We start from the raw sequence: 115343 nt of genomic DNA, 5'->3' as shown, positions 1-115343 counted from the left end.
GGTCTGCGCGAGATTGTCTGTTTAGAACAAGCTGAGAATGTGGGGGGCGTTTTTGCTAGTACTTACGATAGTTTAGTGTTAACTTCCTCTGCTACGATGAGTATGTTTTCGGATTTCTGGATCGGTGATGGAAACCAGCACAAGTTCTGGGTTAAGTCAGAAGCAGTTGATTATTGGAAGAGGTACGCACAACATTTTGGTGTCCTCGATCGTATCCGTTTCAACTCCAAAGTAGTGAGTGTGGTTTGGCAGGGTAGTGAAGGCTGGAATGTTCAGCTTGAGTCTGGAGAGACTTTTTTCTCGAAACGCATCGCACTGGCAATTGGCAATAACACTATCCCTAATTACCCAGTTTGGAAGGATTCATTAACTGACATTGAATACTCCCATTCCAAAGAGTACCGTAACGCTGACCAATTTGCAGGCAAGAATGTGTTAGTGGTCGGAGGAGGTGAGTCTGGCTCGGATGTAGCATTAGAAGCATCCCGTGTCGCAAATAATTGCTGGATAAGTCTTCGCAACACAACAGGATGGGTAGCACCCCGCAGAAGAGGTATATACGCTGCCGATATTTCTACCCATCGGGGTGTGTGGGGACTTCCTCGCAATTATGGATCGACTTTAAGCGAAGCTATTTGTCAAGCAGAGTTGAGCTACAAAGATCCAGTTCATGATATGGCAGTCGAACTCAACAAGAAGATTAAGGCCCGCAAAGGAGTCTGGGGAATCTTTGGAACTAAAACCTTTTCACTGCCCAAAGCGATCGTACATCACGGCTGTAAAGTTGTTGATGAAATAGTCAAGGTAGAAGATGGAGGAAGGACATTACATACGGCAGAGGGGGAATCTCTGCAAAATGTCGATACTGTTGTATTTTCTACTGGCTATAAAAATTATGTGTCTTTCCTACCAGAGGATTTGAGAAAAACTGACCCCCGCAGTCTGTATAAACACATGTTTCATCCAACATATCAAGACAAAATAGTTTGGATTGGGTGGGCACGCCCTGGTTTCGGCAGTCAGTTTCCCATTATGGAGATGCAAGCAAGGTTGTTTGCACTGGTTTGCAAAGGAGAACTAACTCTTCCTGTTCCGTCAGAAATGGAACGGATGGCATGTCTCGATCGTGCTGCTAATTTGGAGCAGTTCGAGCATAATGCTCATAGAGTTCGCAGCTTGGTAGATTATCATCGCTACATGGATGACTTAGCTGATGTAATCGGATGTGAGCCTCCGTTGTGGCAATACTTTTTTACCCACCCCCGCATTTGGCTTCACATGATATATGGTGCCACTCAGTCTACTCAGTTTCGCTTGCGAGGGCCTGGACAGAAGAAATCCTTGGCTCACGACATATTAATGAAACTACCTGTGAGTAAGCTGACTCATATTGTAAAAGCAGGACTAAAAGGACGTGTGATTTATGGATTCAAGGCTTTAATGCCTAAATTCATATCTATTCCTTTTAAAGATCGCCAAAATTCCCAGTCTTCTCTGGAAATTCCTCGGGTATCATCTGTCTAATTTGACCCACATTATCTATTGGAAATACTTACTAAACTCTTGCACCTATGCAAACTTGAAAAGGTATGTATATGCAGATAAATTGAAACTTCAAACTCAATCAAGAGCGTTTGTATTTCCAAAAGTTAAGTTGGTAGAAATAAACCAAATTAGTTTTCTCATATCGATTTACTGCTCTTAAAGTTATCTAAAAAATAGCCATGATTTTACAAAATTCAGTATCAGAATCGATACAGTTGAACAATAACCCTCCAGAACCTCCTGCACTTCCCTTTATCAATATGTTGCCTTTTCTACGTAAACACTTACATCTAGAATTGCATCAACTAGGCAAAAAATACGGTGATATTTTTCAGCTTCGTGTCGGTAGCAAAACCTTAGTTGTACTGAATGGGCTTGAGATCGTCAAAGAAGCTTTAGTCAAGCAACAGGATATCTTTAACGCTAGAGCAGATTTTGACGTATTTCAGCAACCACCTCAACGTTACTTTTTGGAACTAAAGAGTGGTGAGTCTTGGAAAAAACACCATAGCATTCTAGGTAAAGCTATGCATACCTTTGTAGTTAGCAAATCAGATGCTCTGGAAAGTTGGGTTCTAGAAGAAGCAGAGGACTTGGCAAATACGTTCTTAAAATTTGGCAGTCAACCTTTTGATCCTGATTTATATTTGCCTATAGCCACCTTAAATTTTAACCAAAGGCTAATATTTGGGAAAAGAGACACTATTGAAGATAGTAAGAATAACATTGAATTTGTTACAACTGCTTATAATTTCAGACATATTCCCGGAGTTCTAGAGGGTATTAAATTAGAGTTTATACCTGGGATTTGGCAGCCAATATTTAAATTGTCTCGCTGGAAAATAGTAAAAAACTTTCTCAAAGCTTTAACTGCACTAGAAAACTATGTTTCAAAAAATGTAGAACAGCATCAAGAATCCTTCGATGCAGAAAATTTGCGGGACATTACAGATGGACTTTTGAAAGCTAGTAGCGAACTAACTGATTCAGATCGAAACGAGCTTGGGTTAAGTAAAAATGACATTGTTAATGGTTCGTTAATGCAGTTTGCTGGAGCAGGTGGAGCAATTACCAGTTTTATATTACGCTGGGGTTTGCTTTACATGATTACTCACCCAGATATTCAGGCTCAAATTCAAAAGGAACTAGACGAAATAGTTGGTAGAGAACAACAAATACGCTTAGAACATCGTGGCAAATTACCATTCATGGAAGCTTGTATTAACGAAATTTTGCGCCACTCTTCTCTGACTACGATGGCCCCGATCAACTACGCTACTAGTGGTGATACCACTTTGGGGGGTTACTTTATCGCTAAAAACACTCCTTTAGTTATCAATTACTATGCTCTAACCCGCGATGAACGCTATTGGCAAGAGCCTGAGAAATTTAACCCATATCGGTTTTTAGATGAAAACGGCAAACTTAGAACTAGCCTTGTTGATAAGTTCTATCCGTTTGGAGTTGGAGTGCGTAGGTGTATAGGAGAGTATTTAGGACGGATTCAAATTTTTCTTTTCTTCGCCAACCTCATGCATAAATGCCGATTTGAAAAGGTTCCTGGAGAAAAATTGAGTTTTGAGCCTCAACCAGGAGCTATTGTAACTCCCCAGGATTTTAAAGTTGTAGTAAAACCACGCTTTTAGGTTTTAGGATTTGAATTTTAACTAGTCTCACCTGGTTTTTTGAATAGAGCCAACTTGTCATGGTAACTCTAATCATATCTGCAACACTTGGCTCTGCATTTCGCTTGGCTCTCTACGGATTTGCTCCTCTGCCAATATTGGTTACTCTCACTATCACATTTGCGATCGTCTACAGTGGGTTTTGTGTACCTTCGGCAATTAAGATTTTTAAAAATGCAAGTCCTGAAGCCTCTTCCGATGATGTTCAGGCAGCACTCGCCCCGATTGTCCGTCTTCATCGCAATGTCGGAATTATCGTTGCATTCACCCTAATTATTCAGATCGCAAGCGTGACTTTCTAACTAAGTACAAAATATAGGTTTAGCTGTACTGCGATCGCTTTCATAATACGCTGTATAAATAGCTTTACGAAGTGAACCTGGAGTCTCTAAACTTTGCGCTCCAGTCGATCCTCTCACGCCAAAGCCCTGTGTTGTACTTTTTCAAGCGTACTCCAGAAATACTTGAACATCAGAGGTAATTAACAAATGTCTAGCGATTATACTCAAACACTTTTTCACTCAGAAGAAGCACAAAGCATCATCGGTGATTTACAATCGTATACTCATCACACACAAGTACCTAATTTAGGTGATTTTCAGAGGATTTTGCTGCAAGCTGATGGCACGGTTACAGCCATTTTAGAAGCTTATTTAAATGAGCAAATTCAAGTAGTTAAACTATCAGAAAGTATCGAAAAAATAAACCTTGAATTGCCGAATATTAAATTTAATCATCCAGAAGAAGTTATGATCAGAAAAATCCTTCTTCAAGGAAAGATTAGCCAGCGTAATTTTATTTATGCTGATTCGTTTATCCTGATTAACAACCTGGAGCAGCGATTTAGCCATGAATTGCTGGAGACAAATAAACCAATCGGTAAGCTCTGGTCTGAGCAAAAAGTTGAGACTTTCAAGGAAATCATCCATTCAGGTATAGAACCAGCAAATGAATTGGCAAATTATTTTTGTATTGAACCTGAAGAAAATCTAATTGTTAGGACTTATTCTGTGTCATCTCAAGGAAAAATTACGATGATAATTACGGAAAAATTTCCTAAGAATTACTTCCCAAAAAGTCCTATGAACGTTGTTGGATGTGACGACTCAACTATTGCTTCCAACCACTCTTGATTGATACCTAAAAAACTTTTTGGATAAATAATACCTTTCAATTTTATTCGGTTAATGAATGAAAGTAGGCTGAAGTTTTTGAAATATCATTGTCTATGATCCCTAAAATAGGCTTAACCGATCAGTGTTTTAATACCTTTTTTTATCCAATAACTACTCTACAATGCTGGCAAAATGAACCATAAATTTTCATCTGCTACTGGTGAATTTCAGGGAGAAATGGAATCAGAAAACTTAATGGTTACTACTGACTCGGATATACTGAAAGCTGTAGAAATAAAAATTGAAAAACTAGAGGGACGGCAGCGACACGTCTTTGCTAAAATCCAGATTCCTTATCAATTAGAGCAAGTTTGGCAAATTCTAACAGACTATGAAGTGTTAACTGAGTTCATGCCTAATATGACTCAGAGCCGACGGTTAAATTGTCCAACTGGAGGTATTCGCCTAGAACAATGTCGCACTAAGAGTTTTATGGGAATGAACTTTTCCGGTCGTTCAGTTTTTGATGTGGAAGAAAAGTTTCCTCACGAGATTCATTATCAATTAATTGAAGGAGACATGAAAGCTTTATCTGGCTACTGGCGCTTAGAACCTTGGAATTTATCTGAGTCAAAAGCCGGGATTACTCTCATTTATGACTTTTTTGTGTCGCCAAAGTCCATGTTTCCAATGGCTTTAGTCGAAAATATTTTGAACCATGATATCCCAGCAAGTATGTTAGCAATTCGTCAGCGAGTAGAAGAGATTTTTGGTTCATAATAACTGATTTACTTTACCTATAAATTGATGCTTAAGCCTAAGCACGATAAAACAAGATTAAGGCACTTCCAAATAACCAAATAAAAAATATCCCATTCCTGCGGGACGCTAATCTTAGCAAATTTGCATTATCAGGGTGGGTAAGACTTCGGCTTGAGCGCTCAGTCGAACGCTGCCCACCCCACAATGATATTGAAAAAATATTAGTGCAAATTAAAGGCGCAACAACTTAATATCATGATTTGGGATATCTAGTTATCATTGCTGTTGACTGTCAAAAATGCAAATATTGTTGTTAAAGCTAGTAAAAATAAGGTAGTTAAATCAGATGGTCATACAGTCTAAAATCTCATTGGGTCAAAGTAAAAAAAAACATTTGCTTTAAGAATTTTAAAGCAAAATTTTGCCCCCTTGTGCGGTATTACCAGTATTTTAATATTATGGTACTCGATCAGCCTTACTGCTAATACATCTTTACCTTCTCCTTTTGCAGTCATCAACAATACTTGGGAATTGATTAGCGATCCCTTTTTTAATAAAGGTGGATTAAATAAAGGTTTATTTTGGTTAATTCTAGCTAGCCTTAAACGAGTCATGTTTGGCTATTCGATAGCTGTAGTTGTTGGCATTACCATTGGTTTTTTAATTAGCCTCAATAAATTTTTAGAAGATGCAATAGATCCCATCATTCAGATGTTGCGTCCTGTTGCACCTCTAGCTTGGCTACCTTTAGCGCAGGCGATATTTCTAAAACCAAATCCATCGGCTATCTTTGTAATCGCTATTACTGCTATTTGGCCAATTATTATCAATACAGCTTTGGGTGTAAAAATGCTACCCAAAGATTACACTAATGTCTCAAAAATTCTAGAACTCTCATTTTTTGAGAACTTTTACAAAGTTTTACTCCCTGGAACATTACCCTATATTTTTTCTGGTTTAAGAATTGCCATTGGTTTATCTTGGTTAGCTGTTGTTGCTGCGGAAATGTTACTTTCTGATGATGGATTAGGATTTTTTATTGTGAATGCTTACAATGATTCCAATATTAGCGAAATAATCCTGGCGATTATATATCTAGGTTTAATCGGTCTAATTTTAGATAAAACTATGTCTTATATAGCCTTGAGAGTTACGCCAAAAGAATAGTTTTTGGAAAGTGCAAACATAATCGAGTTTGATTATATATTAGGAGATTCCCCAATGCAGAGATTTGTTAATATTCAAGGTATTCATAAAGAATATTCCGAGTCGAATAGTAATAAAATCGTCATCCTTAAAGATATCAATCTAGAAATTAAGCAAGGAGATTTTATTTCTGTGATCGGTCATTCTGGTTGTGGAAAATCTACTTTACTGAATATTATCGCAGGGATGGAAAAGCCTTCTAGTGGTTATGTAGAAGTAGATGGTACTAGAGTACAACGTCCAGGGACAGAACGGATGATGGTATTTCAAAACTATTCGCTGTTACCTTGGTTAAGTGCTTGGGATAATGTGGCTTTAGGCGTGGATAAAGTCTTCTCTCACAAACTCAAGGTTGAACGCGATCGCATCGTAGCTACTCACTTAGAAATGGTTGGTTTAAAAGATGCCTCCCACAAAAAACCAGGACAACTTTCTGGGGGAATGAAGCAAAGAGTTGCCCTGGCTCGTGCTTTAGCTATTAAACCCAAACTATTGTTGCTAGACGAACCATTTGGGGCTTTGGATGCCCTTACTCGCAAATCTCTACAAGCGGAGTTGATAAATATTTGTAATCTGGCTCATATTACGACCATTATGGTCACTCATGATATTGATGAAGCATTATTGCTTTCCGATCGCGTGGTGATGTTAACTAATGGCCCGGCTGCCCATATTGGTCAAATTTTAGATATAGGCTTTGGTCGTTGTCGCATTCCATCAGAGATTGTCGATCATCCTCTATATCATAAGTTGCGCCACCAATTACTAGATTTTTTACATAATCAGCAGCAAAAGCAGTATAAAGAAGTTGAAAGGATACCAGTTTTGAAATCTGCGACTTAAAGAAGATAGTAAAAAGTCAAATTGCAAAAGATTCTGGATCTTCGGTACTTGTTATGCAAATTTATTAATTAGATATCAAAATTTGACTTTAAAATCAAGATGATAACGTTTAAGTTCCTTGAAAAGCCTAAAACGTTAAAAATAATTCCTGTTTCTATTTTACAGCAAGATTTTAAGCTTTTGAGTAGATTATTTGAGCATACTAATTACTGAAGAGCCAAGATTCTTGTCTTTTTAGTTTACTTTTACCTTTTGGACTCCTCACTCCCTTTTACAGTAATTTATTATGACAAAGTTTACTAGAAGAGATTTTATCGTAAGTAGTGGTGCAGCGTTTTTATCTACCACACTCAATCATTATTCTTCAGCTATTCCATCTAATGCAGGTTTGTATGTTGGACATAGTGATGCACCGGAAGTCACAGGGGCAAAACTAGGTTTTATCCCAGTTACTAGTTGTTGTCCTTTGATTGTGGCTAAAGCCAAAGGTTTTTTTGCCAAGCATGGAATGCCTAATGTTGAGGTGTTAAAGCAGCCTTCTTGGGCGATAATACGCGACAAACTGATGTTAGGTTCAGATAATCAAGGTTTGGATGGCTCTCATTTGCTATTTCCTATGGTGTATTTGATGGCCACTGGTGAAATTAGCTATGGGCAGAAAATCCCAATGTATATTTTGACTCGATTGAATGTCAACGGGCAGGGGATTTCTGTCACTAATGCATACAAAGATTTGAATCTGGGGCTAGATAGTTCTTCACTCAAGCCGGTGTTTGCCAAAAAAAGTTTAAGTGGGGAAAATGTTCTTTGTGCTATACCCTATCGCCGGGTAACTGGTGACTTTTTTATGCGTTGGTGGTTAGCTTATGGCGGGATCGATCCAGATCGAGATGTATCGCTGATTGTAGTTCCACCGCCGCAGATGGTAGCTAATATGCGGGGTGGCTCAATGGAGGCTTTTTGTGTGGTAGATCCTTGGCACGATCGCTTAATTAAACAAAAGATCGGTTACTCTACCGTTACTAGTGGCGAATTATGGAACAATCATCCAGAAAAGGCGCTGGGAGTGCGGGCTGAATGGGTAGATAAACACCCAAAAGCAGCAAAAGCTTTATTAGCGGCGGTATTAGAAGCGCAGATGTGGTGCGATCGCCCAGAAAATAAACCAGAACTGTTTGAAATTATATCGCAACGACAGTGGATTGGAGTACCGATTGAATTTTTGCGCGATCGCCTCTTGGGTAAATTCGATTATGGTAATGGGCGCGTAGTCGAAAATAGCCCCCATCCGATCAAATTCTGGCGTGAAAATGCCTCCTATCCCTATAAAAGCCATGACTTATGGTTCTTTATTGAAGATATGCGCTGGGGTAATCGCTCCAAAGATTTTGATCCCAACCAATTATTAATTCAGTCAACCGAGAAGACTTGTGGCGAGAAGCAGCTAAACTCATCGGCCAAGAAAAAGCCATCCCCGCTAGCACATCACGCGGAGTAGAAAAATTTTTTAACGGCTTGGAGTTCGATCCAGAAAATCCTCAAGCTTATTTAAATGCTCCTAAATTGAGGCAGATTTAATTTCTTTTCTCTTGCAAGAGTGCCTATTCTCTATCATTTTGACACTCCTCGGCGTGAACGCACGAGGATTCTTGAATCTAAGACATAACTTACTTTTGCAGGTTTGCACCAACAAGAGTAGAGGTTTTATCTCCCCAAGCGTTGCTTGCGTCTGTCTTGGAAAGGGTAAAAAATTCGCAATGACGGGTTTTAGATCGTTTATTTTTTGGAATACTCTAACGATTGCATCATTTAGTTGTATGAGCAAGTACGAAACTCATTAAACTATCTATGATGCGATCGCGTGATAATGGCATCATTTCTTTCCCATATAGTATCTCCTGCACAATCACATAAGATACCATTGAACCAAAAAAGATTTGCGCTGTGGCTTCTGGGTCAGTAATGCCTAATTCTGGGTGAGAAGTAAAATAATGACTCAGTAATTGTCGTCCACGCTGAATCACGGTTTGAGTATATAGTTTTGCCAGTTCTGGAAAGCGTTGTGACTCGGTGATAATCAAGCGGAACAGTGCTAAATATTCAGGATTGTCGGCAGCTTTTGTAAAATAAGTTTCAGCAATTTCACGTAATAAAATCGCTGGCTCTCCATCTAAATCCTCTGCACAAAAAATATCCCGAAAACTAGCAATTGTAACCCTTTCTATCAACGCCCTAAATAGTCCTTCTTTATCTTGAAAGTGACTGTATATAGTCTGTTTAGATACTCCAGCTTCCGCACTTACCCGATCCATACTAGTTCCAGCATAGCCATCCCTCAAAAATACCTGCATGGCTCCTTGCAAAATTTGCTCCTGTTTTTGAGTAATGGCTCTTAAACGAGATAAAGTCCCAGATTGGGAACCAGAATTTTTGGGCATATAGTGAATAATAAATTTTTTGATATATCTATGGACTATCATACCATACAGTCTAGTATGATATTAAAGTAAGTCTTTAATGATAAAAATATAGGGTGATAGTATGTCTCAGACTACTTCGACATCTCCAGAAGGGATTATAAATGTTCCAGTGCCACGATCTAAGCAGGGAAAGAAGAAACCGATTTTTTTGTTGTTAGGTTTGCTGGTTGTAGGAAGTGGAATTACTTATTTTATTTGGCATAATCAACACCAAGTACCAGCGAATGTGTTGAAAGTAAGTGGAAGGATTGAGGGTTACGAAACTGATATTGGGGTGAAGCGTTCGGGGAGAATTGTTGCAATTGCAGTGCGTGAAGGGGCAGCAGTTAATAAGGGGGAAGAATTAATCCAGTTGGATGACACTAACAACCAAATCCTCCAAGAACAACTGCGGGGTGCTGAGGCGATGGTTGCATCTGCCCAATCTGATGAACAGCAAGCAATTTCTGATGCGACTCAAGTAGAAAGTGCAATAGATGAAATTGATAGCCAAATCAGGGAAGCAAAACTTAATTTTCACCAATCTCAAGGAGATACCGAAGGAAGAATTCAACAGGCAAAGTCTAACGTAGCGGCAGCTAAGGCACAATTATTACAAGCACAGGCACAGACAAAGCAAGCAGAGGCAGAAGTAAAATTAGCGAAAGTTAACCGCGATCGCTATGCTCAACTAGTCAAAGAAGGCGCTGTCAATCAACAACAATTTGACCAAGCACAGACCACGTTTGAGACAGCAGTAGCCACCGTAGAAGCTCGAAAAGCATCAGTAAATGCCGAACAGGAACAATTAAGTGCTGCGATCGGAGCCTCAACCCAAGCTAAAACCACAAGTTTCAATCCAGGGATTCGCAATGCCCAAACAGAAGCTTTAAAAAGAAAAAAAGACCAGAGTTTTGCTCAACTTAAATCCGCTCAAGCCAAGATAAAATCTGCTCAGGCGAAAGTAAGAGATGCCAAGTCATCAAAACAGCAAATCCTCACCCAAATAGAAGACTCGAAAAAAGATTTAAATGTTGTCAGTCCTTTAGATGGTGTCGTGACTGCCCGGAGTGCAGAACCAGGTGCAGTAGTCAGCAGTGAAACTAAGATTTTGACAATAGTTGATCCCAAGACAGTATATCTGCGAGGTTTTATTCCCGAAGGCGATATTGGAAAAGTGCGTTTAGGACAAACAACCAAAATCTTTCTTGATTCTGCGCCGGAAAAACCCCTCATGGGCAAAGTTATTTCTGTCGATCCTCAAGCCTCTTTTACCCCAGAAAATATCTACTTCCAAAAAGATCGGGTTAAACAAGTAGTAGGTGTGCGGATTGAGTTAGAAAACCCTCCTGGCTGCTTTAACCCAAAAAATCCCTACTCTGGTTCAGATTTGCCCTGTGCAAAAATTGGAATGCCAGCAGATGCAGAATTGATGTTGCAAGTTAAGGAAGTAAACAAATGAAATTATCAACTCCCAAACCACTGCAATTATCTAGTCGCTCAACCACTGCGATTAAAGTTAGTAATTTACATAAACATTACGGAAAACTAGTCGCTGTCCAAGGAATTGATTTGACTATCAATCAGGGTGAAATGTTTGGGTTAATTGGCCCTGATGGTGCGGGTAAAACCACTACCTTTCACATTTTAGGTGGGGTGATGGAAGCGACGGCGGGAGAAGTGCAAGTATTTGGTCAACCTGCAAGGGACGCACGTTTAAGGACGGGGTATCTCACACAACAGTTTTCCTTGTATTTGGATCTCAGCATTGATGAAAACTTGCGTTATGCGGCAGGATTGCGCCAAGTCAGCGATGATTTATTACAAGAACGTCGCCAAAAATACTTAACATTGATGAGTTTAGAACGGTTTGGCGATCGCTTGGCGGGTCAACTTTCCGGGGGGATGAAACAAAAGCTGGCGCTGTGTTGTGCCTTGGTTTCCCAACCAGACGTACTGTTACTAGATGAACCGACCACAGGGGTCGATCCAGTTTCCCGCCGGGAATTTTGGGATGTATTAGCCGAACTTTCCGCCGACGGGATGACAATTGTTGTCGCCACACCCTATCTAGATGAAGCTGAACGGTGCGATCGCGTCGCACTGATGTATAGCGGTCAAATTCACGAAATTGGTACACCGGCAGCATTACGCGACAATTTAGGTTTATATCGCTTAGAAGTCAGAACCCCAAATCTAGAGATAGCCGAGAAACTTCTCTTACAGAATGTGCAGACAAATATAGTCGATGTGCAGACATTTGGCGATCGCTTGGATGTTCTCGTTAAAGATGTGAATCTCGGCGAAACCCAGGTAAATCAACTACTGCAACAGCATCACCCCAAAATTGAACGTGGCGAACCCACCTTAGAAAACGTCTTTGTCACCCGTCTGCGACAACAAGGTTCAGCACCGGCATTTTTGGACTTTCCTCGTTCGCGTGGAGGAAATAGGGAACAATTCAAACCTCAAAATTCTTCCGATCAAATCGCTATTTCCGCCCACAATCTTAACCGTGTATTTGGTAACTTCCAAGCAGTCAAAAACGTTAATGTCGAAGTCCGCTATGGTGAAATATTCGGGCTTTTAGGTGCGAATGGAGCCGGAAAAACCACTACCATCAAAATGCTGTGTGGATTACTACCAGCTAGTGGCGGTGACATTTCCCTTGGTGGTGAAACAGGAAATCTGCGTAGCCGTGACTTACGGCGACGCATTGGTTATATGAGTCAGAAATTCACTCTTTACGACGATTTAACAATTCTGCAAAACCTAGAGTTTTATAGCGGTATTTACAGCGTACCCCGCAAACTTAGGCGGGAGAAGATTGATTGGGTAATTGCTACCTGTGGTTTAGAGGGACAAGAACAGATGATTACCGGACAATTACCGGGTGGTTGGAAGCAGCGAGTAGCTTTTGGCGCTTCTGTGATGCACGAACCAGATATTTTATTTCTCGATGAACCAACATCTGGGGTAGATCCTTTAGCCCGTCGTCAGTTTTGGAAGCTAATTAATGACTTTGCCCGCAATGGTACAGCTATTTTGGTGACAACGCACTATTTAGAAGAAGCGGAACAGTGTAACCGCATGAGTTTTATGGTAGCCGGAGAAGTCGCCGCCGAAGGTTCGCCTAGTTCTATCAAAGCTTCTCAGCCAGGACAACTTATAGAGATTATTGTCAACCAAAATCAAGCCGCCTCCAACATACTTAAACAACGTCTTGATTCGTGGCGTGTCTCTATTTTTGCCAATAGTTTACACGTTGTTCTTGATGAACCGGAAAAAGAAATTCCCGAAATAACTCAGCTTTTAAAATCAGCACACCTGACTATTCAATCTCTGCGTCCCATTCCTTTCTCTTTGGAAGATGCTTTTATTGGTATCGTTGAACGTGCAGGAACAAACTAAAATTAGAATTACACTTTGTATAAATTAGCTATTATGTGCATAACGCAATGAAAAGAATTTTTTCTCAATGTATTAAGGAAATAGCGCAATTTCGGCGCGATCGCTTAACTTTAGGTTTAGCATTTTTATTGCCGTTTTTGACTCTAATAATTTTTGGGTTTGCGATTCGTTTAGAGAGTAAAGATATTCCCCTAATTGTCCAGGATTTTGACCGGACAAACCTGAGCAGAAGCTATATTGAGAGGTTGTATTCCACTAATCAATTTGTACCTAAACAATGGTCAGGTAATAATCCAGTACGCGATGCAATTGATAAGAGTATTGCTAAAGCCGCAGTAATTATTCCTCCCCAATTCAGTCGAGATATTCAAGCTGGTAGAAATGCAAAGGTGCAAGTATTAATCGATGCCACAGATGTTAATAATGCACGTGTAATTAGAGGGAGCATTCAAAGAGTAACTAATTTCTTTATGCAAGACCAAGGACTAATATCAGATACAAGTATTATTACACCACATGTCCGTTTGTGGTTTAACCCTGGTAGATTGGAGTCGCTGTATATTGTGCCAGGAACCTTTGGTGTAGTCTTGTGGATTTTTCCCTCATTGCTAACTGCGATCGCAATGGTGCGTGAAAAAGAAAAAGGTACAATTTTACAAGTTTATGCTTCTAGCATTAGTGCCACTGAACTGTTACTTGGAAAAGGACTAGCTTACCTGCTAATTGCTATTAGTGAAGCTTTAATAGTTATGGGATTAGGGTCAATAATTTTTCATATCGGCGTAATTAGTAACCCCATTACTTTATTACTAGGAACTCTACTCTTCTTGATGGATAGTGTTTCCTTTGGTTTACTTATAGGTGTACGCACCGATAACCAAAATTCCGCAGTCCAAATTGTTTCTCTTGTTGGTTTTATTACATCTTTATTGCTATCTGGTTTTATTTATCCCCTCAGTAATATTCCTTTTCCCCTTTCACTAACACCTAACCTATTTCCTGCCCGTTATTACATTGATGTCACCCGTGATGCTTTTGTACGTGGTACAGGATGGACAGGAGTTTGGTTTGACTTACTTATGCTTGCAGTTTTGGGATTGGTATTTTTCAATGTAGCACGTCGGCTTTTAAGTCGGATGCAAATTAGTCAATAGTCAATATAGCAATCCTAAAGAAGATGTTCACATCTCTTTTTCTCTGCGCCCTCTGCGTCTCTGCGGTTCGTTTAAAAAATACTAAATAGGATTGCAATAGTCATTACCCATTAAACATATATGAAAATTTGGCAATTATTTGATAGTCCATTTTGGTCATTAGTTCGTAAAGAAATTAATCAAATTCTGCGAAACAGGCAATTGATTGTTTTATTAATTGTCCCACCAACAGTACAATTATTGCTTTACGGATTTGCACTTAACCCGGATGTCCATAATTTACGACTGGGTGTAATTGACTATGCCAATATCTCCGCCAGTCGGGAATTAGTTTCAGCAATGACATCCAATCACACTTTTAACTTAGAATCTGTACCAAGCAGTGAAAAAGATTTAAGCCGCCAAGTAGAAGAAGGTAAGCTAGATGTAGGGGTAATAATTCCACCAGATTTTCCCCGTCAACTAGCTAATAAATCAGCAGAAATTCAAATATTTATCGATGGAGTAAATGCAAATACGGCGGGCATTGCTGCTAACTATATCAATCAGATTATTCAACAATATAATCTCAGTTTGGTACAGAATAAAGTCAGCACACCAGTTTCGACAGAAGTCGTTTTTCTTTACAATCCCGGACTCACAAGTAGTTGGTTTTTCGTACCAGGGGTTATGGGTTTAGTCCTGACACTAATCGGCACATTAGTATCAGCAGTAACTGTTGTGCGCGAGAAAGATACAGGAACTTTAGAGCAATTATTAATGACTCCCTCTAGTAATTGGGAAATTTTATTAGCTAAAATTGTCCCGTTAGCATTCTTGCTTATGGGAGATGTGCTACTAGCTTTAACTTTGGGAACAGTCGTCTTTAGCGTACCATTTCGTGGTAGCTTCCTGCTATTTTTTGCCTTATCAAGTATGTATGTTTTTGTGGGGATTAGTTTGGGCATTATGTTGGCAACTATTTGTGGTTCTCAACAACAAGTGTTACTCACATCGTTCTTTATAAATTTACCAATGATCCAAACTTCTGGAGCAATATCTCCGATTGAAGCTATGCCTCCTTTATTTCAATTTCTCTCTCTCTTTAATCCACTTCGTCATTACATCACCATTGTTAGAGGTATTTTACTCAAAGGAGTTGGTTTAGATGTGCTGTGGTTAAATGTGTTAGCATTGATTTGTTTTGCTGTTCTTCTATTAACTATTAGTATTAACAAGTTTCGGAGTCAGCTAAGTTAAACAATAGCTGATGAAAAGTTTTCCAGATTTTGTCTCGTATTTAGTACGTCTGTTGAAGACCAAACTGATCCATAACCCTTCTAGAGACGTATTACAAAGTATGAGTTTAAGCAAACTCAAGATTTTAGTACCGATTGTTACTCCTGCTCAACCTCTCAAACCTCGTGTAAATTTTCTAGGCTGGACTCCAGGAAAAACTCGTCTACGTAAAAACCGCTTTCCTATTTAAAAAAATCTGTCAGGTTTTCCGAAATCTTCAAATTGCGATCGGTAGATATGCATATGACCACCACATATTAACTTCATAAAAGGAATTTATTATGAATAAAGAGCGTCCTTCTCGCCAAGAATGCCAAGAACTTGGCCCTAAAAACAACAAACAACGTCGGAAATCATCTCGATCAATTCGTCGTCAAGCAGCACAAATTGCCTTTAATCGAGGTGCGGCGGATCATGTTTGCAATGGCGAACAACAAGACTATCGCGGCGCAGATGGAAATCCCAACTACATTGCAAATTTCTCTAAGGGTTTACCACATAATGAACTTGGAGAAGTCAAGCCAGAAGCTTACAAATCTCTACTCAAAGCCCTTGGAAGTGGCAAACCACAAGACTTTGCAGCTATTGAGCTAAGTCTTGGTCACAAATTGACCAATCCCCAAGCAGGCTTGGGTTTCGATCTAGAAGGCCCCGACGGCCATGCATTGGCTATTCCTCCAGCACCCCGCATTGACTCAGCCGAAAACTCTGGGGAAATGGTAGAACTCTACTGGATGGCACTGTTGCGAGATATCAACTTCACTGATTATGCAAACGATCCCCTAGTTGCCGAAGCCGCAGCAGATTTGTCCAAATTGTCTGATTTTCACGGCCCGAAAGTTGCTGGATGCGTCACACCAGCTACTTTGTTCCGAGGTATTCATGCTGGTGACTTAGTAGGCCCCTATATCTCCCAGTTCTTGCTCAAGGATATTCCCTACGGTTCCCTAACGATTTCTCAAAAGCAAAAAACCGTACAGCGAGATATCAATTACTTGACTGATTATGAAACTTGGTTGAATATCCAAAACGGCGGCAAAGCGAAAGAAGATGCTTTCGATAATACCAAATGCCGCCATATCCGTAATGTGCGAGATATCGGTCAATACGTCCATGTTGATGCTCTCTATGAAGCTTACCTCAACGCTTGCTTGATTTTGTTGGGACTGAAAGCTCCTGTAGATGAGGGAAATCCTTACAAAAATTCTAAAACTCAAATCGGGTTTGGGACTTTTGGCGATCCTCATGTTCTCAGTTTGGTGACTGAGGTAGCAACCAGAGCTTTGAAAGCTGTATGGTTCCAAAAGTGGTATGTACATCGCCGCTTTCGTCCAGAAGCATTTGGTGGACTAATTCATAATCAACTGACTGGCCGTGCAAAATATCCAATTAATGATGAAGTTTTCCGCACCAGCGCCCTTGAAAAAGTCCACAGCCGCTATGGTACTTACTTGTTACCAATAGCATTCCCGGAAGGTTCTCCCACCCACCCCGCCTACGGCGCTGGACATGCTACCGTCGCAGGTGCTTGCGTCACTATTCTGAAAGCTTGGTTTGATGAGGCTTGGGTGATTCCTAAACCAGTATTTCCTAATGCTGAAGGTACGGAACTATGTGATTACAATGGCGCTGATGCAGGACAGATGACGGTTGGTGGAGAGTTGAATAAGATTGCTGCCAATATTTCCATCGCTCGTAATGGTGCTGGTGTTCACTGGCGCAGTGATTATACAGAGTCCGTGAAACTGGGTGAACAGCTAGCAATTGGCGTGTTGCAAGAACAATCACTTACTTTTAACGAAGATAATTTCTTCAATCTGACTAAGTTTGATGGTCAGAAAATCAAAATTTCTCGTGATGAAGTGAAACACCTGATGGAAGAAAAGGAAGACTAGCTCAATTCACCAAGAACCGAGCTTATAAACTGAAGGTGGAGCGATTAACCACAATGCTGGTGGCGCTCCACCTTCACAGTCATAGCGACGTTCATTGTCACGGTGAGAGTAAAAATGATACCTTTAACAATACCGTTGCCAAAAAAAGAGTATGAAGAGAGAGGGCGCTCTGTAGTAGAGTTGTTGTCTTCCCAAACGACAACTCAAAATCCACAATTCGCCCATGTTCGACATCCTATCACTGTTACAATGCCTTCTACCGCAGATCAACGCTACAACGATGCGCCGAATGAACCAGATGATCATGGCCATGTTAGCAATGAGCGGCCAAGTCACGATGTTGGGAATCTCCCGTTGGGCTGGCATTGGTGGTAGTTACCCTTCGATGTTGCGGTTTTTTCATACAGTAATTCCTTGGGCGACGTTGTTTTGGCTATTTTTCCGCAAGCATTTATTTCGAGCAAATGAGGTATATTTGCTTGCAGGAGACGAAGTTGTAGTCAGCAAATCAGGGAAACATACTTATGGGTTGGATAGATTCTTTTCCAGCCTAGTAAGTAAACCAATATCAGGACTATCTTTCTTTACATTATCGTTAGTAAGTGTCGACCAAAGACACTCATTTCCGATTAATCCCGACTCCGGCATTATTGACCTTAAGACTCATTATCGTGGCTTTCGATATGTTCGTGAAATTTTAAAAATGCTTCCGGAAATGCCTGAGCCTATTTTATTAACCCAGATTTTTGCCAAGCTTACTTCTTTGGGACGTATTCATAACGTTTCCACAGGCGTTGAACCCTCGTAAATTGGCAAAGGTATTGTTTAACAAACGTATTTAAAAGTATTTGTCTGAAGACTTTAGAAATATTAGAGAATAGCGATCGCACAGAATAGTTGGTGATGGTAGAGTAGGAGCGCTGACATGGCAAGCATTACAGAGTAATATAGCGCCCCGTCGTCGTTCTTTCTAAGAGATAAGGGATTTCCAACAAATAAATTATCTAATCTTGTGGGGCTGGCACTTGTGTCGCCCACCCCATAAGAAGTAATTGAGTATAGCGGTTCTCAGTTGAGTGGGGTTATTCGGGTTTAATAAGCAATCAAACGGACATAATATCAAAGGTTAATAGGACTTACGCATCAAGTACAAAATGTAGGGGCAATTTATGAATTGCCCCTACGGTAAATCAAGGCTTTCACTGCCTTTTTGCGTAAGTCCTGGTTAATTAGCTTTGATTTGTTGCCCTGAGAATTTGAATGTTCCTACGGCTGGGACATTATTTAACAACGGATTAGCATTGAGTCCGAAAAAGCGCAGTGTGATAGTCCCTTCTACTGTCTGGGTTTGGGGATTAAAGCTGGCTTGATAGTCAGAGCGAGCAATGCTACCAGTGGCTCCGGTGCTTCCAGGAAAAGCAAAGGTGATAGACCTAGCACTTACCCCAGTTTTTCCATCACACTTCCAAGCGCCTTGTCCACTACTAAAGGGATTAAAGACGTTGGTGACACCACCTTGACTGGAGTCAACGACAAAAAAGTTACCATCTGCGGTCAGTGTAATCACTCCACGCGAGCTAGTGCTGCCATCTTGGTTGAAGATTGTTGTCAAATAAGAACCAGTGACGTTGAGGCGACAACGTGCTGTATTCGCTACAGTTTCCGGTACGGAGAAGTTTTCACCTCTAACAACGTTAGGAGTCGCAAGTAAGGTACTTGCCAAAACTGAACTAAATAATAAAGTATTGCGAGACCAGATTTTATTCATTTTGTTTTTGAATTGATTACACAGATGTAGCGACTAATTTTGTCTGAAATCATGGACGCAATGGATTATATAGCGATCGCCCCAATCACCGCATCGGACAAAGCTCCAAGTTTTGACTAGGATCTTTGTCCTATATAATTAATACTTATGCAGTTCTTGGGCAAGAGATAAGCGATCGTTTAACCCTGTCTGTTGGAGGGTAAACTCTTTTGTATGGGTCGATGCAACAAAGTTGCAAGCCAATGCAACAAACTTGCAGTCGGGGTGGGCAAACATTTGCCCACCCAACACAATTAAACGGAGATAAAATTGCTCTGAGTCAGAGTAGTAGTATCAAAGGCAGTCAGTATTGCTAAAGTTTGATTGCCTAAGCTAATCTGATTACCACAGAAAGACAACTGATTGAAGCTCAAGCCAGACAAGCCAATTTTATCGCCCTGACCTAAACTAAAATCGGTAAACGTATCTCTACCTGCGGATTTTTCCAATACAAAGATATCGCTACCAGTACCGCCAGTTAGGTTATCATCACCCAAGTCGCCTCTGAGAAAATCGTTACCCGCACCGCCGACAAGTAAATCTTGACCGTTACCTCCTAGAAGGTTGTCATTACCGTCACCGCCATAAAGTTTGTCGTCACCGTTGTCGCCATAGAGTTTGTCATTACCTGCATCACCATAGAGTGTATCTTGACCATTGCCGCCATAGAGGGTATCGTTGCCGTCACCGCCATAGAGCTTATCATCACCATTCCCGCCGTCGAGGAAGTCATTACCTCCATTGCCATAGAGCGTATCTTGACTATTCCCGCCATTAATGATGTCATTGCCTGGAGTGCCGTTGAGGAAATCGTTATTGTTAGTACCATTCAGATTTGCCCCGACTGCCACAGTTACCATTCCGACATCTGTGCCACCATTGCCATCGCTGACGGTATAGTTAAAGCTGCCGTTGCCAGTGAAATTAGTTGTGGGAGTAAAGACGACATTGCCACTGCCATTTAAGGTGACACTACCGTTAACACCGTTACTCACAGCAGTGATGCTCAAAGCGCCGCCATCAACATCGGTATCGTTTGCTAACAAGTCAGCAAACAGCAAGGTAGTCGGCGTATTTTTATTAGCACTGGCAGAATCATCACCTGCAACGGGTGCATCGTTAACGCCGTTGATGGTTAGGTTAACTGTGGCTGTGCTGGTGAGGCTACCATCGCTGATGGTATAGGTAAAACTGTCGCTGGCAGTGGCACTAGCAGCTAAAGATTCAAATTGACCGTTGGGGTTGTAGGCGAAGGTGCCATTGCTGTTGAGGGTGAGTAAAGCACCTGAAGTTAAGGTAATTTGACTGCCCACAACCGCAGCATTGCCGTTGACTGCGCTGACGGTGAGGGTATCTCCCGCATCGGGGTCAGTATCGTTAGCCAAGACTGAAATCACAACAGCTTGGTCTTCCGTAGTGCTAGCCGTATCATTATTTGCGGTTGGCGGATTGTTTGCGGAAGTAACGTTAATCGTGCCGTAAATATCATTATTATTGGTGGTTGTCCCTGCATCGTTAGCCGCACTGTTGCCGCTAAAGGTGGGATTACCGACAGAAGCGACGGTGCCAAGGACAGTGGGCATTCCCTGGTTGTTGCCGTTGGTGTTGGTGGTGGACTGCATGATGAAGATTGCCCCACCTAAGCCTTGACCTGAGTTATTCCCAGTGCCGCCTATAGCTGTGTTATTGGTAAAATTGGTGTTGTTGAGGGTTAAAGAACCACTGCGGATGAAGATGCCGCCACCGAGTCCAGCACCGCCGCCGCCGCCACCGTTGCTGCCGTTGCCGCCGCCGTTGCCGCCGCCGAAGCCGCCGAAGCCGCCGAAGCCGCCGAAGCCGCCGAAGCCGCCACCGTAGCCGCCATTGCCGCCATTGCCGGTATAGCCGCCATTGCCGGTATAGCCGCCACCGTTGCCGCCACCGCCGCCGAAGCCGCCAGCACCGCCAAAGCCGCCGAAGCTGAAGCCGCCGCCGCCGCCGAAGCCGCCAGCACCGCCGCTGCCGCCGCTAAAGAAGCCGCTGCTGCCGCCGCCGCCGCCGCCGCCGCCGAAGCCGCCGTTGCCGGCGCTGCCGAAGCCGCCGTTGCCGGCGCTGCCGCCGTAGTTGCCGTTACCATCGTAGCCGCCGTTGTAAGAGCCGCCATTGCCAAACAGTCCGCCGCCGCCGCCGCTGTAGCCGTCGAGGCCGCGGCCGCCATTGCCAAACAGTCCGCCGCCGCCGAAGCTGAAGCCGCCGTCGCCGCTGCCACCTTGTGCTGCATTATTACTAAAAGCCACATTGCTCAAAGATACATTGCCATCATAGATGAACAAGCCGCCCCCCAGTCCGGCACCGCCGCCGGCACTATCTCCGCCTTTAGCTCGTCCGTTGGTGATGGTTAAATTGGAGATACCGACGGTTCCCGACAAGATAAACAAGGGGCGCACGTCGCCGTTATCGTTGATGCCGTTGTCATTGGCATCGCCGCTGATGCTGTGGTTGTTGCCCACAATGGTGATGTTGCTGTTCACCAGCGTCTTTACTACCCCAGTGACACGGACATCGCTATTGATGGTAATGGTGTCATCCCCTCCCAGTTGGTTAGCTTGGAGGATTGCATAACTGAGAGTGCCTGTAGTACTTCCGCTGCCGTCATCAGTGGTTTGGTTAACGATGAAATTTGCCATTTGATTTATTTCCTTTGGTGTTAAGTAAATAAGAAGCCGATCTAACGCTCTTCTATTACTCTCGTTAAATAAAAATTTATAACCCTTGATTGTTAAGGCTTTGATAAATTTACGAGTAGGTTGGGTTGAGGAACGAAACCCAACACGAAAAATCCTTGGTTTTGTTGGGTTTCACTAAAGTTCAACCCAACCTACATTTTTTTCTTTCATCAGAGTCATAAAAGAGCGCTAATTAAGGTGCAAGCCGATGCAACTAAGTTGTATGTCGATCTAATTAAGGTGCAAGTCGATGCAATTGAGTTGTATGTCAATGCAACTAAGTTGCAGGTTAATGCAATCAAGGTGCAAGCCGATGCAATCAAGTTGCAGCCTGAGAGGAAAGGGGAACATTCAACGCTTTATTAACTCGCCGCTTCTATTGGCTGGGCGACAATCATATTTGCTCGACTATTGCTAGGATTGTGCCAAAAAGACAACCCATTATATTGAGCAAATAAATCCGGCGGTAAAATTGTGACTCGCGGTTGAAACTCGACTTTGGGACGCACCTGATGTAATCCCTTAGTATTCAGCCGATTATCAAATTCGGAAGCTTCGTATTCCACATGGGCAAAATCATGCTCAAAGGGTTCTTCTTCTAAAAATTGATAAATCAGCGATAGGGTTTTATCAGGTGCTTGGGTTAATAAGTCATAGTCCACCAACAGTAAAGACGCACTATATTCGCTATAGAACGCTTCTTTGAGGGCGTTATAAGCAAACCCAACTAATCGTCCTCCTTGACTCAAGGTTTCGGTGCGGGTATAAACTGTCGAGCGTTCACCAGGATTGTTAAACATCCGCGACACATCAAAAGCGTTTTTCCTAATTAACCGTTCGATGCTATCCATAATCCAAGCCATATTCCGCACGCAGCAAATTACCTTGGAACCAGGAAATAGTTCGCGGATTAAGGAGAGTTTGCTACACCACAAGCGGTTAGTGTCAAAGATGACTTCTTTCTCAGCTTGAGGTTCGTAAAATGTGGAAAATATCGTTAAGGTTAACGCCCGTTTTTGCTCTGGGGTGATGAAAACAGAATATTCATTCTCTTCGCTCATCGCTTCTAGCATTCGGTTCACCAAACTACCAACGGGGCTTGTCATACTGGCGTGAAATCGGGGATTTTGCCGCAGTAAGGCTCCGAGTAAGGTAGAACCGGAACGGGGTAAGCCAGAGATAAAGTGGATTTTGGCAGTCATTACGGTTAATTAGTTTTGCTACTGAATGGCATATCAGCTTCTGCATTTGTGCGTTTTGATTGCACAGGCGAGGCGATGCCAAAAATCTTGCTATGAGTTGCGATAAATTGTTGGTGTCATAAATTATATAGCGATCGCCCCAACGACCGCATCGGACAAAGATCCAAGTTTTGACTAGGATCTTTGTCCTATATAATTAATACTTATCTTGATTCAAAGATAGGCGATCGCTGTTTCAGCACTTAAAATCCTGTCTGCCATTCGGGTAAACTCTTTTTTGCAAGTCGATACAACAAAGGTGCAGGTTGATACAACAAAGGTGCATGTCGATGCAACAAAGGTGCATGTCGATGCAATAAAGGTGCAGGTCAATGCAACAAAGGTGCATGTCGATGCAATAAAGGTGCAGGTCAATGCAATAAAGGTGCATGTCGATGCAATAAAGGTGCAGGTCAATGCAATAAAGGTGCATGTCAATGCAATAAAGGTGCATGTCAATGCAATAAAGGTGCATGTCAATGCAATAAATTTCATAGAATTAGGCAATGACTATTATTCCAATTGTTCTAAGCATATTTGCTGGCATTTGCCTATATGTTGGTCTTTTACACTTGCTAATTGCTTCTGGGCGATTAAAACCCTTGCTGCACTTCTGTTTTGGGTTAAGCTGCTTGCTAACTTTTGTTTATACCTTAGCCCTGATAGCCCAATATCAAGCCGCAGATGTGGAAAATTATATAAATGCCAAAAAATTGGTAACTTCTTCAGGATATATTTACGGCATTATTACTGTCTGGTTTGTGGCTGTGTATACTAAAGTTAAGCCAGTGCGTTTAATTTTGGTACTGAATAGCCTGTACTTCATCTCCCTATTAATTAACGAAATTTCTCCTACAGGGATTCTCTACTCTCATGTCACCACACTATCAAGCATTTCTTTGCCTTGGGGCGAATCGATTACTCACCCAGAAGGTACAATCAATCCCCTATTCAATTTTCAATTATTAGCTTTAACCAGCAATGTCATTTTCTGTTTTTCGGCCTGTTACCTTCAATATCGGCGTGGTGAGAAGCAAGCAGCAGTGATTCTGTGTCTGAGTTTTGCGATTTTGGTAGGAACCATTCAACACGATCGCCTAATAGACTTGGAGAAGATAAAATCTGTATACCTAGCTGAATGTGGATTTCTGTCCTTTGTCGTAATTATGAGTCTGCGCTTGTCCAAGGACTTGATCCAAGCGGTGAAACTGCGCGAACAATTGATTGAAAGCGAACGGCTACGAAAGATTGCTGTGGAATTGGAACGAAATCGTCTCGCCCGCGACTTACACGATTCAGTATCGCAGACATTGTTTACTGTGGCAACAATTGCCGAAGCTTTACCTAGAGTGTGGAAACGCAACCCAGAGATAGCCCAACAGGGATTAGAAGAACTTACCCAACTCACACAAGGGGCGTTAGCAGAAATGCGGAATCTACTAATGGAGTTGCGTCCTAATGGTTTAGCAGAGAAATCATTAGGTGAATTACTACAGCAGTTAACTAAGGCAATTCAAGGAAGGGCAAGTTTACAGGTAATAACAACGGTAGAAGACGATCGGCCTTTGTCTAATGAGGTAAAGCTTGTCTTTTTCCGGATTACGCAACAAGCACTAAATAATATTATTAATCATGCCCAAGCAACGCAAGTATCAGTCAGACTCTACGGCAATTCACAAAAGATAGTTTTGCATATTAGCGACAATGGCCGTGGTTTTGACTCCAGTAAAATACCATCTGGTCATCTGGGAATCGCAATTATGAAAGAACGGGCTGAGTCGATTGACGCTACTTTCCATTTGTCAAGCTATGCAGGGAACGGGACTGAGATTGTTCTCAGTTGCTCAACTGCTGTTTTGAATAAGAAGTAAGGAGTAATATCATGTCCGCTAAATTACCCATAAGAAAAGAACCCCACCCCTTAATCCCCTCCCCGCTTGCGGGGAGGGGAGACAAAGCACAGCTTTGGCGGGGTGGGGTTCTTCGGGTCTAATAAGCAATCAAGCGGACATGATCTAAGTAATTGGGTATAAATAAAGTTAACTACTAAGCTCGTCATTTTTCTTTTGGATTGCTCATTAGTAAGAGTTTTAGATATATTTACTTTTTGCAGTAGAGTTATGTTTATTTTTACTGACTTGTTTGTAAAAGACGGATTTCGATCCTATGTTGTGGAATTTTCCCGTGATTGACTCATGGGAAATAAAAAATTAAAGATTAAGAATCTCACGTATAAATACTGAAAATGGAAGACTAAAAGGATAATATAAATGCATTAAAAATGGTGTTAATGCCCCACTATTTAAATATGGAAAAAGATAAATCAGTCAAACCGATTCGGGTCATTACTGTTGACGATCATGAAATCTTACGGGGAGGTATAAAATTTCTTTTGCTGGCTTTTGATGATATTGAATTAGTGGGTGAAGCCCGTAATGGAGATGAGGCAGTATATTTGTGCGAACGGTTGCAGCCAGATGTGGTACTGATGGATTTGATGATGGTGGGGATGAATGGGGTAGAAGCAACGAGAGCTATCCGCAAAAAATACGCAGAAATTCAAGTTTTAATTTTGACGAGTTTTCTAGAGAATGACTCAGTACAGGAAGCAATGCAAGCTGGAGCCATTGGCTACCTACTCAAGGGTATCTCGATTGATGAGTTGGCAAATACCCTGCGAGCCGCTGCGCTCGGTCGTTCTATGTTGACACAAGAGGTTATTCAGGCGTTGCTGCAACCGAGTAAACCATCATCCCAATCCGTCTATGAATTGAGCAAGCGACAAAAAGAGGTGTTAACACTTTTGGCTTTAGGATTGAGTAATGAAGCGATCGCTCAACGGATGAAACTTAGTCCTTCTACCATCAGACATCATGTCAGCCAGGTACTAAATAAGTTAGGAGTAACTAACCGCACTGAGGCTGCAACTACATCTGTGCGAGTCGGATGTGTTTAATAGTGGTGAGACAACCAAATTAGTTTTAAGTGAGTTGGATTTCTCCGCCTTGAGGTTTTGATTAAATCCCTCAGCGTAAAGAGCTAGCTGATTACTTGCAACGCTAGCAGCGATCGCAAGTGCGGGAATATTAGCTTCCAAGAATACAGTCTAATTTGGACTTATGCTGGAGGCACTTCTGTTTCCGACTCCTTACGGGTGAATTCATCGATGAATGTAACAACGATCGCGGCCGCTGGAACTGCAAGCAGCACCCCAATAAGTCCAAATAGTTTGCCCATAACAAGAAACGTCAAAATCACCATTACAGGATGTATATTAACTTGCTGTCCCATCACTAATGGTTGAACAATATGAGCATCTATCTGATTCAGAACTAAAAATAGTATGAGAACAAATACTAACTTTATCGGTGAAATGCTCAGTGCGACTAATGCTGGTAAAAAAGTACCAACAATGGAACCAAAGTAAGGAATAATCTCGAATAAACCCGCAATAATGCCGAAAGCAAGCGCTGACGGAATCCCCAAAATCCACAGTCCCAAGGCGGCTCCTGCACCAAGAAATATCATGGCAATTCCTGTACCAAAAATCCAACCGCGTAGTCTGAATTGGCAAGCATCGAGGACTCGTTTAAACCGTTGGTGATGTCTGCGGGGTACTAACCGTAAAACACCATTTACCAAAGAATCAGGGTCGTAAGCCATATATAGCGCTAGAATAAGTGTTGCTAGCAACTCCAGTGTAAAGTTGAAGGCTTGACCTAAAAAAACAGGTACTCCACCTAATAACTGGTTGATAAAGTTACGTAATTGTATTAATGATAGGGAAATATCAGGAATAAAGGTAAATTTTTGCCGCAGTTGCTCAACATCTCCCGTCAATCTATTGAGATAAGCTGGCAATGTGATTAGTAAATTTTGAACCTCAAACGTGGCACTAGGTATGACTACTGTAGCAAGTAATACGCCAAAGCCTAAGATCAATCCAATTAATAACACAACAGCAGCATCCTGTGATTTAACCAGCTTTTGCAAAAACCGCAGTAGTGTTCGCAAACCTAAAGCAATTAATGCAGCAATAGCTACCAGTTGTAATACTGGCAAAAGTTGGTATAGGATGTAGAGCGCAGCCGCAAGCATTACTGCCAAAGGTGCGCCACGAGTTAACTGAGACCATCCATTGTCTGTATCCCTAGAATTTGCCATTTTTGATAATTGCTTATATTAAGATAAGTTTATTTCAAAAGATGTAAGCAATTTCTAATAATTGAAAATTTTAATTTAACCAAAGAGAACAAGTTTGATAAGTTTTAGATTCAATGTTACATTTCTCAGATATAGTTCGTCCCGCAGTTTTTGATTTTCTTCTCGTAGCTCTTTGATTTCTACTTGTTGCTGCTCTATCAGGTTCAGTAATATTTCTACTGTCCGACGCATTGAGTTATCTGCAATCTCTTCGGTGTCGATGGTTTGCAGCAGTTCAGATCCTAAGTTCTCAGCAGATGCTTTTTGCGTCATGTGTCATATTTTATAACGCAGTATGTATCAATCTACATTTCAATTTGTTCTTTCTACCCCGATTTACCCAGCGGACACAAGATTCCTTCCATCCAATAATGAAATCGCTATGAAATTTTAATAGCTCTTTAGGTAGAGATATTTATTATTCCAATGGCTAGAAGTATTCATTCTTAAAAACGTCTAGAGTGATGCCAGAATCACAAAAATCGTTCTCAAAAGTCAAACACATAAGCACAACTTGTAAGTTTTAGAAAAAGTTAAACTTCTAACAGATTAGTTCAATTTGGATTCAATCATAAGTTTTCAATATCAGCGATCCTCAAACTTTGTCAATAAAAATTCTGAGAAAGTATTATTATGATCTATTCCCCTTACCTGCTCAAAGGTCAAAAAGCACTGATAACGGGTGCTAGTTCTGGCATTGGTGAAGCGATCGCTCGTTATTTGGCTTTATCAGGTGCAGCAGTAGCAATTAACTACCATTCTGAAGCTGAAGAAGCCCAAAAGATTGTCGATGATATTAAGGCTAATAATGGTGAAGCCTTTGCTATTCAAGGCGATGTCAGTAAGGAAGACGAAGTAAAAGAGATGTTTAAGCAGACACTCCAGAAATTTGGAACTATTGACATATTGGTAAACAATGCAGGTCTGCAAAAAGACTCAGCTTTTGTAGATATGAGCCTCGACCATTGGAATACAGTAATTGGGGTGAATCTCACAGGGCAATTTTTGTGTGCTAGGGAAGCCGCAAAGGAATTCTTGCGTCGTGGTGTGAAGCCTGATATATCTTGTGCCGCAGGCAAAATTATTTGTATCAGTTCAGTGCATCAAGTAATTCCTTGGGCAGGTCATGTTAATTATGCTGCCAGTAAAGGCGGTATTAATATGATGATGCAAAGTATTGCTCAAGAACTTGCCCCCCATAAAATCCGTGTTAATAGTATTGCCCCTGGTGCTATCAAAACTCCCATCAACAAATCAGCTTGGGACACCCCACAAGCCGAGGCAAAGTTACTAAAATTGATTCCCGCAAAACGGGTTGGGGAAGTGGAAGATATTGCCAAAGCAGCAGTGTGGCTGGCTTCTGATGATTCTGATTATATCAACGGTACAACCATGTTTGTAGATGGTGGCATGACTTTATATCCAGGTTTTACGGAGAATGGCTAGACAAGGGACTGGAGACTAGTAGTCTATGTCATAAGTTCTGAAAGGTTGGTTTATAATCAAAACCTGCGAAAGTGTCATTGCATTTTTGGCGCGAGGGAGAACAAACCCACTGGGAAGTTACTTTTTTAGAAGGTGAATTACGAGTTTATGGATAGTTATAACAATTTGTCAAAAACAAGCAATATTAATTACGAATTACGAACTACAAACTACGCTCATGGCAACTAATTCATCTAGAAAAACTATATTTGCAGCGATGGGGTCGAATTTAGCGATCGCTATTACTAAATTTATCGCTGCTTCCATTACTGGCAGTTCCGCCATGATCTCTGAGGGGATTCATTCAGTTGTAGATACTGCCGATCAACTATTACTTTTACTAGGAATTACCAGAAGCCAAAAACCAGCAGATGATAGCCATCCCTTTGGTTACGGTCAAGAACTTTATTTCTGGACTTTCATCGTTGCTATCCTCATCTTTGCCATTGGTGGCGGGATGTCAATTTATGAGGGAATTACTCATTTAATTAACCCCAGTCCTTTAGAAGACCCAATGTGGAATTATATTGTGTTATTTGTAGCAATAATATTAGAGGGTTTTTCTTGGACTGTAGCTTTAAAAGAGTTTTTGCCGACCAAGGGAAAACAAAATTTTTGGCAAGCAATCAAAAGCAGTAAAGACCCCACAGTATTGACAATATTATTTGAAGATTCTGCTGCTATTTTAGGTTTAATTGTTGCCTTAATAGGAATATTTTTAGGACATCTCTTTGATAATGTTTATTTTGACGGTATTGCCTCAATTATTATTGGCATTATCTTAGCTATAGTAGCAGTGGTACTAGCAAGAGAAAGTAAAGGATTATTAGTTGGTGAGAGCGCCGATCCTCAAACTATAGCTAATATCCGTTCTTTGTCAAAAACCGAACCAGGAGTGAAAGAAGTTATCCGGGTGTTAACAATGCAACTTGCTCCAAAAGAAGTATTGCTCAACTTAGAAATTCAATTTTCTAACAATCTTACAGGTGAAGAAATAGCTTTAACTGTAGAAAGTTTGGAAGCAAACATTCGCCAAAAGCATCCTGAGATCAAACAAATTTTTATTGAAGCTAAATCCTTAACTGCTGCTCGCAAATCTTATCAAGAAAATCCTAGTTCGTAGTGAGCGATTCATCGCTGAAAACAAATATTATCAGCACTAAAGTCCCGACTACAAACTTTAATTTATTTGCGCCTAAGTACATACAGTTTTTTCAAAAAGCACTCAAAAGCATAAAGTATGATCAAGATAATTGGACAAGGACAAGCTTTTGGTTCACCGGGTATCGATCCTCGATGGACTCATGCTAATAAAGATGGTGTCGGCACAGCTTACTCTACCTCAAGTAAGATTTGGTTTACCATCTGGAACGGTGTTGTCACTGAAATTTATCATCCCACAGTAGATAAACCTCAAGTTCGGGATTTGCAATATTTAATTTCTGATGGAAAAAGCTTTTTTCACGAAGAGAAACGCCATCTGGAATCAAAAGTTGAACCAATGTGGACTCATGGTTTAGGATACCGCATTACTAATTGCGATCGCCAAGGGCGTTATTCTATCATCAAAGAAGTAATTGCCGATCCGCATTTATCCTGTATTTTACAACACACGAAATTAACAGGAGATCGCGACTTTATTTCTCAACTCCAGCTATACGCTTTATGTGCGCCGCATCTAGAAGTTAGTGGTAGAGGTAATAATGGTTACGCGGTACAAGTAGCTGGACATCAGCTTCTCGTAGCCGAAAAAGGAGGAACTTGGCTGGCGCTGGGTGCAACAATTCCTTTTACCCGTGTTTCCTGTGGCTACGTCGGTGAAAGTGATGGTTGGACAGATTTAGCTGATAATTTTCAGATGGATTGGGAGTTTGACAGTGCTGTGGATGGCAACCTGGCTCTAACTGGACAACTAAATTTAGATAGTAATAAAGAGTTTACTTTAGGACTGGCATTTGGCACTAGTCTGCACAACGCAATTTCCACATTGTTTCAGTCGCTGAATATTCCCTTTGAACAGCAGAAGCAGCTATATAACGAACAGTGGAAGCGATCGCGCAACGATATCCACTCATTAGAAAATACTTCTTATGATAATGGCAAATTGTATCACAACAGCATTAGTTTGTTGTTGGCACATGAAGACAAAGTTTACCCAGGTGCTTTAATCGCTTCCCTGGCGATTCCTTGGGGTGAAGCCAAAGACGACCAAGATCAAGGCGGATATCACCTTGTCTGGACGCGGGATATGGTTAGCAGTGTAGCAGGTTTAGTGGCTGCCGGCGAAACAGATACAGCAGTGCGATCGCTAATTTATCTCGCCACCAGTCAGCAGGAAGACGGCGGTTTTCCCCAAAATTTCTGGGTTGATGGTAAACCTTATTGGACAGGTATCCAGCTTGATGAGGTGGCATTTCCCATTCTATTAGCATGGCTATTGCACCAACAGAAGAATTGCTTAAACTTTGATATTTATCCGATGATTTTACGCGCGGCGGGTTATTTAATTCGTCACGGCCCAGCCACTCAACAAGAACGCTGGGAAGAAAATAGTGGTTATTCACCATCAACATTAGCATCCAATATTGCCGCCTTAATCTGCGCGGCTCAATTTGTTCGTGAACGTGGGGATGAAGCAACAGCACAATTCATTGAAGAATACGCCGATTTTTTAGAATCTCACATCGAAGCTTGGACAGTTACAACTGAAGGAACTTTAGTTTCTGACATCAAACGCCATTACATTCGGATTACTCCTACAGATATTAATAATCCTCAACCCAACGAAAATCCTAACCAAGGAACTCTTTTCATCAGCAGTCAACCTCCTAGTGAACCGGCAGAATTTCCCGCCAAGGAAATTGTTGATGGCGGGTTTTTGCAATTAGTACGCTATGGAATTCGTTCACCAAATGACCCAATTATTGTTGATTCCGTCAAAGTAATTGATGCAGTATTAAAAGTAGATACACCTGCTGGTTCTTGTTGGCATCGTTACAACCACGACGGCTACGGACAGCAAGAAGACGGCAGTCCTTATACCGGTTATGGTCAGGGACGCGCTTGGCCTCTCTTAACAGGAGAACGAGGACATTATGAATTAGCTGTTGGCGGCGATGTCAAAACATATATCAAGGCGATGGAAGAATTTGCTTCAGATACTTGTTTGCTACCCGAACAGGTTTGGGATGAGACAGATAAACCTGAAGACCATCTGTATTTAGGAAAACCAACAGGTTCGGCGATGCCTTTAATGTGGGCGCACTCAGAGTACATTAAACTGCTACGGTCAAATCATGACGGTCAGGTATTTGATTTTATCCCAGAGGTGGCGAATCGCTATTTAGGCGAAAGACAAGAGTGTAAATCATTGGAAATTTGGAAGTTTAACCGTCAAATAGACAAAGTTAAAAAAGGTTATACATTGCGAATTCATGCTTTAGCATCTTTCCAGTTGCACTGGTCAGATGATAATTGGCAAACCATAAAAGATACGCCTTCTAATTCTACAAAATTAGGAGTAAATTTTGTAGATATTCCTGTTTCTGATAACCAGCAAAAGCCAATTAATTTTACCTTTTTCTGGATTGAAAGTAGTAGATGGGAAGACCGCAATTATACGGTTGCAGTTGATTAGTTGTCAGGATTAGACCAGTGCAACCAAGCATTATCGAATAATAGCGATCGCCTGACAATATATTTCGGATCAAAAAGAGCCATTTTTATGCAAAATAACCAATCACCGACAATTGACTACTGGCACGTCTGGATTGATAAAGACGGTATAAGTCACCAATCCCGTTGTCAAATTGAAGACTTCATGGAAAAAGGCATAGCCCCGGATACCTCACCGCAGTGGCTTTCTAATTTGAAGCAGTCCGGTGCTACAATCACTTTTACTGTGCTACCTGTGGGATGGGTTGGCAACTGGCATGAAAACCCCAAGCCCCAGTGGATCATTCCACTATCGGGATGCTGGTTTGTGGAAACTATGGACGGCCAGCGAGTCGAGATGGGTGTTGGCGAAATTTCCTTTGGAGAAGACCAGGGTACGAAAACTGACGCGCAAGGTCATAAGGGTCACTTATCTGGAACAGTAGGCGATGCGCCGGCTGTTCTAATCATGGTGCAATTTGAAGAGACTCCGACTATAGAGCAATCCTGTCGCTTTAGCTAAGGCTTACTCAAAACCACTACGATTGATTCTAATGTCCCAATGACAGACAGGATATCTATTGCCATTTAGGGTAAAGCGATGTCTACGAAGGGCTACGCCTACGCTACTAAGCATAATCCTGTTAAAAAGTTAAGTATTGCTTGCCGTTTCTTCACCTGACGTTGCTATTCACAATTTATATCTTTCTAAAGGATGATAAGAACCCGTAGTAATATCGATACCATACTTTCTAAGTGCCAGATATCAGATTATAGGAGGTTGTACAGCAGTACGAACTAAACTCTTTTATGGAAGAATCCTTGCCTATTACGATTTTGATAAGTGTAACTGTTGTAGCTGGTATTGCTGCTCAAGTTTTAGCTGGTTATTTTCATATACCTAGCATCGTCTTGCTACTTCTATTCGGGATTCTTCTGGGGCGAGATGGTTTGACTTTTTTAGATCCATCTTTATTAGGTGTTGGTTTAGAAGTTGTGGTTTCCCTATCAGTGGCATTGATTTTATTTGAAGGTGGTTTAAATCTACAGCTAGGAGAGTTAAAAAAGGTTTCTACCAGTCTTCGCAATCTTGTCACTTTAGGAGTACTAATTACCTTTGTAGGTGCTGGAATAGCTGCACACTGGTTAAGTGAATTTCCTTGGCCAATTGCTTTTCTTTATGCCTCTTTGGTAGTTGTGACAGGCCCAACAGTTATTAATCCGCTCCTCAAACAAATTGGTGTAGAAAAACAAGTTTCAACGCTTTTAGAAGGTGAAGGTGTTTTTATCGATCCAATTGGTGCAATTTTAGCTGTGATCGTGCTTCACTTTGTTTTGAGTGGAAATGTACAGCCACTCATTTTAGTTAAGGGCTTGGTTTTGCGTTTGGGTATAGGCGCAGCTATTGGTTTAGGCGGAGGTTGGTTGCTTTCTAAACTTCTCAAACAGGATAAATTTCTGTCCCAAGAGTTAAAAAATCTTGTTGTTTTAGCTAGTGTCTGGGGTTTATTTAGTTTGGCACAGGTTCTGCGTAGTGAATCTGGTCTAGTAGTTGCTGTAGTTATGGGGATAGTTTTAAAAGCTAGTAACCTCCCTTCAGAGTCTTTACTGCGTCAATTTAATGAACAGTTGAGCATTTTAGCTAATTCTGTTTTGTTTATCTTGTTAGCAGCAGACTTATCAATTGCAAGTGTTTTCGCATTAGGTTGGGGTAGTGTTCTAACAGTTTTAGTATTAATGGTGGTAGTGCGTCCCATTGACATTTTAATATCTACCTGGAATCAAGGTTTAAAATGGCAACAGCAGTTATTTTTATCTTGGGTTGCTCCCCGTGGAATTGTAGCTGCTTCTTTAGCTTCTTTGTTTGCAGTTTCACTTACAAAGCAGGGTATTAATGGTGGTGATTCAATTAAAGCCTTAGTATTTTTGACAATTATAATGACAGTTTTTTTCCAAGGTTTAACAGCTCCTTGGATCGCCAACCTGCTCAACTTACGTTTAATAAGTCAAACTGAAGAGGAGTATTCGCAACCAGCTAGTAATGATGTCTTGACGCAATCAGATGGAAAAATAGTCAGTCCTGCTTCCTAGTTATTTAAGAGACTTCCAAATAAAAAAATATTCCAAAACTGACGCAAAAATCCTCTTAATCTCTCCTCTCTCTGTGTTCTCTGCGCGGCAGTCGCTCATGGGGGAAACCCCCAAGACCGCGATCAGCCAACTTTCTCGTTGCGTAATGAATTAGTATCTCAAGTGGTGTGTAATGACTAATCTTATAGGTAAACAAACTATTTGGCTGAAATGGACTTTGAGAATTTTGAGTATAGGGTTGCTACCTGTGTTAACTGCTTATCCGGCTTTCGGTGCAGAGCGGATTAAATTTAATTACGGTCTCTTAGAAGAATCTGTCCCAATTAGTTCGCTCGAAACCTATGCTAAAACAGGCAAAATAGACAATGAGTTATCTGGATATAGTCAGTATATAGACAAAAAGCAACTAACTCAACTACGCAAAGTTTTACTAACTCGCATTCCCTTAAATCAAGTAGAAGTTTCGCAGTTTCTTTATACACCTATTGGTGAACGATTATTACAAAAATTGGGGAAAGTTATTCAGACTGAATCTAGATTGTCAGGCTTTTATGCAATCCGAGCGGCACTGATTTTATCAGCCGCAGATCAAAAAGATTTTACGCTTTTAAATGTATTACGCAAGTTTCCGGCAAGGGCAATTTCAATTAATTTAAATCAGAGCTTACAAATTGTAAATGCTTTACAGGATTTAGTTAATCAAACTCAAAGTGCAGTAGCACTTATTAACCAACAATCCCAACAGAAGGCAAGCAATACTTCTGCATTGAATATGGTTCCAGTATTAGACTTAGAAAAACCTGGAAGTTTTCATTTCTTAAAGGAAACTATCATTCTTAATGATATATCGCGTCTCAGAAAATTTCCGGCTGATATTTACCTACCAGTTACTCAAACTCCTCGTCCGATAATTGTCATTTCGCATGGACTTGGTTCTGACAGAACAAGTTTTGCATATCTAGCTGAACATCTAGCATCTTATGGTTTTGTGGTTGCTGTTCCAGAACATCCTGGTAGTGATTCAAAACAACTACAAGCATTATTAGCAGGTACAGCAGATAGAGTCACTAAGCCTAGAGAACTTATTGACAGACCTTTAGATATTAAATATTTACTAGATGAACTCACTCGTTTATCAAAGTCTAATCTAACATTTCAGGGACGCTTGAATTTAGACCAAATTGGTGTATTAGGTCAATCATTTGGTGGATATACGGCGTTAGCGTTAGCAGGTGCAAAGATTAATTTTAAGCAATTAAAAGCCGACTGTCCAGTTTTTGAAGATACGTTAAATGTTTCACTTGTACTTCAATGTTTGGCTCTCAATTTACCAAATACTGAATACAACTTATCGGATACAAGGATAAAAGCAGCAATTGCAATTAATCCAGTTGATAGTAGTATTTTTGGTCAAGCTAGCCTCAGCCAAATTAAAATTCCAGTGATGATTATATCTGGTAGTTCTGATACTGTTGCTCCTGCTTTACTAGAACAAATTCAACCTTTTACTTGGTTAACAACTCCAAACAAGTATTTAATAATTATCAATGGTGGGACACACTTTTCTACTATAGCGGAATCACCTAATGGAACCATACCTGTTCCTACAGAAGCAATTGGCCCTAGTCCAGCCTTAGCACGTCGTTATGTTAAAGATTTAAGTATTCCTTTCTTTGAAAGCTATGTTGCCCAACAGCCAAGTTACCTTCCATATTTGAGTCAAGATTATGTTAATAAAATTAGTCAGCAACCACTACCGTTAAGTTTAATTAAATCTCTGACATCTGAAGAACTACAACAAGTGAATAGATCTTTCGGTTCATATCTCTCTCTTAAGAAAAAGCGATTCACGCTATCATCTGAAACATCTTCCAATATCTCTGCTAACCTACTGCACCCTGCAAACTTTGGCTCTGACAGCAAAAACAAAGTGTAGATGTCTAGATTACATTGTGCTGTCGAGGGTTTAGTAATTTCTCTGATTATCCGATACCTGGAAAATAGACGACCTATATTTATCAATTCACTATTTTGTTATTCTATCAATGCGTAAGCCCTATATTTCTATCTAAAGTAGAATTAAAATTTCATAGTTATTTCACTTTTGCGTGAAAGCGTAATTAAAGAAGTTTTTAGCAGTGAGTTGACTATGCGGCTGATATTAGTTGAAGATGAAGAAGATTTAGGTGCAGCAATTAAACAAGTCCTGAGTCATGAAGCGTATGTGGTTGACTGGTTTCTAGATGGGACTCAGGCATGGCAGTATCTTGAAACTGGCTGGACTGAGTACACCTTAGCGATTTTTGATTGGATGCTACCAGGAGTTTCGGGGGTAGAGTTGTGTAAATGGTTGCGATCGCGCCAATTAACTCTACCCGTGTTAATGCTCACTGCTAAAGACCGGATGGAAGAAAAGATTATCGGTCTAGATAGCGGTGCAGATGACTATTTAGTTAAACCCTTTGATATGGCAGAACTGCTGGCAAGATTGCGGGCATTGCAACGACGCTCCTCTTACGTAGGAGCAACCCTTACACCCCAAATCCAACCCCGACGTTTACAAGTAGGTTGCTTGTTACTCAATTACAGCACTCATCAACTTACTCGTCAGTATGCTCACGGGGAAAACCAAGTATTCTCTTTAACTGTCAAAGAGTTTCAATTGTTGGAATATTTCATGAGGCATCCTCAGCAAATTATTAGCCGTGACCAAATTATTAATCAACTTTGGGAAATTGGTGCAGAACCAGTCAGCAATGTAGTAGCAGCACAAATTCGCTTATTAAGACGTAAATTAGGAGAAGAAGACAGCAATTCTTTGATTGAAACTATCTATGGTGTGGGCTATCGCCTAAACATTGATGCTGCTAATTTTTGCTAACTTGAAGCAACACCTTGAGCAAAGTTCTAGAACTATGGAAGGCAATCCTATTTTTCGCCAGACTCGCTTACGGCTAGCAGTTTGGTATACGCTAGTGATGGGTGGTATTGTCGGGCTATCTGGTCTGGGTGTTTATAGTGTGGTTGCCCATGCTTATTATGAAACCATAGATCGGGGATTACAATCAGTAGCAAACGCACTCCACAACAGTATTGAACCTGTTTGGCAGCAACCCGGACAATTACAACGCCTCACTAAAGATTTTTCTTTAGAATTATGTGTATCTCAAACAAATTGTTTGCCGAAAACAGCAGGTATTAAACAATCAATAAAAGAAACAACTAACCAGGTTAATTACTATATACGGTTATTGGATAGTTCGGGAAAACTGTTTGCAAGTGCAGGTATGCAATTTGATAAATTGCCAATTACCTCACTATCAGAACATTGGCAAATTATCACAGATTATTCTGGCACTCGATATCGCCAAATTACTTTACCACTGTCCACTCAAAAACAGCTTTCGGGTTATCTACAAGTGGCACGAAGCCTTACTGATTTAGACCAAAATCTTGCTTATTTAAGATTAACTTTGGTGTTAGGGTTGCCAATTTCTATGATTTTTGTTGCTTTGTCTAGTTGGTGGTTGGCAGGAAGGGCAATGCGACCTGTATATCTTTCCTACCAGCAAATGCAACAATTTACTGCTGATGCGGCCCATGAGTTTCGCACACCTTTAGCGGCAATGCACTCTACCATTGAAGCTGCTATCAAATTACAGCAAGAGCCAAAATCAAATGGTGGAATTTTGGATGTTCTCAAACGTCAAAATCGTCGGCTATCTCAATTGGTCGGAGATTTGTTGCTGTTGACAAGGATAGACCAAAAACAACTAACAGCAGAATATCAACCTTGCTGTTTGAACGATCTAATTAACGACTTAATTGAAGAATTAGCATTTTTGGCGATTGAAGCGGAAGTAAACCTTTCAAAGCAAATGCTGTTTTCTCAAAAACTGTCTGTGATGGGAAATGAAGAACAGCTTTATCGTTTAGTTTCAAATTTAATTGTGAATGCAATTCAATCCACACCAAGCGGCGGAAAAGTCACTGTTTTTTTGGAAGATAGCGATCGCTATGCCATCATCAAAGTTCAAGATACGGGAATTGGCGTTGCTGTTGAACATCAACACCGAATTTTCGATCGCTTTTATCGAGTCGATCGCAATCGCTCCCGCACCTCTGGCGGTTCGGGATTGGGATTAGCGATCGCAATCGCGATCGCCATAGCGCATAAAGGTAATATTCACGTTCAAAGTCAACCTGGGCTAGGTAGTACATTTACAGTTCGACTTCCTCTTTCACCGTGATTTCTGGAAATAAATGTTGCTATCTAGTGCATTATTTATCTTGACAACGATATTCTATGCTAAAGCTTTTATTTTAAATCTAGAATCTAAAATCATTTGATTTGGAGGAGTTTTGATAAATAATATCCGCAATCGCTTTAGGGATTTTAAGCCCAAAAGGGTTGAACCATCACAGCTAAAACACTTGGTACATGAGTTGTTGCAAGAGTCTAGTCTCGACGCAACATATTTGGTTTTGATTATTGGTTCATGTGCGATCGCTACATTTGGTCTACTTGCCAATAGTACTGCTGTAATTATCGGCGCAATGATTATCGCACCTCTAATGTTGCCAATTCGAGGTTTAGCCTTTGGTGCATTAATTGGAAATATCATCCTATTTCGTAAAGGCGTAATAGCAGTATTCTTAGGCACATTACTAGCACTTTTAATTTCTTGCAGTATAGGTTGGATCGTTAATCTACCTAGTTTCGGCAGTGAAGTGCTATCTCGCTCCAAACCTAACCTGCTTGATTTGGGTATTGCAGTTGCAGCAGGTTTTATCAGTGGCTACGCTAAGGTTAATTCAAAAATCTCTGCTAGTGTGGCAGGGACAGCAATAGCTGTTGCCCTTATGCCCCCAATTTGCGTCATCGGTTTAGGTCTAGCAAAATTCAACTTGTCACTCAGCTTAGGAGCGACTTTGCTCTACCTAACAAACCTTTTGGGTATTAGCCTTGCTTGTATGCTGACATTTTTATTCACCGGCTATTCTCCTGTCGATCGCGCACGAAGAGCGCTGCTATGGGCATTGGGGTTAACAGGTGCTTTACTGATACCTTTAACTGTGAGCTTTACCCGATTAGTTAGACAATCAGAACTCGAAACCCATTTGAGAAAAGCACTGCTGAACCGAACCGTAACTTTTCAGCGTTTGGAACTACTGAAAACTGATACTAATTGGCTGAGTAATCCGCCCCAAGTTCGCTTGAGTGTTAGCGCACAGTCACCTGTAACATCAAAGCAAGTAAGTCTTTTAGAAGCCTTTCTCGAAAAAGAAATCGGGCAACGTTTTTCCCTGATTTTTGAAGTTAGTCAGGTGAAAGAAGTTAAAGCAGAAACACCAGATTCTCCTCACAAAATACCAACAGACAAGGATAAAAACGATGAATGAAGCAACAACCTACAGAATTAAAATCTATCAAGTCATGAAACAGTCCCTCTCCAAGGCAGATTAACTTTAAAAGGTGAATTTGCTTTAGACTCAATGCCGACGTTGGCGATCCACTTTTGATTATGATTAGTAATGCTGATAACTAAGTAAATATTATGAATATAGATATATCCGCACTGTGGGACAAAATCGAGGGAATGATTAGGGGACTTATTTTCCAGCTGCCGAATATCGTGCTGGCATTGATTGTCTTTGCAATCTTCTTCGTGGTGGCTAGAGCCATTAAGAGACTAGTTAAACGATTAACTCGCGATCGCCAACAAGCTCGGAATCTCGGACTGGTACTAGGACGTTTGGCGCAAGGTATAATATTGTTAGTAGGGCTATTTGTTGCTTTGTCGATTATAATACCGACATTCCGAGCCGGAGACTTGATACAACTACTGGGGATTAGCGGCGTAGCGATCGGCTTTGCCTTTCGTGACATTCTGCAAAACTTCTTGGCTGGCATTCTGATCCTATTAACAGAACCGTTCCGAATTAACGATCAAATAGTTTTTAAGGACTTTGAGGGGACTGTAGAAAATATTGAGACACGGGCAACAATGATTAAAACTTACGATGGTCGCCGCATTGTGATTCCTAACTCAGAATTATTCACTAATTCGGTAATAGTGAACACCGCCTTTGACAGTCGCCGACTACAATATGATGTTGGGATTGGCTACGGCGATGACATCGACCGAGCCAAGGAGTTAATGCTCCAAGCAATGCAAAGCGTACCGGAAGTAGTTGAAGACCCTGCGCCCGATGTACTGGTGATGGAACTTGCCGAAAGTAGCGTTAACATCCGTATTCGTTGGTGGATCAAACCGCCACGGCGAGCAGATGACCTCACCTCACGCGACAAGGTGCTGTCTGCAATTAAGAAAACATTAGTTGAAAACGGTATCGATTTACCCTTTCCAACACAGCATATTTTGTTTCACGACCAGACCGAAGAGACGGATGGAAACAGATCGCGTCAGCGTGAAGGTTGGCCATCGGGTAAAGGCGAAGTACCAAAACCCCACCGCATCAGCGATTCGCTCCGACTAGTTGCCCAAATGCAGACTCAAATAGATGACAACGGCAAGGTAGATTCTCCAAAAGCTGATGGCGAAAACTAAACTATTTGCTGCTTAAGCTGTTGGATTCGGTTATTGCCCCGTATTTAGCTTGTCAAACTCCCCGATATATTAGCGCATATTCAAATCACATTTATTTAGCCTTTTGGTTTCTGATAGGAGTACGAACAATATACTGATAAGCAGATGAATTAATAGCAAGTGGTTCGATTTTTCCTTGGGAAACTAAAGTTTGATAAATTAAAGCTGTAATCTCTCCGCGCGTGGCAGGTTTTCTTGGATTAAGAACTTTGGTATTTGGATAATTCACTACTATATTTTTTTCGGTTGCTACTGCTACATCTCCAACTGCATATTGCGGAATCTTCTTGGCATCTGCGTAAGTGTTAGTAACAATAAACGATACTGGACGGTTAAGATTCACAGCATTAGCTGTTACAGCCTGGGCTTTTGGTATTAATAACGGTTGCATCAAAGTAGTAAATGCAAGGGGCATGAAAATACGTCTTTTTACAGCTTTTCGTGTGGTTTGTTTAGGAACTACTCTCTGCGCGACTGTAGGGACGGTAACTTATGAGATACATTTTTCAAAGAATCTTTCTTTGGGTAGTAGAGTTATCGCTCTAAAAAGCAAGATGGTTAGCAGAGGAGGATAAAATTCGTCAACTCATTATCCAAGCGGGGAAATGGAAAAGCTGTTATTGATATTGCCAAATCTCATAACGGGACAAATCTGGCACGATTTGAAGGAAATGCAGAAGAACCCATTGATGTGGTAATTGTTCACGTTTCTATGGAAGATTGGCTAGAAATTCCAATGCTGGTGCTGGGTTTTGTATGGCTAGCACTATTCATCATCGAGATCGTCTGGGGGTTAAACCATTTCCTGGAAGCCGTTAGCATCACTATTTGGATTATTTTTATCTTAGATTTTCTCCTGAAACTAGCGATCGCTCCTCATAAAATTTCCTATATCAAAAACAACTGGTTAACAGCTATTTCTCTGATGTTGCCAGCACTGCGTAGTTTTCGGATTATCCGAGTTATACGAATACTACGAACAACCAGGGCTGTGCGAGGGCTACAACTGTTGCGAGTCATGACTCGTGCTAACCGAGGAATGCGGGTTTTGGGAGCAAGTATTAGCCGTAGAGGATTTGGTTATGTTGTGGCATTAACTGCGATCGTTACTGTAATAGGAGCAGCAGGGATGTATGCATTTGAAAATGAAGTTCCTATGGAATCAGGGCTGCACAACTACAGCACTGCTTTCTGGTGGACAGCAATGCTCATGACAACGATGGGTTCTGATTATTCGCCCAAAACACCCGAAGGACGGGTGCTTTGCTTTTTCTTAGCCTTATATGCGTTTGCCGTGTTCGGCTATGTCACTGCAACTTTAGCGACCTTTTTTATTGGCCGTGATGCCGATGATGATGACGCAGAGTTAGCGGGAGCGAAATCGATTCAAATGCTTCAGACGGAAATCGCAGCATTGCGGGGGGAAATTCAAGAATTATTGCATCAAAATTCACAGCGTTGACGTTAGCAAAGATTAATTAGTGAGGAAACTTCATGAAAGCAGAAATCTCCGCAGCCTGGGATAAAGTTCAAAGCATGATTAACGGGTTTATAGTTTTGCTACCGAACATTGTCTTAGGGTTAATTGTCTTTATATTCTTTTTCTTTATTGCTGGCAGAATTAAGGCACTTGTTAAGCGGGTAACTCGCAACCGTCGCTACGCCGGCAATCTGGGATTAGTACTGGGAAGGTTAGCGAAGGGGGTAACAATTTTGATTGGGTTGTTTATCGCCCTTTCCATTGTGATTCCATCATTTAAAGTTAGTGATTTGGTGCAACTTTTGGGAATTAGCGGTGTTGCTATTGGTTTTGCTTTCCGCGATATTTTGCAAAACTTCTTAGCTGGGATTTTAATTTTACTAACTGAACCTTTTCAAATTGATGACCAAATTGTTTTTAAAAGCTTTGAGGGAACTGTTGAAAATATCGAGACACGCGCCACAACAATTAGAACTTATGACGGTCGGCGGATTGTGATTCCTAACTCGGAATTATTTATCAATTCTGTCACCGTGAATACTGCCTTTGACAACCGCCGATTAGAGTATGATGTCGGCATTGGCTACGGCGACGACATTGACTTAGCCAAGCAGTTAATGCTAGACGCAATGCTTAGTGTCGATGAGGTTTTAAAAGATCCGGCTCCTGATGTACTAGCAATGGAACTAGCCGGAAGCAGTGTTAACATCCGGGTGCGCTGGTGGGTTAATCCACCACGACGGGCAGATAATTTGATTTCGCGGGATAAAGTGATTACTGCTATTAAGAAAAAACTCGTTGCAAACGGTATTGATTTACCCTTTCCAACTCAACAAATTCTATTTCATGACCAGACAGAAGAGACAGATGGAAACAGATCGCGTCAGCGTGAAGGTTGGCCATCTGGTAAAGGTGAAGTACCAAAACCCCGCAGCATTAGCAGTTCACTCAGGTTACTCGCTCAAAAGCAAGATGATGGCAATAGTAAAGTAGATTCTGCAAAGGTCGATAATGAAACATGAAAAATGTAAAACTGAGCAAACTTTGGGATACGCTCCACTCAAGTTACTGGTTCATTCCCTCAATTATGGCTATACTTACCACTGCGTTGGCATTCATAATGTTAATGCTCGATCGCACAGGTAAGGCGGGTATTAATTATTGGTGGAGCTACACTGGTGGAGCAGATGGAGCGCGATCGGTTTTAGGAGCAGTTGCAGGTTCAATGATTAGCGTTGCTGCTACTGCCTTTTCAATTACAATCGTGGCGCTTCAGTTAGCTGCTTCCAATTTTGGCCCCCGTCTACTGCGTAATTTCATGCAGGACACTGGCAATCAAGTTGTCCTTGGCACGTTTATAAGTACGTTTATCTACTGCTTGCTCATACTTCGGACTATTCATGGTGAGGGAGATGGATATAGTCAGTTTGTACCGCAACTTTCGGTTACATGCGGTATTTTTCTCGCAATTATTAGCATCGGAGTTTTGATTTATTTTATCGATCATGCTTCTACAATAATTCAGGCTTCACATATCATCGAAAACGTTAGTGATGACTTAGATAGAGCTATCGATCGCTTGTTTCCCAAAAAAATCGGGCGTAGTATTCCATTCGGAGAAGAAATTGCAGAAATACCTGAAGATTTTGGCTTCGTTGCAAGTCCTGTAAAAGTTAATAATAATGGTTATATACAAGCAATTGACGACGAAGAATTGCTCACAATTGCCAGAAAACACAATCTTTTATTGCGCGTCGAGTCTCGACCGGGAAAGTTTGTTGTTAAGAACAGTAATTTAGTTATGGTTTTTCCTGGTGAATTTGTGAACCAAAAATTAACCAAACAAATCAATGATTGCTTTATTTTGGGTAGAGAACGTAGCGAACAGCAAGATATCGAGTTTCCCATCGATCAGTTAGTAGAAATTGCCCTACGTGCGCTTTCTCCAGGGATTAATGACCCATTTACCGCAATTCGCTGTGTTGATAGACTAGGAGCAGGATTATCCCGTTTAGCCCAAAAAGATTTTCCTTCACCCTACCGCTACGATGAAGATAATAAATTACGTGCGATCGCTTTTGGGTTAACATTTGAGGGATTAGTTGATAGTGCCTTCAATGGAATTCGCCAATATGCACGATCTGATACATCAGTAACCATTCGTTTATTGGAAGCGATCGAGAATATTGCAACTTACACCAACAATCCCAAGCACCAAGTAGTTTTACAGCGTCATGCAGAGATGATTTTGCGCGGTAGCCAAGACGGTTTACCAGAAGAACTAGACCGCCAGGATGTGCAAAAGCAATATGACAATGCGATTCAAGCTTTAAAAAATCAGACCTTAGCTGAAAGAAAAAAATGAAAATTCTGCCGGTAAAGTTCTCAATACTCAAGTGATTAAAAGCTTGGATGATATCATGTCCGCCTAATCACTTATCATTAAAATCTCTCCGCGTCCCCGTGTCTCCGTGTCAGTCTAAACAATAAGTCTTTAACCGAACATGATATGACACCATTACCCAAGCGTATTGAGTTATATTTCAATACGCTGTTTTTGTTAGATAAATTATTTCCCATAAAAACCTGATATTTCAAAAATTAAATGCGTTAATTAGTTAATTAGTGGGTTTTATATATAAAGATGGATGAAATCATACTCCAATTTACTATATATTCTTAAAATATCTACTTAAATGGTATGAATCTTATCTATGATAGATAATTTAGAATCACTTTCACATCCACCAAGCAAACAAAAATTTGCTGCTACATTTCTTTTAGTAAGTCGAATTAGTTTTTGGGTACAGTTAGTACTTGGTGGTATTTCTGGCATTGCTGTATTGTTGGCGTGCTTTAGCCGTAACATTACTACTCAGACAAGCAATGCAGGTATAGGTTTTGGGATATTCTTGGCTATTGTTAGTATTTTATTGTTGTGCTTTCGAGTGTATTGGGCTTTACGTTATCGAAAAATGGCTAAACTTTTACAAACGCCAAATTCTCAAAATCATCCTAAGAAAGAAGAAGTTATTCAAAATTTACGAATTGGATTGCTTGTGAGTTTGGTAGGGTTATTAATAGCTTTTATTGCTTCGGAAACGACCGTTTCAATTATATTGGGGAAAGCAGTAGCACAACCTCAAGGTGTCGCAATTTATCAGCCAGAAAATGTAATTCGTTCGCTAGATATTTTTGTGATGCTAGCAAATGTCAACATGATTGGCGCTCACTTTTTTGGGGGAGTTACTTCTCTAGGTCTACTCTATTGGTTAGAAGAGTAATAAACTTAATTAATGATTAATTTTAGTAATTTGATTTTGCCAGCTATTGCTATGTAAATATTAACCTAAAGTATTTTCTAGTTCTTCACTAGATATATATTACTATTGTCAAATAACAAACAAAGATAAAATTATCAGTATCAGGAGGTAGTTATGTACAAATTCAATAATTCTTCTTTAAAAGAAGTTGGACTAGTTGGAACACTTTTTGGAACGTTGCTAATGGGTTTTTCTGCAATTACTCAATCAGCAGTAGCACAGCCGCGAATTTCCCAAGTTAATCTCTGTCCTAGTATTTTCTATGAATAACCACACCGAGATCGGGTCATGGTTCCAGCAGGATGTCCGCCTAATGCTGCAACTTTAAGGTTTAAAGGACAACAGAGAACTACTGGCTCTCAATGTGTTGTTGTTCCTGTCTATCCTATGAATGGAATAAGCTCTGTTATACAAACACCTTTTTCAGAAAGTCGGCAAAGTGCGATGTCTGACGACAAGCCACTTCGTGTCTACGCAACTATCATACCAACAGCAGGTACGGTTGATGTGAAATTGAAAAATAATACTAATGTTGGTATTTCTTCCAAAAGTGGATGCTCCCGGAAAACTTTTCATAAATAGCCTCAAAACAGATAATAAATAATGGCAATAAATGACAATCCTCAAAGGCGAGATTTCTTGCAAGCGCTGAGTAAAGTAGGGGTATTAGTTTTCCTGGTAGCGATCGCTATGGTAGCGAAAAGTTGTAGTCTTTTTAATGCAAAAGCAACTATCACTAATACATCGGAAATTACTGATAACACTAAGGAATTTATCGGTAACTCTGCGACTATTAAAAGTAGAGTAATTCAGAAAGTTGGTTTGACTTCGTTTACGGTTAGTGATGCACGGTTCTTTCGCGGCGAACCTCTTGTAGTTGTCAATGCTTCAGGTGCGCCTTTCGATCTACCATCTGACCAAAATCTTAAAGTCCAAGTTACTGGTCAGGTTCGTAATTTAGTAATTCCCAAAATTGAGCAAGAATTTAATCTCAAGATAGATGACAAATATTACAAAGATTATATCAATAAACCTGCAATTATTGCTCGATACATTGTATTAGCACCTCAACCTGGCCAAATAACACAACATCCCGAACAATACTATCGCCGTAGAGTTGCAGTTACGGGGAAAGTAGAAAATATCCGCAGTCCGGTTTTACTAACGCTACATGAAAATCAATTATTTGGTGGAGAAGATTTGCTAGTCTTATTAAAAGCACCACCTAAAGTAGCAATAAATCAGAACCAGACAGTATCTATAACAGGTGAAGTTCGTCCTTTTATTATTGCTGAAATTGAGCGAGACTATGGCTTCACTTGGGATCAAAATGTAAAAAGAGAGTTAGAAGGTAAGTACGGCAACAGACCTGTTTTAGTTGCTGAAATTGCATACCCTGAATAAGTTTATATCATGGCACTAGAACCACTAGAGCAGTAGTAGCATTTCAGCGATCGCACAGAATAGTTGGTGATGGTAGAGTAGGAGCGCTGACGTGGCAAGCTTTACGCAGTAATATAGCACCCGTGCGTCGTCGTCGTTTCTAACAGCGTCTACACAAACTCTCGTCCTCCTGCGCGGACTAAGAGAAAATTAATGTTTTTAACCCGCGTAGGCGGGTTTCGTCTGTGTAGACGCGGTTTCTAACCGCCCTTTTAACGTTAAGTTGACACCTATGGGCACTGCCGTGGCCCTACACCCCACGATATAATGTTGTACCGCATCTAAATGGGAACCGCTACAAGTACAGTATTTATCAGGGTAAAATGTTGGAGGTTTGATAATCTCTCTATATTTACTTGATGCTAAATATCCTATTTAACTGCAATCCCCTTATGGCATTAGAGTCTACCACGGGTGAAGTCGTAATTGCAGAACAACTCAAGCAATTTCTACTAGTACTCTCTGTCTCATTGGGTGTTGCTACACTACCACAAATTTTTAGTTGGTTGCGCCGCATTCCTTATACCCTCTTACTGGTCATAGTCGGATTAGGATTAGCATTCGTGAATGTGCGATTGATTAATCTCTCTCCTGAATTGATTCTGATGATTTTCTTACCGCCACTGCTGTTTGAAGCTGCTTGGAATTTGAAATGGTCAGACTTAAAGCGGGATTTGTTACCGATTTGTCTGTATGCAGTAGTAGGGGTGATAATTTCTATTGCTGGAGTAGCATTCGGTCTTCATCAATTCGCTGGACTTGAACTTAGCATTGCTCTATTAGTTGGAGCTAGTCTATCAGCAACCGATCCGGTTTCGGTAACGGCTCTATTTCGGGAACTAGGAGCAAGCAAACGTCTAAGAACGCTGATGGAAGGAGAAAGTTTATTTAATGATGGTATGGCGGTTGTGGCTTTTGGCTTATTAGTTGCTCTGCCGTTAGGTAATGCCAAACTTGATTTACAGTCTGCTTTATTAGAATTTGTTCAGGTAGTAGGCATTGGTATCAGCGTTGGAGGATTAATTGGGTTTGGTATTTCCTATCTAACCCAACGTTTCGACTTACCATTAGTAGAACAATCTCTTACTCTGGTTTCTGCCTACAGCACTTACCTAATTACAGAATATTTGGGTGGTTCTGGAGTGATTGGAGTTGTCACCACAGCTTTAATTTTAGGCAACTTTGGTTCGCGTATTGGCATGAACCCACGCACGCGGATTATTGTCACTGAATTTTGGGAATTTCTCGCTTTTTTTGTGAATTCGATTGTTTTTCTCTTAATTGGCGATCAAATTCGCTTTGCTGTCTTAGGAGATAACCTAAAAAGTATTGCAGTCACAATTGTGGCGATGATTGTGGGACGGGCAGTATCTATTTATGCTTTAAGTAGTCTCAGCAACTGGTTAGCTAAATCCCAAATTCCTTTATCTGAACAAACTGTATTGACGTGGGGTGGGCTACGCGGCTCTGTCTCCATTGCCCTGGCTTTGAGTGTACCAGCCACACTCCCGCAAAGGGAAGAAATTATTGCCACTGTATTTGGAGTAGTTTTATTTACCCTGTTAGTACAAGGTTTAACCATCCAACCATTATTAGAGAAACTCCAACTTTTAGGTTCGCAACCGCTACGTCAAAAATACACCGAAGCAATTGCCCGTCAAGTTGCTCTCCAACGGGCGCTGGAATATTTAGAAACAGCACAAAACCGTCCCGGAATTGAGCCAGAGTTTTATCGCTACCAGAAGACGCTGCTTTCAGGAGAAATTACCTTTTTACAGGAAGAAATTGACAAGTTACTTGATGAATACCCAAATTTGCAAGAATTTACAACCGAAGAACTGCGAGGGGAACTGCTGGCAATTGAAGCTGATACCTACGCTGAGTTTGTCCGCGCAGGTAAGTTAAATAAAGAACTCTCACCTTTTTTGCAAACAACCCATGAGAGAGCTAATGAAGAGGAATAAATCTATAACTATTTTGCTGGGGGAGAGTGAATCGACCTACTTAAATCAATCGGTATTGCATACATAATATAGAAATGAATTGAGGTGATATGCTGTGCATTATCCATACTTTGAGTCTGCTGAGATGAGAAAAAATGGTAAGCAAAGTGGTAAACTAAATCACACTTTTATCAGTATGATAGTAGTGGTAATTCTGCTAGTGATTGGTTTGTGGTTGAGTCCGGGAATAGCACAAACTGGGGCAAAAGCTGCTGTAGTTGTGGATGGATACCAGATTTTTCAAGTCAGTGAGTCTGGTGAATTTAGCGCTAAAGAACGAGCTAACTTAATCAATTTACAACTAAAGGAGGCTGTAAAATCCGATCGATCTATTCAGGTAAAAACTGAAGAACGCAACCAATTACCAACGATTTTATTGGGCGATCGCTATCTACTAACTGTTACTAAAAATGATGCTTTACCAGGGAGCAAACCTGATGAACAAGCTTCTATTTGGGCTAAAGAAATTCAGGAAGCATTACAACAATCTCAAGCAGAGCGAAGTTCGCAATATATTCGTAACACCTCCATATTGAGTGCAAGTATCTTGCTAGGCGTATTTGCTATCTCCTGGTTCCTGGGATTGCTCAGAAAACGGATTTCAGGAATTGTACAAAGAAAATTAAATGATGCAAATGCACAAGTTATAAATGCTGATTTACCCAAGGGATTAGCATTACTATTTAATTTTATACTTTTCTTTGTCCGTGCTGGTATCTGGGCAAGCACTATTATTTATATAACTAATTTATTTCCCTACACTCGTCAATGGAGCTATCAAATCACCTATATTTTAACTTCTAGTTTCACATCTGAATTTATTACTCTGGGCAACAATTCTTACTCTTTAATCAACCTGCTAATTCTGGTAAGTTTATTATTCGCCTTAATAATCTTTGCTGGAACCATGACTAATATCCTGCGATCGCGTGTTTTAAGTGTTGCAGGTATTAATCGAGGCGCTCAAGAGGCGATCGCCATTTTGACGAAATACAGCTTGATTGTTGTTGGTAGCATAGTCTTGCTGCAAATTTGGGGACTCGATCTCAGTTCTGTGACAATTTTAGCTAGCGCCTTGGGTATTGGGATTGGCTTTGGCTTCCAGGATATTGCTAAGAATTTTGGTAGTGGTTTGATTTTAGTTTTGGAACGTCCAATTCAGGTGGGTGATTTTATTGAGGTGGGAGATTTGCACGGTACAGTCGAGCGGATCAGCGCCCGCAGTACGGAAATCAGAACTCTCGACCATATTTCCATCATCGTACCCAATTCGCGCCTTTTGGAAAACGAAGTCATAAATTGGAGCCACCGTAACCCTCTTTCTCGGCTGCATTTACCTGTTGGTGTTGCTTATAACGCCGAACCTGATTTAGTTAAAGAAGCGTTGCTGGATGCAGTCAAAAACCACTCCAATGTTTTAGATACACCTCCTCCCCAAGTACTTTTTAAAGGCTTCGGCGATAGCGCTCTCAATTTTGAGTTGCTGGTGTGGATAGCAGAACCCAACAAACAGTTTTTAATTAAGAGTGATTTATACTTTTCTATCTACGAAGTTTTACGTAAGCGCGAAATAGAAATCCCTTTCCCTCAGCGCGACTTGCATTTGCGTTCTGGGGCTTTAGGACTTTCTCCGCAAATAGAGAAGGCTTTGCAGCGACTATCTGAAGAATCTGCTAATCGATACGATGATATAACTTAAATTAAATTTGATAAATACAGCACACATCTAGCTTCCTTGCTATTTGAGATATTACTAATAAATTATGTGTCTTCCTAAGCCATCTGTCCCCTTACCCACTCCCTAATTTCCTGTCGGAAAACCCGTCTTCCTGCCATCCGGTATCTTTCAATAAGTGATGGAATCTCTTGAATGTTCAGATTAGGAAACACTAAACTTGTTTCTCTTTCGAGATATTCCTCACCTTGTAACTGGTAAATTTTTATTTCTCCAGCGTCATAACACCAAATTTCTGGTACACCTAACCGTGCATAGATGGGAAAGCGATCTAAAGATTTACTAGTAACATCAATTTCTAAAGCTAAATCAGGTGGTGGATCTTGATTTAAATCAAACTTGAGTTTACCTCGAACTAAAGCTTCATTTTGGAAATAAAAACAATTATCAGATTCTATCCCAGCTTTTTTTCGTTCTCGTTTCCAGGTAGTTGAGCCGTAACATTCAAAATCTAGCTCTAAAACTTCAGCCGTATCTTTGATGATGTCACCAATTATTTCTTTGTAATATTCGTGTTCTGGTAATGGTGTCATAATCTCTAACGTGCCATCATCATAAGCTACCCTAGCTGCACGACTTTCACCTAAGTCTACTAATAAATTCTCAAATTGTTGCCAACTGATATTGTAGAGAACCACTCGATCGGCGCGACGTTCAGTTAACAGCATAACTCCTCGCTTTCATCATTGAGCAATCAACAGTAGTCAGTAATCAGTGAAGAAGTTAGTATAAATTTTCAAATTCACAACTGATAACTGACTAATATCAAAATTTATCCTAATTTATTCTATCAACGGCTGAATATTTCCCAATTCTCCCCACAAGCAGATCAATTAATCTCCTTTCTCAATAATTCTGGAATCTGAGAAGGGCGTTCAGCGACTGGAACTTCCGCTTCTTTTAAAGCAGCTAATTTACTTTGGGCTGTACCAAAGTTCGGTTCGCGGCCGATAACGGTTGCTAAAGTCCCTGTTTGTCGCCAAGTTTTTCCTGGTGGCGCAAGTCTTCCTGCAATGTAGGCAATGACTGGTTTATCAATTGCCTCGGTAATGTACCGGGCTGCTGCTTCTTCGCTACCACCACCGGGTTGACCGACTAAAACGATCGCCTCTGTAGTTTCGTCTTCATCCAGAATTTGCAACCATTGGAGAAAGGAGGAACCAACGATCGGATCGCTACCAATACTGACACTAATCGACTGTCCCAAACCTGCTTTTGTTAATTCGTAAGCAACTTCATAAGTGAGAGTGCTACTACGACTAACGATCCCCACAGATCCAGGAGTATAAAACTCGCTAGGTTGAGTACCTAAAAGAATTTTTCCCGGTACAATGATCCCCGGACTGTTGGGCCCGATTACCAAAGTTTCACAGGCTTCGGCTTTGCGGAGTAATTGCACCATATCCAAAGGTGGCACGCCAGCAGTGATAATAATGATTTGGCTAATATGAGATGCGATCGCTTCTAAGGCTGCATCTAGAACGTCGTAAGGATCTACACAAATAATTGTTGTGTCAATTACCCCAAATTGTTCTATTACCTCCTCTACTAAGTCAAATACTGGCAGTCCATGCAGTTCCTGTCCACCACATCCTGGATTGACACCAGCTACCAAATTCGTGCCATAGGCTTGCATTTGAGCAATATGAGTGTCTGATATAAATTCACAAAAGCCTTGAATTAATACTTTACTTTCTGGTGTTAGGTTCATAAAAAATTACCGTAAGTTTGACAACCCAGTGAGTTAAGCCACTAGGTAAGAAGAGGAGGGAGCAGGGGAAATAACCAATGCTCAACGATATGTTTACGTGGTAAAAATTAATAATTTTTGATTTGAAACAAAATGACAGTCACTACTTTTTATTAGCAGTTGGTTTAGCAAGACGAACTGCTGCCGCTACTGCCTCATCTAAATTTTCTACCACGAGTAGCGCATCGCTATGGGTTTTTAGTGTTGCGAAATATTTTCTCGCAACATTAAATTCAGAACCAGCAAGACGGACAACTAAGGGTTTAAAATTTCGTTCTTGCCGACTTTTACTGCCATTAGAGCGTACAACTTGTGATTCAAGTTCGCTGTTGTCTTGCTGCACAACTCTGGCTATAACTTCAACCACTTCCTCTGTTTGAGGAATGTTACCCAGAAAGTTTATGAGGATTACTTGAATACTTTTGTCAGCTTCCAGGATTTTCAGACCTGTCTCTAAGCGATCGCGGAAGGTAGTTGGTGCAGTATCTGTAAGGAAAGCATGACGTAGATTTAAACAAACACCTGGCTTGCCACCAGCATTGGCTACTAAATCCAAAGTTGCCATTACTGAACCAGTACCATTACCTAAAATACCGATTTTTCCATGTATTTTTATATTATCCCAATCACCCAAAATCCCATTGATTTCAGTACTGGTATGACGGCTGATAATTTTTGCCGCCATCTCGGCGAGGTCTGGATGACGCTTGATTGCCCGTTCGTTAATCCTAACTTTACCATTAAGTGCCATAACTTGACCATTGGCACTGACTGCCAAAGGATTTATTTCGACTAAATCCAGGTCTTTTTGCACAAATAAGTGGTACATTTTCTCCAAAACGCTGCTTACCGACTGCATCAGCGTTCCCTGTAAACCCATTTTCAAAGCCAGTCGTCGGGCATAAAATGGCGAAAATTCCTGTTCCACGACAACATGGTGCATTTTTTCCCCAGCAGATTCCCAATCAATGTCTGCTTCTTTGCAACCTAAAAGGACTGGCCGGCAAACAGCAGTATCTAAAACCACCGCGAGATAAAATTCCTGATTCGCGTCGTATTGCGATTCTGCCAGCACAACTTCTGGCAATTCGCCCCATATTGGTAAACTAAAGATATTTTGCGCTGCTGCGATCGCATCTATTGTCGTTTCGGCAAACCTGACTCCACCCGCTTTTGCCCGTTCCGCTCCATGTACTTGAGATTTCAGTACAATTGGAAAGCGAATTTTTAAACGTTTCAAATCTGTAGGATGGTCAATTCGTTGGGAGGGCAATACCGGAATGCCTATCTTTCCAAACCATTCTTTAACTTGATACTCTAATAAATCCATTGATACACCTTGTATTTACACTTTCCAAGCTTTTGGTGAGTGCTGTCTTAATATTTTGCAGCACTTTTATTTTAAAGTTAAGCTTTTGGCAGCTATAAAAATTTATTTTTCACGGATCGAATTCAGCATAAGAGACACATTAATTTTGCTCGCTAACCTGGTTGTGCCAGACCACAACACGTAATTAATCTTTTCAGTAAGTTTCCCAGCATAGAAGATAACTAGCATTTCTGTCAAAACCCTCTGACCTAGTATCGTTTCCTTAACCTTTAGATAAGTTTTTCACAACTGCTCTGCAACTATGATTTTGCAGAGTAGTAGCTATTGTGAATTTAACTATCGCAAAATAATGCAGTGAAAATACTCAAAAACTCTATTATTCCCATTTTTTATTTGTAATTTATATCTGAAGACAGATTATTTCATTTTGGATCTAGGGAGTTAAAAATGTAGCGCCACGAACAATAACTGCTTTTTTAATTTTTGGTGAAAAGTCAGAATTTGTGTTAGAAAGTTGGTCGTTCAGATTTTCAGGCTGTGGTTGGTTAAACTGTGCATTTGCATTCAACAAAACTAAAAAGTTCATTTCATTCTCTTAAAGATAATCAAAACAATATAGAAATTGAGCGGCAAAGCTCTATGAAAGTAGCAGTCCAGCAGGAAGATTTACAGCTTTTAGCCAAAACTTTGCAGGAACAATTGCTTGTAGAAGTCTCATCGGCTGAAGTCTTCGAGGTTAAATGCGCCGTCAATAAAGACGGACTAATGGTTTTAACGCAACATGAATCGGATGTAATAGTTGATGCTCAGATCATCTTTGCAGTAATTGAGGAAGTACTTCAGTCTGTAACACCCCACAGAGATCGGCAAGTGCAATGTTTCCTGAGAGTTTTTGGCGAACAACTCCCTTATGCCAAATGTTTCTTGGCTTTGAAGCAGAGGGGAGGATGGGGGAATGAGGTAGCAGAGGAAGCAGAGGAGGAATACTTTTCTCCACTTTCTTCATCGGCTCTGACTTATTCTCCATCATTGGATGAGGCTGAGGAAGAGGAACCGTTTGACCCATTTGCAGATGCACCGAATTTCCCGACTTCAAAGCCAGGATTTCAAATCAAACCCATCTTACTGGGTGTAGCCTTAGTGGGGATTGTAGTTTTAGGCGGTGGTGCTTACTTATTGACTCGCCCTTGTGTGATGTCTGAATGTAAAGAAATACAAAGCGCCGAGCAATTAAAAACAAAGTCTCCACAACTGATGCGCCGCGCCAAGTCTGAAAAAGAACTAGTCGCTATACAACAACGACTTGCAGCAGCCAGCGCCGCCCTAAATGTAATTCCTGGTTGGTCGCCCCGTTACCAAGAGTCGGAAGAACTAAAAGCAAGTTTGTCGGGACGGTCAGAAAAGATTAACCAGGTGGTTAAGGCTTTGCAGACGGGATCTTTGGCGACACAAAAAGTTCAAACACCTGCATCTAGCCTAGAGGAATTACAAGCTAGACAGCATTTATGGCGACAAGCTATAGCGCCCCTAGAAACTATAAGTTCTAGTAGTGAACTCTATGGGCTAGTGCAGGGTAAATTACTTAATTATCGTGTCCGTTTACACGCTGTAAATCAGCAGATATTTATTGAGGAAAAATGGCTCAAAAAACTCACAGCAGCAAAAGCTGTAGCTAGTGCTGCTGAGAACCGGGAAACTACTGCCAAATCTTTGAATGACTGGCAAAAAGTTCAGTCTACTTGGTTGGTGGCAATTAATGCTTTGAATAGCATTCCCTTAACTAGCTCTGGATACCAAGAAGCCGCAAAGCTGTTAATAGATTATAGACCTAAGTTAGTAGCGGCCCGCGATCGCGCCACGAAAGAACAATTAGCCGCTAAAACCTATCAACAAGCCGTTAGCGCTGCCAATCAAGGCAAAATATATCAGCAACAAAACCAATGGCAAGCAGCAGCTACATACTGGGATCAGGCTTTGCAAACGGCTAAAAAAGTTTCCCAAGATACCTTGTACTATACTCAGGCTCAGTCTCTCATCGAACCCTATTCAATAGCCCTTAAACAAGCACAAGAAAAACTACAAGTTGTTAGTAGTTTCCAACAAACCCGCACTGACTTGGATAAAACCTGTATTAATGGAATTCGGATTTGCACCTTTAGCATAGATAATGCAGGGATTATTGTCCGGCTAACCCCTGAGTATGACCAAATAAGGCAAAATAACTTGGCTAATCCTTATTCTGAAAATTCTAGTACTGCTATTGACATTACCAATCACTTGCAAATCTTACGGGAAGCCTTAGCTGTAATTGGTGAAAATGCCAACTTGCCCATTTTCCTCTACGATTCTCAAGGTCAGGTAATTTATACACGGACTTTAGGCGGGTAAGTATAAATGTTAGGGTGAAGAGTTTGGAATCTATAGGAATTCTGGCGTTGCATAATTATATCATGTCCGCTTGATTGTTATTTAAAGTATCGTAAAATACACGTTTTTACCTGATTTATCCCGCATTTATGCAACGCCAACAATCATAAATTGCTTGTGAGCAATCGATCCCCGACTTCGTAAAATTGTCGGGGATATAGTCGATTAACCCTTGTCGTGTCTATAGTCGGCATCTAACCAACAGCGTGGTAGAACTTCACCAGAAGGAAAAACGAGATTTTCTTTTTTAAAAGTATCAGGTGGCTGTTCTTCTTCGCCTTGTTGTTCTCGCCCGTGAACGATATTACTATTCGGATCGAGTAATTCTTTAATTTCCAGAATTTTCACCAATTCGCCACTATCTTTGACTTGTAAAAGCATAGAAATTGCCTCAATGAGTTTGCATGAAAGTTCAAAGCGAGTCTCAACAGAAAACCGCTCAAATCTAAACCGATTTTGAACGCGGATATTCCTTAGTTGTTAAAGGAAATTTTTATTAAAAACCTACGCATAAATTACACGAGATTAATCTATGTGTAGCTGTAGAGTTCATTTTTATAGAGTTGGCAGAAAAAGATGCCACCTAATTCATTAGCTAAAATCGAATCAGGAAATGCTGATTAATAAAACTGTCCAACTAAGATAATCTTGGTTTTAGCGATTATAAATCGCGTTGATATTTCTCCAAAATATCAACTAAATTAACCTGGCATTGCAGTGGCAGTAAATCAATTAGAGGAAGTTCACTTCTACCACCGCCAATTTTTACTGTAATTGATTGCAAGACTTTTAAAACTTGGTCTTCACTTACGCTGTTGGAAGTAATTAAAGGATACAGTCGTTCGGCAACAAGAGTATGCAGTTTGGCATTAGATAAATAAAGATGCCACTTGGCAATGTCTATGTAGACACTTTCGCCAATTTCAGCTGCTAGGGCTTCCAGTAGTTCTGTGGTGTTAGTCTTAGCCATAAAAATAACCCTACATTAAGAAAAAGTGCGAAATCTCAGGCTTTTTTACATTATGGCTCAATTAACAGGCTAATCCTACTACCAGAGGTTACAATTGCCCCAGCACGAGTAATCCATCTTCAGGTGGATTTGGGTGGAGCTTCGGTGTAGTTAGCGATCGCACTAATATAAATCAGATGGGCTAACACTATTCCTGTCCAACTTAAAGTCACCCAAGGCAGCCACTCCCAGGTAGTATCTTTCAAAATGTGGAAAAACCACAAGCCAGAATTAATCGTAGCAGCGATCGCTACATGGGTGGCAAAATTCATCCGGTCATCGATCTTCCGGTAATCAGGGTCTTTGCGATCGGGTTTGCGAGGCCAACGAGGAGGCATAAATATTTGTTACAGATTTAAATACACCCTATTTATTCTAAGGTTTTTGGGGCATTGATGTCGCGCATCTAGCCTCAATCCCTATTTCTCCCCTGTTTAGTAGTTGTAACACTAGTGACTTCCAAATCATCATACTTATTGACTTTGTAGATGATGGTCGAAAGTAACCAACTGAATATAAAAATGGCAATGATTAAGTAACCAATTGTGCCAAAGTTTTCACCTAGTTTACTAATGAAATCCCAAAACGGACTTTTCAGTTGTAACTGATCGCCAATAATATTCAGAGCTTCAATTCCCCCAATGACCACAGCAACTAGTACAGAAACAAGGGTAATGGTCATGTTGTAGTAAAGCTTGCGGATTGGTTTGACGTAAGCCCAGCCATAAGCACCAAGCATTAAAATACCGTCAGTGGTGTCAATTAAAGACATCCCTGCGGTGAACAAAGCTGGAAACAATAGGATCGACCAGATAGGCAGACCTTTAGCTGCTTGATTCGCAGAAATCCCCAGCAGTGCTACCTCTGTCGCCGTGTCGAAGCCTAAACCAAAAAGGAAACCTAAAGGAAACATTTGCCAGCTACTATCTATCAACCGAAACAAAGGACGGAAAATGCGACCGAGTAGCCCACGTTGGTTCAAAAATTCATCTAAGGATTGATCGTCGTAGATTCCTCCTCGCTTGACGGTTTGGAAAGTCTTATAAACATCCCACAGTACCACCATATTGATCGCTGCAATTGCTAGTAGGAAAAGTGCAGAAACGGTACTGCTAATTAGCCCCCCAAGCTTTTCAAAATTGGGAAAGTGGTTATGGATTGTTGTAGTGGTTAAGGCGATCGCAATGGAGGCGGCAATTACAACGGTGGAATGACCTAGAGAGAAGAAGAACCCAACAGAAACAGGTCGTTTGTTCTCCTGCATCAATTTACGGGTAACATTGTCGATCGCGGCGATGTGATCGGCATCTACAGCATGACGTAGACCAAAGCTATAAGCTAATACGGCAGTCCCAAGCAGAAGGGGGTAGCTGTGGAATGTAATCAGGGCTACTACCCAGATCAAAATATTCACGCTAATCAGAAACGCATAAATGTTGATAACTTTACGTCTAACGTTTCTGGAACTATCGTTGAAAACACGCGAAAATCTGGATAGCATTTATCACTCCTCATAAAGGCATATTTCGACAAGATGAAAAATGAATCAGACTCTGTATGAGCCGTACCAACATACTGAGCCAGCTATTTCGGTTTCATTCATGAAAATTACTTATATTGACATTGATGTAAGGTTTAGTAAAACCTATATAAATGACAGAGGTATTGCAACGCTATGTCAAGAGTGTGACTATTCAGCCCAGTCAGAAAATCCCATTCTTATTTCTTTAGGATTTACGCACAACAGCCTACCCTAACCCCACTTTTTAAGTGGGATTAGGGTAGGCTGTTGACTCTGTGCCTTTTCAGAAGTTAAAAAATCATACAAAATATATGTCATTGCTTACTCCGTTGGAGAACCCGTTCGCGTAGCGTCTCCGAAGGAGAAGGGTACGGAGCGAAGCAATCCCAGGTGATTACTTCGCCCAGATCGCAATGACACCAGAGAGATTTTGTACCCCCACAAAAATAGCATGAGCCAAAAAACCCTAAATTCCATCAACCTAGTGTTAGGGGGAATCTAATGCCTTGTTCGGTGAGATAATATTAGGCTACTGCTCTGGCAAATAATAATCTCCTGATTTACCGCCACTCTTACTGATTAAACGAATCGATTCAATTTGAATCGACTTCTCTAAAGCTTTTGCCATATCGTATAAAGTCAGGGCAGCTACAGAAACAGCAGTTAAGGCTTCCATCTCTACACCAGTTTCAGCTTTGGTTTTAACTGTGGCTTGAATTTGATAACCAGGTAATTGTGGATCGGGTATAATTTCAACTGCGATTTTTTGCAAAGGTAAAGGATGACATAGAGGAATTAAAGCGGCTGTTTGCTTGGCTGCCATAATCCCCGCCAATCTTGCAGTTGCCAACACATCCCCTTTTGGGACATTTCCGGCTTGAATTGCGGCAAAGGTTGTTGGCAGCATCCGCACATTGCCCTCGGCTACTGCTTGGCGGATTGTGGGTGCTTTACTCGTCACATCTACCATCTGTGCCTGCCCGTGTTGATCTAGATGGGTTAGGTTAGCAAAATTAGATGGGAAATTATCTTGCGTCATTTAGTTAGAACGTGTTAATATGAATTGTCAGTGAGGGTGTGTAGCTCAGTGGACTAGAGCACGTGGCTACGGACCACGGTGTCGGGGGTTCGAATCCCTCCTCGCCCGTTTTTGAAGGTTGAAAGTTAGGAGTGAGAAATTAAAGTTCCTCACTCCTAACTTTTAAGTTTTTTAAGGCATAAGCATCTGGAGCTAGACCCAATGCAAAGCGCAGAGAGTTGGATAAGTCTTTAACAAAAGTATTTGTCATTGGTCATTTGTTTAGATTAAACCGCATTTACCTTTAAAACCGTAGTTTTTTTTGTAATTAGGGTAAAGCTCAGAACTTAAGCCACCAGAGGATAATATAGTCTCCTGAAAAACTCCATATTTAAAAATGGACGGGGTTTGATAATGACCAATGACTACTATTGTTACTTTATTTAACCTTTTTTGCTACCACTTCTCGCACGCGATAGATCGGCCGCCCTTGGGATTCATGGTATGTACGCATGAGTAATTCTGCCAAAAGACCGAAGCAAAATAACTGCACTCCAGTTACTAGCAGCAGAACTGCTAAACTTAGCAACGGGCGATTGCCAATCATCTCACCTAACACTAATTTGACGAAAGTTAAGTAAATTCCGATCGCAGTCCCCGAAAGCATCGAAATTAAGCCCAACAGCCCAAAAACGTGCATCGGACGGGTGAGGAATCTTTTCATAAACAGAATGGTTAACAAATCCATCAACACCCGGAATGTCCGCCAAATTCCATACTTACTCCGGCCAAAGCGACGGGCATGATGACGCACGGGTACTTCAGTAATTCTAGCTCCTTCGATGTACGCCAGAGCGGGTAAAAATCGGTGGAGTTCGCCGTAGAGGTTCATATCTGCCAATAGTTCTGCACGATAGGCTTTCAGCGAACAGCCATAATCATGAATATTCACGCTAGTAGTGCGGCGAATTAGCCAGTTGGCAATTTTGGAAGGAAGTAACCGATTTACAGCCCCATCCTGGCGATTTTGCCGCCAACCACTCACCAAATCGTAACCTTCATCCAGCTTTGCTAATAACGTGGGGATATCAGCCGGATCGTTCTGGAGATCGGCATCTAAAGTAACGATCGCTTTCCCCACTGCATAATGAAACCCAGCAGCCATCGCCGCCGTTTGTCCGTAGTTACGCCGCAAAATCACCGCCTTTAAATCAGTGCGGATTTGTGCTTCTTTCTTGAGAAAATCCCCGGAACCATCGGTAGAACCATCATCCACACAGATGATTTCATAATTTACCTGACTAGAGGATAAAGTAGATGCGATCGCTTCTAATAAAAGCGGCAAACTTTCCACCTCATCATGTATTGGCAGCACCACCGAAACATCTGGGACAATTGCTGAAATCGCCCCACTCTCCTCACTCAATCCCTGATTAACAAACCCACTCCTCATATACCTCTGCGCCCTCAGCGTCTCTGTGGTTCGTAACTCTTGATAACTCTACCAGCCCCTCGCAGCTGCTGATAATAGGACTGACTAACAGCATCTCCCAGTTCCGAGAGAACATCAATCCCAATCCCATCTCGTCCCTGTTCCTTCCCAGAACTATGAATGTAACAACCATCTGCCAAATAAAGCCCGACATGGGTTGCTTTTTGGGGAGTTCCAAAAAAGACCAGATCCCCGACTGCTAATTCTGCAATAGTAATTGCTTGGGTGAAATCTTCCTGTTGATAGGCATCTCTAGGTAGCCAAATACCCACCGAAGCAAATGCCGCCTGCATCAACCCAGAACAGTCATAATTTGGGCCAACCGTACCACCCCAAAGGTAATAATTGGATTGTTGCATTGCTTTTTGAGTAAAAGCAATAACCTCTGCTAGCAGTTTTTGAATTTGAGATTCAGAAAATGTTGCAGCCTGATAAGGTACAGTAGCAGGTTGTAATGAATCAAAATCTGAAAGCGATACCCATCCCGGATAGTCATCTTCACACAAATACACCCCGACTGCTAAATTTTGATGATTTGATGTTACCCATAAATGTCTTCCAGATGAAGATTGAGTTGATAAACGCGTACATTCAGGAGAATCATATAAATTAAGGTCAGCTAAACACTGATACTCCCCTGATTGTGGATTTTGGACTTCGGATTTTAGATTAAAGGACATTATTCGAGAATGATTTTTTTTAATAAAGACGAACAACTCGAAAATATTGGTAATGGCATTTTAGATGCAACTTGGGCAGCATTTCCGACTTTAGCCAGGAATCAAATTGCCTTAACTTGGGTTGTTTACGATCCACCAGTGCTAGTAAATACTGGTGGGGCGCTGACTCCCAAAGCTTTTTGGGAACATCCAGTCCGTGGTTTTACTTATCGTGGTGTTGAACGCATTTATCCCGCCAGTGTAGTCAAGCTATTTTACCTAGTGGCGGTAAATGAATGGCTAGAAAAAGGCATGAGTCAAACCTCCAAGGAGTTGGAACGCGCTTTGCGGGATATGATTGTTGATTCTAGTAACGATGCTACCAGCTTGGTTGTGGATATTTTAAGTGGTACTACATCGGGGCCAGAATTACCAATCGGGCCCTTTGAAACCTGGAAATATCAGCGTAATATCATTAACCGGTATTACCAATCTTTGGGTTGGGAAGAAATGGAGACGATTAACGTCTGTCAAAAAACTTGGGGTGATGGCCCTTATGGACGGGAACGGGCCTTTGTGGGAGAGTTACTGGAAAATCGTAATATGTTGACAACAAATGCGATCGCTAGGTTACTCCATAGTATTGTAGGTGGAGTTGCGGTTTCTAGTGCGCGATCGCAAGGAATGATGGCTTTACTAAAACGGACTCTCGATGATTTGTCACCTGACAGCGAAGAAAATCAAGTAACAGGTTTCTTAGGTGGTGGACTTCCTAAAAATGCTCAAATTTGGTCAAAAGCAGGTTGGACAAGTCAAGTTCACCATGATGCTGCGTATATTGAGTTAGCAGAACAGCGTCCTTATCTTTTAGTAGTATTTACTGAAGGTAAAGCCCAAGCGAAGAGTCGGGATATTTTGCCCTTTGTTTCTGGGCGAGTTGCCGAAGCGATTAGCAGTTTATAATCTATACTACTTAGATTAAGCATTTCTTTCTTCTCTCTGCGTCGCGCCAGTTGCTACAAGTCGGGGAACCGCAAGGGCGCACTGGCTCCTCTGCGCCTCTGCGGTTCGTTAAAAAAATTGACTTTAATAAATTTAGCCTTAACTAAACCGTCTTGAACAACAAGATCCCCGACTTTTTCAATAAGTCGGGGATCTAAAGCTAACTATTTTCACAAATCAAATAGGATTGCTATATTTCAACTTAAATTCGTCAAACTTCAGTACTTCCGAATCAGGCTTGCGAGTATCAAAACGATAACTGCTTATCTTACCCGTCCCCGTATCAAAGATACTAAAAACCGTAATATCATTACTTGAAATATAAGGCATCGGCTTACCATCTTCGCCTAACAAAGGAGCAATTGTTGGCACTATCGGTTTTAAACCATTAGGATCGCCAAGCTTAACATAATCTTCTTGATATCCAATTGGCACTTCTCGCTTTCTATCACCCCAAGCAGCGCCGTAAGTATTGCCCACATTAGATGTTTCTAAAAAGTGCATTCCACTGTAACTAACAAAACGGTTCCACAAATGTGAATGCCCATAAAAGACTAATTGCACATTAGCCGCTTCTAATAAAGGCACAACATCACGGATAATATAATCTGCATCTTTTGGATATTCGTAACGCACAGCTTTAATATTATTCCCATCCCGTTCAATTATTTGAACTGGTTCTGTATAAGCAGGAACTATATTATCACCAAGAGTATGAGGTGGATGATGGAACATCACCACTTTGTATTTTGCTTGTTTAAACTCAGGGCTGTTAAGTTCTGCTCCTAGCCAATTATACTGCTTGCTGCCTTTAGCAATTGGCTCATAAATTACCTGTCCATAACCCCAATTTTCAGGATTATTTAAATCCTTTTCAGCTTCCTGATATCTACCCCTATACTTTTTATCTAAGTTGGGAGTTCGCCACATATTTGTAGCATACAGTACTACCAAACGCACATCACCAAAGGTAACAGCATAATACCTTTTTCCACCCTCTTTACTTTTGGGTAAAGAAAAAATCTCTTCGTAGGTATTAGTATTAAAAGAATTATCTATTAAAGATTTGTCCCGATAAATTTTTTGAGCAACAACGCGAGGAATTGTATCATCAAACTCACCATCTAAACTTCCCACTCTCGCAAATCGCCCCATCACCTCATGATTACCAATACAAGTAAACATGGGTGCATTTTGAATTATTTGTCCACCAGTGTAGGTTGTTTTAATAGCGTCGTGCGTCATGTTATATTTAGCACGACCTTGTAAACCAGGAAACAACGCACCACCACCATTATCATCAAACCATTCTGAGGCGCGATCGCTAACATTGACCAAATCACCGGCAAACCAGACTCCATCGACTCGTCCAACGGTTTCTACCACCTTTTGCAGATTTGCTGCTGTCATCGGCTTTAATTGATGATCTGAGGTGAGTAAAATTTTTAGTGGTATATCTGGTTTAGGGGTAGCAGCAAGGCTAAAAACATCACTGCTAATACTCTCGTCGTCTTCTTGCACACTCGTAACACGATAGTTTAGCCGCACACCAGGAGTTAACCCAGTTACCTCAGCTTCATGTCGCCAAATATGACGCTGGACGGGTTTTTGATAAACTTCGCCATCTTTGGTTTGATTGGCAACTCTTGATTGCTGGTCTTCACGAGTGCGGCTGAGTTTGGTAGTATTTGCCTTAGCAGTTAGTTTGAGATTTTCACCGTAGGTTACTGTGTGATTAACACCAGCAAACTCAGTAAACCAAACTACTCGCACTGAAGTTTCAGTTGGCAATTGCAAAAATGGATCGGTGAGTAGTTGGGGTGCTGATGTCATAATTGTTTGCCCAAATGAACGCACGCTTACCAGAGTAAAGCATATAACAAGTACAAGCATAGCCACTAAGGAAATTTTTCGGCTGCGTAAGTGTCTGAGCATGAGTAAGATACTAAATTTTATAGGGTGTATAGCAGTCAAAACTAGTTAGATAAAATTGCACTTCACGGGTTGTTTTATTCCACAGATATCGTACCCGCACAACCATAACTAAACATTTAAGCCCGACTCAATCATCTTGATTATGTAGAGGTGGTAGTTGAGAAACGGGAACATACCACACTTGTCGGTTTTGGGTATGATGATGACCTTTTTCTACCCGTTTGTCGTAACTATTGGTAATCCCTTCAAAACCAAAAGCCAAGGGTTGTTCAAAGCAATCTTTAACTTGTGCAGCAAGTGTAGGATGGTTCTCTTTAAGTGCTAAGATGCAATTAGCTTTCGCATTGAAAATTTGGCAAGCGTTCATGGGGGGTAAGAAATGTCCGATATGAAATCACACGGAATCAATACCAAAACTAAATTATATTTGATTTTTTACGGTTTATTTTGAGTAATCAAAAGTACTACATTCATCTGCAAATTTTTTTTAGAGATTTTAGGTAAGATTAGTTACGAGCAGAAATCGCCCAAAGTATGGCTCTGCAAGAGATTTAGTTTTTACGTGAATGTTCTACCCCCGTGAACGTTTACAAATATAGGGGTAGCTTCTATCTTTTTGCTGATTTATTTTTTGTGATGTTTTTTTATTGAAAAAAATGAGTGAATTAAGCACAACTCGCGGATTATCTCTTGAAGGAAGAAAATTTTATAGCGAAATTATTGCTTCTTCTCAAAAATTTTTAGTATTAAATGCCATTTTAATCGTGGCTGACTTGACTTTATTAGTTATTCCTAAACCTATCTGGCTCAATTGTATAGAATTTGTGCTAGGGGTGTTAGTGGCTATTATAACAGGCTGGCAAAGTTCTCGATTGTTTGAGAAATTCTACCAGAATTACTTGCAAAAAAACGCCCTCAGCCGGAAAATTAACAGTGAGTTACTGATAGTTATTAATCTCACAGCAGATGCTATTATTTGTCTGATTATTGTCTTGATTTTTGCTCAGGCACACAACATCAATGTTTTGGGTCTGACTGCAAGTTTAGGAATTGGGGGATTAGCAATTGCTTTCGCAGCAACGCAGACTTTGCAGCAGTTGCTGGGTGGAATTATCCTCAATATTGACCCACCTTTTGTTGTTGATGACTATATAGGTTTACCTGATGGCACATTTGGTAGAGTTGAATCAGTTGGGTTGCGTTCCACGAAGATTCGGAATACTGGTAAAGGAACTTTAACTATAGTTCCTAATAATGCTCTGACAAATATGAGTATAGAGAACTTCACAGGAGGTAAAAAAGTGGTTTCTTTGGTTTATCTAACTTTCTATAAAGAACTGTTAGAAGATGAAAGAGCTTTGATTCGTCAAGTCATATTAGAAAGCACCAGAGAAATTTTAGGTATCGACTCTCGCAATACGGATGTGATATTTAAAAATATTGCCCTAGATGGAAGAATTGATATTGTTCTTGACGTTAACAATAAGAATGTAAGACTTAAAGATACTTCCACAGAAGGAAAAGTTAATGTTAATGTTACTCAGGCTCAAATAACCTTTTTTATTCTTGTTTCTGGTGAGTTGTCAATGGAAATGCGCCGCCAGTTACTAGATATAGCAAAACAAAGCATAACCATGCGATTGAAAGAGTACGGTATTGTCTTTGATCTTGAAGAAAGAAGGGTTGATGTTGATGCACCCATTACTATGTAAGTAAGTCGGTGAAAATAAATCAAACTATGTTTTCTGCAATGTAAAGTCAGGGATATTTACTTTGTAGTAAGCTTTTATAGCAATTTTTTTAGGACTAAAGTCCTTACTACAAACCTTTAATTATTTACGCGGTTGCCGTTCAACTTAACTTAACTTGAATATTGTACTGAAATACAACCTCTACTGAGCATGAAATTTTTATTGAGCGAATCAACACAAAAACTTTTGATTGCAGTGGGAATTCAATTAGCTATTTTCTTAGCACTTATTTCCCTGTCTTTCATAGCTGGTAAATCATTTCCCCGCTTTCTGAATAAAATTGTCTTAAGATTTGCACCCGAATTCTTTAGAAGAGTTTATGCAAACTTAATAAATCAGATGGACAAGATAATCGAGATATTAGCAACATTAATTGTCCTGGGAGTTTGTCTAAATCTGATTGAACAATACACAGGAATTTATCGATTCTTGAAATTTTTCTCAGACTTATCCATCGCTGTGATGCTCGGTGCATTAATTTCTGGTTTATTTCGTAATTTCGTCCGGGCTTATGGAATTGACTTGCTCCGTAAACTGGGTTTTGAAGTTGATGAGTTAGTGCTTGTTTTTGAAACCATTGCTAATGTTATCATTGGCTTTTTTGTCGCCATAGCATTTGCTCAAAGTCAGAACATTAATTTGATTGGTTTAGTTGCTGGTTTAGGAATTGGGGGTATAGCAGTTGCTTTTGCGTCTCAAAAAGCTTTGGAGCAGATTTTCGGTACAATTATTATCTACCTAGATCGTCCTTATGTTCCAGGAGAATATATTCGCCTAAATTTAAGTTCGCAAGGAATTTTATTTGCGCGTGTAGAGTCTATTGGTTTGCGTTCAACGAAGCTGCGAACACTAGCAAAAAGTACCCTCATTATTGTGCCAAACTCTGTGATGGCTGGTACAGATATCGAAAATATAACGCGAGGGACAAAAATCATGGTCTTGCTGTATCTTGACTTTGATCGGCAGTTAGAAAAGTCTGAAGAAGCTTTGTTGGAAAAAGTTATTAAGGACAGTACCAGCAAATTGTATGGCATAGATGCAAATAGTACAAGAATTAGTTTATTTCCCTATGGAGATAACCTCAACGGAGTTCGTGCTAGGGTGAATTTCTTTATCTTAGGTTCAAGTGAAAATTCCCTTGAATTCCGCAAGCGTTTGCTAGAGTTAGCTAATGAATCTATCTCGGCAAAACTTCAGGAACATAATATAAGTTGTACTATAAAAGACCCAAGTATTTATGTGGAATCTCCTGTTTCCATTTAGCGTGCCGTCAGTTAATAGTAAATGTATCTTTTGAGGATATTCAGTTACTTTTATGGAGAATTAATAGTAAAGTGCCAGTTTAATAAACTGCGTAATCAAAAATTGCTAAAGTTACGAAAGCCATAGCCAAGCCTTTTGATTAACTTGAGTTTATTACTAATTCCTTACTCTTTAATTTTATGCTTCAGTTTCAACCTTCTGGCTTTGGACATAAACTTATCCATACATCATTAGGGACAATGGTTTACTACACTCAAACGAATGCACCTTGGGCGAACGCTGATGCTGAAGATTTACCTCCACTACTGTTTCTCCATAACTTTGGTGGTGGGGCATCTGCTTATGAATGGTCTAAAGTTTACCCGGCTTTTGCCTCTAATTACCAGATTTTAGCCCCCGATTTAATCGGCTGGGGAGAATCTGCTCATCCCGTCCGGGATTATAAAATTAGGGATTATCTTAGCACGATCGCAGAGTTTATCATTGAAACGTGTCGCCAGCCAGTGACGGTGGTAGCCTCATCTTTAACAGCCGCTTTTGCTATCCGCCTAGCTATTGTTCAACCCAATTTATTCAAAGCGCTGTTTTTGGTGTCTCCCTCTGGATTTGATGATTTTGGGCAAGGTGCTGGACGCAGACTTCCGCTTTCAGTAATCAATGCGCCTCTGTTGGACAATTTTATTTATATCCTTGGTGCTGAAAATGAAATTGCAGTAAGAAATTTTTTACAAAGTTTTCTATTTGCTAAGTCACAACGAGTATCTCAAGAAATGGTGGATGCTTACTTAACCTCTGCACAACAGCCTAATGGCAAGTTTGCCGCTTTAGCATTTTTACGGGGCGATCTTTACTTCGATCTAAGTTTATATATTCAACAATTGACAATTCCCACTGTGATGTTGTGGGGAGAAAAGGCACAATTTACCAATATCAAATTAGGACAACGCTTGGCCAACTTAAATCCAAGAGCAATTCGAGAATTTTATGCGATCGCAGATGCAGGAATATTACCTCATTTAGAAATGCCAGAAGTTGTAATTGGCCTATTGCAAAAATATCTTAGGTAACTGGAGACAAGGAGAATAAAAAATGACAAGCGACTACTTAGAGAGCAACTGCGCGTTTAATGCTTTATTAATGCGATCGCCAGAAGCTTCTAAGTGGGCTAAGGTGTAAACATCAAGGCTTTCAGTAAGTTGCTTAAGTCTGACATCAATGGCTTTTTGGAGGTGACGCAATTCATACCAAGCCAATGTCCGTCCATCTTCAGGTGTATTAGTAGTACCCAACATCATCTCTAGCAAAATATTCAAATATTCCCGTTGCAGCGAACGGCGGACGCTAGAAATTGGCTTTGGTTCTCCTGGGGTTAAAACTTCTGTCCAGATGCCTGTTTGCAGAGTGTCAAATAGTTCTGGGATAGAAAGTGCTTGCCCAGGAAAGGTTTTTAATTCTATATCTTGTAAACGATTTAGGCGATCGCTGTCTAATAGCGATCGCAGCACCGCACTTTGAAACTTCAAAATATTTTCGTGAATCGGATAATCAAGCCGATTTTTAGGTACTAAAGTACCCCAGTGTTCCCAGTGCGGTGGTGCTAGTTGATTGAGCAGTTGTGGTGAAAAACTGAAAGCATCCTCAGCAAATACATACTCTTGCAACTTCGTCAATGCCTGACGTTGTTTTAAAAGTGAAACTGGTACAAATGTCCAAGAAGCATCATCACTAGCATGGAGACGGCGAAACGATTGTCCACCAATGTATTTAGAAAGCAAGGTGGCGTTCCGAAAATAATATTTAAAAACTCTATTGAATGAGACGCGCAGATTACTATATTTTTCTCCTTTCGATAGATAACCGTTGTCTAAATGCTCCCACATCACGCGGGCATTATCCATTTGCCACTGCGAATAAAGTAGCACATCACTACTCATATCCCAGACATTTGCTAAAGGATTAATGTCCCAAATATCCTCATCAGTTGCGTAAGATAATTCTGGTTGAGGCGATGCCAGTGCAATCTGCTCTAAAAAACTTTTTTCTGATTCTGGAATGATTCCCTCAATTGCTGCTGATGGGCTTTTTTTATAACCATACTCAATTGCCCATTCGTCATAAGGCCCAACAACTCCTGGGAAATAGTCACCTTGCTGTACTCCCTGTGGTGCTATATTCACAGGTAGATAGTCCATCACAGAACCCACTAAACCTTTGGTATGAGTGATTTCAGTATTATTTAATTCTTCAGGCGTTAACATCGTGCTGCCGTGAAAATTGTGGCGCAACCCAAGAGTATGCCCAACTTCGTGAGCAATGAGAGAACGCAAATATTGATGCACATACTCTTTCATTGTTTCACTGCTGGGTGTAATATTTGGCAAAATTGATAACGCCAATGCGCCCATCTGAGCTTGATTTGAAGATTCCATACCATAGCAGAACTCAGAGTTTGACAGAAGATATTTATTAGCATCTGCATTCTGTCTTCGCCTGGAGACTTGACAAGAGTTTTTGTCCACTAAAGATGAATTGACTTCCATCAATGCATGATATTCTTGCTGAATTGAACGCACCATATTGGCATCCACAATAATATCTGCATCCAATATTTCTCCGGTGAATGGGTTAACGCGCATCGGCCCTCTAGCAAAACCTTCATCCAAAGAGTTGAACCAGCGAATAGTATTATAATGGACATCTGCGGGTTGCCAATCAGCATCATCTGGCATTTGCTGCACTTTAATGGCATTTTGAAATCCGGCTTTTTCAAATGCTTTGTTCCACATCAAAATGCCTTCACGAATTGCATCGCGGTACTCTAGTGGTACAGCATTTTCAATCCAATACACAATTGGCTTTTTGGGTGGAGATAAAGCAGCATTAGGGTTAGATGGTTCTAGATGCCAGCGATTAATGTAACGGACAAATGATTCGTGAGGATTATTATTAGATAAGTCTTGGAAAGCAGTAATAAAATATCCCACTCGATCGTCGGCAAGTCTGGGAATATAACCATTGTTTTCTCTAAGCTGAGAAAAACTATAGTGTACCTTCAGAGTTAGGGCCCTACTATCGGGTACTGTGACTAAATTTGATCCTTCTAGTGATGAAAAACCGTAAATAGATTCAATTTCTACATTTTCTGGTAAGCTGTTAATTTCACCAAAATATGACTTGCGTCCATCCAAGCGGTAATCAGCTTGCAAAGAGTATTTTAATAAGGGAGTTAATCCTGGAAAATCCTGCATTAGCAGTTCATCCAGACTTATCAGAATATTTTCATTCTGTGGATCGATATTAGCTATTTCGAGTGAATAAAGAACTGAGTCGCTAAATGAACGAGCAAGCGATCGCTGTTCTGGTTTACTTTCTGCACGGAATTTAACATTCCGCACAACAAAATGTAATCTATTATTTACTCGTTGGAAGTAGAAGAGAAAATCAGAGAGAGGTAATCCACTATAAATTCCCCTTTCCCCAATGCCTGATTCCAATGTTACTATAGCTAGGTAATCTTTATTTAGCTGCTCTGGTTTGATTTCTAAGTAAATTTTGCCTGAATTATCCTTGCAATAAAGTGTGAAGAGTCCCTCTAGTTTGTCTATCCCTTTGACAACCTTATTAAGTCGGCGAAAATCTTCCTTTCTATTCTTAGTAAGATTATTATCAGTACTTACTAAGTTTTCAACTACTGGGAGTGCATTTACTTGCTGCACATCATTTGAAAGTTGATTTGCTCCTGCGTAATCACTTAAGAGGAACAAGTTATACAGTAATATTATAAAGATTGCTAATTTACTTATCCAGTATTTCATCCTTTGGCTTTCCACCTGAAGCAACTCTCGTGTTGAGAAAAATGTGGATTGATTTTCGTCTGCAAGCCCTTCAAATATCTAGGGATGACGGTATAAATCCACTCAGAAAGTCGTGTGATTTTATGATTTTTATTAGTGGCTCTTTAGGAATTTTCCATTAAGCATCTATGTTTGAAGACAGATATTTTCTCAAACTAGAGATATATGTTTTTTTTACTTATATATGTATTAAAACCCAAACGTAGCATCTAAAATGTATTTAGTGCTACATTTGCGAGTCGAAGGAATATCAAGCATGATTTATAAAGAAAGAATCAGACTTTTAAGAAATTTTAACGAACCGCAAAGGACGCAAAGGACGCAGAGAGAAATAAGTAAAGAAAGAAAGGCTTGACTGAACGTGAACGGTATTGCATTAAAAGCTACGAAAATTCGGCTGCAAGGCTTAAAAATGGTATGTATATTTCCGCCGGACGTTATTAGGGTTTCGGCTATTTTTTGCGTAAATCTGGAATTTTTCGGATAATAACCCAGAAATCTGTTGTCCTGATTTGAGGTGAGTTGGCAATAAAATGATTCTTAACCTTTGATCGACTTAAAGATAGATCCAGAGATTCGTCTAATTCGATACAATTTATAAGTAGAGAGAGCCGAAGGAGAACAAGGTGGTCTTATTAAAAGGCTTTGAGATTGAGATGTATACTGGCACGCCTCAAGGTGAAATCGTCGGCCTCTCCGACAAAATTGTTGCAGCTTTGGATGGATTTATGCGGGAGCCAGATAGCCGCAACGTCGAATATATAACCGAACCATCCCATAATTACGATAATTTATTGTGTGCGTTGCTGCGTCCTAGGCGGGAGTTGCGAAACTACCTGAATCGCTTGGGCGATTACACCTTGATACCGGGAAGTACTTTATCTTTAGGTGGTGGCGATCGCTTTCAACGTTCCGATCCAGCCAACACTTATCATGACTATATTGAAAACACCTACGGCACAAAAGTAGTCACCGCCAGCGTTCACATCAATATAGGCATCAGCGATCCAGAAGTATTAATGCGGGCATGTCGAGTAATTCGGATGGAAGCACCTCTATTTCTTGCCCTCAGCGCCTCATCTCCCTTCCTTGATGGCAAAACTACTGGTTATCACTCCACCCGGTGGGGCTTATTTCCGCAAACACCTAGCCACGTACCGTTATTTGCCAGCCATGCCGATCATATTCAGTGGGTGGAAGATCAACTCGTTGCCGGAACTATGCAAAACGTGCGGCATTTGTGGACATCAGTGCGGCCAAATGGTGATCGCCGTCCTTACGATCTAAATCGGCTAGAATTGCGAATTTGCGATTTAGTCACAGATCCTATTGCTTTGCTAGCCATTAGTGCCTTATTAGAAGCGCGTTTGTTGCAAATAATCGAAAATCCCAGCATCGATCCCTTAACCCAAAGTACCTTTTCTGGCGAAGAACTCATCACCCTAACTGCTGAAAACGAAGCGGCGGCGGCGGCTGCTAGTCTTGATGCTCCTTTGAGACATTGGCAAGATGGTAGAACCATTCTAGCCAGAGATTGGATTTCAGAAATGTACCAAGATGTCTGGGCGATCGCAAAACAACGGGGTTTTAGCTGTTTCCTTTCTCCATTGCACAAAATCCTTCGCGAAGGCAATGAAGCTCAACAGTGGTTGCAGTTACACACAGTCGGTTTTGACACCCAGCGCGTCATCTCCCAGGCTATTCTCGCCACCCAAGAGCGCGAAATGGAACTCGAAGATAAATTGTGTTCGTTCCTGCTGACTTAATTGAAGAGGCAGGGAGCAGAAATGATCCGTGAGTCCTGCATTTTGTATCTCACTTACTTGCTACCTGCTGTATTTATCACGTCTGCACCTCTGCCTCTTTTTTAATTCCTATTCCCTACTCCCAAAATGCAGCCACTGCGTGCGGGAAGAGTTAATGATAACTGCTGAGTTTCTCCTTCACTATTCCACTCAACTTCAGCAGCACCGTATAAGAGCTTGTTAGGTTGAGTATGCAAACTAACCACATCTGCATTCGCTGTTGCCGAACTTGTACCAGCGTTGATGGCAATTATCAATTCCTCTGTTCCTAAAGTTCGCGCAAAGATATAAAGTTGTCCTTGAGCGTGGAGGACTTGATAATCACCTGTACGCAAGGCTGGGTAAGTTTGGCGGAGGGCAATTAATTGACGGTGAGTATTAAAAATTTCTCGCTCCCACTTGGCCTCTAAAGGAAAACCGCGCCGTGAGTCGGGATCTATGCCACCAGGTAAACCAACTTCATCACCATAATAGATGCTGGGCGCACCAGGAAAGGTAAGTAATAGTAGGGTTGATAATTCTACACTGGCTATATCACCACCTGCAATGGTCATCAATCGGGCTGTATCGTGACTTGCTAACAAATTTAGTTGAGTTAGCTGAATTTCCCAAGGGTAAAGTTGCAGTACTTCTTGAATTTTGGTGGCGTATTCGGCAGCAAATAAGGGTGGATAGGGTTGATAGTCGCGGCCTTGGACTTGTTCTAAGACTACGCGATCGCCGGCTGCAAAGGCAATTGTCGGCCCAGCAAATAGATAATTCATCACGCCGTCAAATTGCGTTCCATCCAACCACTGGCGGGAATCTCCCCACACTTCGCCCACAATATAAGCTTCGGGATTGACTGCTTTAACGCGATCGCGGAATTCCTGCCAAAAACCAGGAGTTTTTATTTCAAATGGTACATCCAATCGCCAACCGTCGATGCCGAATTTAATCCAATATTCGGCAATTTCCATAATGTATTCCCGCACTTCTGGATTGTCGTGGTTAAATTCTGGCAAGGCGCGATTTCCCACCCAACCCACGTAGTTTGCAGGGAATTCACCATTATATGGTGCTAGAGGCCAGCCTTCTATTTTGAACCAATTTACCCAAGGCGAATGGGGGCCATTTTCTAAAACGTCGTGGAAGAAGAAAAAACCACGACTGGAATGGTTAAACACGCCATCTAGAACGACTTTGATATTCCGTTCATGGGCTGCATCTAGCAATTGCTTAAAAGCTTCGTTGCCCCCCAGCATCGGATCAACTTGGTAATAATCGTGGGTATGATAGCGGTGATTACTGGCGGATTGAAAGATCGGTGTGAAATAAATCGCGTTAATCCCCAAATCTTGGATGTAGTCTAAATCCTCCATAATCCCCCATAAATCCCCGCCTTTATAACCTTGGAGTGTAGGTATAGCGTCCCAATCTTCCCAACGGGCTTCGCGCAACAGCCGTTTGCGTGGTTGTTTGCTTCTGGCAAAGCGATCTGGGAAGATTTGGTAGAAAACAGCGTGCTTTACCCAGTCTGGTGTTTGTATTTGCATGAATAACTTTTTGTACGTTCAGAAGCGATCGTTGCAAATATTAGCTTCTTTATGGCTCCTACTTATGATAGAGAATTTATTATTTGTCAGTGTTTATTAACGAAATCAATTTTTTTTAACAAACAACAAAGGCGCAGAAAAGCCTGGTGTTGGTGGGGTTCCTCCGTTGTCGCAACTTGTGCGACACTCAGAGAATAAATAAATACTTAACCAAACTATCTTTTTTTATACGCGGTTTGTATTTAGTTGGTTAATTACTCTTATTTATTCTTAATTTTCTTTTCTTCACTTTGTCCGTAATTATTTAGGTAGACACTGGATTAGTTTAATAGCTTTATAAAAATTACCTGTTACCCCAGTATTGGGTAATGATGAAATGCGGCTGCTCAAAGATGTCTCATGATTATACATCGGAAATATAAGTTATGAATTAGTAATTGTCTTAGGAATAACTTCCCGCCTTCTAAGCTTATTTGATGTTATCTCTGAAAAAAATAGATAATTATGTCGCATCAAATAATCAAGTCAAAAAAACTACATAGTCTGCACTAATGTTAGAGCTACTTATCCCGATTGACTACTTTGCTTTCGCCCAATAAATTAAATTTGAGGTAAAAATGAGACACGAAAAACTTTCTCCCGGACTACTTTTGGCATTTCAAGACTATCAAAATGAAGGAGATAAAGCTTTAATTACACACAAGCGATCGCTTGGCATTATTGCCCACAAAAGCCCAGTCAAGCCTACCAAGAGCGTTGTTTTTATCTACTGCGATCCTGATGCAGACTTAAGTCACTTATCACAATATAATATTGAAGTCAATCAAAACTCTGGAAGTGTGCGGACGGCTTTTTTACCGATAGAGAGTTTAGATGTCTTATCTGAAGAAGATGTGATTCACCGAATTAAGCCATCACGCAAACTTCATTTGCGAATGGACACTGCAATGGAAGCAGTCAAACTGCCGCAGTTCCAGAAAAAAAGCAAACTGACTGGTAAAGGAGTAATAATTGGCATTATAGACAGTGGTATCGATCCGAAACACCCTGCTTTTGCTGGACGAATTTTACACATTTGGGATCAAACACTGCCAGGGCCAGGAGTAACAGAGGGCGGTTATGGGGCGGAATTTACGGGAGCGCAACTGACAATCTCTCAGGATACAGCCGGTCATGGTACTCACGTTGCTGGAATTGCTGCTGGTGCTGATACTAACTATAGCGGTGTAGCACCAGAAGCAGAATTAGTTATCGTCAGATCGGATTTACAGGATGCCCACATTGCTGATGGTGTGCGTTACATTTTCCGAGTTGCTAGAGAGTTGGGACGCGCAGCCGTGGTAAATCTCAGTGTGGGTGGACACGCTGATGCCCATGATGGTAGTGATTCCCTATCTAAAGTCATTGATGCCGAAACTGGCCCAGGAAGAATTGTTTGCTGTGCTGCCGGTAACGAAGGAAACGCTAACATTCATGGACAAGCGACAATACCCAGTGGACGCACTCGTGGTATGCGCTTTAATGTTCCTTTGAATCAAATAGGCATAGTTTGGTTAAACGCTTGGTATTCCAAAGATAGTGAGTTGGAAGTGTCTGTGCGGAGTCCTAACGGTTTTGTCACCCCTTACCAAAAAATAATTACTGAAGGTAATGCTGCCCAAGATTACCAGTTACCAGATGCACGGGTGCAATTAGCAACACCAGGGCCAGATCAAGCCAACGGCGATCGTAATTTCTTTGTACAAATCCGGGGTATTGACCCCTCCCCAGTCATGGGAGGTGTTTGGCAACTGCGAGTCCGCAACACTTCTTCAACTGACACACGTTTAGATGTGTGGACACTAGATGACACTTCCTCAGTGTTTTTTACAGGTAAAAGTGTAAAGGATGCATTAAAAATTGGTTCACCAGGAGCCGCCAGCAGTGCAATTACAGTTGCAGCCTATACGACTAAAAGTAAGTACACAGATATTGATAACCAAGTGCGAGAAATGGGGTTAGAATTGCATACTATTACGGAATTTAGTAGTGAAGGGCCTCTACGGAATGATGGACAGAAGCCCGATGTAGCAGCACCAGGAGCAATGATTATTTCCACCCTTTCCGCCGATGCCAGTTTTGACCGCTCATCGATGATTAATTCCAAGTTTGTGGTGATGGCTGGTACGAGTATGGCCACACCCTTCGTCACTGGGTTAGTAGCGCTACTGTTGCAGCGCGATCCTAAACTCGATCCGGTTGCTGTGAAAGACCTGCTACGTAAAAATAGTGCAATTCCCAGAAAACCCGCAGGCACATTTGATGACAAATGGGGTTATGGAGTGATTAACACCTTAAATCTGTAATTAGATTGAGAAAGATGTCTATTATTTCTGCACAAGGATAGGGGATAAAAACCTATAACTTTGATAGATTTGGGTAGGCAATTACTACCTACCCTTTTTGCCAAGGAATTGCTGATGAATTATCAGAAACTAGATGCCGCCCTTGCTACAGCGCTGAGTGATGTTCAAAATTCAGAGGAATCAAGTTTGGGGGTTTTCATCCATACTGAACCAGTTTTAGACTCTACTGCGATCGCTGTTTTAGAAAGTTTAGGTGTCAGTGGTGTTATCAGTGGCAAAGATATTTTCACGGCAACACTGTCACAAAATGCCATTTCCCAGTTGTCAGAGCAATCTTGGGTGAAGTATTTGAAGCGATCGCAGCAATTGCGTTTGGTTAATAAGAGAATAAATATAGGGAAGTTGGGTGTTTAATAGGCATTGCCTACCCTTACAATGTCTAGATAATTTTTTGCTATTACTGTGAATCAGGTTTTGGTTTTTCTGCAAACTTACACTTCACCTCAATTTGCAGATTACTTTCAGCTGAACCTTCGGTAATGTAAGGAATACCAGCTTTCCCACCCAACTTAATACCAAATGTAAGTTTGACTTCCTCAATCTCAGCAGTGTTGAAGTCTTTAAAAGCACTAAGAGCATAGATAGTATAAGAGCGAATCATTTGCCGAGCTTGTTGCATTCGAGCGATCGCATCTGTTCGCACATCCTTGTATTCTATGCCATCGTCATCCTCTTCAATTACCTGAGTTATTTCGGTAGCTGTGACGTTAATCTCAATCTGCTCAATCTCCCCGTCTGCTTGGAAAAATAGTTGCTGTACTTCTGACATGGGCTACCTCAATTAAGTTTTGTAACGTATCTGAATAAATTTCAGCTTGCTTGCAGAAAAATAACAAATGGTATTGTTTCTAGTAACACAGCCATCATTGTGTCTGTCAAGATTATCCCGCATTTACCTGACTAGAGTGTGTTAAATGGCACGATATGCGCTTGTTATTGGCATCGCCGAGTATATCAGCCCATCATTACCGCGTTTGTCGAAAACTACAAATGATGCAGAGGCGATCGCGCAACTTCTAGAGCAATATGGTGATTTCCAGTCTGTGCAAAGATTACCACAGCGCTGGAATAAAGAGAAAAATGGCTATGAAATGGCAGCATCAAAAGTTACTGGCGCTCAACTTGGGCAAGGTTTGAGAACTTTTTTGCTAGAGCAAGCTGCTAATAATGAAGCGTTGATTTATTTTAGCGGACACGGTTTTACTATTTCCGACAATTTGGGACAACAAAAGGGATATTTGGCAAGTTCCGATTGTCAGATTGAATTTAAGGAAAACGAAAATATTGAGCAAAAATATGGTATTCCTCTGGATAGCCTTAACGACTTAATTCGAAATTCGCAATTGAATAGTTTAGTGATGCTACTCGATTGCTGTCATAGCGGCTATTTCTTAGAAAGACAGTTAATAGAAAGGACTCTTAACACTTTCAGTTCGCAAAAGGATTATTACTTAATTACAGCTTGTCGTGGCTTTGAACGTGCCGGAGTGATTAAGAGTGAAGAATATAGTATTTTCACAGGTGCAGTTGTTAAGGGATTAACGGCAGAAAATGCAGGTAGTAGTAGGCGAATTAGTGGCGATCGCTTATTTGATTTTGTCAGTAACGAATTGAAAGGTTCTGTACAGGAGCCGATTCGCATGGGTTGGGGACGTTCGATTACTTTGGTAACTTATCCCCAATTAGATATTACCACAGTAGTCAAAATTGCTTTCAATCAGGAAAATCCTTATCGGGGACTTTATGCTTTTGAATCAGAACAAGCGCAATATTTTTGTGGACGAGATGCAGCAGTTCGTACACTAATTTCGCGTTTAGCAGAGAGTCGATTTCTGGCTGTAATTGGCTATTCAGGTAGTGGTAAATCTTCCTTAGTAAAAGCGGGTTTGTTACCGCAACTGCAAGGCGATCGCCTCCCTGGAAGCAGTGAATGGGCGATCGCATCTTTTACACCAGGAGAACATCCTTTAGGAAAATTAGTTGACATTTTAGCTCGACAACAGCAGCAAAATCAGCCACATCTATTGTTTATCGACCAGTTTGAAGAAATATTTACCCTTTGTCAAGACGATGAGGAACGCAAAACTTTTATCCGCTTAGTAGCACAGGAAGTAAAAAAGGGTGAGGGAGAAACGCGGATAATTTTGACAATTCGCGGTGATTTCTTAAATCGTTGTGCTGACTATTTAGAAATTATTACTCTCATCAATAGCATTCCTCCCACATCATTCATCGTCACACCGATGTCTTTTGCTGAGTTAGAAGAAGCAATTGAAAAACCAGCGAAGTTGCATGGTGTGAGTTTTGAGCGTGGTTTAGTTTCGCAAATTTCCGCCGATGTAGTCAACCGTCCGGGTGCATTACCCATACTGCAATATGCGCTTAAAGAATTGTGGCGAGTTTGTATTGAAGAACCGGATTCGCCAGGACCACTTTTAACTCTTAAAGGTTATGAGGAAATTGGCGGAGTTAAAGGAGCTTTAGACAAACGAGCGACAATTTTGTATGAAAGTTTAACAACTGTAGATCAAGCCTTTGCGCGTTGCTTGTTTATGGAATTAGTGCAGTTAGGTGAAGCTGGAGAAGTGACACGGCGGCGTGCTAGCTGGGAAAGATTAGAAGTAGTTGCAGATTCTTCCCAACAATTACAAAGGGTTGTAGGATTACTGGCAGGTTCTCAACAACGTTTAATTATCACCGATAAAAATACTGTAGAAGTTGCTCATGAAGCACTTTTATCTGAATGGAAATTATTAAACACTTGGATTGCTAAAAATCTAGAAAATATTCGTCTCAGTCGTTCTTTGGAGGAAGATTGCCAGGAATGGCAGGAAAGATTTAAAAAATCAGATGAAGCACTGTTGGCGGGTGCTAAATTAGCTGTATTTTCTGAGTGGGTGAATAAAACTCAGCCAAGACTTACGCCATTGGAAGCAGAATTTTTGTATAAGAGTTTGGAGAGACAAGATAGAGAAATTCAAGCTCAACTAGAGCAGGAACGTCAATTGCGAGAAGCCGCGGAAGCTAGAGCCAATGCAGAGGCGGAAAAAGTTAAACAGCAAAAAGCTAAAGTTAAAGCTGAAAGGCAAAGAACTCAAGCCTTTGCAGCTTTAGCAGTCGTATTAATTGCATTATTAGCATTGTGGGTTAAATCCGAAAAGGATAATACAGAAGTACTCAAAATAGGAGAAGTCAATACATGGATTAAAGTGTCTCAAACATTCTTTGAAAATAATAGACAAATTGAAGCATTAATGGCAAGTGTGCAAGCACTACAGCGACTAAAAAATATAGATAAGAAAGACCCTGAACAACTCAAGCAACTGCAATCAATAATTTATAAAGTGCGGGAGCATAATAGATTAGAAGGTCATCAGAAAGCAGTTACGGGTGTGAGTTTTAGCTATGATGGTACAAAAATAGCCTCTAGTAGTAACGATAATACTATCAAAATATGGAGTAAAGAAGGTAAATATTTATATGGTTTGCCTTCAAGGCATTTTTCAGGAATTTGGAGTTTAAAATTTAGTCATAGATCAACATTACTTGCTTCTATTAGTCAGGATAAAACTATCAAGTTATGGAAAATACAAGATCAAGAAGGTAATCTGATAAAAACATTAGAAGGTCATGAAGATACCGTTTCTGATGTGAGTTTTAGCTCTGATGATAAAATAATTGCTTCTTCTAGCAACGATGGGAGCATCAGACTTTGGAAAACTGATGGTGACAATAATAAAGAAGTTAAGAAACTTGATGCGAAAGATGTTGCAAAACAAGAATGTAAATGTAACCCAGATAAATACATAACACAATATAAGATATATAGTTTAGACTTTAAACCAAATGATAATTCAAAAATTGCATATGGAGCTATTGACGGCAAAATAAGAATTTGGAATTTTTTAAAAGGCGGTAATCCACAAATCATTGGCAAAGTGCAGCAGATACCTAGCATGATAAGATTCACACTTAACGGAGACATACTTGCAGTAGCGACTTTGGGTGGTTATATTAATATTTGGCATTATCTAAAGGGTAATTGGCAATTTATTGGAGTTTTTCAAGCACATGAAGGAAGTATCTACGGCTTAGACTTTAGTAAAAACGGTAAAATATTGGCATCTGGTGCAACAGATACAATGGTAAAACTTTGGGATGTAGAACAAATCCAAAATATGTTGATTCAGAAAAAATCTCCTCATCCCATAGTAATACTTAAAGGACACACTACTTTAGTAAATCGATTAGAATTTAGCCCTAATGGGCAGACTATTGCTTCTTCTAGTGATGACCAAACGGTAAGAATTTGGAATACTCAAGTTAATTTGGTTTCTAGTGAGTACCCTAAACTGGAACCCTTATTGAGGGATAGCTGTGCTTTTCTGAAAGATTACTTGAATACAAGCAATAATCTTCCTTATTGGTTTACAAACACAGCCGAAAAATGCTCAGATAGTGTTAAGCAATGAAGTCCCTATTACGGTTAATTATGTCTTTGTTGAGTATTTCTAGAAGGTGTAGGAGTAGAAGGTGTGGGAGGAATTAGCGTATCATGAACATTTGTGGAAGGATCATTACCTAGAAGAAAACTATCACTAGCTAGAAATCCAAACTGCCCTTCGTCAAACCACTCATTCTTCACTAATGACCACCAGTCAGTAGCTAACCCACTTAATACATAATCATAGGGTAGCCAACCATAACCATCTTCACCCCAATCTTCACCCCAGCAATTTCTAATTAGGAAAGCTCCTTGAGTTGGAGACTTGTCGTTGGAATTGTTAATTGAGTTATAGTTGGGATGGTCAATTGACTTATTGTCATCATAACCAACGGCAACAACTGCATGACCACCCACCATCTTTTCGCCTATAGTAGGATAAGGGATTTTTCCTGTTTTTACAGTTTTCTTATTTAAAAGAGAACTATAGGTTGTAAACCCAAACATTGCAGGGAAGCCAGCATCTAAAAAAGCTTTGATTTTAATTAAAACTTGCTGTTTTGAAAGTTGAGGTAAGTCAAGCCTAAAATACTGAAGTGCTTGATAATTCTGGGCATAGGCATAGCAAAAAGCAGGTGGTTCTTCGTCAAAATTCTCAATGTTATAAGGCCAATATTCCTCTGGAGGTATGCCAAAAAGTGCCATTGCTTTCATTGTGAAGCGCGTGGATACTCCAGTGTCTCCAGTTAATTGCATCAAATTTCGTGCAACTTTGTAGAGAAAGAGGCTGGAGGCATCTATATATTCGCCCATTTCTTTCCTTTCAAAATATTCTACTAAGGCAACACCAGCTATTGCTGTGCATGACTTGAGATTTCCTTGCTCCTGAATTGGAGAACACCATTCTCGCAAATCGACATGAGAAGGTAAAGGTATATTTTTTAGATATTGCAAACTTGCCGAACTTTGGTCTGTTAGTTCTTTCAAACGTAAGAGCAGGCTAGTTTGCTTTTTATCTTTTCTCCCGCTCTCTTGAACCTCTGTCCCGTTCTCTATTTGTAACCTGCGATCAAATAAAATTACTTTTTCAAGTCTAATTCTTTCTTTGTTTTTAGAGTCTTCGATTATCTTCTCTAGGGAATAGTCTCTAAAATCTGTATGATCTGGCAACCAACCCATTCTAAAGTTCGGCATATGTCTGTACCCTGTTTTAAATATCTTAACAAGTTGGCTTAATAGCTAGCTTTTAGCTGGCTGTAAGTGAATACACTCTAAAAATATTGTTTTACGGATTACACCTATAACTTTTTTATATTTATTTTTATAACAAGGTTTGTCACAGACTATTTACCTCTTTCCCTTGCAAGCTCTCTCTCACAGAGATAAGATTCTACGCGAGGGCGGTGCAGTCGAAACTTACTAGGACTTACGCATTGACAGAGAAGCCAAAGTAACAGGTATAGTTTTCAAGGCTTCTAGCTAGATTTTTCAATGATATTTTGGCGATCGCAGCAAATCTTGAGTGATTAATAAAAGCCTGAAACAACGTATTTACGTTGATACACAAGATAGTTATTTTGTACAGTGCGTAAGTCCTACTTACTATACTTTTTACCTAAATTAATACAAATGTTCTATTTTTCTCCTTATCAGCCGCACTATCCATCACCAACAGCATTCTGTAAAATTCATCCCTGAGAATATTTGTTCCCCCCTTACCTGTGGTGGCAGACAGTCCTAAACTGAAGATGAGAGTTGAAAGGCAGTCGGGAGAAATTTTGTGAAAAAAGTATTATCAATCATTCTTGGTGGTGGTGCGGGTACTCGACTTTACCCCCTAACCAAACTCCGCGCTAAACCAGCAGTACCAGTGGCGGGTAAGTACCGCCTAATCGATATCCCTGTCAGTAACTGCATAAATTCCGAAATATTCAAAATCTACGTCCTGACACAATTCAACTCAGCTTCCCTGAATCGTCACATCGCCCGTACCTATAACTTTACTGGCTTCAACGAAGGCTTTGTAGAAGTGCTAGCAGCACAACAAACACCAGAAAACCCTAACTGGTTCCAAGGTACAGCCGATGCTGTGCGTCAGTATCTGTGGTTAATGGAAGAATGGGATGTAGAAGAATATCTAATTCTCTCAGGCGATCACCTCTACCGGATGGATTATCGCCAGTTTATCCAGCGCCATAGAGATACGGGGGCTGATATTACTCTCTCAGTTATCCCTATTGACGAGCGCCGCGCCTCAGATTTTGGTTTGATGAAAATTGACGATTCTGGTAGAGTCATCGATTTTAGCGAAAAACCCAAAGGTGAAGCATTAACCCAAATGCAGGTTGATACAAGCGTACTGGGATTATCAAAAGAACAAGCCCAGCAACAGCCTTACATCGCCTCAATGGGGATTTATGTCTTTAAAAAAGAGGTTTTGTTCAAGTTGTTAAGAGAAGGTATAGAAAGGACTGATTTCGGCAAAGAAATTATTCCTGATGCCTCTAAAGATTACAACGTTCAAGCGTACTTATTTGATGACTACTGGGAAGATATTGGGACAATCGAGGCGTTTTATCATGCAAACTTAGCACTGACTCAGCAGCCCCAGCCACCCTTTAGTTTCTACGATGAAAAAGCACCAATTTATACCCGCGCTCGTTACTTACCTCCAACTAAACTTTTAGATTGCCACATCACAGAATCAATTATCGGCGAAGGTTGTATCCTGAAAAATTGCCGCATTCAACATTCAGTTTTAGGAGTGCGATCGCGGATTGAATCTGGTTGCGTCATCGAAGAATCTTTGCTCATGGGTGCAGATTTTTATCAACCTTCTGTGGAACGCCAATGTAATGTAGAAAAAGGTGACATTCCTGTAGGTATTGGTACTGACTCGATTATTCGCGGTGCCATCATCGATAAAAACGCCAGCATCGGTCACGATGTGAAAATTATCAATAAAGATAATGTGCAAGAAGCTGAACGCGAAGCTCAAGGTTTCTACATCCGCAGTGGTATCGTTGTCGTGCTGAAAAATGCTGTAATTCCTGATGGAACAATCATTTAATAGTTAGGAGTTAGGAGTTAGGAGTTAGGAGTTATGAATAAAAATTCTGATTACTCCTCACTCCTTACTTTTAATTCCTCACTTTTAACTCCTAACTCCTCACTTTTATTACTGATTGGTCTTCCAGGTAGTGGAAAGTCAACTTTGGCAAAACAATTACTGACAGAATGCCCCCAGATGTCGCTGATTTCTACAGATGCCATCCGGGGGCAATTATTTGGTTCCCAAGCCCTTCAGGGACCGTGGCTGCTGATTTGGCGGGAAGTAGAACGGCAATTTCAGCAAGCTATTTCTACAAAAAATACAGCCATTTTCGATGCCACCAATGCCCAGCGTCGCCATCGCCGTGAAGTCATTGCTTTAGCCCGCGAATTGGGCTTTACCCAAATTACGGCAATTTGGGTGGATACACCAGTCTGGTTGTGTTTAGCACGTAATAAAAGGCGATCGCGCCAAGTTCCTGAAGAAATTATTTTGCGGATGCACCGTCAACTCCGGGATGCTCCCCCAAGCGTGGAAGAGGGGCTAGACGGGCTGATCCGCTTATCAGAAAAATTGGAGTACGGAAATTGCGATCGCACTTTGAGCGAGAACCACACTTGATTTTCTATATTCTTTGTTAATTTAAAATCAGATTGTTTTGCTTTGGCACTATCCCTAGCAATTAAATATCTTGCGATCTTAAAAAAAAACATAACAGTAATTTCTATAGGAGGCTAGTAGATGGCTGCAACCGACTTCAAAGACTATTACGGAATTTTGGGAGTTAGTAAGACTGCCACTCAGGACGAGATTAAACAAGCCTTTCGGAAACTAGCCCGCAAATATCATCCTGATGTCAACCCAAATAACAAACAGGCAGAGGCACGCTTTAAAGAAGTTAGCGAAGCCTACGAAGTTGTGTCAGATGTAGATAAACGCAAAAAATACGACCAATTCGGTCAATATTGGAAGCAAGCTGGTGAAGGTTTCCCATCTGGCGGCGTTGGTGCTGATATGGGTGGCTTTGACTTCAGTCAATACGGCAATTTTGATGAGTTCATTAATGAGTTGCTAGGGCGCTTTGGCGGTGCTGCCCCTCGCGGTGGCGGTGGGCGACAAAGTTACTCTTCTTACCGCCCTCCTACAGGAGCGCCAAGTGGTTTTGGCGGCTTTAACGATTATGGATTTCAAGATCCAGGTGCGGCTACTTCCCAAGATAGTGAAGCTATAATTACCCTAAGTTTTGCTGAAGCATTTAACGGCGTACAAAAGCGCTTCAGTTTGGGTAACGAAACAATTGATGTTCGTATCCCATCTGGGGCTAAACCTGGTACTCGTCTGCGCGTGCGGGGCAAAGGTCAAATCAACCCAATGACTCAACAACGAGGGGATTTATACTTAAAAGTCGAACTTCTGCCGCACTCGTTTTTCCAAATGGAAGGCGATAACTTGGTATGCGAAGTGGCAATTACACCAGATGAAGCGACTCTGGGAGCCTCTATTGATGTACCGACTCCTGATGGTTTAGTTAATGTCAAGCTACCAGCCGGAGTGCGTTCTGGTCAATCGCTGCGTTTGCGTGGCAAAGGTTGGCCCCTCGCCAAGGGTGGACGTGGCGATCAGTTGATGAAGGTGGCGATCGCACCTCCAAAAGACCTCAGCCAACAAGAGCGAGAATATTATGAAAAAATCCGGGCTATCCGTACTTATAATCCCCGCAGTCATTTGCAGCAAGTTAAGCTGTGAAAATTGCAGATTGTAGAGACAGTAAATTTACCGTCTCTACATTGATTAGGTATGAATTTGCCGCGTATTTCTCGCTACTATAACGGACTTAAACGCTTCCATTGCCTCTGGTGTAGCTTCGGTAGCTTGCCACGATGGACGTACAATTAAGCGATCGTGCCAAGCATTCAGTTTTGGATAATCACTTAAGGAAATACCGACTTCCGGCAGCCATATTACTACAGTTCCAGCCACAATATCAGCTAGAGTTAGGTTTTGACTACCAAAGTAAGGGCGATCGTCAAGTAAATTCTCGAATAATTTCAGTACTGTTGAAATTTTCTGCTTCGCCTGCTCGATTTTTTCTGGTTCTTCGCCAGGTAAGCCTAATATCTGAGGTAGAAATGTGATAGTTGCTGGCAAAAGCTCATTTACAGTTACCATTTGTACCATCCGCGCGATCGCTAAATCCTTGACATTTTTAGGCAACATCGCAGGTGTGGGATATTTTGCCTCTAAATAGTCCAGAATTGCTAAAGATTCCACTACATTAAAGCCGTCATCAACTAAAGCTGGAATGTGGTGGAAGGGGCTAATCGTCAAAAACTCTGGTTTAAACTGCTCCCCATGCAGCTTTATCTCTACTAATTCAAATTTAACTCCTTTTTCTAGCAGAGTAATCCAGACGCGGCGAGAGTTAGGAGAAACCGGTGAGTGATAAAGAGTCAGCGCCATAAAACCTCACAGTTTTATCAGTAGGGTGGACATTGCCAATTTTACACTTATACTTAATTGAATTGTTCTAACAAAGTCTCAACGCCAGCATTGTTATCCAGAAAAGAAAATGAATGCCAGTAGCCGAGTTTTCCTTCTTTATCTAATACAAACTGGGCTGATAAAGGCGCTCCTAGTGCTTGTCCAACTTGATAGGTACGAAACACTCGACAACTCGGATCGCTCAACAACGGCATTTTTAAGCTTAAATCCCTCACAACTATTTGACTCTGACGTTCATCGGTACTAGTAATCATTAAAACTTCTATACCACGATTTTTAAATTGCTCGTAGTTCTCATTCAAGGCTTTGATATGAGGAAAACAAAATGGACAATATTGCTTTTCAGTAAAGATGCGAGTAAAGGCAAGTAAAACTGGTTTCTTGCTTTTATAATCAGACAATTTTACTAAAGCCCCGTTGGTAATATCTGGTAATTGAAAATCAGGCGTTCCCACTCCCAACCTCAGCTTATTTGTAGCTGGAACTGGTAAAAAATTGCGGAAGAACCGCTCATTTAATAATCCACTAAAATCAGTTGAAGTCAACATATTTTTAACCTTAGAGTGTTCCAAAAAATAAACGCTCCAAAACCCGTCATTGGGCATTTTTTTACTTGGAGTATTCTTAATGATTTAAATACTATTTCATGGAAAAACCACAGATAGATCGGGAGATTGACACTGTTTTATGTGGATCTCTGTTTATCTGTGGTTTTCATTGATTTTGCTGTCAACTCCAACAACTTGAATTAGAGTTTGCTAGCTAGCAAAATTTAGACAGCAGAGAAGTATACTTTAGACTTCACTGGATCGGGATTCATTGTCTTGTCACCAGGTTTCCAACCAGCTGGGCAAACTTCATCGGGGTGAGACTGAACATACTGAATTGCTTGTAATGTCCGCAGGGTTTCATCAACGCTGCGACCAAAAGCTAGGTTGTTGATGGTAGCGTGCTGTATGATACCATCTTTATCGATGATGAACAGACCACGCAAGGCAATGCCGGCTGCTGGGTCAAGAACGTTGTAAGCGGCGCTAATCTCTTTCTTAATGTCTGAGACTAGAGGATAATTCAGGTCGCCGACACCACCAGACTTACGATCTGTTTGAATCCAAGCGAGGTGGGAGAATTCACTGTCAACGGAAGCCCCAAGGACTTCAGTATTGATTTTCTTGAATTCTTCGTAGCGATCGCTAAATGCTGTGATTTCAGTAGGACAAACAAAGGTAAAGTCTAGTGGGTAGAAAAATAGGACGACATACTTACCGCGATAATCGGAAAGTTTGATTGTCTTAAATTCCTGATCTACCACAGCCGTTGCTGTGAAATCGGGAGCTTGTTGGCCAACGCGGATGCTTCCTTCGGTTCCGTAAGTAAGGGACATTAACCTAATTCTCCTTTATCGGTTTATTAGCGTTGGAATTTGGGTCAAGTAAAACTCGCCCATCCACGCTCTCACAGTTTAATTACGATCTGTTACGACTATATCATACTCATAACGATTTTGAGTAGCAAATGCTTGATTTAGATACAAGAGAATGGTTGCTTACCAATGGCTTAGGAAGTTTTGCCAGTGGTACAGTTTCTGATGTCCGCACGCGCACTTATCACGGTTGGCTGTTTACCGCTACAAACCCGCCTTCTGGGCGGAATCTGCTGCTTTCGCACTTAGACGCTAGCTTAGAAGTATCCGGGAGCGTTGTGGCGTTAGGGACAAATGTTTGGGGTAACGATCGGATTGAACTGACAGGCTACCAACTGTTACAGGGTTTTGATATTAACCCAGTTCCAAAATGGACTTGGGGTCAAAATAACTGGCAGTTAACCAGACAATTGATGATGCCTTATGGGTTAGTAGGGATTGGGGATTGGGGACTGGGGACTAGGGACTGGGGATTAGGAGCGAAGAACGAGGAACTGGAAATAGGAAAGAATGCTTCTCAATACCCAGTACCCAATCCCCAATCCCAATTTTGCCATCGAATTTTGATCCAATATCGCTATGACGGAAGTGATACAGCAATTTTACGGCTGCGACTGCTAATAGCAGAACGTGATTTTCACCACCAGCAAACTGCTAGTTCAGGATTACAGTTTTCAGAATTGCTTGGGCAACAGCAAGTCTGTCTGCAAGCAAAAAAATCTGGGAATTTGGGTATACCTTGGCACTTGCGCTGGACACAAGGAAAATATCAACCAGATGCAGTTTGGTATTGGAATTATGGATTGTCTGAAGAGACAAAGCGGGGATTAGGTGACAAAGAAGACCTCTACAGTCCTGGTTACTTAATAGTCACACTGCAACCAGGAGATGTGGTCACTTTAGAAGCACGAGTAGGTTTTCCCGACTCAATGGCAGGTGTTCTCACCTCTGAAACCTTTGCAGAAGCCGTGGAGGTAGAGCAAGACCGGCTCTCCAAGATTTTTGGATGGAGTGAAGGAGGGACTAGGGACTGGGGACTAGGGACTAGGCAAGAGTCATTAAACTCTCAATCCCCACTCTGGCAAAAACTACTCAAAGCAAGCGATCGCTTTATCGTCTATCGAGGCTCAATAGCTGGCCCCACAATCATTGCTGGTTATCACTGGTTTAATGAGCGAGGACGTGACATATTAATTTCCTTACCTGGATTGGCACTAGTTCCACAGCGCTTTGACCTAGCAAAAGGAGTATTACGAACTTTTGGGCATTACTGTCGCCACGGTTTGATGCCTAATGCATTTCCTGATGATGATGGTGAACCACTTTATAACAGCATTGATGCGGCGCTGTGGTGGATTGAAACTTTAGGGCTTTATTTAGAAGCTACCGAAGACTGGGAGTTTTTGGCAGAGCAATTCCCTATAGTCTTACAAATTCACAAAGCCTTTGTTGGTGGTACACGCTACAATATCCAGGTTGATGCTATTGATGGGCTAATTAGTTGGGATGTTCGTGGTGTAGCCCTCACCTGGATGGATGTGGTAATTGGGGTACATCCCGTCACTCCCCGTCACGGTAAGCCAGTGGAAATCAATGCGCTGTGGTATTCAGCGTTATGTTGGCTGAGTCAGTGGGCAGAACGCTTAAGCGAGTTGAAGCTTGGCGATCCAGTGCGTCTCACTAAGCAAGCACAGCGTTATGCTTTACAAGCACAAAAGGTTAAAACCTCGCTGCAAAAGTTCTGGAATCCTCAGCTAGGTTATTTGTACGATACTATTGAGCCAGACGATCGCCGGAATTTTCAAATTCGCCCCAATGCGGTTTTGGCGCTGTCGCTGCACCATTGTGGATTTTCTGAACAACAAGGGTGTCAAGTACTAGATTTGGTAACTGCCAGCTTGCTGACTCCTTATGGTCTTCGCAGTCTCGATCCAGGAGATCCCGAATACAAAGGGAGATATGAGGGGAATCAAGAGCAACGCGATCGCGCCTATCATCAAGGCACTGTTTGGACTTGGCTAATTGGGCCATATATTCGGGCTTGGCAACGTTTTTATCCACAACAATCGCTGCCTTTTGATTGGCAACCCTTGCTAGATCACTTCCTATCTAACGCTTGCCTAGGTTCTATTTCTGAGATTTTTGATGGTGACTCACCTCACACACCCAGAGGTGCGATCGCTCAAGCTTGGTCAGTTGCTGAGGTTATCCGTCACATACAAAAATAATTCGTAATGACGCTCTCTACAAGACGCTAAAAGCGATCGCGGACTGGCCTTCTCGTGTCGCTAACATAATTAGTAATTCTTAGAGGATATTTTAAAAATTCCAGAAGTTATGGTTTGTCATTAGCTATGGATGCAGTAAAATATTATACCGTCTTTATCTACAAATTTTTCGGATTTAATGACTCAAAGAAGGTTACTTTCTGGGTGTTTTTTGTTTAGAAAGCATAGCCCAATATATGTACAATTCTAAAGCTATATCTACGACGAGCTACGCTTACACCCCATCATGAGCAACATTCCCCAAGTCGGACAACTAGCGCCAGATTTCTCCACTCCTGACCAAAATGGTAATGCAGTCACTCTCGATGACTTCAGCAGTCAGTGGGTTGTCGTCTACTTCTACCCCAAAGATGACACACCAGGCTGTACCACCGAAGCGACAGATTTCACCGAGTTGTATCAAGATTTCAGCGCACTCGGAGCAAAAATCTTAGGCGTAAGTCCAGATTCGGGTAAGTCCCATTGTAAATTTATCAGCAAACATAACTTGTCAATCACCCTGTTGAGTGATCCAGAACATATTTTGACAGAAGCCTACGGCGCTTGGCGCTTAAAAAAATTTATGGGCAAAGAATATATGGGCGTTGCTCGGTCAACATTTCTCATTTCATCTGATAAAATTATTGCCTATGCTTGGCCGAATGTAAAAGCCAAAGGCCATGCTCAGGCAGTTTTAACTAAATTACAGGAATTAGCAGCCATGCAAAGTCCTAAGTGAATCATGCAAATGCAGCTGGATAAAAAGCCAGTTGCTCTTGAGTATTTTTTTGATATGACGTTGCGATCAACTATTTAAATTCTTAGAATTGAGGTCAATACCGTTTATGAATATGAGTATGGATTCTAATTCAAGATTAGAGTACCTCTATAAAGAGTATGTTCGATTAAATGAGACAGCTGAAGAATATATCAAGAGTGCCTTTGAAGACTTTAAGTTAATGGGAGTAATCGGTGCAACAATTGCGCTTTGGAAACCAATTGTAGATATAATTGTATTAGCAAACCCCAAAATTGAATCTAGTGGACTTATATTTTTAGGTTTTCTAAGTTTATTACTAGTGGTTACAATTATAGGATTCTGGAACTTAATCAAGCAGTGCTTTATCATCTTTTTGGCAGATAATCTTCAAGGATATGAGGAAGAAATCAGAAAAGAGCTAAATGAAAGAGGTGAGTCCAAAGTTTTTAATTTGAATCTTGAGAAGGAAACAAAGCTTATTGGAAGCTATAGAATTACTTTTGCTGCTTTTTTAATAGTTTTTGCACTTGCAACTAGCATTGTGCCATTTTTAATATTGATTAATATCAAGGTTTATTATGCAGTAATATACATATTGTTGTCATTAACAATTTTTACAATTTATTGTCAAGTCTTGAAAAAATCAACCAAAAAGTATTTAGCCAAAACTAGATGAATAGGGAGTTACTATAAAATTTTTATTTTGGTTTGAAAATAACTATAAAATGCCAGCAATTTTATCAAAGTTGTAAATTAGGTTTCTCAAAACTTAAAGCTAATATGGTTAAAGTCATCCAAGCACATAATGTCAGCCTTGCTGATTTAGAAGCAAAATTTGGTCTGCAACAAGCTGAAAATGAGACTTTTTTTACAGAGTGGTTTGACACTCTACCGGAAATTACAGATTTAGAAAAGCAAGATTTAGACAGAGTAAAATTTCATTTTCTCCGTTTAGTCAAGCGTCCTCCTTTGTCAGAAGAAACAGTAAAATTAGTAGTTTTATCTCCTTTACTAAATTTAGCTGGATTTTATGATGAGCCTTTTTATATAAGAGGTGAGGAATCAATAGAAATTTCTGCGGAGGATGAAGAAGAAGTTATTAGAGGTAGAATTGATATTTTAGTTATTCAAGAAAAATTATGGTTGTTAGTAATTGAATCTAAAAAGTCTAGTTTTTCTCTTTTAGAAGCTATACCCCAAGCACTGGCTTATATGTTAGCCGATCCTAGCCAAGATAAACCTACTTTTGGATTAGTAACAAATGGTAGTGATTTCATTTTCCTCAAACTTACCAAACAAAATCAGCCAAGGTATGCTACATCTGACCAATTTACGCTTTTAAAACGAAAAAGTGAACTGTATCAAGTTCTAAGTATATTAAAAAATTTGAGTCAAATTTTGAGTTAATAATTATGTCTATTCGTCCTATATACCTTGATTGTCACGCTACTACACCCGTAGATGAACGAGTATTAGCAGCAATGATCCCCTACTTCACAGAAAAGTTTGGAAACGCATCTAGTATTGGTCATGTTTATGGGTGGGAAGCAGAAGCTGCTGTCAAACAAACGCGAGAGATTTTAGCAGCAGCAATTAACGCCACTCCCGAAGAAATTGTTTTTACAAGTGGGGCAACAGAAGCTAATAATTTAGCTATTAAAGGTGTTGCTGAAGCTTATTTTAAAAAAGGTCAGCATATTATTACTGTCGCCACTGAACATAATGCAGTTATTGACCCTTGTAACTATTTAAAAACTCTCGGTTTTGAAATTACTATTCTCCCAGTTAAAAAAGATGGATTGATTGATTTAACTGAGTTACAAAAGGCTTTCCGTCCTGAGACGATTTTGGTATCGGTGATGGCTGCAAATAACGAAATTGGCGTGTTACAGCCAATAGCCGAAATTGGGGAACTATGCCATGCTTACAACATCATTTTCCACACCGATGCAGCTCAAGCTATTGGTAAAATTCCCCTAGATGTGCAAGGGATGAAAGTTGATTTGATGTCGCTAACCGCACACAAAGTATTTGGGCCAAAGGGTATTGGGGCGCTATACGTCCGCAGGCGCGATCGCAGAGTGCAACTAGCTCCCCAGCAGCACGGCGGCGGACATGAACGGGGGATGCGTTCTGGGACATTGTATACACCGCAAATTGTCGGCTTTGGGAAAGCTGTAGAAATCGCTTTGGCTGAACAAGCGACGGAAACCCAGCGCCTCTCCCAGTTAAGACAAAGTTTATGGGAACAGCTTTCCCAAGTTGAGGGAATTCATCTCAACGGACACCCTCAACAGCGATTGGCGGGAAACTTGAATATCAGTGTTGAGGGGGTGGATGGAGCCGCACTTTTGCTAGGATTGCAGCCAGTAATGGCGGTTTCTTCTGGATCTGCTTGCTCCTCGGCAAATACTGCTCCCTCCAGTGTTTTGACAGCGCTGGGAACCCCCCAACAGCTAGCTTATGCTTCAGTGCGGTTTGGGATTGGACGGTTTAATACCCAAGAGGAGATTGATATTGTCGCGAAACATGCGATCGCAACTATTGAAAGTTTACGCAAAACCTCTTTTACGGATTCTCGCGCAGGAAAGCGCCAATCTGCTCTAGTTCCTGCTGATTGAGGCGAAATTCCCCAGCAGCAATGATTCCATCCACCTGCTGGGGATTGCGTGCGCCAACGATCGCAGCAGTCACCGCCGGATTGTTTAAAGTCCAAGCGATCGCAACTTCACCGGCGGCGCGATCGTGTTGCTTACCAATTTGCTGCAACACCTCCACTAACTTCAGGTTACGAGATAGACGTGGCTCCTGAAATTCATTACTTTGTTTACGCCAATCATCATCTGGTAAATTAGCAACCCGCTCAGATGTCATCTTTCCTGTAAGCAACCCAGATTGCATCGGTGAATAGACAATTACACCGATGTTATTTTCCTTACAAAAAGGCAGAATTTCCTTTTCGACACCAGGCTTAACCAGTGAATAAGGCGGTTGCAATGAGGTAACTGGTGCAATCTTCTGGATACGTTTCAACTGTTCTACATTGAAGTTTGAAACCCCGATATAGCGAACCTTCCCTTCATCTTTTAGTTTGGCGAGAGTTGTCCAGCCTTCTTCGATATCTGAGTCTGGATTAGGCCAGTGGATTTGATAGAGATCAATGGTTTCAATGTCAAGTCGGCGCAAACTAGCTTCAACCTCCCGCCGCACAGAATCCGCCTTCAGGCTGCGACCAATTTCGCCCTTTTCATCCCAAATCATTGAGCATTTAGTGAAAATGTAGGGGCGACTAGATCGACCTTTGAGCGCCTTAGCAACCACCTCTTCAGAATGTCCCAAACCATAGACAGCTGCCGTGTCAATCCAATTAACGCCGAGATCGAGAGCGCGATTAATTGCCTCAATAGATTCTCGATCGTCCTGCGCTCCCCAACCAAAAGCCCATCCACCTCCACCAATCGCCCAAGCACCAAAGCCGATTGGGGTAATATGAAGTTCCGAATTACCAAGCTGTTTGGTTTGCATATCTACCTTCTTCAATGATTTTTAAGTCAATTGCTAGTGTAAACCGCAAATATTTTCTTAACCGCTATCTGAAGTGTGAATCACTACTAGTGAAAACACGACAGCCAATCAGGACTTCTGTAGGATTACTAAATTCTAAATGTTGTGTTGATACACACTACATATACACTATACTTGCTCGAAAATAGTAAAAGTTGTCAGTGTTTATCAAAATAGAGAGGCTAAGATGTCAGAAGATTTAAAAGGCAAAGTTGCGCTAATCACAGGTGCAAACAAAGGTATCGGCTATGAAATTGCCCGCCAATTAGGTTCTAGAGGTGCTACTGTTCTGGTTGGTGCAAGAGATATCAAACGTGGTGAAGAGGCGGCAAATAAACTTAGTTTAAATGAAATCGATGCCCGAACAATTCAACTTGATGTCACCGATCAAAAAACAATCAACTTTGCGGCTCAACAAATCGAGAACGAATTCGGAAAACTTGATATCCTTGTAAACAATGCTGGGATACTAGCTGAAGGCGATCGCCTTCCACCTAGTCAAGTTGAGATTGAAACACTACGACACACTTACGAAACCAATGTATTTGGAGTGTTTGCAGTTACAAAAGCCCTGCTGCCACTTTTGAAAAAGTCAACAGCAGGGCGAATAGTTAATTTATCAAGTAGTTTAGGTTCTCTGACTCAGAATTCTGACCCAAATTATGAGTTCGCTAATTTTAAGTTTCTTGCATATAACTCATCAAAGACAGCAGTGAATGCAATTACAGTTCTATTAGCTGGTGAACTTAAAGATACCGCCATTAAAGTCAATGCTGCCGATCCTGGTTTCACAGCAACTGACATTAATCAACACCAAGGATACCGCACTGTTGAGCAAGGAGCGATCGCAGCAGTGAGACTTGCAACTCTACCTGAAGATGGTTCTAGCGGCGGTTTTTTTGATGAGAATGGTGTAGTTCCCTGGTAAAAAGTATTTTAACTCCCCATACCAGATGCCCTATTCCCTACTCAATAAGGATTTGAATCAATCCGTCCCCTTTTAACACTTCTGAGATAATAACCAGAGGTTGGTCTGTTTTTTAAGTTAAAGGTGTCGCCACTGCGAACTTTCCAAATTTTGTAATTGGAAAAGGTCAAAGGCGTTCGGGGTTCGCATACTTCTGGCGGATGATTACCAAGTACGAAGTATGCCGCACCCCTACCCATAACTTTCACCAAACCGTTTTTATCCACAAGAACCGATGTACTTTCACTAACCGCTATGCCTAAAACACTGCTAGATATACCATCCTTAATTTGACGGGCAATGAAAGCCATAATTCGACCCATTCTTTCCCGCCTGTCAAAGTGTGTATCTACGATAGTTCCTTTTAAATTACTCCAATTGAAAAAGTTGTAAGTAAAAGTAATGTCCCGGTAAGGATCTTCGAGTGCGTCTCTAGTTTCAATGCCTTTTTCAGAAGAAGCACAAGCATCATAGACACAATCACTTTGGATCATCGCCCCCGCACTAGTGCCACCAACACCGCCTCCCTTCAGATAAACTGACTTAACAGCAGCTTCAAGCTTGGTATCTTTCCAGTTGCGGATGTATTGACATTGATCGCCGCCAGCAAAGAAAACTACATCAGCTTTTTTGATTTTTTCAAAAATCTCGGTTTTGTTTGCTTCTTCTCTATTGCGAATCAGAAGAGTTTCCACAAAGTTTACGCCCTTCATGGCAGAAATTAGCCGATTGTAATCGTGATTACCATTCGTGCGGAGAACTACAACATTAACCTTGGTAGCGGAGTTACTACCTCCCCTAACTTGGTTAATCATCCACTGGATAGCATCATCGACATCGGGGCCACCCCCTCCCAAACTCAGGACTGGGCCCGCTAAGGAAGGACGGACATCAAAGGAGGATGAGGGGGAAGGGCTGACATCAACAGTGTCACCCAAGAAGTAGCGTTTCCAGTTTTCGATAAAACGGGTTATTAGGAAGGTTCCCATGTTCAACAACTTGATTCCTATATTTTTCAAGCGCCTTGCTATGCTTGGGAATGCCTTTGTCATACTAAGCTTCTGGAGCAAACTGCAATTATTGCTAGGCTGTGACACATTTTAATTGCTTATTTATTCGTGAGATTTGTCCTTTGTCATTAGTCAGTTGTCCTTTGTGAAGAACTAATGACAAATCACAGTCTTAACGAAAAATATGCAATTTGGACGCGCATTAGCTTAACTGTCGCACCTTAGTGGGTAAAATTTCCAGCGTACAGGGCTTGTACTGTTTTTTGACGTAAAATAACGCAGAGTAATCATTAATTCTCTGCGCTACTTGTGGTGTTTAATTCCGACTAGATGAAATCTCAAATAGACTAGGTATTAGTTGTTACTCTTTAGATTCTTCCGTAGCTTGGGGCAATATTTTTAAATATTCTGAATAACTAGGAACGCCCGCAAAGAATCTAATTCTGTTTTCGTTAGGGACTTCCAAATAAAAAAATACCCCAGAAGATTGGATAATTTATTTGTTGGAAGTCCATAATGTTATTAAACTTACATTAATCATATCCCCCAAACATAAACAGCGAAACTTGTTCATCGGTAGCATTCATTAAAGCGTGAAGATTACCACCTTTGAGCATGGCAAAATGTCCGGCTTGTAGTGTACGGATTTCAAAGCAGCGTTCTCGCTCTGGCATTTTGCACCAATCACCTACTACCATGAAGCCTTGACCATCCATCATCAGAAAAACTTCCTGGTTATCACGATGGCGATGTAAACCAATCCCACAACTAGCATTGAGGACGTGCAAATCCATGTAATCTACGGCAAAGAATCGTTCAAAACCGTTGCCATGATTTTTGCTACCAAAGGCGTTGAAGTTCCATGAGTTTAACTGGCGGCCCAATTCGGGTTTGCTAGAATAGCGTCCATAATTAGACATTAAATTACGATACTCCAAAAAGCCAATACCACCGTGAGGGTTAGGACTGACACCTGTTCCTAAAAAGTGATCCCATCCCCGGACAATCATGTTGAATTCGTACTGGTAATTTGCTCCATTCTGGGAGTCCCAAATTTTCTCGCTAAAGTCTGCCCAAGCAAGCTCTACATGCAGAGGTAATATAGGATGCATGGTGTTTGTGGGCGCGACATCCAGTATATAGCGATCGCTTAATGCTTCCCGGTTGAAGTCTGCTATGCTGCCATGTACTAAATCATTTCTTACCTGGAGTTCGCCGCGATCTAGGGCATTACGTCCTTTATCGTCTAGCTGATTTCGCAAATCGTTGCCTGGATAACCCCAAAACTCAACTTCATAGCGATCGCTTAAGGGATTATACGGCACCAAAATCAGTGATGGAGTTGCTACACCTGCGACTTTAATCCAGAGTTTAATCTTTTCCCCCAATTTATGGTTTGCAGCAACGGATAGTTTAGTATCAGGGCCGCCACGGTAAGAAACTCGCAAAAACGGCCCTGTCCAGTCTCCCACAGTCACCAAACCCCGAATTAAAAAGGTATCGGTACTAACAAAATCTTTGACATTTTGCTTTTGGAAATCTGTTTTATTATCCTGCACAGTCGGGTCGAGAATATTTGCATCATTACCTTGAGGCCCATATAAAACTAGAGACTCATAGGGAAATAGGTATTGCGACTCCCCTGTTAAATAGAATTCACGTTCAGCTGCTAGTTGGGCGCGTTCGAGAAAATTCAGCAACTTCAACAACGGATTACCCCGATTATAGTCAGGCGGGGTATTGGGATCGACTTTAAAAACACTGTCAGAATGAACAATAAACATGGCAACAGTTGTTCAGAATTAGGTACAGAAATTAAATTGTGTGATACAAGAAAGCAACGAACTTCATGGGTTTTGTACCAGGGTTACGAATGCCATGCATCCCACCACTTTTGGTAAAAATGATGCTACCTGATTTCACCGGGAGTTCTTTAAATTCGCGGTTCCCCAGTCCCATGACTTGACGTTCTACAGTTGGGTATTTGTCTGTGGCTGGATCGTCGCCGACACGCATATAAGCAATGCCTTCTCCCTCGGTGATGTAGTACAATTCTTCTGTACCAATATGTTGGTGAGTGCCTTCCACTTTGCCGGGAGGAATTGTCACTTCGTGGAAGAAGATGTTGGAACCGCCTAGTTCCCGTTGAACAATCCAGCGCATATCAATAATGTTGTCGTCTGCTCGATCTGGATTGTCGCCATCCATCATTGCATTCCGATAGCGCACAGGCTGAATGTCTGGTGCTTGTAAGAACCAACCGCGTTGGAAGTTAATTAGGTAGTTTTCATCCTTAATGGTATTTTGCTGTGAACTGGGTTCTTGACTCCGGGGTTCTTGGTGCGATCGCGAATAATCATTATCCCAACACGCATCAGCATCGCTAATTTGGTAGCCAGTGGGTAAATCGCGATCGTTTTCACGAAATGCCAATTCTATCTGCTTTAGTGCTTTGATATCTCGCAAAGCTGGGTTAAATGCCTTAACCCGCGTAATTGGCCCATTGCGCCCCATTTGATCCAAAATCTGAAAATCGTGGTAACTGGTAGCAGGGGCTTCTAAGGTTTCCCAAATCTCTACTTCGTAAGCATCAATCCACGGGCAATAGTGCAGCTTTACCCTGCTTTCTCCTTTCTTGCTTTCATCTTCTGGTAACAGCTTCACCCAAGCAATCACACCATTACTGAGCAGACGCTTTTTCTCGCGTACTTGCTCTACTAAACGACTGGATCTGTATTCCAGTCGCAGAAAATTACTGATAAACTTTCCATCCAGATATACCTCTCCCTTCAGAGCATTGATCCCCAAGTAGCTGCGAACCTCTCTCACGTTGTAACGGTAACGGGGGCTGCGGGTAGCGTTGAGGTATTCGGCATGGTAAATGCGATCGGGAAAAAAGACGACTTTAAAAATCTCGTTCCACGGATTAGTTTGAATGTCGTTAAATGCTGGGTCCATAAAGTTAAAGCCTCTTAAGTAATTCGTCAGCTACCCGAAAAGAATTGGCCTGAATTGTCAAAGTGGGGTTTGCGCCTCCCGATGTCGGCATAAATGAGCCATCGGTGACGTAGAGGTTATCAAAGTCCCAAACTTTGCAATTGCGGTCTAGTACCGAGTCTTTGCGGTCAGTACCAAACCTAGCTCCGCCAAGAATATGGTTAGCAATCCGTGCTAAGGCGTTTTCTGCCAAGTACACGCCACCTTGACCTTGAAATTCAAATTTGAATTCGCCTGGAATTGAATTACCACCCAACTTCAAAACCTGGCCGCACATTTCCGCCAAGGTGTCCATGAGATATCTGTCGTGGCTGTGCCATTCTTTGATGATGTGAGCCACAGGACGACCCCACTTATCTTTAATTGTGGGATGGAGTTCAATTCGATTGGTCTTCAGGGGTACTTGATTAGCCATAAAGCTGACGGATAAACCTCTACCCATGTTGTTGTCCAAAAAGTCCGTCAACCCTTGAGCCGCTAAACTGGTATCTTCGATGAAGCCTTTCCAAAGTGTGTCTAAATCACGACTACCGTGGGTACGTCCCAGAGAAATAGGCAAGGCTTGATCGGAAGTATTGTTGTAGATTGCCCCTCCAGCCCAAAGTCCTCTGCTTTTGAGAAAGTCGTCAGTGGCGCAAGCATCGGTTGCCCAATCAGCATCAAGAGCTAAGGTTTTATCGCTGCGAGTGGGCATCAGGGCACTAGCACCTCCAAAACAGTGGGTAAGGAAGTATTTACCTAATAAATCATTTTGGTTGATGCGTTGATTGAATTCGGAACTCAGCTGTCCTGACAGCTTCAGCAACCGAATCGATTCAATGGCAGAACAAGCGACGATTACCAACTTTCCTTGAACAAACCGGGTTTTGCCGCTCGGATCGCGGTACACGACTCGGCTAACTTTCGATCCCTCACTTTCTAAATGAGTGACTACACAGTTTGTCCGAATTTCAAAATTTGGTTGGTTAGCGATCGGGCTAAGTAAAGATACCCAAGTACTTGATTTCACACCCAGAGGACAGCCAAAGCGGTTCACATAACTGGTTTTGATGGTTTCGGGATCTTTGGGAACTTTGCGTCCACTGGGTTGATGATCGCGGGTAATCACCGCTAGTGGTGTGCGGTAGGGCTTAATTGATTTACCATTACCCAATTGTTCGCCTAGCTTGTCCATACCAAACTTCGCATAATTGCTAATTGGGTTAGGTTCTAAGGGCGGTTGATAGCTATCTTTACTAAAAGGCTTTAGCTGATTGTCGGCAGTGCCGTTAAGACCTACAAGGTATTCAGCTTTTACATAGTACGGTTCTAGCTCGTCATAAGTTACAGGCCAATCACGCGCTTCTCTTTGGACATCGCCATTCGGGTCATTCTTTAAATCTTTACGTCCAGCATTAAAGCTTTGTAGGCGTAAATCGGTAGGCGTAAACCGCAGGGAAACGCCACCATAAATTTGAGTACCACCGCCGACTACTTGGGCTGTATAACCTTCAATTGTGGCTCGGTCTTGTCCATTGCGATCGCGGTAGATATGCGGCTCGTCGTTAATATCTGGTTCAACGTGGCTAGAATAAAAGGCTTCGTTCTGATTAGCAACTCCAGGAACGCGGATACGCTTTTCTGGGCCATCAGCAAACAATTCATCACGCTTAAAGTCACTTAACCCTTGAGGATTCTGATACTGGGGTCGAAATAGTGGGCCTTTTTCTAGAATCAGCACTGATTTCCCAGCCTTCACTAAAGTGTAGGCAATGGGGGAACCCCCAGCGCCACTACCAATAATCACTACATCAAATTCTGTTTGCATATATCTTCTCCTAGGAAAATCAATTAGCCCCGATAATCGCTGTTAAGTCCAAGGGGTGCTTCTATCGCTCTGCGCCAATCAAATAAGGTTTTGCCGTTCTTATCTGTATACCTTTCTGATAGATAAGCCCAACCTGTTCCTCCCACATTTCCACCATATTTAGGATGAGAAAATGCACCTGTAAATGTGTGGCGGCGCAGTAATTGTAGGAAGAATAGGGGTTCTTGATATTGCTGATAATTCCAACCGTTGACTTTGTTTGTAGCCATTTCGTTATACAGGTCGATGTACAACTCTTTAGAGACATCTTTTGGCTCAACGTAGGGATTGCGTTGCCGTAATATCCGGCTAATTTGACCTAAGCAAATTTTGTAATCAATTAAATGATGATTCTCTTCCCTAGCTAAAATGTTGTCAATAAAGTTTGCTGCTCCTACTGATTCATCTAGACGATAAGCATAGGCGTATTGCACCTGTTTATCTTGTTTACCCAAAAAATTGTAATAACGGTTCAAAAAGTTTTCCCCTTCCTTGGTTTGGAAAGGCAAAATATGATCTACTAATCGAGCTACAATGTCGAATTCCCAATCCTCAAAGTTCAATGGCTCAGTACACAATTGGGTAAAAAATCGCGACCAAGTTTGACCGTTGTCAAGCTGGGCCCGCTGGGGATTTACTGGGTCTATTATTGCCTGCCCATCGACAATAAATTTGTAGGTGTGAAATTGTCCTTTCGGTACGATAATCGATAGAGCATAATACCCTGTAGGTTCCCCAACAAAGTTGACAGACTTGAGTGGAATTGGCTCATAAAGGTTGGCGAAAGTCCCAATCACAGCAACATTTTTTGGTGGTGTGGCTCCTGGTTGCTGATATACAAAAGTCACTACATTAGAAGAATAACTTTTGACAAAATCGCTACCATCGCTGTAACTATCGATAATCGGAAATCGCCAAGGTTCAGAAATACGAGATCGCGGATCGTCATCACTCAATTGTCCAAAGTTATGGCGAGGGTCTGTATTATCTCTGGCAAGAAATTTAGTGCAGTGGTTTAGTACGTATTGGTCATCTGTTTGCAAGATTTCAATAGCCATTAATTTTTCTCCTGGTAGATAAATATCGACCAAATTAAGTCACAAAAAATAGCAGCAATGAGCATTTTTGAATCACTCCAAGTTTGCTTTGCTTGACTATACAAATAAGTTGTGTTTATGGAAACAATAATAACTCTAATCTTTCCGCAAAAATGACTAACAATTTCCGAAAAAATTCTTAAGTTTTATCAAAACAGAATTCAGGAGTTAGAATCGGCTAAGCGCCCCGCTAACGCTAACAGAATGAAGAATGTATTCTGTATGGCTGGTAGATAGTGAGTCTGCGAATGTTTGAATAAGTGGGTTCAAGACCCCCAGCAAATCATAGATTTGCTGGTCTTTATTCTGAATTCTTCTTCAACCGCGATATTCTGCATCAGGCACGAGGATAATTTTACCAAATGCCTGGTTTGTCCTCAATTCGCTTGTGGGCAACACTTGCTTATTCTAGGGGCAATTTCTCATAATTCGTAATTACAAATTAAGAATTGCCCAGAGCGGATGTAATTTTATGTAAGTCTTGTTATTGAGAGAGAATCAAGACGCTGTAAGGGCCAATACCAACATTGGCACGGAAGGGCATTCCATCAGAGTCATTGCGATCGGCAAATGTATCATAACCAAGATGGTTGCCAAAATCTGGGCTGTAGCCGTTCCAGTCGCTGTTAAATCTTACCTTCCAAGTTCCGCCACGAGGAAAGCCCAGATTATAGCTATCGTAGGAGCGATCGCCCATATTCACAACAACAACTACATCATCTCCTGCTCCGCCGTTATTCCAACGATGGAAGGCAATAACTTTGTCGTTATTGTTGACATGATGTACATTTACATGCTGTCCCTGTAAACCTCTGGTATTGTTATTCCAGTTACGGCGTAAACGAATTAGCGACTGATAAAGATTCCAAATACCACTAAATTTCTCTTTCTTGCTCCAATCTAAAGTGCCAGAATCTTTCCAACTTCCCCATTCCAGAAATTCCTGACCTTGAAAAATCATCGGGATTCCAGGAGATGTAAAAACCAGAGCTGCTGCTAAGGTAGAACGTTTGCGGGCAAACCAGCTATCTGCATTCCCACGCCAAATTGCTTCCGGGAGCCGGACTTTGTGGTTAATATCCGCTACTTCATCATGGTTTTCGCTGTAGATAACTCGCTTCCAAGCATCGTTTTCAAACCTTTGTAAAATTGCGTCCCGAACGCTGTACATATTACGGGCGCTATCACTGGGAGCCACCACCGCTTCAAAAATCCGATAATAAAACGAACTACCCCACTGGGAATCAAATCCGGCTCCCCCGGCTCCTGTACTACGGTTTATCCATTCGTTATTTTGCAAGTCTTCGGCAATGGTAATCTTCCACGGCATCTTGCGATTTATTTCATTGTTGATCCGTTGCATCAAACTCCAGCCTTCTGGAATATCATTTGCAGACTCGTTGTTCTTGCCATAAATATTACGAATGTTGACTGTGGAATCAAACCGTAAACCATCTATATGATATTCTTCCAGCCACATCAGAGCATTATCACGGATATATTGCCGCACTTCATCCCGTCCATAGTCTGGGCGAGGGCCAAAACCACTTTGTACTCGTCTGTCGTTATAGAAATAGATTCCATCCCCATTATTTTGATTCCAACCATCAAACCGCCGTAGAGAATAATCTAGTTCTCCACTACCAAAATGGTTATAAACTACATCGAGAATGACGGCTATGCCAACTTTATGGGCTTCTTTGACAAAGTTTTTAAATTGACTAGGATCGCCATAATTACTTTCTATATCAAAGGGGAAAGCAGGGTTATAACCTAGAGAGTATTCACCTGGGAAACCAAAAATCGGCATCAGTTCAATAGCATTGATGCCTAAGTCTTTTAATATTCCTAGTTTCTTGATAATTGAATCTAAATCTCCGGGCTTTTTCTCGGTTCTATTAAAAGAAGCTACATGCAGCTCATAAATTACCAATTGATTCCAGGGTGGCATATTGAAGGTATCACTTCCCCAGTCAAACTTATCGGTGACAATTACACCATCCGCGCCGTCATTGTCGAGGACATGTTTGCAGTAGGGATCGGTACGCCACCATACAGAATCAGCCGGAATGAAATTACCTTGAATCACATAGCGGTACTTTTGACCTTCTTTAGCTTCAGGAACATCCACAGACCAGTGTCCATTATTTTCCGAGGCGAGGAGATTTGCTGTTGTAGACCATTGATTAAAATCTCCAGCCACGTAAACTGCTGAAGCAAATGGCGCCCAAACCCGAAAGGCTGTTCCTCCTTTGTAGGGAATAGCCCCCATTCCAGTATGGGTAGAGGCTTTGATCGCAGACGTACCTGAGTTAACACTTAGTTCGGTTGAGATCGCCATAAATTAGATTTCTCTGTAGGAGATGACTGAATAGGAAAGTTTGGCGTTGCTGATTCAGTTTGATTTCAAAACCTTTGTAGAGGTGTGAACTATCCCGTCTCTATTCTTTGGATTGATACATACTGCTATTAAGCAACGCCAAAACCAAATTAAATTTGCACTGCTGAAGAAATTACAGCAGTGCCTATTGTGGATTTATCAAAAGTTGATTAGGATTTTATGCAACTTTAAACAAAGTTTACATTTATCCACTGACATTAGTTAGGTATCCCTAATGTCAGATATAAACAGTATGCTTGATTGATTACCAGAGAATTTGCGATCGCTCCTGCACAACTCGCTGATATACTTCTTCAGTTTGCCTAGCTAATTTCGGCCAGCTAAAGCGGCGCTCTAAATCCTCATAAGCGTTATCTACCAGCCATTGCCGATAACCTGGATTTTTCAAAACTTCCAAAATTCCCCAAGCTAAAGAATCGGGATTGTTCGTCCAAGTCACAATACCTGTTTTGGTATGTTGCACCACTTCAGGAAAACCACCAGTATCAGAAACCACTGCAGGAACACGGGAAGCAAAGCTTTCTAAAGCGACAATCCCAAAGGGTTCGTAAAGGCTAGGAAACACGGCACAATCAGCGACAGTTTGGAATTTATCTAAATAATCATCGGAGAGAAAACCGGTAAAATAGCAATGATGCCAAATTCCTAAATCCCAAGCTTGGCGCTTGAGATGGTCAGTATTGCCGCCACCGACGATGACAAATTTAACATTACCTCCCATTTCTGACAGGATCTTGGGTGCAGCATTAAGTAATACTGGTATACCCTTTTCGTAAGTCATACGACCGAGGTAATAAATGATTTTCTCATTATCTGTGGCAAATTGGCGGCGAAAATCCAGCGCATGAAAATCTACGTGATGCTGTTTTTTTTCGGCTCGGATACCGTTATAAATAACATCGATTTTGTCCCAAGGGCTTTGTAATGCTCGTTCTACTTCTTGGCGCATATAATCGCTACAAACGATAATCCGCCAAGCGTTGAAAGCCAGCAAGTTTTCTTTGCCGTTTATATAGCCTTGGATATCTGTGTGAATACCGTTATAGCGTCCGTATTCTGTAGCATGAATTGTAGCAACTAGTGGTATTTTGAGACTATGCTTGAGAGCGATCGCAGCATCTCCCACTAACCAGTCATGGGCATGAATTAAATCAAACGGCCCTTCCTCTAAAATCAACTTACCACCGTGATCTCCCATACTCAAGTTGAGATTGACTACCCAGTGGAAAAAGTCGTTACTATATGCCACAGGCACGCGATGTACCTTTACTCCCTCAACCACCTCATACATTGATGCCTGACCAAATTCGGCTGTAATCAGGTGGATTTCATGCCCTAGCTTTACCAGTTCCGGGTACAACTCCGCTACATGCCGCGCAATTCCCCCAACAATCCTGGGCGGAAACTCCCAACTCAGTACCAATATCTTCATCTGCTAGACTCCCCCACACTTTACAAATAGCTAAAAAACTACATTTACCTAAAAATACAAGGGTGGCAAATGTAGTGAGTATGTTTACTAAAATTGTTAGATTTTTTAACTGTTATTTTGTTAAAGCTTATCAAATATCCAAATAAACAAAACACTCCAGACACAGAGAACACAGAGACAAGAGGTTAAAGCGCTAAGTTCGGAGAGTTCTAACTCTACATCACAGGGCTATATCCCGCTTGCTAGAGTGTGATTCATTCACGTAGAATATAATGCCCTTGTTGCAGCAGTTCTCATGACTTCATCTGCGTCATTTGACACATTAGAGTCTTTACAGGCGGATATCGCTGAATTGATCGCTCGTTTACCGACATTAAAAAATCGGCAACTTATTCAGCAAGTACTTGCTACCATTGTTCGTCTAGCTGATACCGAGATTGAGCGTCTTGACTGGAAAATATTGTCGGCTGCATTAGCAGATATGGAACGCGGTTTCCAGTTGTTTTATGATTACCGACACGTTCGCAAAGTTACCATCTTCGGTTCGGCTCGTCTAGCACCAGATACACCAGAGTACCAAATGGCCCTTGAGTTTGCTCGCGCTGTTTCTCAATTAGGATTTATGGTGATGACCGGCGGCGGCGGTGGAATCATGCAGGCGGGTAACGAAGGCGCTGGGCGAGAAAATTCCTTTGGATTAAACATTCAGTTACCCTTTGAACAGGAAGCAAACCCTTTTATAGAGGGCGATCCCAAGCTAATCAACTTCAAATATTTTTTTACCCGCAAACTGTTTCTCCTCAAAGAAAGTGATGCTGTAGCCTTATTTCCGGGAGGCTTTGGCACTCAAGATGAAGCTTTTGAATGTATGACATTAACCCAGAATGGGAAATTTGGCCCAGTACCTCTGGTTTTAATCGATCGCCCTGGTGGTGATTATTGGCGCTCTTGGAGCAAATATATTGATCAGCAATTAGTGGAAAATGGTCTTGTCAGTCCTGAAGACCCTAGCCTTTACACGGTGACAGATAATCTGGATGTCGCTTGTAATGCAATCACTCGTTTTTACCAGGTTTATCACTCATGTCGTTATGTCAGCAATCAGTTAGTTATTCGTCTGAAGACAGATATATCAGACGCTCTTGTAAAGCAACTCAATGCTAATTTCAGTGACATTCTTGTTAAAGGACAGATTGAAAAAAGTCAGGCATTACCTCAAGAAGCACAAGATGAAACTGCTGAACTACCCCGCCTCATTTTGTACTTCAATCAACGCGACTTGGGGCGACTGTATCAGATGATTGCCACAATTAATCAGATGGGTAATCCTTCACCAGAGGATGCAGCGCATCCAGAAAGGAAGTAGCTCAGGACTTGCGTAAACAATAACCGAAACCGTAAGGATTCAGGTAGGGGCAATTCATGAATTGCCTCTACCGCGCAGGTTTATTTCACATTCAAGAACAATTAATAAAAATTTGGTCAGAATCCAGGACTTATAATTCCAAACTTGTCACTTTTTTATTTACCAATTTTGCATTTCTACTAATTCCATGCACAACTCATTAATTTGCTCCAAATCAGGTTTATGAGGTAGGGCAGACTGTTCATAAACAGTTTCCATTTCAGCGACCAAATCTTCTGCGGTTTTCATCACCTGCTCATAAGAATACTCACCCTTCAAAATAGCTCTTAAATCCTCAACATCACCAGCTATTCTTCTATCTACAATCACTTCACCTTGACGCAATATTTCTACTCCACTGCGTAACAATCTAATGCAGTGCATCCCATGTTTGAGGTCAAAACCCGACTGTCTTTCCATTTCTGCCCTAGCCGGATTTCTATTTTCCTGCCAAGATAAGTAAGCTTTCCATTCTCTTAAAGCTATTTGATAACCTTGGCTTTTTTGAAGCAAACGGATAAAATCTTTGCGGCTATTGGTTAAGTGTTGGGTATATTCTAAAGTTTCATCAGGCAAAGTATATTTTTTTAAAACTCCTTTAAAATCAGTGTCTGCTGTTAACAATTTGTATAACTGCTCCGCTTCTTCTAAAAACTCAATCCGTCCTCTGATTAAGTTATAAAGATACTCCAAAAAAGCATTTAGCTCATCTTTACTTAAGGGTGCTTCGTGTTCTATGGCGAAGTCGGATGGTATTGGTTTTTTTTGCGGTGGCTTTAATAACCATTTACGATGAGTTTCCATCTTTTTTATTTGAGCAAAGGCATAACCAGTGTAAGTATGTTTTACCTTCTTGCTCAAAAATAGCTGCTTATGATTAATTAAATGCTGTCCTACTGTGTTGAGAAAAGGATAGTTATTTAACCAGAGCAATTCTAAAACATTGGGATTTGCACCTGCCAATAACTGGAGGATTTTCCTTAATTCATATATAACTGTGTCTTTGTTACCATCAACAAATGGAAATATTCCTGGTTCATCCCAACCAGTATCTTTTTGTTCGATGCGATCGAATCCCAAGTAGTACCTTTTGGGTGCGATAAATACTCCCCGATAATCAAAGTCTGAATCAGGACGATTTAAACCATAGCCGTGACTACCCGCCAAACCAATTAAAATAGTTCTTTGCTCAACTTCTATTCTTTCCATATCACCTGATTAAAATATAGTCATCCTAACTCATGAGTTAAGCAGGTGGCGAGATGGGAAGCAGAGTTGCTTAGTTTAATATAAATGCTCCTCAAGGAGATGATGCAACGGTATCCCTTGAGGAGCAAAAGTTATCAATTGAGTTGTTCCTATACTTTCAGTTTCCTAGAATAGGAATTATCTAGGATTAATATGCCGTCTAGTTCCCCATCCTGGATTGACGATGGCGGCTAAATCTTCTTCAGATAACTTGTTGATTTCATTGTCCAGTTCATCAGCCGTGAAGTCATAGCCACGCTCTTTTGCAATCTTGATGAAGGCTTTTGGATCGGCTGTCGCTTTAAGTCTTTGCTGTAATGCTTGATCTTGTTTTACAGCTTGAAAAAGTCGGGTAGCATTTTGCTGTGTCATGAGAATCAATCTCCTGTTTTTAATATCAGGTTTGAATGTAAGAATTTGATTTTTTCGATTCCCTAAATTCTGTCAAGAACTATTAGATTAGTCGCGTAAGTTTAATTTTAAAATAAATAAGATAAATGTGTGAATTTTGATAAGAAACTATAAGTTTGAGTCTAAAATATTTCTACTAGTTTATAAAAATCAGCCCTAAGATGGAAGCATTATTGAACTAATAAGCATCGATTCTGATTTTTGGGTAAGCGATCGCCATCACGAATCTTTGCAACTGAAAGCTTGACTTACACCTATCAATAAAATAAGATATTAGATTGTCTGTCTAATTCCTGCTCGGATCAGGTAGACATATTACAAAAGCTGGCAAAAACCTCTCTACACGAGATCAAAACCAGCTACCTGTACGGCAACCTCAAGGACAATTTAATGACCTACGCAATTATTGAAACTGGCGGCAAACAAATACGAGTAGAGCCAGGGCGGTTTTACGATATTGAACTGCTTCCGATCGAACCAGATGAAAAAGTTACAATAGACTACGTATTACTCGTGCAGCACGATGGCGCAGTCAGCATTGGCCAGCCACTAGTGACAGGTGCCACCGTCGAAGGGACTGTAATGCGACATTACAGAGGTCGTAAAGTCTTGGTATACAAGATGAAGCCGAAAAAGAAAACCCGTAAAAAACGGGGGCATCGTCAGGAAATTACCAGACTTATGATTGACTCCATCACCCTTAACGGTGAAGTGTTTGTTGCCCAAGGAGAAACGGAGAAGGAAACCCCCGTTTCAAATGAAACTCCTGCCGAAGAAGTTGAAGTCGCTGCTGAATAATAAAAAGAAGTAGATACAAAAGAGGAAATCATGGCTCATAAGAAAGGAACAGGTAGTACACGTAACGGTCGTGATTCTAACGCCCAACGCCTGGGTGTCAAGCGTTATGGCGGTCAAGTTGTGCGTGCAGGAAACATTCTCGTGCGTCAGCGCGGTACTAAATTCCACCCTGGTAATAACGTCGGTATTGGTAGCGATGATACTCTGTTTGCCTTAATCGACGGTGTTGTAATGTTTGAAAGAAAGGGCAAAACTCGTAAAAAAGTTAGTGTTTATCTACCCATAACTGCTGTTCAGGCAGCCCCTGCTGAAGCTGTAGCAAGTTAGAGTGTGAGGGTGGGTAACAGCCCACCCTAATCGCTAGTTAGTGCTGGCATGATGGTCAGATTTGTATAGATTTCTAAAATTTTCTAAAAGTCGCTTTATCCCTCTGTTGCCCATAGAGGATGTTTTAAAAGTATTTCGCCGTGATTTTAGGTACTTAGCGATCCCCCTAACCTAGGGTGTTGACTTTGTAGGGAAATTGCTAAAAAACTTGGCTCTTCAGTTCCTTTTATGGAGTCGAATAATAAATAAAATCTAATCAAAGCCTATGTTCCATGCTATGACTGGATTTTAAATTTTTGAGCCTTTCTACAAAACTGCTATTTTAATGCCCTACCATAAAACCAACGCAAGAGCCAAAAACTTCATGCAATTATTGTGTTGTCAATTGAGGTCGAAAATACAGTTTTTCTTTTTGAGAGCGTGGACTGACCAAAAACTTGAGATGACCAAGCCTTCAGGTCAAGATAGCGAACATTTTCTAATGCCTCCTTAACCATCAGACCAGTGAAATTTATAGTACATAAATAAATATTTAGAATCATCTGTCCTATGTGTTTGAAAGGACAGATAGGGGTGAAATGAGCATCCATGCAGAAACTTACGCTACAGCGCTTCCGGCTATTATGCAATACAGTTTTTCTCCTTGCCCTCTCCTATCAAAGCTTTCAGATTTGGAGATGTACCTCATAGCTGCCGTAAGTGCTGTAAGGACTTGATGAACCGCTTTCAATACTGCGATCGCCAGGAATAAAACTGTACCAATTGAAGTCTCTGAAATTTAGGAGCTTGAAAGCCTTGCTGTACCGTATAAAAAAGCTGCACCAAATAGCCTATAGGTTAATTGACACATTCAGAATTGTGAAAAATATTGGTTTGTAGAATGCCTATCCAGTAAGGGTTACAGCCTTAGCGTAACTTTCTGTACGGTTGATCATTTCACCTCTAAACGAAATGAAGCGAGGCGATACCTTGTGTAAAAACCTATTTTAGGTTATTTTATTTAGTAACTGAATTTTTTCTAATAAAGGGTAGATAGCAGTGAAGGCTGGAAAAGAGAAGCTACCACTAGACCAGATTACTTTAGGAAATTGCAAATCATTGCTAAATAATTTACCAGATGAGTGTGTAGACTTAATTGTGTCATCACCTCCATACAATCTAGGGAAAGAATACGAAGCGAAGCAAGCTCTCAATATTTATTTAGAAGAGCAAACATTCATACTTCAGCAGTGCGGTAGAATTCTTAAAAAAACAGGCTCCTTATTTTGGCAAGTTGGTGCTTTTGCTGACAAACGTGCAATTATTCCTCTTGATATTCGCTTCTTTCCAATTTTAGAATCGTGTGGTTTGATTCCAAGAAATAGAATCATTTGGGCTAGGCAACATGGTCTTCATGCCCAAAAGAAATTTTCATGTAGACATGAAACAATTCTTTGGTTTACTAAAACTGATGATTATATATTCAATTTGGATGCTATTAGAGTCCCACAAAAATATCAAAATAAAAAGCATTATCGAGGTGAGCGTAAGGGAGAACTTTCGTGCAATCCAGACGGAAAAAATCCAGGAGATATTTGGCTCTTCCGAAATGTAAAGCATAATCATGAGGAGCAAACTATACATCCTTGTCAATTTCCAGAAGATTTGGTAGCTAGGATTGTATTAGCCACAACTCTAAAGGATGGTTTAGTTTTTGATCCATACATGGGAACGGGAACTGTAGCGACTGTCGCTAAGGATTATGGACGGCATTTTATGGGGACAGAAATAGATCCAACATATCATAAAGTGGCTCTTAGACGGCTCAGTGGAGAGCCTGATGAAAATGGCTGTTTTGCAAATCTAAAAACACTACGTGATTATGTAGAACGTACAGGTCTGCCAATTGATAAATTTAGATTTGATGTGCAAGTTGGAGAAAAACCATCAGAAAGAAGTAAAGCGAAAATATACCCAGAAGAGTACCATTTGCAGGAGATGCAAGAACGACTGCTTTATGAAGAAACAGCTTTTGCTGCTCTTTTGCGAAATGAAGATATCCCTATAGATCCAAAATTAAATGGAAAAAAATCCTCGGAGAAAAAGATTAGTGTCCAAATGGAAATTAGATTCTAAGACTATAGGACTTACGCACTGTACAAACGAATCATCTTGTGTATTAACGTAAATAGGTCATTTCAGACTTTTAGAAACCATGCTTTGTCAGTTGCGATCTTAAAAAGATAGCTGAAAAATCTAGCTAAAAGCCCTGAAAAGCATAGTAGTCATTTCGGCTTTTCTGTCAATGCGTAAGTCCTAGACTAATATATCATCTATTGTATAAGATGAATTTGGCAACGACTAGTTGCTAATCTGCCAGAGATTAGTTGACCCCGGCAACTAATTCTAGTCTGAACGATTCTAGAATATCTTTTTTCTTGATACATAGTGGATATGACTGATGTAACTGTGTCTCGTTGTTCAAACAATCCAATAAGTCTGATTGGCACATCGAAGACATGATTTTGAATTAAAGCTTTCAACTGTTGAACAGCCTGTTCATAGTAAAGAGTGCTGTTTGAAGCAGGAAAAATTTGAGCTTTTGTAATAATAATTACAAGTCTTGTAGAGCATTTTGCAAAGATAGTCCCTGCTTTAAATAATAATTCTGAACGTAAGGTATTATTTAATAAAAATGGATAGTTGGAAAACTGTATTTCAAGAATAATACCTGCTTTGGCAAAATCAATTTCTTTTCCTAAAAATCTATATTCAGAGAGAATGACTATATTATTCTGCCATTTTAGCTTAACTAAGGCATTTTTAATGTATTCGTTTGTTCCAACTGGGTCGAATATTAGCTCTCCTTGTCTTCCCCTCTGATCCGAAGGCTTAACATGCAACGGCATCAAGGTGAGTGTGTCACTTATTTCTTTCCACTCTAAACTGTAGTTGGTACTGATAAGGCTATCAGCATTGTTGAAATCTAAAAACTGGATAATAATAATTAGTTGTCCTCTTTTTCTTCAAGTAGTTTACTAATAAAAGTTGCTGGCTCAATTTGAAGAGCTTCTGCTACTTCCAAAAATTCGATTAAATCCAAACGACGCTCGCCACGCTCATATTTGGAGATATATGATTGTGGGCGCGAAAGCTTCGCTGATAACTCAGATTGAGTAAGGTTAGCTAATTGGCGAGCTTGAATAAGCAATTTACGAAATCGATTGTACTTTTCACTGAAAACAGATTTAGACACGCAAATTAATTTTCTCTTTGCGACAGCTTACTTAGTTTTTATGACAGTTTAGTTTTTACTAACGCAATAAAGTTTTGAGTTATATACTAAAACCTAATCTGGGATAAACCCAAAATAGGTTTTATTTTTGTCATAATTAAGCGGTCGAGTCAGACTCAACTGCTTGAAAGACTTATAGAACCCATTTGATATCTTTTTTAGGTAGCAGCTAGTCTTTTGAGCATCAATCTGATAAAACAAAGCTTGAGCTTGGCATTGGCACGAGC

95 protein-coding genes, 1 tRNA gene and 6 pseudogenes (1 of these 102 running past the window's edge) are annotated in these 115343 nt (G+C 41.0%); 61 read left to right on the top strand and 41 right to left on the bottom strand.

Annotated elements, in window-relative coordinates; all coding sequences use genetic code 11:
- The 8 genes and pseudogenes from V7K55_RS04470 to V7K55_RS04435 form a co-directional block, all read left to right on the top strand.
- A protein-coding gene (locus V7K55_RS04470; protein ID WP_334828617.1) for a flavin-containing monooxygenase crosses the window boundary here: on the top strand, nucleotides 1-1524 show its 3' portion. It extends 69 nt beyond the left edge of the window; the window shows 1524 of its 1593 coding nt (coding positions 70-1593); the start codon falls outside the window, past its left edge; it ends in the stop codon at nucleotides 1522-1524.
- Between the two features lie 200 nt (nucleotides 1525-1724).
- On the top strand, nucleotides 1725-3191 hold the full coding sequence (locus V7K55_RS04465) for a cytochrome P450 (protein ID WP_334828615.1): 1467 nt from the start codon (nucleotides 1725-1727) through the stop codon (nucleotides 3189-3191).
- A 59-nt stretch (nucleotides 3192-3250) separates the two neighbouring features.
- Complete coding sequence (locus V7K55_RS04460; protein ID WP_334828613.1) at nucleotides 3251-3532, top strand: hypothetical protein; 282 nt, start codon at nucleotides 3251-3253, stop codon at nucleotides 3530-3532.
- A 186-nt stretch (nucleotides 3533-3718) separates the two neighbouring features.
- Entirely contained in the window at nucleotides 3719-4363 is a 645-nt protein-coding gene (locus V7K55_RS04455; protein WP_334828611.1) for a chorismate--pyruvate lyase family protein, read from the top strand.
- A gap of 174 nt (nucleotides 4364-4537) precedes the next feature.
- Nucleotides 4538-5125 carry an SRPBCC family protein gene (locus tag V7K55_RS04450; RefSeq protein WP_334828609.1) on the top strand — a complete coding sequence of 196 codons (588 nt, stop codon included), beginning with the start codon at nucleotides 4538-4540 and terminating at the stop codon, nucleotides 5123-5125.
- A gap of 411 nt (nucleotides 5126-5536) precedes the next feature.
- Nucleotides 5537-6274, top strand: a complete 738-nt coding sequence (gene ntrB, locus V7K55_RS04445) for a nitrate ABC transporter permease (RefSeq protein WP_334828607.1) — start codon at nucleotides 5537-5539, stop codon at nucleotides 6272-6274.
- A 54-nt stretch (nucleotides 6275-6328) separates the two neighbouring features.
- Nucleotides 6329-7156 carry an ABC transporter ATP-binding protein gene (locus V7K55_RS04440; RefSeq protein ID WP_334828605.1) on the top strand — a complete coding sequence of 276 codons (828 nt, stop codon included), beginning with the start codon at nucleotides 6329-6331 and terminating at the stop codon, nucleotides 7154-7156.
- Nucleotides 7157-7442: 286 nt separating this feature from the next.
- A pseudogene (locus V7K55_RS04435) lies at nucleotides 7443-8734 on the top strand (CmpA/NrtA family ABC transporter substrate-binding protein).
- Between the two features lie 227 nt (nucleotides 8735-8961).
- Here the strand turns inward: V7K55_RS04435 and V7K55_RS04430 are convergent.
- Nucleotides 8962-9594, bottom strand: a complete 633-nt coding sequence (locus tag V7K55_RS04430; RefSeq protein WP_334828603.1) for a TetR/AcrR family transcriptional regulator — start codon at nucleotides 9592-9594, stop codon at nucleotides 8962-8964.
- A gap of 103 nt (nucleotides 9595-9697) precedes the next feature.
- On the opposite strand from V7K55_RS04430, the gene V7K55_RS04425 reads away from it, so the two are divergent.
- From V7K55_RS04425 to V7K55_RS04395, 7 genes and pseudogenes are all read left to right on the top strand, one after another.
- On the top strand, nucleotides 9698-11077 hold the full coding sequence (locus V7K55_RS04425) for an HlyD family secretion protein (protein WP_334828601.1): 1380 nt from the start codon (nucleotides 9698-9700) through the stop codon (nucleotides 11075-11077).
- A complete protein-coding gene (locus V7K55_RS04420) occupies nucleotides 11074-13026 on the top strand; it encodes an ATP-binding cassette domain-containing protein (protein WP_334828599.1) in 1953 nt (650 codons plus the stop codon). Before V7K55_RS04425 ends, V7K55_RS04420 begins: the two co-directional genes overlap by 4 nt.
- Before the next feature lie 47 nt (nucleotides 13027-13073).
- Nucleotides 13074-14180, top strand: a complete 1107-nt coding sequence (locus V7K55_RS04415) for an ABC transporter permease (RefSeq protein WP_334828597.1) — start codon at nucleotides 13074-13076, stop codon at nucleotides 14178-14180.
- A gap of 120 nt (nucleotides 14181-14300) precedes the next feature.
- Nucleotides 14301-15419, top strand: a complete 1119-nt coding sequence (locus V7K55_RS04410; RefSeq protein ID WP_334828595.1) for an ABC transporter permease — start codon at nucleotides 14301-14303, stop codon at nucleotides 15417-15419.
- 10 nt (nucleotides 15420-15429) lie between these two features.
- Nucleotides 15430-15648 (top strand): hypothetical protein, encoded by a 219-nt coding sequence (locus V7K55_RS04405; protein ID WP_334828593.1) that lies wholly within the window; start codon nucleotides 15430-15432, stop codon nucleotides 15646-15648.
- Nucleotides 15649-15739: 91 nt separating this feature from the next.
- Nucleotides 15740-17353 (top strand): vanadium-dependent haloperoxidase, encoded by a 1614-nt coding sequence (locus tag V7K55_RS04400; RefSeq protein WP_334828591.1) that lies wholly within the window; start codon nucleotides 15740-15742, stop codon nucleotides 17351-17353.
- A 223-nt stretch (nucleotides 17354-17576) separates the two neighbouring features.
- Nucleotides 17577-17984 (top strand): annotated as a pseudogene (locus tag V7K55_RS04395) (transposase); the annotation flags it as partial.
- A 594-nt stretch (nucleotides 17985-18578) separates the two neighbouring features.
- Here the strand turns inward: V7K55_RS04395 and V7K55_RS04390 are convergent.
- Entirely contained in the window at nucleotides 18579-19121 is a 543-nt protein-coding gene (locus V7K55_RS04390; protein WP_334828587.1) for a hypothetical protein, read from the bottom strand.
- 293 nt (nucleotides 19122-19414) lie between these two features.
- Complete coding sequence (locus V7K55_RS04385; protein ID WP_334828585.1) at nucleotides 19415-21826, bottom strand: Ig-like domain-containing protein; 2412 nt, start codon at nucleotides 21824-21826, stop codon at nucleotides 19415-19417.
- A gap of 237 nt (nucleotides 21827-22063) precedes the next feature.
- Between V7K55_RS04385 and V7K55_RS04380 the strand changes: the two genes are divergently transcribed.
- Nucleotides 22064-22231 (top strand): hypothetical protein, encoded by a 168-nt coding sequence (locus V7K55_RS04380; protein WP_334828583.1) that lies wholly within the window; start codon nucleotides 22064-22066, stop codon nucleotides 22229-22231.
- Here V7K55_RS04380 and V7K55_RS04375 read toward each other — a convergent pair.
- Nucleotides 22228-23067: a sulfotransferase family protein gene (locus V7K55_RS04375; RefSeq protein ID WP_334828581.1), complete on the bottom strand. Its 840-nt coding sequence runs from the start codon at nucleotides 23065-23067 to the stop codon at nucleotides 22228-22230. The two genes, V7K55_RS04380 and V7K55_RS04375, sit on opposite strands and share 4 nt — an antisense overlap.
- A 545-nt stretch (nucleotides 23068-23612) precedes the next feature.
- Between V7K55_RS04375 and V7K55_RS04370 the strand changes: the two genes are divergently transcribed.
- Both V7K55_RS04370 and V7K55_RS04365 read left to right on the top strand, forming a co-directional pair.
- Entirely contained in the window at nucleotides 23613-24977 is a 1365-nt protein-coding gene (locus V7K55_RS04370; protein ID WP_334828579.1) for a sensor histidine kinase, read from the top strand.
- A gap of 419 nt (nucleotides 24978-25396) precedes the next feature.
- Complete coding sequence (locus V7K55_RS04365) at nucleotides 25397-26062, top strand: response regulator transcription factor (RefSeq protein ID WP_334828577.1); 666 nt, start codon at nucleotides 25397-25399, stop codon at nucleotides 26060-26062.
- Nucleotides 26063-26223: 161 nt separating this feature from the next.
- Here V7K55_RS04365 and V7K55_RS04360 read toward each other — a convergent pair whose 3' ends face one another.
- Entirely contained in the window at nucleotides 26224-27270 is a 1047-nt protein-coding gene (locus V7K55_RS04360) for an AI-2E family transporter (RefSeq protein ID WP_334828575.1), read from the bottom strand.
- Nucleotides 27271-27345: 75 nt separating this feature from the next.
- Entirely contained in the window at nucleotides 27346-27582 is a 237-nt protein-coding gene (locus V7K55_RS04355) for a hypothetical protein (RefSeq protein ID WP_334828573.1), read from the bottom strand.
- Between the two features lie 360 nt (nucleotides 27583-27942).
- Here V7K55_RS04355 and V7K55_RS04350 point away from each other — a divergent pair, with 360 nt between their 5' ends.
- The 6 genes and pseudogenes from V7K55_RS04350 to V7K55_RS04325 all read left to right on the top strand — a co-directional run.
- Nucleotides 27943-28755 carry an SDR family oxidoreductase gene (locus V7K55_RS04350; RefSeq protein WP_334828571.1) on the top strand — a complete coding sequence of 271 codons (813 nt, stop codon included), beginning with the start codon at nucleotides 27943-27945 and terminating at the stop codon, nucleotides 28753-28755.
- A gap of 217 nt (nucleotides 28756-28972) precedes the next feature.
- Complete coding sequence (locus V7K55_RS04345; protein ID WP_334828569.1) at nucleotides 28973-29917, top strand: cation diffusion facilitator family transporter; 945 nt, start codon at nucleotides 28973-28975, stop codon at nucleotides 29915-29917.
- Between the two features lie 117 nt (nucleotides 29918-30034).
- On the top strand, nucleotides 30035-32431 hold the full coding sequence (locus V7K55_RS04340) for a glycoside hydrolase family 15 protein (RefSeq protein ID WP_334828567.1): 2397 nt from the start codon (nucleotides 30035-30037) through the stop codon (nucleotides 32429-32431).
- 87 nt (nucleotides 32432-32518) lie between these two features.
- Nucleotides 32519-32971, top strand: coding sequence for a cupin domain-containing protein (locus V7K55_RS04335; RefSeq protein WP_334828565.1), 453 nt, complete (start codon nucleotides 32519-32521; stop codon nucleotides 32969-32971).
- Between the two features lie 287 nt (nucleotides 32972-33258).
- Complete coding sequence (locus V7K55_RS04330; protein WP_334828563.1) at nucleotides 33259-34539, top strand: cation:proton antiporter; 1281 nt, start codon at nucleotides 33259-33261, stop codon at nucleotides 34537-34539.
- A 172-nt stretch (nucleotides 34540-34711) separates the two neighbouring features.
- A pseudogene (locus tag V7K55_RS04325) lies at nucleotides 34712-36322 on the top strand (alpha/beta hydrolase); the annotation flags it as partial.
- A gap of 20 nt (nucleotides 36323-36342) precedes the next feature.
- Here V7K55_RS04325 and V7K55_RS04320 read toward each other — a convergent pair.
- Nucleotides 36343-36522, bottom strand: a pseudogene (locus V7K55_RS04320) (IS701 family transposase); the annotation flags it as partial.
- Between the two features lie 166 nt (nucleotides 36523-36688).
- Here V7K55_RS04320 and rppA point away from each other — a divergent pair.
- The 4 genes from rppA to V7K55_RS04300 all read left to right on the top strand — a co-directional run bounded on the left by rppA (nucleotide 36689) and on the right by V7K55_RS04300 (nucleotide 41111).
- Entirely contained in the window at nucleotides 36689-37420 is a 732-nt protein-coding gene (gene rppA / locus V7K55_RS04315; protein ID WP_334828561.1) for a two-component system response regulator RppA, read from the top strand.
- A complete protein-coding gene (rppB, locus tag V7K55_RS04310) occupies nucleotides 37401-38789 on the top strand; it encodes a two-component system sensor histidine kinase RppB (protein ID WP_334828558.1) in 1389 nt (462 codons plus the stop codon). Before rppA ends, rppB begins: the two co-directional genes overlap by 20 nt.
- Nucleotides 38790-38901: 112 nt before the next feature.
- The gene (locus tag V7K55_RS04305; RefSeq protein WP_334828556.1) at nucleotides 38902-39942 is read left to right on the top strand and encodes a DUF389 domain-containing protein; all 1041 of its coding nucleotides are present in this window, start codon (nucleotides 38902-38904) and stop codon (nucleotides 39940-39942) included.
- Nucleotides 39943-40097: 155 nt separating this feature from the next.
- Nucleotides 40098-41111: a mechanosensitive ion channel family protein gene (locus V7K55_RS04300; protein ID WP_334828554.1), complete on the top strand. Its 1014-nt coding sequence runs from the start codon at nucleotides 40098-40100 to the stop codon at nucleotides 41109-41111.
- Nucleotides 41112-41202: 91 nt separating this feature from the next.
- Here V7K55_RS04300 and V7K55_RS04295 read toward each other — a convergent pair.
- A pseudogene (locus tag V7K55_RS04295) lies at nucleotides 41203-41640 on the bottom strand (S-layer homology domain-containing protein); the annotation flags it as partial.
- A gap of 222 nt (nucleotides 41641-41862) precedes the next feature.
- On the opposite strand from V7K55_RS04295, the gene V7K55_RS04290 reads away from it, so the two are divergent.
- The 10 genes from V7K55_RS04290 (at nucleotide 41863) to V7K55_RS04245 (ending at nucleotide 51098) form a co-directional block, all read left to right on the top strand.
- On the top strand, nucleotides 41863-42612 hold the full coding sequence (locus tag V7K55_RS04290; protein WP_334828666.1) for an ion transporter: 750 nt from the start codon (nucleotides 41863-41865) through the stop codon (nucleotides 42610-42612).
- Between the two features lie 32 nt (nucleotides 42613-42644).
- Nucleotides 42645-43652 carry a mechanosensitive ion channel family protein gene (locus tag V7K55_RS04285; RefSeq protein WP_334828550.1) on the top strand — a complete coding sequence of 336 codons (1008 nt, stop codon included), beginning with the start codon at nucleotides 42645-42647 and terminating at the stop codon, nucleotides 43650-43652.
- Entirely contained in the window at nucleotides 43649-44995 is a 1347-nt protein-coding gene (locus tag V7K55_RS04280; protein ID WP_334828548.1) for a DUF2254 domain-containing protein, read from the top strand. The genes V7K55_RS04285 and V7K55_RS04280 overlap by 4 nt, the downstream gene beginning before the upstream one ends.
- A 349-nt stretch (nucleotides 44996-45344) precedes the next feature.
- Nucleotides 45345-45914, top strand: coding sequence for a DUF3611 family protein (locus V7K55_RS04275; RefSeq protein ID WP_334828546.1), 570 nt, complete (start codon nucleotides 45345-45347; stop codon nucleotides 45912-45914).
- A gap of 153 nt (nucleotides 45915-46067) precedes the next feature.
- On the top strand, nucleotides 46068-46223 hold the full coding sequence (locus V7K55_RS04270) for a hypothetical protein (protein WP_334828544.1): 156 nt from the start codon (nucleotides 46068-46070) through the stop codon (nucleotides 46221-46223).
- Nucleotides 46224-46241: 18 nt separating this feature from the next.
- Nucleotides 46242-46535 carry a hypothetical protein gene (locus V7K55_RS04265; protein WP_334828542.1) on the top strand — a complete coding sequence of 98 codons (294 nt, stop codon included), beginning with the start codon at nucleotides 46242-46244 and terminating at the stop codon, nucleotides 46533-46535.
- A 21-nt stretch (nucleotides 46536-46556) separates the two neighbouring features.
- On the top strand, nucleotides 46557-47357 hold the full coding sequence (locus tag V7K55_RS04260) for a hypothetical protein (protein WP_334828540.1): 801 nt from the start codon (nucleotides 46557-46559) through the stop codon (nucleotides 47355-47357).
- Nucleotides 47354-47500: a peptidoglycan-binding domain-containing protein gene (locus tag V7K55_RS04255; protein ID WP_334828664.1), complete on the top strand. Its 147-nt coding sequence runs from the start codon at nucleotides 47354-47356 to the stop codon at nucleotides 47498-47500. The genes V7K55_RS04260 and V7K55_RS04255 overlap by 4 nt, the downstream gene beginning before the upstream one ends.
- Nucleotides 47501-47788: 288 nt before the next feature.
- A complete protein-coding gene (locus V7K55_RS04250; protein ID WP_334828538.1) occupies nucleotides 47789-49360 on the top strand; it encodes a Na+/H+ antiporter in 1572 nt (523 codons plus the stop codon).
- 94 nt (nucleotides 49361-49454) lie between these two features.
- Nucleotides 49455-51098, top strand: a complete 1644-nt coding sequence (locus V7K55_RS04245) for a mechanosensitive ion channel family protein (protein ID WP_334828536.1) — start codon at nucleotides 49455-49457, stop codon at nucleotides 51096-51098.
- Nucleotides 51099-51172: 74 nt separating this feature from the next.
- Here the strand turns inward: V7K55_RS04245 and V7K55_RS04240 are convergent, their stop codons facing one another.
- The 4 genes from V7K55_RS04240 to V7K55_RS04225 form a co-directional block, all read right to left on the bottom strand.
- On the bottom strand, nucleotides 51173-51802 hold the full coding sequence (locus V7K55_RS04240) for a Uma2 family endonuclease (protein WP_334828534.1): 630 nt from the start codon (nucleotides 51800-51802) through the stop codon (nucleotides 51173-51175).
- 161 nt (nucleotides 51803-51963) lie between these two features.
- Entirely contained in the window at nucleotides 51964-52845 is an 882-nt protein-coding gene (locus tag V7K55_RS04235; RefSeq protein WP_334828533.1) for a succinate--CoA ligase subunit alpha, read from the bottom strand.
- A 142-nt stretch (nucleotides 52846-52987) separates the two neighbouring features.
- Nucleotides 52988-54214 carry a succinate--CoA ligase subunit beta gene (locus tag V7K55_RS04230; protein WP_334828531.1) on the bottom strand — a complete coding sequence of 409 codons (1227 nt, stop codon included), beginning with the start codon at nucleotides 54212-54214 and terminating at the stop codon, nucleotides 52988-52990.
- A gap of 433 nt (nucleotides 54215-54647) precedes the next feature.
- The gene (locus V7K55_RS04225) at nucleotides 54648-54800 is read right to left on the bottom strand and encodes a hypothetical protein (protein ID WP_334828528.1); all 153 of its coding nucleotides are present in this window, start codon (nucleotides 54798-54800) and stop codon (nucleotides 54648-54650) included.
- 53 nt (nucleotides 54801-54853) lie between these two features.
- Between V7K55_RS04225 and V7K55_RS04220 the strand changes: the two genes are divergently transcribed.
- Nucleotides 54854-56602: a hypothetical protein gene (locus tag V7K55_RS04220; RefSeq protein WP_334828526.1), complete on the top strand. Its 1749-nt coding sequence runs from the start codon at nucleotides 54854-54856 to the stop codon at nucleotides 56600-56602.
- A gap of 204 nt (nucleotides 56603-56806) precedes the next feature.
- On the opposite strand, the gene V7K55_RS04215 is transcribed toward V7K55_RS04220, so the two are convergent.
- The 5 genes from V7K55_RS04215 to moaC form a co-directional block, all read right to left on the bottom strand.
- Entirely contained in the window at nucleotides 56807-57022 is a 216-nt protein-coding gene (locus V7K55_RS04215) for an acetyltransferase (RefSeq protein ID WP_334828524.1), read from the bottom strand.
- Between the two features lie 280 nt (nucleotides 57023-57302).
- The gene (locus V7K55_RS04210; RefSeq protein WP_334828522.1) at nucleotides 57303-57611 is read right to left on the bottom strand and encodes a DUF3181 family protein; all 309 of its coding nucleotides are present in this window, start codon (nucleotides 57609-57611) and stop codon (nucleotides 57303-57305) included.
- A 119-nt stretch (nucleotides 57612-57730) separates the two neighbouring features.
- Nucleotides 57731-57988, bottom strand: coding sequence for a 2TM domain-containing protein (locus V7K55_RS04205; protein ID WP_334828520.1), 258 nt, complete (start codon nucleotides 57986-57988; stop codon nucleotides 57731-57733).
- Between the two features lie 74 nt (nucleotides 57989-58062).
- Nucleotides 58063-59151 (bottom strand): HoxN/HupN/NixA family nickel/cobalt transporter, encoded by a 1089-nt coding sequence (locus V7K55_RS04200; RefSeq protein WP_334828518.1) that lies wholly within the window; start codon nucleotides 59149-59151, stop codon nucleotides 58063-58065.
- Nucleotides 59152-59701: 550 nt separating this feature from the next.
- On the bottom strand, nucleotides 59702-60211 hold the full coding sequence (moaC, locus tag V7K55_RS04195; RefSeq protein ID WP_334828516.1) for a cyclic pyranopterin monophosphate synthase MoaC: 510 nt from the start codon (nucleotides 60209-60211) through the stop codon (nucleotides 59702-59704).
- Between the two features lie 34 nt (nucleotides 60212-60245).
- On the opposite strand from moaC, the gene V7K55_RS04190 reads away from it, so the two are divergent.
- Nucleotides 60246-60319: transfer RNA gene (locus tag V7K55_RS04190), tRNA-Arg, on the top strand.
- Nucleotides 60320-60629: 310 nt separating this feature from the next.
- Here V7K55_RS04190 and V7K55_RS04185 read toward each other — a convergent pair.
- Both V7K55_RS04185 and V7K55_RS04180 read right to left on the bottom strand, forming a co-directional pair.
- Nucleotides 60630-61643: a glycosyltransferase family 2 protein gene (locus V7K55_RS04185; RefSeq protein ID WP_334828514.1), complete on the bottom strand. Its 1014-nt coding sequence runs from the start codon at nucleotides 61641-61643 to the stop codon at nucleotides 60630-60632.
- Between the two features lie 14 nt (nucleotides 61644-61657).
- A complete protein-coding gene (locus V7K55_RS04180; RefSeq protein WP_334828511.1) occupies nucleotides 61658-62362 on the bottom strand; it encodes a C40 family peptidase in 705 nt (234 codons plus the stop codon).
- Between the two features lie 9 nt (nucleotides 62363-62371).
- Here V7K55_RS04180 and V7K55_RS04175 point away from each other — a divergent pair, with 9 nt between their 5' ends.
- Nucleotides 62372-63304 carry a serine hydrolase gene (locus V7K55_RS04175; protein ID WP_334828509.1) on the top strand — a complete coding sequence of 311 codons (933 nt, stop codon included), beginning with the start codon at nucleotides 62372-62374 and terminating at the stop codon, nucleotides 63302-63304.
- Nucleotides 63305-63520: 216 nt separating this feature from the next.
- Here the strand turns inward: V7K55_RS04175 and V7K55_RS04170 are convergent, their stop codons facing one another.
- The gene (locus tag V7K55_RS04170) at nucleotides 63521-65176 is read right to left on the bottom strand and encodes a metallophosphoesterase (protein WP_334828507.1); all 1656 of its coding nucleotides are present in this window, start codon (nucleotides 65174-65176) and stop codon (nucleotides 63521-63523) included.
- Nucleotides 65177-65405: 229 nt separating this feature from the next.
- Nucleotides 65406-65645 (bottom strand): hypothetical protein, encoded by a 240-nt coding sequence (locus tag V7K55_RS04165; RefSeq protein WP_334828505.1) that lies wholly within the window; start codon nucleotides 65643-65645, stop codon nucleotides 65406-65408.
- 289 nt (nucleotides 65646-65934) lie between these two features.
- On the opposite strand from V7K55_RS04165, the gene V7K55_RS04160 reads away from it, so the two are divergent.
- A complete protein-coding gene (locus V7K55_RS04160) occupies nucleotides 65935-66990 on the top strand; it encodes a mechanosensitive ion channel family protein (RefSeq protein WP_334828503.1) in 1056 nt (351 codons plus the stop codon).
- A gap of 378 nt (nucleotides 66991-67368) precedes the next feature.
- The gene (locus tag V7K55_RS04155; protein WP_334828502.1) at nucleotides 67369-68292 is read left to right on the top strand and encodes a mechanosensitive ion channel family protein; all 924 of its coding nucleotides are present in this window, start codon (nucleotides 67369-67371) and stop codon (nucleotides 68290-68292) included.
- Between the two features lie 95 nt (nucleotides 68293-68387).
- Here the strand turns inward: V7K55_RS04155 and V7K55_RS27445 are convergent.
- Nucleotides 68388-68456: pseudogene (locus V7K55_RS27445) on the bottom strand (transposase); the annotation flags it as partial.
- Between the two features lie 15 nt (nucleotides 68457-68471).
- On the opposite strand from V7K55_RS27445, the gene V7K55_RS04150 reads away from it, so the two are divergent.
- Nucleotides 68472-69359: an alpha/beta fold hydrolase gene (locus V7K55_RS04150; protein WP_334828501.1), complete on the top strand. Its 888-nt coding sequence runs from the start codon at nucleotides 68472-68474 to the stop codon at nucleotides 69357-69359.
- Between the two features lie 33 nt (nucleotides 69360-69392).
- On the opposite strand, the gene V7K55_RS04145 is transcribed toward V7K55_RS04150, so the two are convergent.
- Nucleotides 69393-72107, bottom strand: a complete 2715-nt coding sequence (locus V7K55_RS04145) for a zinc-dependent metalloprotease (RefSeq protein WP_334828499.1) — start codon at nucleotides 72105-72107, stop codon at nucleotides 69393-69395.
- A gap of 665 nt (nucleotides 72108-72772) precedes the next feature.
- On the opposite strand from V7K55_RS04145, the gene gshA reads away from it, so the two are divergent.
- Nucleotides 72773-73912 carry a glutamate--cysteine ligase gene (gene gshA, locus V7K55_RS04140; RefSeq protein WP_334828497.1) on the top strand — a complete coding sequence of 380 codons (1140 nt, stop codon included), beginning with the start codon at nucleotides 72773-72775 and terminating at the stop codon, nucleotides 73910-73912.
- A 101-nt stretch (nucleotides 73913-74013) separates the two neighbouring features.
- Here gshA and V7K55_RS04135 read toward each other — a convergent pair whose 3' ends face one another.
- Nucleotides 74014-75486 (bottom strand): glycoside hydrolase family 13 protein, encoded by a 1473-nt coding sequence (locus V7K55_RS04135; protein ID WP_334828495.1) that lies wholly within the window; start codon nucleotides 75484-75486, stop codon nucleotides 74014-74016.
- Between the two features lie 617 nt (nucleotides 75487-76103).
- Here V7K55_RS04135 and V7K55_RS04130 point away from each other — a divergent pair.
- Both V7K55_RS04130 and V7K55_RS04125 read left to right on the top strand, forming a co-directional pair.
- The gene (locus V7K55_RS04130) at nucleotides 76104-77831 is read left to right on the top strand and encodes a S8 family peptidase (RefSeq protein WP_334828493.1); all 1728 of its coding nucleotides are present in this window, start codon (nucleotides 76104-76106) and stop codon (nucleotides 77829-77831) included.
- A gap of 114 nt (nucleotides 77832-77945) precedes the next feature.
- Nucleotides 77946-78245: a hypothetical protein gene (locus V7K55_RS04125; protein ID WP_334828491.1), complete on the top strand. Its 300-nt coding sequence runs from the start codon at nucleotides 77946-77948 to the stop codon at nucleotides 78243-78245.
- Between the two features lie 43 nt (nucleotides 78246-78288).
- On the opposite strand, the gene V7K55_RS04120 is transcribed toward V7K55_RS04125, so the two are convergent.
- Complete coding sequence (locus V7K55_RS04120) at nucleotides 78289-78660, bottom strand: CU044_2847 family protein (protein ID WP_334828489.1); 372 nt, start codon at nucleotides 78658-78660, stop codon at nucleotides 78289-78291.
- A 145-nt stretch (nucleotides 78661-78805) separates the two neighbouring features.
- On the opposite strand from V7K55_RS04120, the gene V7K55_RS04115 reads away from it, so the two are divergent.
- A complete protein-coding gene (locus V7K55_RS04115; RefSeq protein WP_334828487.1) occupies nucleotides 78806-82363 on the top strand; it encodes an nSTAND1 domain-containing NTPase in 3558 nt (1185 codons plus the stop codon).
- A gap of 14 nt (nucleotides 82364-82377) precedes the next feature.
- Here the strand turns inward: V7K55_RS04115 and V7K55_RS04110 are convergent, their stop codons facing one another.
- Nucleotides 82378-83529 (bottom strand): C1 family peptidase, encoded by a 1152-nt coding sequence (locus V7K55_RS04110; RefSeq protein ID WP_334828485.1) that lies wholly within the window; start codon nucleotides 83527-83529, stop codon nucleotides 82378-82380.
- 586 nt (nucleotides 83530-84115) lie between these two features.
- Here V7K55_RS04110 and V7K55_RS04105 point away from each other — a divergent pair.
- The 3 genes from V7K55_RS04105 (at nucleotide 84116) to V7K55_RS04095 (ending at nucleotide 87133) form a co-directional block, all read left to right on the top strand.
- A complete protein-coding gene (locus V7K55_RS04105; RefSeq protein ID WP_334828483.1) occupies nucleotides 84116-85405 on the top strand; it encodes a glucose-1-phosphate adenylyltransferase in 1290 nt (429 codons plus the stop codon).
- 33 nt (nucleotides 85406-85438) lie between these two features.
- Nucleotides 85439-86008, top strand: coding sequence for an AAA family ATPase (locus tag V7K55_RS04100; protein ID WP_334828481.1), 570 nt, complete (start codon nucleotides 85439-85441; stop codon nucleotides 86006-86008).
- A gap of 120 nt (nucleotides 86009-86128) precedes the next feature.
- Nucleotides 86129-87133 (top strand): DnaJ C-terminal domain-containing protein, encoded by a 1005-nt coding sequence (locus tag V7K55_RS04095; RefSeq protein ID WP_334828479.1) that lies wholly within the window; start codon nucleotides 86129-86131, stop codon nucleotides 87131-87133.
- 45 nt (nucleotides 87134-87178) lie between these two features.
- Here V7K55_RS04095 and V7K55_RS04090 read toward each other — a convergent pair whose 3' ends face one another.
- The 3 genes from V7K55_RS04090 to V7K55_RS04080 all read right to left on the bottom strand — a co-directional run bounded on the left by V7K55_RS04090 (nucleotide 87179) and on the right by V7K55_RS04080 (nucleotide 89273).
- Complete coding sequence (locus V7K55_RS04090; protein WP_334828477.1) at nucleotides 87179-87847, bottom strand: glutathione S-transferase family protein; 669 nt, start codon at nucleotides 87845-87847, stop codon at nucleotides 87179-87181.
- Between the two features lie 53 nt (nucleotides 87848-87900).
- Nucleotides 87901-88437, bottom strand: coding sequence for a peroxiredoxin family protein (locus tag V7K55_RS04085; RefSeq protein WP_334828475.1), 537 nt, complete (start codon nucleotides 88435-88437; stop codon nucleotides 87901-87903).
- Between the two features lie 224 nt (nucleotides 88438-88661).
- Entirely contained in the window at nucleotides 88662-89273 is a 612-nt protein-coding gene (locus V7K55_RS04080) for a peroxiredoxin (RefSeq protein ID WP_334828473.1), read from the bottom strand.
- Between the two features lie 131 nt (nucleotides 89274-89404).
- On the opposite strand from V7K55_RS04080, the gene V7K55_RS04075 reads away from it, so the two are divergent.
- From V7K55_RS04075 to V7K55_RS04055, 5 genes are all read left to right on the top strand, one after another.
- Nucleotides 89405-91540 (top strand): amylo-alpha-1,6-glucosidase, encoded by a 2136-nt coding sequence (locus V7K55_RS04075; protein WP_334828471.1) that lies wholly within the window; start codon nucleotides 89405-89407, stop codon nucleotides 91538-91540.
- 286 nt (nucleotides 91541-91826) lie between these two features.
- A complete protein-coding gene (gene bcp, locus V7K55_RS04070) occupies nucleotides 91827-92318 on the top strand; it encodes a thioredoxin-dependent thiol peroxidase (RefSeq protein WP_334828469.1) in 492 nt (163 codons plus the stop codon).
- A gap of 118 nt (nucleotides 92319-92436) precedes the next feature.
- Nucleotides 92437-93015: a hypothetical protein gene (locus tag V7K55_RS04065; RefSeq protein WP_334828467.1), complete on the top strand. Its 579-nt coding sequence runs from the start codon at nucleotides 92437-92439 to the stop codon at nucleotides 93013-93015.
- 104 nt (nucleotides 93016-93119) lie between these two features.
- Nucleotides 93120-93746: a type I restriction endonuclease gene (locus V7K55_RS04060; protein ID WP_334828465.1), complete on the top strand. Its 627-nt coding sequence runs from the start codon at nucleotides 93120-93122 to the stop codon at nucleotides 93744-93746.
- Nucleotides 93747-93751: 5 nt separating this feature from the next.
- The gene (locus V7K55_RS04055; protein ID WP_334828461.1) at nucleotides 93752-94960 is read left to right on the top strand and encodes a cysteine desulfurase family protein; all 1209 of its coding nucleotides are present in this window, start codon (nucleotides 93752-93754) and stop codon (nucleotides 94958-94960) included.
- On the opposite strand, the gene V7K55_RS04050 is transcribed toward V7K55_RS04055, so the two are convergent.
- Complete coding sequence (locus V7K55_RS04050; RefSeq protein WP_334828459.1) at nucleotides 94908-95864, bottom strand: aldo/keto reductase; 957 nt, start codon at nucleotides 95862-95864, stop codon at nucleotides 94908-94910. The two genes, V7K55_RS04055 and V7K55_RS04050, sit on opposite strands and share 53 nt — an antisense overlap.
- A 226-nt stretch (nucleotides 95865-96090) precedes the next feature.
- Here V7K55_RS04050 and V7K55_RS04045 point away from each other — a divergent pair, with 226 nt between their 5' ends.
- On the top strand, nucleotides 96091-96831 hold the full coding sequence (locus tag V7K55_RS04045; RefSeq protein WP_334828457.1) for an SDR family oxidoreductase: 741 nt from the start codon (nucleotides 96091-96093) through the stop codon (nucleotides 96829-96831).
- Between the two features lie 41 nt (nucleotides 96832-96872).
- Here the strand turns inward: V7K55_RS04045 and V7K55_RS04040 are convergent, their stop codons facing one another.
- The 7 genes from V7K55_RS04040 to V7K55_RS04010 form a co-directional block, all read right to left on the bottom strand.
- On the bottom strand, nucleotides 96873-97922 hold the full coding sequence (locus tag V7K55_RS04040; protein WP_334828455.1) for a cyanophycinase: 1050 nt from the start codon (nucleotides 97920-97922) through the stop codon (nucleotides 96873-96875).
- Nucleotides 97923-98413: 491 nt separating this feature from the next.
- Nucleotides 98414-99664: a cupin domain-containing protein gene (locus tag V7K55_RS04035; protein WP_334828453.1), complete on the bottom strand. Its 1251-nt coding sequence runs from the start codon at nucleotides 99662-99664 to the stop codon at nucleotides 98414-98416.
- Nucleotides 99665-99695: 31 nt separating this feature from the next.
- Nucleotides 99696-100838 carry a cupin domain-containing protein gene (locus V7K55_RS04030; protein ID WP_334828451.1) on the bottom strand — a complete coding sequence of 381 codons (1143 nt, stop codon included), beginning with the start codon at nucleotides 100836-100838 and terminating at the stop codon, nucleotides 99696-99698.
- Between the two features lie 4 nt (nucleotides 100839-100842).
- The gene (locus V7K55_RS04025) at nucleotides 100843-102684 is read right to left on the bottom strand and encodes a GMC family oxidoreductase (RefSeq protein ID WP_334828449.1); all 1842 of its coding nucleotides are present in this window, start codon (nucleotides 102682-102684) and stop codon (nucleotides 100843-100845) included.
- A gap of 23 nt (nucleotides 102685-102707) precedes the next feature.
- Entirely contained in the window at nucleotides 102708-103781 is a 1074-nt protein-coding gene (locus V7K55_RS04020; RefSeq protein ID WP_334828447.1) for a gluconate 2-dehydrogenase subunit 3 family protein, read from the bottom strand.
- A 523-nt stretch (nucleotides 103782-104304) separates the two neighbouring features.
- Nucleotides 104305-106161 (bottom strand): alpha-amylase family glycosyl hydrolase, encoded by a 1857-nt coding sequence (locus V7K55_RS04015; RefSeq protein ID WP_334828445.1) that lies wholly within the window; start codon nucleotides 106159-106161, stop codon nucleotides 104305-104307.
- A gap of 304 nt (nucleotides 106162-106465) precedes the next feature.
- On the bottom strand, nucleotides 106466-107653 hold the full coding sequence (locus V7K55_RS04010; RefSeq protein ID WP_334828443.1) for a glycosyltransferase family 4 protein: 1188 nt from the start codon (nucleotides 107651-107653) through the stop codon (nucleotides 106466-106468).
- A 295-nt stretch (nucleotides 107654-107948) separates the two neighbouring features.
- Here V7K55_RS04010 and V7K55_RS04005 point away from each other — a divergent pair, with 295 nt between their 5' ends.
- On the top strand, nucleotides 107949-109019 hold the full coding sequence (locus V7K55_RS04005) for an LOG family protein (protein WP_334828441.1): 1071 nt from the start codon (nucleotides 107949-107951) through the stop codon (nucleotides 109017-109019).
- 159 nt (nucleotides 109020-109178) lie between these two features.
- Here the strand turns inward: V7K55_RS04005 and V7K55_RS04000 are convergent, their stop codons facing one another.
- Together V7K55_RS04000 and V7K55_RS03995 are read right to left on the bottom strand one after the other, a co-directional pair.
- Nucleotides 109179-110267, bottom strand: coding sequence for a nucleotidyltransferase domain-containing protein (locus V7K55_RS04000; RefSeq protein WP_334828439.1), 1089 nt, complete (start codon nucleotides 110265-110267; stop codon nucleotides 109179-109181).
- Nucleotides 110268-110444: 177 nt separating this feature from the next.
- Complete coding sequence (locus V7K55_RS03995) at nucleotides 110445-110678, bottom strand: Nif11-like leader peptide family natural product precursor (protein ID WP_334828437.1); 234 nt, start codon at nucleotides 110676-110678, stop codon at nucleotides 110445-110447.
- A 429-nt stretch (nucleotides 110679-111107) separates the two neighbouring features.
- Between V7K55_RS03995 and rplU the strand changes: the two genes are divergently transcribed.
- The 3 genes from rplU (at nucleotide 111108) to V7K55_RS03980 (ending at nucleotide 113957) form a co-directional block, all read left to right on the top strand.
- Entirely contained in the window at nucleotides 111108-111515 is a 408-nt protein-coding gene (gene rplU, locus V7K55_RS03990; protein WP_334828435.1) for a 50S ribosomal protein L21, read from the top strand.
- Between the two features lie 30 nt (nucleotides 111516-111545).
- Nucleotides 111546-111842, top strand: coding sequence for a 50S ribosomal protein L27 (gene rpmA / locus V7K55_RS03985; protein WP_334828433.1), 297 nt, complete (start codon nucleotides 111546-111548; stop codon nucleotides 111840-111842).
- Nucleotides 111843-112880: 1038 nt separating this feature from the next.
- Complete coding sequence (locus tag V7K55_RS03980) at nucleotides 112881-113957, top strand: DNA-methyltransferase (RefSeq protein WP_334828431.1); 1077 nt, start codon at nucleotides 112881-112883, stop codon at nucleotides 113955-113957.
- A 197-nt stretch (nucleotides 113958-114154) separates the two neighbouring features.
- On the opposite strand, the gene V7K55_RS03975 is transcribed toward V7K55_RS03980, so the two are convergent.
- Nucleotides 114155-114730 (bottom strand): restriction endonuclease, encoded by a 576-nt coding sequence (locus tag V7K55_RS03975; RefSeq protein WP_334828662.1) that lies wholly within the window; start codon nucleotides 114728-114730, stop codon nucleotides 114155-114157.
- 98 nt (nucleotides 114731-114828) lie between these two features.
- Nucleotides 114829-115077 (bottom strand): helix-turn-helix domain-containing protein, encoded by a 249-nt coding sequence (locus V7K55_RS03970; protein ID WP_334828429.1) that lies wholly within the window; start codon nucleotides 115075-115077, stop codon nucleotides 114829-114831.
- Between the last annotated feature and the right edge of the window lie 266 nt (nucleotides 115078-115343).

It is taken from the genome of Nostoc sp. (assembly GCF_036919895.1).
Lineage (GTDB): Bacteria > Cyanobacteriota > Cyanobacteriia > Cyanobacteriales > Nostocaceae > Nostoc.
Note: the sequence above shows the minus strand (reverse complement) of the source record. Positions and strands in the feature narration are given on the sequence as shown.

Excerpts from the sequence above, each read along its gene's own strand:
- V7K55_RS04175 (WP_334828509.1), top strand. The coding sequence starts at position 62,372 with ATGATTTTTTTTAATAAAGACGAACAACTCGAAAATATTGGTAATGGC.
- V7K55_RS04205 (WP_334828520.1), bottom strand. The coding sequence starts at position 57,988 with ATGCCTCCTCGTTGGCCTCGCAAACCCGATCGCAAAGACCCTGATTAC.
- V7K55_RS04460 (WP_334828613.1), top strand. The coding sequence starts at position 3,251 with ATGGTAACTCTAATCATATCTGCAACACTTGGCTCTGCATTTCGCTTG.
- V7K55_RS04075 (WP_334828471.1), top strand. The coding sequence starts at position 89,405 with ATGCTTGATTTAGATACAAGAGAATGGTTGCTTACCAATGGCTTAGGA.
- V7K55_RS04100 (WP_334828481.1), top strand. The coding sequence starts at position 85,439 with ATGAATAAAAATTCTGATTACTCCTCACTCCTTACTTTTAATTCCTCA.
- V7K55_RS04455 (WP_334828611.1), top strand. The coding sequence starts at position 3,719 with ATGTCTAGCGATTATACTCAAACACTTTTTCACTCAGAAGAAGCACAA.
- V7K55_RS04210 (WP_334828522.1), bottom strand. The coding sequence starts at position 57,611 with ATGGCTAAGACTAACACCACAGAACTACTGGAAGCCCTAGCAGCTGAA.
- V7K55_RS04300 (WP_334828554.1), top strand. The coding sequence starts at position 40,098 with ATGAATATAGATATATCCGCACTGTGGGACAAAATCGAGGGAATGATT.
- V7K55_RS04385 (WP_334828585.1), bottom strand. The coding sequence starts at position 21,826 with ATGGCAAATTTCATCGTTAACCAAACCACTGATGACGGCAGCGGAAGT.
- V7K55_RS04115 (WP_334828487.1), top strand. The coding sequence starts at position 78,806 with ATGGCACGATATGCGCTTGTTATTGGCATCGCCGAGTATATCAGCCCA.
- V7K55_RS04095 (WP_334828479.1), top strand. The coding sequence starts at position 86,129 with ATGGCTGCAACCGACTTCAAAGACTATTACGGAATTTTGGGAGTTAGT.
- V7K55_RS04405 (WP_334828593.1), top strand. The coding sequence starts at position 15,430 with ATGAAAAGTTTTCCAGATTTTGTCTCGTATTTAGTACGTCTGTTGAAG.
- V7K55_RS04065 (WP_334828467.1), top strand. The coding sequence starts at position 92,437 with ATGGATTCTAATTCAAGATTAGAGTACCTCTATAAAGAGTATGTTCGA.
- V7K55_RS04090 (WP_334828477.1), bottom strand. The coding sequence starts at position 87,847 with ATGGCGCTGACTCTTTATCACTCACCGGTTTCTCCTAACTCTCGCCGC.
- V7K55_RS04200 (WP_334828518.1), bottom strand. The coding sequence starts at position 59,151 with ATGCTATCCAGATTTTCGCGTGTTTTCAACGATAGTTCCAGAAACGTT.
- V7K55_RS04015 (WP_334828445.1), bottom strand. The coding sequence starts at position 106,161 with ATGGCGATCTCAACCGAACTAAGTGTTAACTCAGGTACGTCTGCGATC.
- rppA (WP_334828561.1), top strand. The coding sequence starts at position 36,689 with ATGCGGCTGATATTAGTTGAAGATGAAGAAGATTTAGGTGCAGCAATT.
- V7K55_RS04060 (WP_334828465.1), top strand. The coding sequence starts at position 93,120 with ATGGTTAAAGTCATCCAAGCACATAATGTCAGCCTTGCTGATTTAGAA.
- rplU (WP_334828435.1), top strand. The coding sequence starts at position 111,108 with ATGACCTACGCAATTATTGAAACTGGCGGCAAACAAATACGAGTAGAG.
- V7K55_RS04170 (WP_334828507.1), bottom strand. The coding sequence starts at position 65,176 with ATGACATCAGCACCCCAACTACTCACCGATCCATTTTTGCAATTGCCA.
- V7K55_RS04375 (WP_334828581.1), bottom strand. The coding sequence starts at position 23,067 with ATGACTGCCAAAATCCACTTTATCTCTGGCTTACCCCGTTCCGGTTCT.
- V7K55_RS04410 (WP_334828595.1), top strand. The coding sequence starts at position 14,301 with ATGAAAATTTGGCAATTATTTGATAGTCCATTTTGGTCATTAGTTCGT.
- V7K55_RS04050 (WP_334828459.1), bottom strand. The coding sequence starts at position 95,864 with ATGCAAACCAAACAGCTTGGTAATTCGGAACTTCATATTACCCCAATC.
- V7K55_RS04040 (WP_334828455.1), bottom strand. The coding sequence starts at position 97,922 with ATGACAAAGGCATTCCCAAGCATAGCAAGGCGCTTGAAAAATATAGGA.
- V7K55_RS04340 (WP_334828567.1), top strand. The coding sequence starts at position 30,035 with ATGATCAAGATAATTGGACAAGGACAAGCTTTTGGTTCACCGGGTATC.
- V7K55_RS04130 (WP_334828493.1), top strand. The coding sequence starts at position 76,104 with ATGAGACACGAAAAACTTTCTCCCGGACTACTTTTGGCATTTCAAGAC.
- V7K55_RS04025 (WP_334828449.1), bottom strand. The coding sequence starts at position 102,684 with ATGCAAACAGAATTTGATGTAGTGATTATTGGTAGTGGCGCTGGGGGT.
- V7K55_RS04120 (WP_334828489.1), bottom strand. The coding sequence starts at position 78,660 with ATGTCAGAAGTACAGCAACTATTTTTCCAAGCAGACGGGGAGATTGAG.
- V7K55_RS04450 (WP_334828609.1), top strand. The coding sequence starts at position 4,538 with ATGAACCATAAATTTTCATCTGCTACTGGTGAATTTCAGGGAGAAATG.
- V7K55_RS04290 (WP_334828666.1), top strand. The coding sequence starts at position 41,863 with ATGGAAGATTGGCTAGAAATTCCAATGCTGGTGCTGGGTTTTGTATGG.
- V7K55_RS04125 (WP_334828491.1), top strand. The coding sequence starts at position 77,946 with ATGAATTATCAGAAACTAGATGCCGCCCTTGCTACAGCGCTGAGTGAT.
- V7K55_RS04355 (WP_334828573.1), bottom strand. The coding sequence starts at position 27,582 with ATGACGCAAAAAGCATCTGCTGAGAACTTAGGATCTGAACTGCTGCAA.
- V7K55_RS04145 (WP_334828499.1), bottom strand. The coding sequence starts at position 72,107 with ATGAAATACTGGATAAGTAAATTAGCAATCTTTATAATATTACTGTAT.
- moaC (WP_334828516.1), bottom strand. The coding sequence starts at position 60,211 with ATGACGCAAGATAATTTCCCATCTAATTTTGCTAACCTAACCCATCTA.
- V7K55_RS04045 (WP_334828457.1), top strand. The coding sequence starts at position 96,091 with ATGTCAGAAGATTTAAAAGGCAAAGTTGCGCTAATCACAGGTGCAAAC.
- V7K55_RS04260 (WP_334828540.1), top strand. The coding sequence starts at position 46,557 with ATGGCAATAAATGACAATCCTCAAAGGCGAGATTTCTTGCAAGCGCTG.
- V7K55_RS04345 (WP_334828569.1), top strand. The coding sequence starts at position 28,973 with ATGGCAACTAATTCATCTAGAAAAACTATATTTGCAGCGATGGGGTCG.
- V7K55_RS04280 (WP_334828548.1), top strand. The coding sequence starts at position 43,649 with ATGAAAAATGTAAAACTGAGCAAACTTTGGGATACGCTCCACTCAAGT.
- V7K55_RS04160 (WP_334828503.1), top strand. The coding sequence starts at position 65,935 with ATGAGTGAATTAAGCACAACTCGCGGATTATCTCTTGAAGGAAGAAAA.
- V7K55_RS04020 (WP_334828447.1), bottom strand. The coding sequence starts at position 103,781 with ATGGCTATTGAAATCTTGCAAACAGATGACCAATACGTACTAAACCAC.
- V7K55_RS04415 (WP_334828597.1), top strand. The coding sequence starts at position 13,074 with ATGAAAAGAATTTTTTCTCAATGTATTAAGGAAATAGCGCAATTTCGG.
- V7K55_RS04420 (WP_334828599.1), top strand. The coding sequence starts at position 11,074 with ATGAAATTATCAACTCCCAAACCACTGCAATTATCTAGTCGCTCAACC.
- V7K55_RS04030 (WP_334828451.1), bottom strand. The coding sequence starts at position 100,838 with ATGGACCCAGCATTTAACGACATTCAAACTAATCCGTGGAACGAGATT.
- V7K55_RS04250 (WP_334828538.1), top strand. The coding sequence starts at position 47,789 with ATGGCATTAGAGTCTACCACGGGTGAAGTCGTAATTGCAGAACAACTC.
- V7K55_RS04010 (WP_334828443.1), bottom strand. The coding sequence starts at position 107,653 with ATGAAGATATTGGTACTGAGTTGGGAGTTTCCGCCCAGGATTGTTGGG.
- V7K55_RS04270 (WP_334828544.1), top strand. The coding sequence starts at position 46,068 with ATGTACAAATTCAATAATTCTTCTTTAAAAGAAGTTGGACTAGTTGGA.
- V7K55_RS04155 (WP_334828502.1), top strand. The coding sequence starts at position 67,369 with ATGGACAAGATAATCGAGATATTAGCAACATTAATTGTCCTGGGAGTT.
- V7K55_RS04235 (WP_334828533.1), bottom strand. The coding sequence starts at position 52,845 with ATGAACCTAACACCAGAAAGTAAAGTATTAATTCAAGGCTTTTGTGAA.
- V7K55_RS04220 (WP_334828526.1), top strand. The coding sequence starts at position 54,854 with ATGAAAGTAGCAGTCCAGCAGGAAGATTTACAGCTTTTAGCCAAAACT.
- rppB (WP_334828558.1), top strand. The coding sequence starts at position 37,401 with ATGCTGCTAATTTTTGCTAACTTGAAGCAACACCTTGAGCAAAGTTCT.
- V7K55_RS04150 (WP_334828501.1), top strand. The coding sequence starts at position 68,472 with ATGCTTCAGTTTCAACCTTCTGGCTTTGGACATAAACTTATCCATACA.
- V7K55_RS04230 (WP_334828531.1), bottom strand. The coding sequence starts at position 54,214 with ATGGATTTATTAGAGTATCAAGTTAAAGAATGGTTTGGAAAGATAGGC.
- V7K55_RS04165 (WP_334828505.1), bottom strand. The coding sequence starts at position 65,645 with ATGAACGCTTGCCAAATTTTCAATGCGAAAGCTAATTGCATCTTAGCA.
- V7K55_RS04085 (WP_334828475.1), bottom strand. The coding sequence starts at position 88,437 with ATGTTGACTTCAACTGATTTTAGTGGATTATTAAATGAGCGGTTCTTC.
- V7K55_RS04135 (WP_334828495.1), bottom strand. The coding sequence starts at position 75,486 with ATGCAAATACAAACACCAGACTGGGTAAAGCACGCTGTTTTCTACCAA.
- V7K55_RS04215 (WP_334828524.1), bottom strand. The coding sequence starts at position 57,022 with ATGCTTTTACAAGTCAAAGATAGTGGCGAATTGGTGAAAATTCTGGAA.
- V7K55_RS04180 (WP_334828511.1), bottom strand. The coding sequence starts at position 62,362 with ATGTCCTTTAATCTAAAATCCGAAGTCCAAAATCCACAATCAGGGGAG.
- V7K55_RS04185 (WP_334828514.1), bottom strand. The coding sequence starts at position 61,643 with ATGAGGAGTGGGTTTGTTAATCAGGGATTGAGTGAGGAGAGTGGGGCG.
- V7K55_RS04365 (WP_334828577.1), top strand. The coding sequence starts at position 25,397 with ATGCCCCACTATTTAAATATGGAAAAAGATAAATCAGTCAAACCGATT.
- V7K55_RS04275 (WP_334828546.1), top strand. The coding sequence starts at position 45,345 with ATGATAGATAATTTAGAATCACTTTCACATCCACCAAGCAAACAAAAA.
- V7K55_RS04360 (WP_334828575.1), bottom strand. The coding sequence starts at position 27,270 with ATGGCAAATTCTAGGGATACAGACAATGGATGGTCTCAGTTAACTCGT.
- V7K55_RS03995 (WP_334828437.1), bottom strand. The coding sequence starts at position 110,678 with ATGACACAGCAAAATGCTACCCGACTTTTTCAAGCTGTAAAACAAGAT.
- V7K55_RS04330 (WP_334828563.1), top strand. The coding sequence starts at position 33,259 with ATGGAAGAATCCTTGCCTATTACGATTTTGATAAGTGTAACTGTTGTA.
- V7K55_RS04350 (WP_334828571.1), top strand. The coding sequence starts at position 27,943 with ATGATCTATTCCCCTTACCTGCTCAAAGGTCAAAAAGCACTGATAACG.
- V7K55_RS04370 (WP_334828579.1), top strand. The coding sequence starts at position 23,613 with ATGACTATTATTCCAATTGTTCTAAGCATATTTGCTGGCATTTGCCTA.
- V7K55_RS04285 (WP_334828550.1), top strand. The coding sequence starts at position 42,645 with ATGAAAGCAGAAATCTCCGCAGCCTGGGATAAAGTTCAAAGCATGATT.
- V7K55_RS04335 (WP_334828565.1), top strand. The coding sequence starts at position 32,519 with ATGCAAAATAACCAATCACCGACAATTGACTACTGGCACGTCTGGATT.
- V7K55_RS04080 (WP_334828473.1), bottom strand. The coding sequence starts at position 89,273 with ATGTCCCTTACTTACGGAACCGAAGGAAGCATCCGCGTTGGCCAACAA.
- V7K55_RS04425 (WP_334828601.1), top strand. The coding sequence starts at position 9,698 with ATGTCTCAGACTACTTCGACATCTCCAGAAGGGATTATAAATGTTCCA.
- V7K55_RS03975 (WP_334828662.1), bottom strand. The coding sequence starts at position 114,730 with ATGCCGTTGCATGTTAAGCCTTCGGATCAGAGGGGAAGACAAGGAGAG.
- V7K55_RS04005 (WP_334828441.1), top strand. The coding sequence starts at position 107,949 with ATGACTTCATCTGCGTCATTTGACACATTAGAGTCTTTACAGGCGGAT.
- V7K55_RS04240 (WP_334828534.1), bottom strand. The coding sequence starts at position 51,802 with ATGCTGTTAACTGAACGTCGCGCCGATCGAGTGGTTCTCTACAATATC.
- V7K55_RS04055 (WP_334828461.1), top strand. The coding sequence starts at position 93,752 with ATGTCTATTCGTCCTATATACCTTGATTGTCACGCTACTACACCCGTA.
- V7K55_RS04430 (WP_334828603.1), bottom strand. The coding sequence starts at position 9,594 with ATGCCCAAAAATTCTGGTTCCCAATCTGGGACTTTATCTCGTTTAAGA.
- V7K55_RS04035 (WP_334828453.1), bottom strand. The coding sequence starts at position 99,664 with ATGTTTATTGTTCATTCTGACAGTGTTTTTAAAGTCGATCCCAATACC.
- V7K55_RS04225 (WP_334828528.1), bottom strand. The coding sequence starts at position 54,800 with ATGAACTTTTTAGTTTTGTTGAATGCAAATGCACAGTTTAACCAACCA.
- V7K55_RS04465 (WP_334828615.1), top strand. The coding sequence starts at position 1,725 with ATGATTTTACAAAATTCAGTATCAGAATCGATACAGTTGAACAATAAC.
- bcp (WP_334828469.1), top strand. The coding sequence starts at position 91,827 with ATGAGCAACATTCCCCAAGTCGGACAACTAGCGCCAGATTTCTCCACT.
- rpmA (WP_334828433.1), top strand. The coding sequence starts at position 111,546 with ATGGCTCATAAGAAAGGAACAGGTAGTACACGTAACGGTCGTGATTCT.
- V7K55_RS04265 (WP_334828542.1), top strand. The coding sequence starts at position 46,242 with ATGGTTCCAGCAGGATGTCCGCCTAATGCTGCAACTTTAAGGTTTAAA.
- V7K55_RS04390 (WP_334828587.1), bottom strand. The coding sequence starts at position 19,121 with ATGAATAAAATCTGGTCTCGCAATACTTTATTATTTAGTTCAGTTTTG.
- V7K55_RS04000 (WP_334828439.1), bottom strand. The coding sequence starts at position 110,267 with ATGGAAAGAATAGAAGTTGAGCAAAGAACTATTTTAATTGGTTTGGCG.
- V7K55_RS04110 (WP_334828485.1), bottom strand. The coding sequence starts at position 83,529 with ATGCCGAACTTTAGAATGGGTTGGTTGCCAGATCATACAGATTTTAGA.
- V7K55_RS04400 (WP_334828591.1), top strand. The coding sequence starts at position 15,740 with ATGAATAAAGAGCGTCCTTCTCGCCAAGAATGCCAAGAACTTGGCCCT.
- V7K55_RS04440 (WP_334828605.1), top strand. The coding sequence starts at position 6,329 with ATGCAGAGATTTGTTAATATTCAAGGTATTCATAAAGAATATTCCGAG.